This is a genomic window from Bartonella sp. MM73XJBT, assembly GCF_028618465.1.
Classification (GTDB): domain Bacteria; phylum Pseudomonadota; class Alphaproteobacteria; order Rhizobiales; family Rhizobiaceae; genus Bartonella.
On sequence record NZ_JAQISY010000001.1, the window covers coordinates 57,672 to 164,425 of the forward strand.

The following is a 106,754-nucleotide window of genomic DNA, read 5'->3' on the forward strand; positions in this document are numbered from 1 at the left end:
TAAAGCAAAAGCAACAAGAGTTTGGGGGGAATTAAACTCAAAATCACCTGTCAATTGATTTACAATTTTTACCGTCATTGTAGTCATTGCTTGGAATGGATTCAGTGTTAAATTCGCTGCAACACCTGCCGCCAAAACCACAATCATCGTTTCTCCAATGGCACGGGATGCTGTCAATAAAATTGCTCCCATTATTCCTGGAAGCGCTGCTGGTATCACGACTTTTTTAATCGTTTCCGATTGCGTTGCTCCTAAACCATAAGAGCCTTCCCGCAAAATACGTGGAACAGCTGTAATAACATCATCTGATAAGGAAGAAACAAAAGGTATCAACATTATTCCCATCACAACTCCAGCGGTCAAAACACTTTGAGCCATAATAAAACCAGAACCATCAGAGAGAGAAATAGAAAGATCACGTAAAAATGGACCAACAACCTTCAAAGCAAAAAAACCATAAACAATGGTGGGAATACCAGCAAGAACTTCTAGCAATGGTTTCACTATTGAACGTAAGCGAGACGAAGCATATTCGGCCATATAGAGGGCTGAAAATAATCCTATTGGCACAGCAAAAAGCATTGCTACAAATGCTATATAAAGCGTGCCAGCAAGCAATGGTATTAAACCAAATTGCCCCACACCATCCCCTGAACCACTCGCTGAAAAACGCGGATCCCAAACGGTTCCAAAAAAGAAATTTGAAAAGGATACAGACTGAAAAAAGCTTATCGTTTGAAAGAACATAGAAAGTGCAATGGCTACTGTCGTCAAAACCGCAACAATAGATGCACAAACCAATCCCACAACAATCAAACATTCAACCTTATTGCGCGCACGCCGATGGGGAGCAACTTGCATAAGTCCGCAAATAAAACCAAAGAATGCAACGACAAAAAGAAAAATATGACCAATAAACTGGAGCTTTCTAGAAGAAGATATCCATGACTGTGCTATCCTTAACACATCATCTGATGCTTCATAAGGTAAAATCAATCCTTTCACTAATAATTGTGCACGCACTTCTTCATATGAAGTATTAGCAAGATCTCCCTCAAAGTGGTGAAGCATTTTGACCAAATTTCGAAGCGTTCCCCAAAGTAGGTCGTGATTTATAAGCCCTGTTATATGCGCACTATATGTCCCAATCTCTCGAGAGGCACTATACTCTAAATAAATTGCACTCCCACTCTCCCAAAAAAGTAAAAAAACAAGCGGTGGAATAACCGTCATTAAAAACGTCCACCAACCGTAATAATACACACGAGAATGCATCTTGCATTGCGTATATTCCAAAGTGCGTGCCCGCATATAAGAAATACAAAATCCAAAAAAACCAAGAAGCAATAACAGAAAAATAATAACGGAAATGTGCATATTGTCTTTCAATTTTTGTAAAAAAGCAGCACAGAAAATGCCTACACCAGCAAATCCAAAAAATTATTCCAATGTCATCACACTACCAGCAGAAAAAGCAGAACGCTGCGCTTGACGCTCTTTTTCAGAAGCCACAATCAAACCATATTCAGCCAAAGGACTATCTGGACCAATCATTTGATCAGAAAGAAAAAAATCAACATATTCCTGTAATCCTGGAATAATACCTAAATGCGCTTTCTTAACATAGAAAAAAAGGGGACGAGAAACGGGATATTGACCACTAGAAATTGTTTCAACGGTTGGCGCAACACCATTAATATCTGCGACCTTTAGCTTATCAGCATTATTTTGATAAAAAGATAAACCAAAAACGCCAACTCCTGATTTATTAGAAGTGAGACGCGCGAATGTTTCAGAATAATCGCCATCAATATCAATAGCTTTACCATCTTTACGCACAGCAACACACGCAGCATGTATTGCCTTCTCATCCATCCCCAAAGACTTCATCGCATCCACTGCTCCACTCTCTTTACAACCCGCTTTTAATAGTTTTTCTTCAAAAACTTCACGCGTTCCATGCTTCTCTCCAGGGATATAAGCTGCTATTGCCCAATCAGGAAGAGCACCATTGATTTCGCTCCATTTTAAAACGTTATTGGGTTGCAATTTTCCGTCTTTCATAATTCGAGCAGCAAGTGCCCTATAAACATCTACTGGTTGTAATTTCCAATCAGGACCATTGATATCTGTTGCAAAAACAATGCCATCATATCCAATGCGTATCTCTTCAACATCTTTTACACCAGCATCAAAACAAGACTTTAATTCACTAGACTTCATTGCTCGAGAAGCATTCACAATATCAATAGCATTCTCCCCAATGCCACGACAAAATTCCTTAATACCAGCTCCTGTTCCACCCGATTCGATAACAGGAACCTTAAAATGAGGATACATTTCTCCAAATGCCTCAGCAACGATCTTTTGATAAGGTAAAACTGTCGATGAACCTGTCATCTGAATTTGATCACGTGCGTTGCTAACATTCACTGATAACAATATCGCGAAAATCAGTCCCACCCCAACTGATAATAATTTGCTCATCTATAAACTCCTTAATGTGAATCAAATTCTTTTTTTTGCAGTACATGACAATTTTAATTCTAGTTCATATTTGTAGCAGAACAAATATAAAAAGTAACATTAATGATTTTTTCTGAAAAAATCATGTTTGGACTCTGTGTTCAAATCAATTTAACTTGAACGTTTCTCCTCAACAACATCCCAAAAAAGATGAGCAATATCTGTCCCACCGAAGCGTTTTATTTCACGAATTCCAGTAGGAGATGTTACATTGATTTCTGTTATATAATCTCCAATCACATCAATTCCCACAAAAAAAAGACCACGTTCCTTTAAAGCTGGACCAATACGTTGGCAAATCTCATAATCACGTTTTGTTAAATCAATATTTTCTGCGCACCCCCCAACATGCAAGTTCGAGCGAACATCCGTTTCTGCAGCTATCCGATTGATCGCTCCAACAGGGGTACCCTCAAGCAAAATAATTCGTTTATCGCCTTTGCGCACTGCATTTAAATAACGCTGAACAATAAAAGGTTCGCGATAAATTTGTGCAAACATTTCCAAAAGCGATGCTAAATTGCAATCATCCCGTTTTAAATGAAAAACACCAGCCCCCCCATTACCATAAAGTGGTTTTACAATAATATCACCAAATGTGGCTCTAAAAGTCATTATTTCTTCAATATCTTTTGTAATTAAAGTTTCTGGCATCAAATCAGGAAATTCCGTGACAAAAATCTTTTCTGGACTATTGCGCACCCATGCTGGATCATTCACAACAAGAGTCTGAGGATGAATGCGTTCTAACAAATGCGTTGTCGTAATATAATCAAGATCAAAGGGAGGATCCTGCCGTAAAAGAATCACATCCATATCGCTCAATTGCGTACGACATGACTTGCCTAATTGATAATGATTCCCTTCTTCATCACGTACTATTAATGATTCCAGCCATGCAATCACACAACCATCGCGCATAGATAAACGATCTGGTGTATAATGAAAGAGAGAATGTCCGCGTTCTTGCGCTGCTAAAGCAAGTGCGAATGTTGTGTCCCCTTGAATCTGAATGGTTGAAATATGATCCATCTGAATGGCGATTTTCATAAATAAAAGCTCCTTATACTAAAAACAGACTGGTCTATGCGCTATAAATTCCGTACATAAAAAGAACTATGACGAGGGAAAGCCTATGATACAAGACACTGACACAAAATTAAGCAGTGAAGAAATTGAACGCTATGCACGTCACATCATTCTGCCTGAAATTGGTGGAGCGGGACAACAAAAGCTTAAAGCTGCACGTGTTCTTGTTGTTGGTGCTGGCGGTCTTGGCTCCCCTATCTTAACCTATTTAGCTGCCGCAGGCGTTGGTACTCTTGGAATTGTTGATGATGATATCGTTTCGCTTTCCAATTTACAACGCCAAGTGATTCATAAAACCAACACAATTCATCAATGTAAAACGGAGAGCGCCACTGCTTTTATCAAAGACATAAACCCCCATGTTAGCGTTGAAAAACATAATATCCACTTGGATAAAAGTAATGTGGATAAACTGATCAACGCCTACCACATTATTATTGATGGATGTGATAATTTTACCACACGTTATTTGCTTGCTGATCACGCTGCTCACTGTAAAAAACCCTTAATAAGTGGTGCTGTAGAACGTTTTAGCGGCTCACTGACAGTCCTTATGCCTTATAAAGACTATAATCCTCACTATCGCGACTTATTCCCCAGTCCGCCCGCCCCTGGTGTTGTCCCAACATGTGCTGAAATTGGAATCATCGGCATTTTACCTGGAGTGATCGGAACACTACAAGCCATGGAAGCCATTAAACTAATCACAAATATTGGCGAACCATTAGTAGGTAAAATTCTCTTCTATAATGGATTATCAACGCAATTTAATGTCATTACCTATAAACGGTCAGATTTCAGTGTAAATAATCAAGCTCCTTGAAAATTTTGGGGATGAGAAAAAATACGATCAGCAGAACCATATTCAACCATTTCTCTATTACGCTTCACAATCACCTCATGTGAAAGCCGTTTTAATAACTTTCAAATCACGACTCATGAACAGATCCCCAAAATGATATTTTGGTTGTAGATGACGTAAAAGGTCAATAATCTGTGCTGCACACTTACATCAAGAGAAGCCGTAGGTTCATCAAGCATGATAAAACGTAGTTTAAGGATAACTGCATATGTAAAAGCGATGCGCTTTCTCTGTCTACGAGAAAACTCATGGGAATAATATAGCAGAGAAAAAGAACGAGGCAAATCTCATGCAAAGCGTAAATATATCAATAATCTCTTCTTTTTTCATATCCTCACAACTTCTGTTAAAGTTCTTTTTTCTATACTCTAGAATGAAAGTAAAGTTGCCGTTTTTAGAGAAATCTTAGAAACCGTGTTTGATGAAATAAAGCAAATTCAGCCATACAGAATTCTGTATGATTTCAGTGCACTGCATTCAGTAATTTACATCATAGAAAAACTTCTGGCGACAAATTTTCCTGTTTCATTCGTAAAATAAATCCTGATTATTTTCCTGATCTCTAAAAATTCAGAAGCAAATATTTTTCAACTGTATTTGTCATATTGTTTTTTTCAAAATAGACTTACCAGAGAGCGGCATCCACTTGATAGTAACCAAACCACATAGGAAAAAAGTTAAAGTCGGTAGTATAAGATAACAAGACGGTGAAATTTTTGCAGGAAGAAATGAAATAGCGCTTAACACCGTTATTGAAAATATTCTTCCACTGAAAGATACAGCACCAATAATACCAGAAATATGCCCAGTTTGTTTTTGGGTAAGCTCTGAGAAAAACAGACTCTTTGCTCCTATCGGTACAGTGCAAATAAATCCATGAATTAAAGAAAAGGCGATAATTGCTAGAGCAGTTTGATTGCTATGGACAAAAAATAAAGAGCAATACACATAAGGGCAGAGAAAAATGAAAAATATTTCATATAATCCTTATATTTTTTATCAAGTACGTGATACTTAGACATCAGTAAATTAGAAAAATATTGCGCTGAGAAAGCTCCAATATGGCAGAACATAAGTGTCAACATTTGCGAAGTGTTGAGGTGGCTAATCTTTCCACCAGAGAGTATTATTGGCTGCCAGAAGTGATAAATAACTTGAATACCAGCACTGAAAAGGCACATCAGCAAAATAAACCATACTCCACCCACGGTGTTTTTAAATACCCAGAGCGTTTCCTTAGCATTTTGCAAGATCGTCTTTGTTTTTGTCCCTTCATTCACAGATGTTTTTTCTTCAGGAACAATAAGAAATATAAAGAAAATTACTCCCATCATGATGCCTGAGATAATATACCCCATAAAATATTGCCTAGAATAATAGATCGTTGCAATTCCTATGATACCACTGATAATGCTACCGAAAGAGTTTATCTGGTGAGAGAGATGTGCATAATACGAAAAGCGATCTTGTTGATGCCCTAGAGAATGATAAATCCATCCATCAATGGCGCTAGCAATGAAGCAAATTCCTGCTGCATAGAGGATTTGTGCAATGGTAAGCGCTATCATATTAGGGGCTTGAAGACAGAGAAGATAAAACAATCCCGTCATAAAAATCCCAACTGTTACTGAATATTTACGCCGATATCTGTCAGCGAAAACAGCACAAGGAAAATCAAGAAGTAAAACGGTTACCGAAAAGGCGACTTGAAGTAAAGCCAATTGGGATAGAGTAACCCCCATAGACATGAGAAAAATAGCATGATAAACACCGATTAACATCCGTACCGCGTGATAAGATCCGTAGGTTACTGCAAGCGTTCGAGATCTGTTCATTGTTTTGTTCCACAAACTTTGCAGTGGGGAATCTCTTTAAAAGAACGCTCTTCTGTGAAAAGCTTGCTACTCCATATTCCTATACGACAATCCGTGGAAAGGAGATCACCATAATTACCTAAAAATTTAAGAGCATCGTTAGCACACATAGCAGCTGAAAGAGCATTCACGGGAGGAAACGTTGCAACTTTAAAATTATTATTAATAGCAGCGCAAGCCTCATAGAGTAAATCGTCACTTTTTGGGGGAAGATTTCCTATGGATGAACCACATGCATAGCAACCAGTTTTTCCTGGTATGTAAAAAGGTCCAAATGCAGCTATATCATTGACATACCCAGAATTTATATAAGCTTGTTGATTCTTTACACACCACTCATTTACCCATGGCATCAACTGATCAGGTGTGTCAGCAGAAATAATCCATAAATCAGCTTTGGGTAATTTGTTGATATCCGTTTTGTCCATGATTGACATTTGTAGCTCAGTAACTTCACTTTCACTGTTTCTCTGCAATAATTCACGCCGAAGAACAGTGGTCTTAGGCAGTCCAACATCTTGTTCAGTAAAAAGAATTTGTCTGGTAAGGTTACTTATTTCGATCACATCATTGTCGACAAGAATTAATTTTCCCACGCCAGAGGATGCAAGTATCGCTGATACATGACTACCAATCCCACCACACCCTAAAATGACCACCATTTTTTGTGAAAGGATATATTGAACGGTTTCTGGATCCATATCATAACTTTGATAATGGAGATGATTTCTTGAATATCGATTCTTGAAGATGTTGTCCGATGTCTCAGCCAAAACAAGAAAGTGGTTAGAAAAAAGAAAGTCAAATGCGTGATTAAAATCCTCTTTTAACATGCTTGACGATAGCGACTCGTAAACTTCTTCTAGTGTCTTTTTCTCAATCCACTGCGCTGCGATAAGTACTCAATTTTCCCAGTATTTTCTCTCCTTGATAACAAATTGTTTTGAGCCCGCACCAAAAATGGCATCCTCTTCACGAATAACAACACGGGTATATTTTCCCAAAACATATTGCTGTTCCATACATTCTCCCCCCACATTTACTCATCAAAACAAACTCTTCCCTGAGAAATTATCACAGGGAAAAGAATTCTTTAAAATTATTCATTAGTTACAAAATATATGATCCATAACACCCTCCCCTTAATCTCTTTTTTTTTATTTTCCAATTGTCTATAAAAAAATATTAATTGTCAGTACACTTTTATGACAGAGAGTGAATAATTTTATATAATATTCATGAAACTCCTTCAAAAATAGAAAAAAAACAATACATAATTAGAACTCTCTTTTATATTCGAAAGATAAGCAAAACGTGTTCTTATCACGCTTTATTTCTAGAAAATTTATTGCTAACTTTAACAAAATTCAAATGATTTACCCTTTAAAATATTTATTTACTCCCTTTGATAGGGGCTAATATAGAGATGATATCAATTTTGTTTTCAAAAAAAACTCTCAAGGGAGTTTTTTTAGTGTTTGTGTTTTCTAATTTGCTAATTATTTTTATCCAACAAACTTATGGGCATATTTTGTTTTATTACTAACAAGAGAGGAAGAAGAAATGGAAATGGAAATGGAAAAATATTTGTCACTCATGCACAATTTCCAAGTGCTATTAAATTCAATGCACCCCCACTTCTTTAATGGATAAAATTTAAGTAACATGTTTTTACTCTTAAGAATAAAAACATGTTAACGAGACGATGTAATCTGAAAAATTAAATTGCTTTTTTCAGCATCATTAACCGCATAAATCTTATGTAGCGGATTCCACTATGCAATAAAGGCAGATGAATTGAGTGGATTAAAAGCACATCGGAATACTCAAAAAAAATAAAAATCTAAAAATCAATCACGTCTCTTTCTAAAATGATTTACTTCTGAAATAGCTTAATCTTTGGTCTGATCTTGTTTGTCTTCTTTATTATCCATTGGTAAAGGAATGGGGTCATCAGATAAACTGCGTAAATAAAGCAAAAGATCTGCACGATCTTGATCATTTTTTATCCCACGAAAAGACATCGTTGTTCCTGGAAATGCTCTACGTGGTGATTGTAGATAACGATCTAAATTTGTAAAATCCCACCTTTGATGAGAATTTGCACGCAATGCCCGTGAATAAGCAAAGCTTGGTGACGCGGCTAAAGAACGATTCACTATGTCCCAAAGAACTGGACCAACACGACCAGCTTCATTGCGTCCCGAGGTATGGCATATAGCACATTGGCGAAAAATTTTACGCCCATTTTCAAGATTACCCTGTTGAAGACGCTCATTTAATGATAAAGAAGGACTCGATGCCTGTTGTTTTCCCTTGGACGTATTACTTTTTGGCACCGTATAAGAATATTGAACCGATGGAGAGTTATCATAGACTATATCGCTAAGTGTGGAAATTCCCAGCAAAACAATCAAGACAAAGAGGCAAGAAACAACAAAATAAACAACTGTTGAGCGATTCATAAAAACTTAAACGTTCATCTTTTCATTACCATTCCTAGTTTAAGCTCTTTCCTTATAACATACAACATTATAAATACGTCACAATGGCATTTGGAACTTTGTAATGACGCTTGAACCAATTATTCTTATTCCCGCCCGTATGGGCTCAACCCGTCTACCCCAAAAAGCTCTCGCTGAAATTTCTGGAAAGCCTATGATTGTTCATGTTGCTGAACAAGCGAAAAAAGCTGCAATTGGACGGACTCTCGTAGCAACAGATCATAATGATATCGCCAAAGCCGTTACAGCTTATGGACATGAATGTATCATAACATGTGGCGATCATAAATCTGGTTCTGATCGCATTTATGAAGCTTTAATGCATATTGATCCTGAACAACGCTACAATACCATTTTGAATGTACAAGGTGATCTGCCAACAATAACGCCCCATGAAATTATCAGTGCTTTACGCCCTTTGGAAAATAGCTTCACTGATATTGCAACCTTGGCTGCTAAAATCAGTGACGAAAATGAAAAGAGCGATCCGAATGTGGTCAAAATTATTGGTTCACCACTTTCTCAAAATCGCCTTCGTGCTCTTTACTTTACCCGCGCAACAGCGCCTTATGGAGATGGTCCCCTTTACCATCATATTGGGATATATGCTTATCGGCGTGGAGCATTGGAGAAATTTGTGGCGCTAAAACCTTCTCCACTTGAACAACGTGAAAAACTTGAACAATTACGCGCATTAGAGCATAATATGCGTATCGATGTAGAAATCATCGACACTATTCCCTTAAGCGTTGATACACAAAGTGACCTTGAAAGAGTACGTAAGATTTTAGCATGAAAGCACTTAAGAAAACCAATAAAATCTCTTTCCAAGGGGAATATGGTGCCAATTCTCATATCGCTTGCTCCAATATGTTCCCTGATATGGATGCTGTACCCTCAGCAACATTTGAAGAGGCCCTTAACTTAGTGGAAAGTGAGCAAGCTGATCTTGCTATGATCCCTATTGAAAATACTCTTGCTGGCCGTGTTGCGGATATTCATCATCTTTTACCACAATCATCCCTCTATATTATTGATGAATATTTTTTGCCTATTCATTTTCAACTCATGGTTTTACCTGGCGTTACGCATGATGAAATTAAAACCGTTCATAGCCATACGCATGCCCTTGCACAATGCCGGAAAATCATACGAAAAAATGGCTGGCTCCCTGTTGTTTCACCTGATACTGCTGGAGCTGCAAAATTTATTAAACAAAATGCAAAGCGTTCACAAGCAGCTTTGGCTCCTCTCATCGCAGCAGAACTCTATGGGCTTGATATTCTTGAAAGAAATGTAGAAGATAATCCTCGTAATATTACTCGTTTTGTCATCCTTTCGCGTTCTCAACGCTCCGTGCCTAAACCACAAAATGGTGAAAAAATTATCACTAGCCTTCTTTTTCGCGTGCGCAATGTGCCCGCTGCTCTTTATAAAGCTATGGGAGGATTTGCCACAAACGGCATCAATATGACAAAATTAGAAAGCTATCAAATTGGTGGAAATTTCAATGCAACACAATTTTTTGTTGACATCGAAGGGCATCCTGAAGATCCCATGATGCAACTTGCTTTAGAAGAGCTATCTTTCTTCTCTGCTGAACTTCGCATTATCGGCATTTATCCGGCTCAAAACGATCGCACACCTCTATGAAAACAATTCAATTGTATCACTTTTCATAGACATCGAAGAATATTCTAAAAATTTCATGGTGTAATACGCCTTAGGAAGGCAGGCTCTTTTCTTGCTAACATAACTTTATCATAAACACTGAAAAAATGAGCTATCCCACCACTTCATGGACATTTTCAATTTTCCGGATAATATTTTCCATGAATAACATATAAAAGAACATAAATTCGGCAGAAGAAAAAATACAAGCACAAAGACAAAATCTTCCTCAGCTATCCTATTTCTCCCATACAAAAAGCTCTTTGGCTAGATATGCTATTATCTATGGCAATTTATTTTAAAGGGATGCGCGCCAATCTCGTAAAAAAGGTAACACAACAATTGAAATTTCTTTTAGAAGACATCAAACAGGAATAATTTAAATTGTCTTGAATTCAAGCAATATCAAAACGATTTTTATGAAACTAAAATTGCAATTTTGCCCTGTTTTTCATAATAAAATTTGATCTTTTATATTAATGAAAACTCCTTTATGATTAACCTTATTTTAGAACAAAAGGGAAAAATAATGAAAAAAATTATCACTCAAGGATTATTAGCCGCTAATATTCTCGCGTGCTCCAATGTTGCATTTGCTGGATTTGGTGAGAGAGCGTGGAATTTTGCGCCAAGTGAAAGTGTTACTATTGGTACGCCCGATAATACAATGCATCAAGGTGTTGAATATGCTTGCAAAGCATTTAAACCTAAAAAAGCATCCTTTTCTTTATCGTACTCTTCCCCTTCTGACTTGGACAAACTTAAAATTGTTGCGGATGATGAAAAGAAAATAAAACATGATAAAGAACATAAGCTCTTTACATTCAAAGGTATAAAATCTCTCCATATAAGCTTTCCATCATCAGGACATTATATTTTTAAAAATATTACTAAGAAAAAAATTATTGGAATAGACTGTGATACAGGGGATTACAATTAATAATATTCTAACAATACCTAGGCTTGCATGATTTTATAACAATGCTGGAGTAAGCTTTTTTGAAATCAAGCGTTGTACATTATCAACGCTTGATTTTTAGGGGGATTGAACTTTGTGCTTGGTTCGTAAAATCACGCTGTTCAGAAAAATAAAATAAAAAAACTGAATAGTGAACGCCTTTTGCTGCCAATGAATTATTTTGTATTTTGATTATCAGAGTATTTTAAAATGAGAATATCGCATTCATCCTTGCCATGAAAATCATCTTAAAATGCTATAAACTCTCTTTATAATTTAACTTATTAAATCACCTGTCTGCTTCTTTTTGCTCCTGCATTTTTTTATCATGCCTTGAGAGAATATGACAACAAGTTTCATAAGGTATAACTTACTATTTCTATTAAACTTTTTAAGGTACGCAATGTAAAATTGATTACCTACTCGCACTTCAAAAGACGAAGATTTCTAATCATATCCGTCTATAAAAAATCAAGCTTCTTATCTCACGGTTGCCACCTACTAACCACTCAATGTATTTCATTTCTACAAGAATCTACGTGCAAGCTCTGCCCTAAATATTCACACCATTGCTTTAAAATACTTAATGTGTAAAGTTTTACATACCTTATATCACCTCACCTTAAATGATAGTGTTTTACAGTATAACTAGATAAAGCTTCGAAATAAGATTTTCAAACATGTGTCTATTCGCATAGAGATTCTTGATACATTGATTCTAATATTTTTTTGAATGCTGCTTAAATCTTCTTAGAACAAACCATTTAAAAATTTCATAGACGTGCCAACAGTTCATGTTGCAATGGATGAGAAGATTTAATTGTGAAGCTCTTGCGACAAGCACAGGCTTCTTTGCTTAAAGAAATTCAAAAAAATAAATTCCTTCTCCTTTAACGAAACTTTAGTCAATAAACATCTCCTTAATGTCGAACAACATAATCATCTTGTTCATAGCAAATCAAATAGAATGCGCTCTTCCCATAAAAATTGATGAATCTCCATCACCCTTGTCGCCCATAATACCAGAATGAAGCACAAAGGAAAAATTCTTCATTGTTCGCAGCATATTTCTTGTTTCTTAGCTTGATTTTTCATTTTAAATCGACAATATGAGCATGGGAGGTTGGTGATGGACGAACTGCTCGCCAACTGGGTCAGGTCTGGAAAGAAGCAGCCCCAACGGGTTTTTGTACGGGTCATTGTACCAGCCTCCTACTTCTTTCTGTAAATTACGTTTTTTTTGTTTCTTAGTGAAGTGTTTTCAATTTTCAAAGCAGCGTTGTGCAAGAAGCAAATAAAAGGTTTGGGGCTGTCTTTAAGAAAATTGTCCTATTCCTTCAAAAAATAAATTGATTGAGAAAAAATCCTTTTATATTAGACTATGATATTAATCTGTGCCTTTGTATTATCGAACTATACGCATAAAGAGCTTCAAAGTTGGAATCGTTGATGGAAAATATGCCGGTAGAAACAACCTATCGTGTTCTTGCTCGCAAATATCGGCCTCAAAATTTCTCTGACCTTATTGGTCAAGAAGCTATGGTGCGTACCCTTACAAATGCCTTTGAAACAGGTCGCATTGCACAAGCGTGGATGCTAACAGGAATTCGTGGAGTTGGCAAAACAACCACAGCGCGTATTTTGGCACGTGCACTCAATTACAAAACAAAAGATATTGACCAACCAACAACCGTATTAAATACACTTGGTGAACATTGCACACAAATCATTGAAGGACGCCATATCGATGTTATAGAAATGGATGCGGCTTCGCATACGGGTATTGATGATATTCGTGAAATCATTGAACAAATACGTTATCGTCCTGTTTCTGCTCGCTATAAAGTTTATATTATTGATGAAGTGCATATGCTCTCAACGCAGGCATTTAATGGTCTCTTAAAAACACTTGAAGAACCACCAGCGCATGTAAAATTTATTTTTGCAACGACAGAAATTCGCAAAGTTCCTATTACCATTCTTTCACGTTGTCAGCGTTTTGACTTACGACGTGTTGAAGCAAAAGTTTTGAGTACACATTTGTACCAAATTGCAAAATATGAAAAGGTAGAAGTGGAAGAGCAAGCGCTCTCCATGATTGCTCGTGCTGCAGAAGGCTCTGTACGTGATGCATTGTCCATTTTTGATCAAGCAATTGCTCATAGCAATGGGAATGTTAGTGCTGTTGCAGTGCGTGCAATGCTAGGGCTAGCTGATCAAGCACGTATTATTGATCTCTTTGAATTCATCATGAAGGGCAACGTCGTAAATGCCTTGCATGAATTACGTAGCCAATATGATGCAGGGGCTGATCCTCTCACGATATTGACAGAATTAGCCGATTTCAATCATCTGGTCACACGTCTCCGTTTTACTCCAGAGATAGCCGAAGATCTCTCGCTGACCGAAGAGGAGCGCTTAAGAAGCTTAAGCTTTTCACAAAAACTTTCCGTCCCTGTGTTATCTCGAAATTGGCAAATGTTACTCAAAGGCTTACAAGAGGTGAGTCAGACAGCACACCCACTTCAAGCTACTGAAATGTTGCTTATTCGCCTTGCTCACACTGCTGATTTGCCTACTCTTGATGAAGCCTTAAAAAAACTTAGCCAAGAAAAAACATCTCTCACAATCGTCACAAACTCATCTCATCAAGAGTCCACAAATGCAAATAATACGACAAAAGTAACAACTCTATATGCTGATTCTTCCCAAAACGTTTCAAACGTGCCAGCTAATCAATCTGATTTCAAACCATCCGTAGGCAAACAACTTAGCCACTCCTTACAAGAAAAAGAGACAGCTAAAACTCAAGTTTTTAAAAGTACCAACACTCCTGAAATAACAGACACTCTTGAAACTTCAAAGTCTGTTAAACTTTCTGAAGATATTACGCATTTATCACATTCCTCTAGGAGGAACGCAGAAGAAATTACTGTATCGCAAACCACTGTTATCAATTCCTTGCACGATATTGTTAAATTAGCTGAACAGTATAATGAGACGCCTTTCAAACTCCTTATTAAAGAATTTGTGCATCCTGTTTCCTTTAAACCAGGGCATATTACCTTAAGGCTTTCTGAAGATGCTCCACATTCACTTGCTTGTGATATAGAAAAAATGCTTTTTCAATGGACAAAAAAACGCTGGACTGTAACCTTTGTCAGTGAAGGGGGAGGACCAACCTTACAGGAAGAAAGTATGGCTGTCCAAAAGACTCTTTTTTCCAATGCAGAAACAGATCCTGATATCGCAAAAATACTTAACCATTTCCCAGAAGCGAAAATTGTCGATATTCGCCTGAATAAACAAGAAAATGACCTTGATTTACCATCTAATAGCTTTAAAAATATTGATACTTTTGAAAATGAAAGTGAAACTAATGATGAATAAGGATACCCATTTCTATGCGTGACATGATGAGCATGATGAAAAAAGCCAAAGAAATGCAAGAAAAAATGCAAACAATTCAGGAGGAACTGAAAAAAATTGAAGTCATGGGTTCTGCTGGAGGGGGACTTGTCAGCATCACTTTAAACGGCCAAAATGTTATAACGGCGGTTCACATTGATCCTTCACTACTTACACCTGAGGAAGTTGAAGTCCTTGAAGATCTCATTATGGCAGCCTATAATGAAGCCAAAGCAAAGATGGAAGCCATTGTAGCAGAAAAAACCAAAAGTATAACAGCAGGATTACCGCTTCCATCAGGTTTCAAACTACCATTTTAATGAAGCATATTTTATTTAATCCCATGGGACAACAATATGTCTAAACACATTGCAGGACCTGAAATCGAGCGTCTTATTCAACTTTTAGCACGGTTACCAGGTCTTGGTCCACGCTCTGCCCGACGTGCAGCACTTTACCTTATCAAAAAAAAGGAAACACTGCTGGAACCTTTGGGAGCAGCAATACAGGAAACTGTAAATAAAGTTTGCATTTGTTCTGTTTGTGGAAACGTAGATACAATTGATCCTTGTTCGATTTGTACAGATCCACGCCGTGATGATACAACAATTATTGTTGTTGAGGATATCGCTGATCTGTGGGCTTTAGAGCGTGCAAAAACTCTCGCCGCACGTTATCATGTACTGGGTGGACGTCTTTCTCCCTTAGATGGAATAGGCCCTGATGAACTTAATATCACTTCTTTAATACAACGCGTTGTACAAAATTCAATTATAGAGATTATTCTGGCTGTCAATGCTACTGTTGAGGGACAAACGACAGCGCACTATATCACGGATCAGCTTTCCAACTTTTCAGTTAAAGTGACCCGACTTGCCCATGGAGTGCCTGTAGGAGGTGAGCTTGATTATCTTGATGATGGAACTTTAGCAGCAGCCTTACAAGCAAGAACAAATCTTTAAAAACTTTTTGCTCTTAGCTGTTGTCTCTTCTATTTGCTATCATTGCTCATTGTTCTTTTTTGGGGGAAATATTAAATTGGTAAAGAAAAATCTCTCACTTTTAAATGACTTTTTTCCTGGTATCTTGATATGTTTACTCATATCAGCCTTAGCATATGGTCTAGAAGTTGTAGAAAAACAGCTTTTTGGGCAAGCATGGCTCGAAAGTCTGGTTTTAGCAATTATTTTAGGATCGATTATCCGTAGTTGTTTTACTTTGCCAACATATTTTCAAAAAGGTATAACCTTTTGTGCAAAAACACTTCTTGAATTTGCTATTGTTCTTCTAGGAGCAAGCATTAGCATACACGCCGTTTTTTCAGCCGGTTGGAGTTTGCTTGCTAGCATCATATTCGTTATATTTGTAACTATTCTTATAAGTTTTTTTATTGGCCGAATTTTCGGGCTTTCTTCACATTTAGCAATGCTGGTTGCTTGTGGTAACGCTATTTGTGGTAATTCCGCTATTGTTGCCGTTGCACCTGTCATTAAAGCAAAACATGAAGAAGTCGCTGCATCAATTGCTTTTACCGCCCTTTTAGGAATCCTTATTATTTTACTTCTTCCTGTTTTACATCCTCTCCTCAATTTGTCATTGAGTCAATATGGTGTACTTGCAGGCATGGTGGTATATGCCGTACCACAAGTTTTGGCAGCAACAGCATCTGTTTCTTTTATAAGTGTTCAAATTGCAACAGTTGTTAAATTAGTGCGTGTTCTCATGCTGGGTCCTGTTATTTTTGCCTTGTCAATTATTTATCACCGATCAGCCCAAACCCGCTTGCGCCTACACACTCTTGTTCCATGGTTTATCATTGGCTTTATTATTATGATGTTGATCCGCTCCAGCGATCTTATTCCTGAAAGCGCTCTTATACCCATACGATTTATCGCTCAGTTGTTCACTGTCATTTCAATGGCAGCTTTGGGACTAGGCGTTGATATCCGATCCTTAAAAAAAGCAGGATGGCGTGTCATCTTGGCTTCAACCTGCTCCATACTTATCCTTGGAATTTGTAGTCTTATCATGATACAATTGAATGATTTAAGTCATATTACATTTTGAAATATGTGTTCTCAAATATTTTTACTTTTTTCAGCCTACTATACAATCATCCCGTAGATTTACCAATATTGGAAAGCTCTTCTATTAAACCAAGTGAAAAATTATAAAAATTTTCTTATCATTTGATGATAAAAATGAAATGCACTTTTGATATACGTAGCAAACTGTTAAACTGCTTTACAGCACATAATTATTTGCCATAAACAGTGTATAGAAATATACAATGTATAAAAATTACTTTTTTATTTTATCACTCTCATCTCAATACAGACTATGTTCTTATCGGAGAAAAACAAATGTGACTTCAAAATTTCTCCTTTCAAATTTCTTTTACGCACTATAATTTACAAAAGGATGTGAATGACAATCAAATCCGTATCCAAGAAAAAAGATATTGCTGCTTATTTGCACTAGCAATCTTCTTCAATTATTACAAAATGAAAAAACTAAAAAGCACGGTAGACCTTTTGTTTATCATCTTATTCAACTAAAGTATATTTATGCTTATTCTTGCTATAGACACTGCTTCAATTTATTGCGCCGTTGCACTCGTTCGTCATAAATCTATCATCGCGCGTATCAATGAACGCATGCAAAAGGGGCATGCAGAAAAGCTTATGGGACATATTATACAAGTCATGATACAAGCCAACATGACCCTTAATCAAGTTGATCGTATTGCTGTCAATATTGGACCTGGATCTTTCACTGGTGTGCGTGTGGGGGTTTCCACAGCACGCGCTTTAGCGTTAGCGCTTGAGATACCAGCTGTCGGAATAAGTGCACTGGAAGCATTAGCAGCACAAACAAAAACCAGTACAAATACTGCATCAACAATCACTGTCGTCATTGACGCAGGAAGAGATATGTTCTACCATCAAAACTTCAATGAAGATTTGACACCTTTAGGAGAACCAGGATTAAAAACAATTGAGGATATCATCGAAGGTTTACCACAACAAACGAGATTAACCGGTCCAGCAACTGATATTATTGTACAGCATATTATAGACAATAAGATAAATAAAAAAATCATACGAGACCAAAGCTTTTGTGAGGCAGCAGACATTGTAAGTTATGCCCATCTTGCTGCAAACAAACAACCAAAAGATCCACCCCGCCCGCTCTATTTACGTAATGCCGATGCAAAACAACAAACTGGTTTTGCATTACCACGAAAAAATAATGTCTAAATTTTTATTGCCAAAAAAGCTTTTTGAGGTTGCTCCACTCCAAATTAATGATAGTGCTTCTCTTCATCAAATCCATCACTCTTGTTTTGTTCCTGCTTGGGAAAAGCAAGCTTTTGATGATTTCTTAACAGATTGTTCTATCTTTGGATACAAAGCCTCTCTCATTGAAAAACCTGAACAAATTGTAGGCTTTTGCCTTTGCCGTCTTATTCTTGATGAAGCAGAAATTATCACAATTGCTGTTCACCCTGATTTTCATCGACACGGTATTGGTTCCTTGCTTATTGATCGCACACTTCACCATCTGCATAATGCGCGTGCTCTTAAACTCTTCTTAGAAGTAGAAGAAACAAATCTTTCTGCTTTGAACCTTTACCAACGTTTTAAATTTCAAAAAATTTCTAAACGCCCTGCTTACTATCAAACAAAAAATAGCCGAGTAGACGCAATCGTTATGGAAAAAACTTTTCAGCAAACAGATTGAGATTTATATCAAAAACATTTAGACACATGCTATGAATAAAGCAGATCCTAAAAATGTACCTCCTGTTCCTCTTAAAAAGGTTTTTATCAAAACCTATGGATGCCAAATGAATGTTTATGATAGCCAGCGAATGACTGATAGTCTCTGTGCGCAAGGTTATGTTACGACACAAACGCCAAATGACGCTGATCTTATTCTTGTTAATACTTGTCATATTCGCGAAAAAGCAGCAGAAAAACTTTATTCGGATCTTGGTCGTTTGCGGGTGATACGTCAAGAACGGAGCCCCGATAAACCCTTGATGATTGGTGTAACTGGTTGTGTTGCTCAAGCTGAGGGGAGTGAAATTTTACGCCGTGCTCCAACCGTGGATCTCGTTATTGGTCCACAAATGTATCACCGCTTACCAGATTTGTTAGAAAAAGCAAAACAGGGGAAAAAAATTATCGAAACAGACTATGCTGTTGAAGATAAATTTGCTCACTTACCGCCGCATAATAAACGTGCTGTCAGAAAACGGGGCGTTAGTGCATTTTTAACAGTACAAGAAGGATGCGATAAATTTTGCACTTTTTGTGTTGTTCCTTACACACGCGGTGCCGAAATATCACGACCTGTAGAACAAATTACCGAAGAAGCACGCCAACTTATTGAAGCAGGTGTCAAAGAAATTACGCTGCTTGGACAAAATGTAAATGGTTGGCATGGACAAAGTGCAAATGGTAAAACTTGGCGTCTTGGTGATCTTCTCTATCATCTTGCCAAACTAGATGGTTTAAAACGTCTGCGTTACACCACCAGCCACCCACGAGATATGGATGATAGCCTTATTGCCGCGCATCGAGATCTTGACATATTGATGCCTTATCTCCATTTGCCTGTTCAATCAGGTTCAGATCGCATCTTAAAAGCAATGAATCGCCAACATAAAAGCATTGATTATCTTCAACTTATCGAAAAAATTCGCACCGCACGACCCGATATTGCTTTTTCAGGCGATTTTATTGTAGGATTTCCAGGAGAAACAGACGAAGATTTTGAAGAAACCATTAAACTTGTTAAACAGGTTCAATATAGTTCAGCTTATTCTTTTAAATATTCACCCCGCCCTGGAACAGTTGGTGCAACAATGAAGAATCATGTTGATGAGACTGTAAAAGATGCGAGACTCCAGCATTTACAAGTTCTGCTCCTTGAGCAACAAGATGCATTTTTGCGTTCTAAAATTGGTCAAACAACCGATGTTCTCATCGAAAAAGCTGGGCGTCACGAAGGACAAATGGTAGGACGTTCACCTTGGCTTTTGCCCGTTGTCGTGGATACAGACGCTATGACAGGAGATGTAGTGGCAATTCATATTAAAAATACAAGTTCAAACAGCTTTGTTGGTGAAATGGCAAATGTGTAAATATGCCTTTCATGCCTCGTTCACAACAGAGATTTTAAAAAGCTCTTTTATTTTTGAAGAAAATGATTACATTTAAACTATGCATTCTATAAAAAATATATTGTTTTCTATAAAGTTTATTGCAGGAAGTATGCAGAATTTATATAAATATGGGAGAATAGGTTGAAAACTTCAACCGAAAAAATAAAGCGCGTTAAAGAAAAAATAAATGCTTACCCTGAAAACACGCATATCTTAGGAAAAGCAAACCTATCAGATGTTAATCATGTTGTTCTCATTTTTGAAAACAATAAATATGCGAAAACGGTTTTTGGTAAACTCGACGAAAATCTTGCTTATATTGAAAAAAAACTCGGACTTAGCATTCATCCGCGCGGTAATGAAGTTTTCATCCGTGGAAATATTATTGCTATAAAACAGGCACAATACGTATTACAGCAGCTTTATGAACGCGCAAAAACACATCAAGAGCTCACTTTATCAGATACAGAAGGAGCGATTGCTATGGCAAATTTGCTACAAGAACAGCAAGAAGCCCCAATAACAATCCAACATGGGAAAAAATATAGCCCAGCACGACTTAGTACCCATAAAAAAATAATCCATGCTAGGACCCCTACACAAAATGCTTATATACGTGCAATGGACCGTAATGAACTTGTTTTTGGTGTAGGCCCTGCTGGAACAGGCAAAACATATCTTGCTGTTGCACATGCTGCAATGCTTCTAGAGCGTGGTATCATTGAACGTATTATCCTCTCACGTCCTGCCGTTGAAGCTGGAGAGCATCTTGGCTTTCTGCCTGGTGATCTGAAAGAAAAAGTTGATCCTTATTTACGTCCCCTTTATGACGCACTTTATGATATGATTCCTGCTGAAAAAGTAGAGCGCATTTTAGCCTCCGGTGTCATAGAAATTGCGCCTCTTGCTTTCATGCGTGGGCGAACACTTGCTCATGCCGCTGTTATTCTTGATGAAGCACAAAATACTACACCTATGCAAATGAAAATGTTTCTCACCCGTCTTGGCGAGGGAACACGTATGATTATCACTGGTGATGTAAGCCAAATTGATTTACCTCGCGGACAAAAATCAGGTTTAAGCGAAGCGATACGTATTCTCTCACAGGTAGAAAATATTGCCATCATTCGATTTGATGAAAAAGATGTTGTACGCCATCCCCTTGTTGCCGCTATCGTCCGTGCTTATGATCAAGATTCTGCTGTACAAATTGAAAAAATGCCATCTTCAAGCTCTTCCTTAAAAAAGTGAGTTTCATTTGTTATGATTACTATCGATATAATTGTTGAAAGCTCTGGATGGGATGATGAGAAAATACTTTATAATATCACTGAAAAAGCATTAACAACGACAATGCATCATCTTTCGTTAGAAGATGTTGTAAGCGAAGTCAGCCTGCTTTTTACGAATGACCAACATATGGCACAGATCAATGCACAATGGCGTGGTAGAAACAAACCCACCAATGTCTTGTCCTTTCCTGCTTTTCCAATTAAAATTGGACAGATTCCAGGACTTATGCTCGGTGATATTATTATTGCACAAGAAACTGTTCTACTAGAAGCACAAAGAGAGGGGAAATTGTTTCAAGACCATTTGACACATATGATTGTTCATGGTGTTCTTCACCTCCTTGGCTATGATCATGAAACAGATGATGAAGCTCACCGCATGGAAAAACTTGAAAAAGAAATTCTTCAAAAGCTTTCCATACAAGATCCCTATATTGAATTGTTTTAGAAATGATAAAATTTAACTTTTTAAATTCATATCATCATCATACAATTTAAAGTTTCTTATGCCTCTATTATAAAAAAGAAAGTTTGAAGATTTCAAAATCATGGCAAACAAAATAAATGCACCCAATAATCATCACACACCTTCTGTTATTAAAGAACATTCCTCTCAACAGGCGAATCATACGGAAAAACATTCTCTGTTAAATCATTTATTTTCGTTTTTTCGTGGTCGCAATGCTACATCACTGCGCGATGACCTTACCGTTGCACTCACAACCGATAATGAAAAAGACACAGCCCTCTTCTCTCCTGAAGAGCGTACTATGCTGCATAATATCTTACATTTGCGTGAAGCACGTGTTGATGATGTGATGATTCCACGTTCCGAAATCAAAGCATTGGAAATAAACACTCCGCTTGAGGAAGCTCTCAAATGTTTTGCAAAAATTGGTCATTCTCGCATACCTGTTTATGCTGAAACCTTAGATGATCCACGAGGAATGATCCATATCCGCGATATCCTTAATTATATGACTCGTTTTATTATCAACTCGACCCAAACTGAACAAAAATCCGATTTTCTTCAGTTAAATCATACGCATTTACACACCCCCATCGGTGAATTGGATTTGATTCGAACCGTGCTCTTTGTTCCTAGTTCCATGCTAGCAAGCAAATTATTAACACGTATGCAAACCACACGAACACAAATGGCTTTGGTTATTGATGAACATGGAGGTACAGATGGTCTCGTTTCAATGGAAGATATTGTCGAATTAGTTGTTGGTGATATCGAAGATGAACATGATAATGTCAACAATGCTATCGTGCGTGAACATAATAATAAATGGCTTGTTGACGCAAGAACCGAATTAGAGGAAGTAGAAAAAGCTCTTGGTCCGGATTTTATTGTGGGAGAATATGGTGATGAAGTTGATACCATTGGTGGTTTGATTGTTTCTATTCTTGATCGCATTCCTGCAAAAGGTGAAGTTATTGAAGCCGTGCCTGGTTATCGATTTCGTATTTTAGAGGCTGATAAACGCAGGATTAAGCGATTGCGCATTTGTCGTACTCCAGAAAATGAGAATTTTAAAAACAATGTCATCCCTAAAGAATAGCCAAATTTTTTTAAACAATTTTACACTCTTCTTGTTTTCTGTTACCAGCTGGAAGCGACAAATGTGGGTGTTCCTCTGTGGTGCTTTTACTTCTTTTGCACTTCCACCCTTTTATTTGACACCCCTTTGCTTTTTAACTTTCCCCATCTTTATTATTTTACTTGATTCAATACGCGCTATCCAAAATAATAAAAAACGTTTTCTTACCTACGCTCTCAGCTGTGGAGTCTTTGGCTTTAGTTATTTTATTTGCAGCCTTTGGTGGTTGTGCAATGCTTTATTCACAGATCCCGTTTCTTTTGGTTGGGCAGTGCCCTTTGCTATTTTAGGTCCTCCTCTCTACCTTTCTCTTTATTGGTTTTTTGCAGGCTTCATTGTCGGTTTATTATGGACAAAAGGCATAGCACGCTTCTTTGTTCTGGCCTTCGCGCTAGGATTAGCAGAATGGTTGCGTGCATTTTTATTCACAGGATTCCCTTGGAATGCTCTTGGCTATACAGCTATGCCAACCCCGATGTTCATGCAATCCGATGCAATTGTTGGACTTTACAGCATGAATATTCTTGCCGTCTTAGTTTATAGTTTACCGGCTGTTTTATTAACAGATGAAAAAAAGAAAGCCGCACTTTCTCTCTGCTTATCACTTATATTGGTCCACAGTGGTTTTGGATTTTACCGCCTCAATACTATACCAAATACAGCAGATAATCAAAAAAGTGGTTATTGGGTGCGTATTGTTCAACCTTCTATTCAGCAAGATATAAAATTGAGTAATATAACACGAGAAGCTATATTTGCAGCCCATATGCGCTTGAGTGCAACACCAATATCAGGACATAATAGAGAACCTGACTTTATCGTATGGCCTGAAGCTTCTATTCCTTATCTTCTCTATGATAACTCTACAACTACAATGCGCATCGCTTCTCTGCTAAAACCTAAACAATGGGCGATTATTGGTGCCATACGTGCTAGTAATGATTCTTTTAATACACAAATGCAATATTTTAATACAATTGCCGTTATTAATCATAAAGGGAATGTTTTAAAGACTTCTGATAAACTGCATCTCGTTCCTTTTGGTGAATATCTCCCTTATCAAAATTTATTGGAAAAAATTGGATTGCATACCCTTGCTGATAATATTGGTGGATATAGCGCTGCAAGTGCGCGTGAAATTGTCACGTTGCCAAACGGTTTTTCTTATCTTCCACTGATTTGTTATGAAGTCATATTCCCCCATGAAATGACTTTTAAAGGCTCCTCTCCTCAAGCAATCATTAATGTCACAAATGATGCATGGTTTGGTGTAACACCTGGACCTTATCAACATCTTCAACAAGCACAGCTTCGTGCTATTGAACTGGGAATACCTCTCATACGCGCAGCCAATAATGGAATATCAGCTGTTATTGATTCTTATGGACGAATCATTGTAGCTCTCCAACAGAATGCTATTGGCATTATTGATTCACCAATTCCATCACCCATTACGCCCATAGGAAGCAATGAATATAGAATATTCTCTACTTTCATCTTATTTATTCTTATGCTATTGTGTCGTATCGGTTTTGGTTCTACAAAATACCTTAAATGATTCAAATGCCCATATCCGGTGTTACATTAGGTGTACCGGTAATGTTGGGAAAAAGTGTTACATATTATCTTAATTATATGATAAATCAGCTTCATAGCAAGATGGTGTTGATTTAGAAGAAAAGTGCTGGAAATTAAAGAGTTGCATTATGACCGAGACTAGAAAAAAACCCGATCCTATAGACATCTATGTTGGAACCCGCATTCGTTTACGTCGTAATATTTTAGGACTTACGCAAGAAAAACTAGGTGAGAAATTAGGCGTTACTTTCCAGCAAATCCAAAAATATGAAAAAGGTACGAACCGTATTGGTGCAAGTCGCCTCCAAGCAATTGCAGAAATTATGGATGTTCCTGTTTCCTACTTTTTTGATAAAGGCATGAATACGCAACATGTAGAAGGCTTTGCTGAAAGCGATAACGATTTTATGGATTTTTGCTCTAGCAATGAAGGAATCCAGCTAATGCGTGCTTTTACGAATATATCTGATGCTAAGGTGCGCCGAAAAATTATTGATTTGGCAAAAGCATTGTCTGAAGAAGATATGGCAAACAAATCATAAAGTAAAGATTCCGTCTTTTTTCTCCAGCTTATAAATTGGGCATTGACCATTTGTCTTGGGATTGGCAAATAGGGGCAGTTTTAATAGACAATTTCATAAACTGTTGGTTTTCTTTTTTGAAGGAGTTCCTATGCCGCATCAAGATTATCTTTTTACGAGTGAGTCGGTATCGGAAGGACATCCTGATAAGATTTGCGACCGTATTTCCGATGAAATCGTTGATATGGTCTATAGAGAAGCGCAAAGAACTGGTACAGATCCATGGTTGGTACGAGTTGCTTGTGAAACTTTGGTTAGTGTGAACCGCGTTGTTATCGCGGGCGAGGTACGTGTTCCTGATACACTGTTAAAAAGAGATAAAAATAGAGAATTTATCTACGATGAGAATGGCTGTCCGTTCATTGATCCCACACGTTTTCGTACAGCGGCACGTCGTGCTATCCGTGCAATTGGTTATGAACAAGTAGGTTTTCATTGGAAGACTGTTAAAATTGATGTTCTTTTACGTCCCCAATCAATGGATATTGCACGTGGTGTTGATAATGCTACGGATCGGCATGGTGAAGAAGGAGCAGGTGATCAGGGCATCATGTTCGGATATGCTTGCCGTGAAACACCAGATCTCATGCCAGCTCCCATTTATTATGCACATAAAATTCTTAAACTTCTTGCTGCGGCTCGCCATAAAGGGGAAGGAGAAACTGGAAAATTAGGACCAGATGCTAAAAGTCAAATAACAATACGGTATAAAAATGGAAAACCAATAGAGGTAACGTCCATTGTTCTTTCAACACAACATTTAGATGAGAGTTGGGATTCGGATAAAGTTCGTACAGTGGTTGAGCCTTATATTCGTCAGGCTTTACATGATATTCCCATTTCGACTCAATGTCATTGGTATATCAATCCAACAGGGAAATTTGTTATTGGTGGTCCTCAAAGTGATGCTGGACTGACGGGGCGCAAAATTATTGTTGATACTTATGGAGGGGCAGCACCCCATGGTGGAGGTGCTTTTTCAGGAAAGGATACGACAAAAGTTGATCGTTCTGCTGCTTATGCCGCACGTTATCTTGCTAAGAATATTGTTGCAGCTGATTTAGCAGAACGATGCACTATCCAACTCTCCTATGCGATTGGCATTGCGCAGCCCCTATCCATTTATCTTAATCTCCATGGAACAGGAAAAGTCGATGAAAAAATTCTTGAAGCAACCATTCGCAAAATAATGGATCTTTCACCAACGGGCATTCGAAAACATCTTGATCTCAATAAACCTATTTATACAAAAACAGCTGCCTATGGTCATTTTGGACGTACACCAAAAAATGATGGTTCGTTTTCATGGGAAAAAACTGATTTGATTAAACCACTTCAAACGATGATTAAAATACCATGATTGACCATAATACACGTGCACGTGAAGCCTTTTTTGGTCGCCGACAAGGGAAACGGCTGCGAAACAGTCAACTTGCGCGTATAAAAATGCTTCTCCCAACTCTTCATATTGATTTAAATACCCTTTCCCCCTTAGACTTAACAACTTTGTTTCCCAATAAAGTAAAAGAAGTTCGGCTTGAAATTGGTTTTGGTGGAGGTGAACATTTGCTTCATGAAATGGAACATTGTCCGCAAACTGGTTTTATTGGTATCGAACCCTTTGTCAATGGTATAGCAAAAATATTGCTATCTCTTGAACAGCATAAACAGCATCAAAATCAACTTCGCCTCTACGATGATGATGCCACACATCTCCTTGATTGGCTCCCCAATGCATCACTTGATGGAATAGATCTCCTCTATCCTGATCCATGGCCTAAAAAGAAACATTGGAAACGACGTTTCATCAACATAAAAAATCTTAATCGTTTTGCTCGCGTTCTTAAAACAGGGAAAAAGTTCCGCTTTGCTAGCGATATAGACAGTTATGTAAATTGGACCCTTTACCATTTTACACAACATAATCACTTTGAGTGGGAAGCAGAAAAACCTAAAGATTGGAAAACCCCTTATCCGCTCTGGATAAGTACTCGCTATGAAGCAAAAGCTTTACGCGAAGGACGGATACCTACTTATCTTACCTTTATCAAAAAATAAATGCTCAAATGCTTTTCTTATAAACAACTTGAAAAATTTTGAATTTAAGAGTATCAATAAGTAAATTCTTGGTCTTATGATGAGGAGTGGGCCGTTGGACCCGCTCTTTTTTAATGTCGTAAAACTTAAGAAAAATGACTTGGATGAAATGTATGAACGAAACTGAAAAAATAAGCAGTCTTGATGAACCACGTCTGTTTGAAGAAGATGGCGTTGAAGCGCGTGTTGGGGCTCTTATCATACCATTGCTTAAACCTTTAGGTTTTCGTTTGGTTCGTGTGAAGCTTCTTGGTTTAAATGGTTTAACACTTCAGATTATGGTAGAACGCGCTGATGGCTCTATGACCGTGGAAGATTGTGAAACTGTTAGCCGAACTGTTTCACCCCTTCTTGATGTGCAAAATATTATTGAGCGCAAATATCATTTAGAAATTTCATCTCCAGGAATTGACCGTCCACTGGTAAGAAAATCTGACTTTCTGCATTGGCAGGGACATATTGCAAAAATTGAAACTAACAGAACAATTGATGGGCGCCGGAAATTTCGTGGAACACTGACTAACATCACGCAAGATGGATTTACTTTAAACACCGATAAAGTCGCTTATGGAGAAGCACTATATATCTCTATTGCCTTTTGTGATATTACAAATGCACATCTGGTATTAACAGATGAACTTATTCGCGACGCCTTGAAAAAAAATAAAGATTTAAATCAACAAGTTATTCCCGAAGATAATTCTAACATCTCAAAACAGACATCAAATTATAAAAGTTAATATCACTGGGAAATGCCTATCGTGTGGCACAAAGAAGGAGAAAATTGATGGCTACAAGCGCTAACAGGCTTGAAATTCTGCAAATTGCAGATGCTGTTGCACGTGAAAAGTCAATTGACCGTGAAATTGTTATTTCTGCGATGGCTGATGCTATTCAGAAAGCGGCACGTTCTCGTTATGGTCAAGAAACCAATATCCGTGCTGAAATCAATTCCAAAACAGGTGAAATTAAATTACAACGCCTGCTAAAAATTGTTGATGTCGTTGAAGATTATACAAATGAAATCACCTTGTCCGATGCACTTAAACGCCAAACGGATGCAAAGGTTGGTGATTTTTTTGCTGATCTTTTGCCTCCTATGGATTTTGGTCGTATCGCTGCGCAATCTGCTAAACAGGTTATTGTACAAAAGGTCCGTGATGCAGAGCGTGACCAACAATATGAAGAATTTAAAAATAAAATTGGTGAAATTATTTCTGGTACAGTAAAGCGTGTAGAATATGGCAATGTTATCGTTGATCTCGGGCGTGGTGAAGCTATTGTGCGCCGTGATGAATTAATTCCACGTGAATCCTTTCGCTATGGGGATCGTATTCGTGCCTTTGTTAATGATGTGCACCGTGAATCACGTGGTCCGCAAATTTTTCTTTCACGCACACACCCGCAGTTTATGGTGAAGTTGTTTACCATGGAGGTACCAGAAATCTACGATGGTATTATAGAAATTAAATCGGTTGCTCGTGATCCTGGTTCACGTGCTAAAATTGCTGTTGTCTCACGGGATGGCTCCATTGATCCTGTTGGAGCGTGTGTGGGAATGCGAGGAAGTCGAGTACAGGCTGTGGTTGCAGAACTACAAGGTGAAAAGATTGATATTATTCCTTGGTCCCCTGATGCCGCGACATTTATCGTTAATGCACTACAACCTGCTGAAGTTTCCAAAGTTGTGCTTGATGAAGATGCCGAACGCATTGAAGTCATTGTGCCAGATGACCAACTGAGCCTTGCAATTGGACGACGTGGACAAAATGTTCGTTTGGCTTCGCAATTAACGGGATGGAATATTGATATTTTAACCGAAAAAGAAGAGTCTGAAAATCGTCAAAAAGAATTTACTGAACGCAGTAAACTGTTTATGGAATCCTTAGATGTTGATGAAATGATCGGACAGGTTATGGCATCAGAAGGCTTTTCTTCTATTGAGGAAATCGCCTATATCGATCTCGAAGAAATTGCTTCCATTGATGGTTTTGATCATGAGACTGCTGCTGAAATTCAAAGCCGTGCGCGCGAATATCTTGAACACAAAGAAAAAGAGCTTGATGAAAAGCGTAAAGAACTTGGTGTTTCTGATGAATTGCGAACACTGCCCGGAATGACGAGTGCTATGTTGGTTGCTGTTGGCGAAGACGGTGTGAAAACAATAGAAGATTTTGCTGGATATGCAGTCGATGATTTGGCTGGTTGGAGAGAACGTAAAGAGGGACAAACACAAAGTTTTTCTGGTATCCTGACACCATTTGATATTACACGTGCTGATGCAGAAACTATGGTTTTAGCAGCACGTGTGCAAGCAGGCTGGATAAATGAAGCTGATCTTGTTAAAGAAATTCCTGCAGAAAGTGAAAATTCTGCAAAAGATGAAAAAAGAGACAATTAGAGCGTGGATGAATTTTAAATGAATGAACGGACCTGCATTGTAACCAGAAGAAGCGCTTCAGCAAAGACGCTGATCCGTTTTGTTATTGGTCCCAATAATCAAATCGTCCCTGATCTTAAAGCCAATTTGCCAGGGCGGGGTGTTTGGGTTTGTGCTCGTCATTCTACCATTGAAGCAGCAATTAAACAGAAAGCTTTTCATAGAAGTTTTAAAACAGATGTTGAGGTTGCGCCAAATCTTGCGCATATTGTTGATAGACTTTTGCTAAAAGCCGCTCTTGCAAGTCTTTCTTTAGCGCGTAAAGCAGGTGCCATTGTCATGGGAGCAACAAAAGTTGATGCTGCTATCCGCTCTGGTCAAGTTATTCTCGTACTTCATGCCAAAGAAACAACAGAAGATGGAAAACGAAAAATTGCACAAGCCGTCCATACAATACAGCAAAAAATAAATCGCAATATAAAAACTATATCTTTATTTACAAGTGATGAAATGCGAGTAGCGTTCGGTACTAATCCTGTTATGCATGCAGCCTTATTAGACACTAAAGCTGCTGAAGGATTTCTCACAACAATACATAAACTGCTCGCCTATCGTGATGAAAAGCACAGCAAGCCTGGTGAAATAACGGCACAAGCCGTGAAGGAAGTACAATGAGTGAAAATAATAACGACAAAATAACAGGCAAAAGGACATTAACCTTAAAGCGGTCCGTCCTAGAAACAAGTACGGTCAAACAAAATTTTAGCCATGGTCGTACCAAGGCTGTGGTTGTTGAAACTAAACGGCGCAAAATTACGCGACCTGATGAAAAAGCTGAAATACAACAGCCTATTACAAAACCACATGTGGCTCCTCAACGCTCTAAGCCACGATTTGAAGAAGCAAAGCCGAGTAAACCTGTTGCTAAAAATAATCTCTCATCCGCTGAAATGGAAGCAAGGCTTCGTGCGTTAGAAGAAGCACATATTCAAGAAAAAATAACGCGTGAACGGGCTGAAGAAGAAGCAAGACGTGCAAAAGAGCATGAAGAAAGTTTGCAGCAATCAATTCAAAAAGAAATAGAAATCCATCAAGAAAACAAAAGTCCAACGGTACAAACACCTGATCTTAGTCCTGCTCATGTCCCTATAGAACCTATAGATATCCCTATCACGCCTAAAAATACAACTGTCATTGAAAAACGCAAAACGGATGAAAATAAAGAGGACGATCGACATAGCCGGCGTGCTAACCTTGCGAAATCAGAAGTACGTGCGCCAAAAGTTGTAAAAGGCGCTGATGAGCGACGCCGTGGAAAACTCACCCTCAATAGTGCTTTGGACGAAGAAGGTAACGCACGTGGGCGCTCAATGGCTGCAATGCGCCGCAGGCAGGAGAAATTTAAACGTGCACAAAACCAAGAACCAAGAGAAAAAATCTCTCGTGAAGTTGTTCTTCCTGAAACTATTACAATTCAAGAACTCGCACAGCGTATGACTGAACGTTCCGTTGATGTGATTAAATTTCTGATGAAACAGGGACAAATGATGAAACCTGGCGATATTATTGATGCTGATATTGCTGAACTTATCGCTGTTGAATTCGGTCACACTGTTAAACGTGTTTTAGAATCTGATGTAGAAGAAGGTATCTTTAATATCGCTGATAACCCTCAAAAAATGCAAACTCGTCCTCCCGTTGTAACAATTATGGGCCATGTCGACCATGGAAAAACTTCTCTGCTTGATGCTATTCGAAAAGCGAATGTTGTTTCTGGTGAAGCCGGTGGTATTACGCAGCATATTGGTGCTTATCAAGTGGAGCAAAACGGTCAAAAAATTACCTTTATTGATACACCTGGACATGCTGCTTTCACAGCTATGCGTGCGCGTGGTGCTCGTGTTACCGATATTGCCGTTCTGGTTGTTGCTGCTGATGACAGTGTCATGCCGCAAACGATTGAATCAATTAATCATGCCAAAGCAGCTGGTGTACCAATCATTGTTGCTATCAATAAAATTGATAAACCCGCTGCTAATGCACAAAAAGTGCGTACAGAACTTCTACAACATGAAGTATTTGTTGAAACTATGGGCGGAGAGACTTTGGAAGTGGAAGTTTCTGCTAAAACTGGACAGAATCTTGATAAACTTCTCGAAGCTATTCTTCTTCAAGCTGAGATTCTTGATCTGAAAGCAGATCCCCAACGAACAGCGGAAGGCGTTGTCATTGAAGCAAAACTGGATCGAGGACGTGGATCTGTTGCTACAGTTCTTGTTCAGAAAGGTACATTACATCCTTCTGATATTATTGTTGCCGGCAATGAGTGGGGACGCGTACGCGCTTTGATTGATGATCATGGTCGTCATGTCAAAGAAGCTGTTCCTTCTACACCCATTGAAATTTTAGGTATGCAAGGAACGCCACAAGCTGGTGATCGTTTTGCAGTTGTCAGTCATGAAGCAAAAGCACGTGAAATTGCTGAATACCGTCAGCGATTAGCGCGTGATAAAGCTGTCGCCAGACAAACGGGTTCTCGTGGTTCCCTTGAACAAATGATGACAAAATTACAAACCGCCGGTATTAAAGAGTTCCCTCTGATTATTAAAGGAGACGTGCAAGGATCAATTGAAGCAATTGCTTCAGCATTAGAAAAGTTAGGGAACGAAGAAGTGCGCGCGCGCATTGTACATTCTGGTGCTGGAGGTATCACTGAAAGTGATATTTCTCTTGCTGAAGCTTCTAACTCCGCTGTAATTGGCTTTAATGTTCGCGCCAATAAACAAGCGCGTGACTGTGCAAAAACACAAGGAATTGAAATTCGCTATTATAATATCATCTATGATCTTGTTGATGATATAAAAGCTGCCATGTCAGGGTTGCTTTCACCAGAACAGCGTGAAACTTTCCTTGGTAACGCCGAAATTTTAGAAGTCTTTAACATTACAAAAATCGGAAAAGTTGCAGGTTGTCGTGTCACAGAAGGCAAAATAGAACGAGGCGCTGGTGTTCGCCTTATCCGCGATAATATTGTCATTCATGAAGGAAAACTTAAAACACTCAAACGTTTCAAAGATGAAGTCAATGAAGTACAAAGTGGACAAGAATGTGGAATAGCATTCGAAAATTATGAAGATATACGTGCAGGAGACATCATTGAAACCTTCCGTATTGAACATATTAATCGCACATTATAGAATAATCCAGTAACTTTGCTTTATCGTGAAATGGAAAAAATTGTTATGTTTGTGTATAGCACCTCGGTCCTTTCTTAATTTTTTAAAGATGGTCAAAAGAAGAGATGTTGTAATAAGGGTAAAACTTTAATGAAAAATGCAGGGCCATCACAACGGCAACTTAGAGTAGGTGAACAAGTGCGCCACGCAGTAGCACATATACTACAGCGCGGAATTTTACTTGAGGACCTCCTAAAAAATATGGTTATTTCTGTCTCTGAAGTACGCATGTCAGCAGATTTAAAAATTGCTACCTGCTTTATTTCTCCTCTTAGTACTCTTAAAAATGCATCTCATGTTGATGTTGTCGATATTCTCAATACACATAGCCGTTTTATCCGTAGAGAAATCAGTCATGCATTACGACAGATGAAATATATGCCTGAACTGCGTTTTCGACTTGATAGTAGTTTTGATAATTTTTCAAAAATTGATGCTCTTCTTCGCTCACCTGAGGTGGCACGTGATCTCCACCATAATGATGAAGTTGAGGATTAAAATATGGCGCCGCAACGCAAAAAAAGAGGCCGTTCTGTTTCTGGTTGGGTCATATTTGATAAACCAAAAGGAATGAGATCAACAGAAGCTGTCTCACAAATAAAATCGCTCTTTCATGCGCAAAAAGCGGGACATGCGGGTACACTTGATCCTCTTGCTTCTGGGCTCTTGCCAATTGCATTGGGCGAAGCAACCAAAACTGTTCCCTACGTGATGCAAGGTACAAAAACCTACCGTTTTCAAATTGCTTGGGGTGAAGAGAGGTCAACAGACGATCTAGAAGGTGAAATCACAAAAACATCTCTCAAACGTCCAACACAAGAAGAAATACGTGCTCTTCTCCCTCAATATACAGGTGTTATTTTGCAAACACCTCCGCAATTTTCGGCAATTAAAATTTCTGGTAATCGTGCCTATGATTTGGCCCGTGAAGGTGAGATTGTTGAAATTCCACCCCGCCAAGTGGAAATAGAAACTTTTAAATTAATAGAAACTCCTACCAGTGAGCGTGCTATCTTTGAAATAACCTGCGGAAAAGGAACCTATGTGCGTTCCTTAGCACGTGATATGGGGCGTGATCTTGGTTGTTATGGGCATATTGCTGATTTAAGACGTATCGCAGTGGCACCGTTTTGTGAAAACGATCTCATCACATGGAGCACGCTAAAAGCAGTAGGGCTAGATAAAAGTGTGCCAAATGAAAATGATACTCCTCTCAAAAGAGATTTTTCAACACTTGATGCACTTTTAATTGAAACAGGTGCTGCAGTGGATTGTCTCTCTCATTACATTCTTAATGAAACCCAAGCACAGCGAGTCATGAAGGGTGCTCCAGTGCCTCTCTATAATCACAATGTATCTCTTGATGAAGATGAACTCTGTGTGTTTTACAAAGGACAACTTCTTGCTATAGGCACTCTTGAAAAAATTCTGTTCAAACCAAAACGAATTTTTACAATCTAATTCATTCTTTTTCACAACAAACTCTTGGAAAAAGATATTTTTTATATCTATCAATAAAGAGAAGAGAGCTCTTTTCATTGTCTTATACTTAGCCTTTTACAATAATTTGTATTGGATGCCTAAAATCTGCGACGCGTTCAAAATTCCAATCCTTTCTTGCACAATAAAGGACAAAAAATATCTTTGTTTTTTTCAATTTTCTCTTTAATCATTACTAGATATACGGGTTTACTATACTGTGTTAAAAGATTTTTGTGAAATAGAAAAACAGGTTTGAGCTTAAAATAAATTACAATACCCACGAATTCTAACTGTTTTTTTAATTAACTCTGTCCTTAACTTACCAACAGCATAAACTGTTTATTTAACCTTTCAAATTGCTACTGATTTTTTCATAATAATAACTTCTCTATAGAATGGTATTGCACATATTGAATATTTTATAAGAAAATTCTTTTTGCCTTTTTACTATCAAGGTAATTGATCAGCAGAAGACTTTAAAATCATCTCATTGGCTTGTGGTATGGTTTGGCGTTCAATCATGCGGTGGACTCTTATACCGTTAGGCGCACGATTTAAATGACGCAGGAGTTTATTCACCTCTGCGTCCGCTTTTATACGACGGTGATTATGGCGTAAATAATCTACCCATGTTGGCATATGATAGGCTTCTGTCCAATATTCAGGTCTTTCAAGATCACGTAAGAGAACCCATTGGCGAGCGCCATCACGTAAACGAATATGGCGACGACGTGTCATGACTTTGAGAAACTCTTCGAGATCATTTTCATGAATTTGATAATCGATCATTATCATGATCGGACCACTCCTTGCTTTTAGGTCAAGTAAAAGCTCCGGTTCCCTGAAATGATCAAGTGGATCCAAATCTATCTGAGGAATTTCCTGAATTCTAAACTTTACTCCCGCAAGGGCACCAAAAACCAAGAAGAAAGAACAAATACTCAAAGCAATTGTTGGAGAATAACCATCAGCCAAAGCTCCCCAAATTGCACTTCCAACAGCCATCCCTCCATAAGATGCCGTTTGATAAAGTGCTAAAGCACGTGCGACAACCCAGCGTGGTGTAGAAAGCTGTACAGATGTATTAAATAATGATAACGCCAAAACCCAAGATAAGCCTGCAGGAAATAAGGCAATATGGCTTATAATCAATGAACGACTTATCGCTAAAACAAAGCAAGAAAAGGCAAAACCAATAAATGCGCTGGCAATAATTGTCTCTAAACGAAAATAATTTCGTACAAATGAATTAATAATACCTGCTGTCATAGCCCCTAAGCCAAAACAACCAAGCAATGTACCATAAAGAAGTGCACTCCCTCCAAGAATTTTATGCACAACAATTGGCAAGAGTGCCAAAATCGAGATCGCTCCAAGACCAAAAAGAAATGCCCTGACCATAATACTGAGAAGATTAGGTGACATAGCAACATAACGTAAACCATCTGAGACAGCACCTAAAAATCTTTCCCGTGGCAAGATGTTGTTTTCGTAATTTGGTTTCCAGAAAAACAAAGCACCAATTAAAGGAATGTAACTTATCGCGTTGAATAAAAAAGCAGCGGCGCCCCCTAACATTGCAATGATAGCACCACCAATAGCAGGACCTACACTACGCATCAAATTAAAGCCAACACTGTTCAAACTCACAGCAGCAGGAATATCTGCCCTACTCACAATATCTCCTATTGTCGCTTGCCAAGAAGGATTATAAAAGGCTGTTCCACAGCCAATCAAAAACGTGGAGCATAATAAAAGTGAAGGTGTTAGAAAGCCCATATAGGATAAAATAGCCAAACTCATTGATACAACCATCATCATAATTTGCGCACACAACATAATTTGACGACGATTAAAATTGTCAGCTAATGCCCCTGCCATCAGAGAAAACATCACAAGTGGTAATGTTGTAGCACTTTGAACAAGCCCGACCATGGAATGCGAAGAACTAATCAATGCCATTAACCACCCTGCTCCTACAGCCTGTATAAGCCCTCCTAAATTAGAAATGAGAGTGGACGACCACAAATTTCGAAATACCGAATTACGAAAAAGTTCGAATGTTGAAATGCTCTGCATCTTTTGCCTCCAAATCGGTATTTATCGCTTTTGTTATCATACATATACTCTGCAAAGCAGTTATCTTTATATCAAAAGGATGCATAATTCTTTTAAAACTTCTCATACAACCCTGTTAAAATTACTATTTTAAAACAAAACCCTTGATTTAAGGGAGCGTTTCAATGCTTTTAAGGGCTAGCATTTTAACCTCTTTTCCTATATAAGTGTCAAGATAAGTAGGAGTCTTGAACTCTTCTTATTTCTTCATAGACCCTTGCTGAACGACATCTCGGCTGTGGGCGGCTTTTGTTTCTTTGTTTTTTGAAAGGATAATACGATGTCGATTACAACTGAACGTAAACAAGCTCTTATCGCAGAATATGCAAATAAGGTTGGTGATACAGGATCTCCAGAAGTGCAAGTTGCTGTACTTTCTGAGCGTATCTCCAATTTAACGAACCATTTTAAATCACACAAAAAGGATAACCATTCTCGCCGTGGTCTTTTAAAGATGGTATCTCAACGCCGTCGCCTTCTTGATTACCTTAAAGGAGTTGACCAAAATCGTTATCAGACACTTATCAAGAAATTAGGTTTGCGTCGCTAGAAGAAAAATGGGTGGATAGTATCTCGATAAAATTCACCCATTTTTTTAGCTTGCTGCTTTTAGTTTAAACTGATGAGTAACCATCATGGGGCAGGATTGCTAGTTGCTTCGCGTTTAAATTGCGATTTATTTCTCTCTTCTCGCGAAAAAACAGAAGTGTCTTGTTGTCCTGCCCATAGCTTTAAATATGCTACGCAAAACCAGAATATAAACACTCAAAGATGTGAATACTGGTTATTAAGGATAAAAAATGTTCAAAACGCACAAGATAGAAATTGAATGGGCCGGTCGGCCACTCACCATTGAAACGGGAAAAATAGCGCGTCAAGCTGATGGTGCAGTAATTGCGACCTATGGAGAAACCATTGTCTTAGCAACCGTTGTATCGGCAACAAGTCCAAAACCAGACCAGGATTTTTTTCCACTCACAGTTAATTATCAAGAAAAATCCTATGCTGTTGGTAGAATACCTGGTGGTTATTTAAAACGTGAAAGTAGGCCAACAGAAAATGAAACTTTAATTTCACGTTTAATTGATCGTCCCATCCGTCCCCTCTTCGCTGACGGTTATAAAAATGACACACAAGTTATTGTTTCCGTTATACAGCATGATCTTGAAAATAATCCCGATATCCTTGCGATGATTGCATCTTCTGCTGCTTTAACTCTATCAGGTGTTCCTTTTATGGGGCCCATTGCTGGTGCCCGTGTTGGCTACTGTAATGGACAATATGTTCTCAATCCTCATATCGATGAAATGCCTGAATCAAAACTTGATCTTGTTGTTGCAGGAACAGAAAGTGCTGTGTTGATGGTTGAATCAGAAGCACAAGAATTGCCAGAAGATATCATGTTGGGTGCCGTTATGTTTGGGCACAAAGGTTTGCAACCTGTGATTGATGCCATCATAAAGCTTGCCGAAGTTGCCGCAAAAGATCCACGTGATTTCGTTCCTGAAGATCTCTCTGATCTTGAAAAAGCCATGCTGGAAATGGCTGAACAGGATATACGAAAGGCTTATACAATTACTGATAAACAAGAGCGCTATGCTGCCATTGATACACTGAAAACAGAAGTCATCAATAAATTTATGCCCGAAACAGAAGAGGACTGTAAATTTAATGCAGATCAAATTGCAACCGTTTTCAAACAGTTGCAAGCAAAAATTGTGCGTTGGAATATTCTTGATACGGGAAGACGTATTGATGGACGTGATCTTTCAACAGTACGTCCCATTCAGTCAGAAGTTAGTCTTTTACCACGGACACATGGATCCGCACTCTTTACCCGTGGCGAAACACAGGCAATGGTTGTTGCAACACTGGGAACTGGCGAAGATGAACAATATGTTGACTCTTTAACAGGTATGTATAAGGAAACATTTCTTCTTCATTACAATTTCCCACCATTTTCAGTAGGAGAAACAGGGCGTCTTGGCTCTCCTGGTCGCCGTGAAATTGGACATGGCAAATTGGCGTGGCGTGCACTTCATCCTATGTTGCCAACGAAGGAATCTTTCCCTTATACTATTCGTGCTGTCTCTGAAATTACTGAATCCAATGGATCATCTTCCATGGCAACGGTTTGTGGAACTTCGCTTGCCCTCATGGATGCCGGTGTTCCTCTAGCACGCCCCGTTGCCGGTATTGCCATGGGCTTGATTAAAGAAGGTGAACGCTTTGCTGTGCTCTCTGATATTTTAGGAGATGAAGATCATCTTGGAGATATGGATTTTAAAGTAGCGGGAACAGAAAATGGTATTACTGCTTTGCAAATGGACATCAAAATTGATGGTATTACCGAAGAAATTATGAAAATTGCACTTGAACAAGCTAAAGGTGGACGAATCCATATCCTTCATGAAATGGGTAAAGCTTTAACCAGTGCACGTGCTGAACTTAGCGAATTCTCTCCGCGTATTGAAGTGATGAACATTGCCGTTGATAAAATTCGTGAGGTGATTGGCTCTGGCGGTAAGGTTATTCGAGAAATCGTTGAACAAACTGGAGCAAAAATCAATATTGAAGATGATGGAACAATCAAAATTGCTTCTGCCGATGCTAAAACTATTGAAGCAGCAAAGCGCTGGATCCATTCTATTGTTGATGAACCTGAAATTGGTGCTATCTACCAAGGAACAGTTGTAAAGACTGCCGATTTTGGTGCATTTGTAAATTTCTTTGGCTCTCGTGATGGACTCGTTCATATTTCTCAGCTCGCATCAGAACGCGTCACAAAAACAACAGATATTGTTAAAGAAGGTGATAAAGTTTGGGTGAAACTCATGGGCTTTGATGAGCGTGGTAAAGTTCGCTTATCAATGAAAATTGTTGATCAACAAACCGGTGAAGAAATTACAGCAGATCGTCCGGTAAAAGAAGAACAAGAAAAGTGCGTGGAAGAAAGAAATAAATCCGAGAACAAGCGTCGTCGTAAGAAAAAAGAAGAGTAATCTTTCCTCTTGTTATGAAATGCCATTTTCATATGAAAATGGCATTTTTGCTTTGAAAGACTGACATGTGTCACTGTTTTTTGCCTTTTGAGAACCATAATCTTCCTCTTCCCAGTCCAAACCAATCGTGGTTGGGTTTTGGTTTAACTGAAATTCCCACTTCAGAATGGGTAAAAAACTTAAAAGTTATTACGCCTTGGCGACCAGATTTTTTAAAATTTGTCAATGCTCAGTTTGATTGTGCTCCTCAAATAGATAAGACTTTCACCTATGATGGTGCACTTTTACATTTGAGCAAATATCGTGGTTTTAACCAAAATTGTTTTCTTGATTTATTAGAATGTGTGAAACCTGGTGGATGGGTTATTATTGGTGGAAATAAAACTGCCGGTGCTCCTTCAATGATGAAGTGGGTCAAAACATTTATTCCCATCACCGATAAATTATCCAAAAACCATGGACTAGTCTTCTGGCTTCAAGTTCCACAGCAAATAGATAGACAGAAGATTACACAATTGCGTTCACCACCGCTCACTTTTGAAAATAAATTTCAGACCACTTCTGGCATGTTCTCACATGGTCGCATTGATCCTGGGTCTGCCGTGCTTGCTTCACATATGCATAAAGTGACTGGAAAAACTGCAGATTTTGGTGCTGGCTGGGGTTTTCTTTCTCATGCTGCACTTGAAAAAAGCAAAAAACTAACAACCCTTGATCTCTATGAAGCCGATTACAATGCTTTGAGAGCTGCAAAGCAGCATCTTAAACATATAACAACTTCTTGTCCGATTCATTTTTATTGGCATGATCTTATCCATGAGCCTATCACTGATCTCTATGATACCATCATTTCAAATCCACCTTTTCATACGCAACAAACGACAGATGTCTCATTAGGGCAGCATTTTATTATAAATGCTGCAAAACATCTAAAGCCAGGTGGTAAGCTGCTTCTTGTTGCTAACCTCCACCTGCCTTATGAAATATTGCTAAAAGACATTTTTCACACAGTGCTCATAGATGAAAAAGCCCATGGTTTCAAAGTTATCGAAGCGCACCGATAGATGCAAATAAATGATAACTCTAAAGAATGAAACGCGAAAGATCGATATCAGCAGCAAGCTCACCTATCGATTTTCTGACATAAGCTGCATCAACTTTAAATGATGTTCCAGCTTTATCAGGTGCTGTAAAAGAAATCTCATCTAAAACACGTTCCATTACTGTTTGCAAACGACGTGCCCCTATATTTTCAATTCTTGCGTTTAAATCTACAGCAATATCTGCTAAAGCATCAATGGCATCATCGGTAATTTCTAAATGAACTTCTTCCGTTGCCATTAAAGCAATATATTGCTTAATGAGACTAGCCTCAGGTTCGGTGAGAATACGTCGCAAATCTTCTCTTGTGAGAGCATTCAATTCCACGCGAATGGGTAAACGCCCTTGAAGTTCTGGCAACAAATCAGATGGCTTGGAAACATGAAACGCACCTGAAGCAATAAATAAAATATGATCTGTTTTAATTTGACCATATTTTGTAGAAATTGTTGTTCCTTCAACCAAAGGCAAAAGATCCCGTTGAACGCCCTCACGGGAAACAGTGGCACTTGCTCCACCATCCCTCGTGGCAATTTTATCAATCTCATCAATAAAAACAATTCCATCATTTTCAGTAACACGAAGTGCTTCTTGAATGATTTGATCTTGATCAAGGAGCTTTTCAGATTCATCATCCATGAGGGGCTTAAAAGCATCCTTTACTGTTGTTTTGCGGACCTTCGTACGACTCCCCATTTTACCAAAAATATCTGACAAATTCATAATTCCCATTTGTGCACCAGGTATACCGGGAATTTCAAAGGTCGAAGCACTATTACTATTATTATCAGCTACTTCAATTTCAATCTCTTTCTCATCCAATTCACCTTCGCGCAATTTTTTGCGAAAACTATCACGTGTAGCGGGGCTTGCTGTCTTGCCAACGAGAGCATCTAAGACGCGCTCTTCAGCATTCATGTGAGCCTTTACTTTCACTTCCTCTCGTTTTTTTTCACGCACAAGAGAAATGGCAATCTCAACAAGGTCACGAATGATCTGCTCAACATCACGTCCCACATAACCAACTTCAGTAAATTTAGTCGCTTCTACTTTAACAAAAGGGGCTCCAGCAAGCTTTGCTAATCGACGCGCAATACCTGTTTTACCAACACCTGTTGGTCCGATCATCAAAATATTTTTGGGCATAACCTCTTCACGCATTGGGCCATCAAGCTGTTGTCTACGCCAACGATTACGCAATGCAATAGCAACAGAACGTTTGGCATCATTTTGGCCAATAATAAAACGATCAAGTTCAGAAACAGTCTCACGAGGGGAAAATACAACACACATTCAAATAGCTTTCTCTAAAGAAGATAATTCTGCATCCAATGTTTCAATTGTAAAATGATCATTGGTGTAAACACAAATTTTAGCGGCAATATCCATAGCTTTACGCGCAATAGTTTCGGCATCCAAATCCATATCCATGAGTGCCCGAGCAGCTGAAAGCGCAAAATTGCCTCCAGACCCAATTGCCATAACTCCGTCTTCTGGTTCTAAGACATCACCAAGCCCTGTTAAAGCTAAAGTTATTTTCTTATCAGCTACAAGCATCATTGCTTCAAGACGACGTAAATAACGATCTGTCCGCCAGTCTTTTGCAAGTTCTACACAGGCACGCATGAGCTGATCAGGATATTGTTCCAGCTTCGTTTCCAATCTTTCCAACAAAGTAAAAGCATCCGCTGTAGCCCCTGCAAAACCAGCTATAACCATTCCGCCTTTCCCAAGACGACGAACTTTGCGTGCATTGCCTTTCATAATCGTCTGCCCCAATGAAACCTGACCATCTCCGGCCATCACGACTTTGTCACCTTTTCGTATCGTAACAATAGTTGTACCATACATGATGTCTGGCTTATGTTCTGCCATAAGGAAACTCCTTAATATTGATTTCTTTCCATCAAATGTAAAATCTAATCATTATTGTCTCTATTTAAGAACATATATTGCAAAACACAATGATTTAGCACAATTCAATTTGTTAAAATAAAAAAATGAATGCATTGTTATCAATGTAAATTGTTGTTAAATAGTTCTCTTCAACAATCTACATCTTCTAAGGGAAAGATTATGAAGAAAATAGCCATAGGAACATTAGGGGGAACAATTGCAATGGCTGCTGACGATTCCGGCCAAATGCAACCAACTTTAACCTCAGATATCCTCATCAAAAGTGTTCCTGATTTAAATAAAGTTGCTCATGTTCATGCACAAACACTCACACAATTACCCAGTGGATCTTTATCTTTTAAAATTCTTTTTGAAATCATAGAGTGGGCAAAACAACAGATAAAGGCTGGCGCCGAAGGTATTATTTTAACCCAAGGTACCGACACACTAGAAGAAACAGCGTTTTTTCTTTCTCTTTATTGGGATAGAGCAGAACCGCTTGTCATTACTGGCGCTATGCGTCTACCTCATGAAGCAGGTGCTGATGGACCCGCTAATGTTTTAGCAGCAACGCGTGTCGCTACTCATCCACAAAGTCGCAATAGGGGTGTTCTCGTTGTCATCAATGATACCATTCATTCACCTTATTGGGTACAGAAAAGCCATACCGTAAAAATTGAAACATTTCAATCAAGTATGATAGGTATTTTAGGGACTATTTTGGAAGGAAAATTGATTTATTTTAATGATCGACAGTTTTTCCCCACAACATTTGATCTTCCTCAAAATTACGATCACAAAGTTGCACTCCTTCACGCTTCTTTATCCTCTGATACACAGTTAATGAAATTCTGTCTTGAAAGTGGATATTATGCTGGACTTGTCATTGTTGGTTTTGGCTCTGGTCACTGTAGTTTTGAAGAAGCAGACATCGTGCGACAATATACACAAAAAATGCCCATCATTATTGCTAGCCGTACCTATACTGGCTCAACAACCCGAACAACTTATGGCTATAAAGGTTCAGAGGTCGATTTACTTGCTTCTGGCGCTCTTATGTCTGGGTATTTATCAGCAGTAAAAGCGCGTTTACTTTTATGGGCTTTTTTAGCACAAGGAAACTCCTTGGCACAAATTAAAGAACACTGGAATGACTGGACTATAAGCTAACGAAAGATTATTGATTTAAAAGAAAAAACATGCAGAAAAAAATTCATGTGAATACAAAACAGCTTGTTTCTTTATTTTTAAGCAGTTACTGCAGCAAAAAAGATCTCGACTTTATAAAATGATTGATACGATTCTCTCAAAAACTGATCAGGAAGATAACTTGGTCACATCAATCTCTGATCGATATTCGCCTTATCGTGTTTTTACTGCACAAGAATGGTCAGAATTTCGTGCGAATACACCACTTACCTTAACCTTTGATGAAATTAAACGGTTACGTTCCATTGATGATCCTATTGATCTTGAAGAAGTACAACGTATTTACCTTTCTTTATCGCGTCTGTTGTCATGCCATGTTGAAGCAGTACAGGAACTTTTTTATAAGCGTCAAAAATTTTTACACCAAGAAGGAACGAAGAAAACTCCTTTTATCATTGGGATTGCTGGCTCTGTTGCGGTAGGAAAATCAACCACCGCTCGTATTCTTCAGGAACTTTTGAAACGTTGGACATCCAGTCTTAAAGTGGATTTGATTACAACTGATGGTTTTCTCTATTCTAACGCTGTTTTACAGCAAAAAAACCGTATTCATCGTAAAGGATTTCCTGATTCCTATGATATTAAAAAATTGCTGAACTTCCTTTCTGCCATAAAGGCTGGTGTTGGTAATGTTAGCGCCCCACTTTATTCGCATATGATCTATGATGTTCTGGAAAATCAAACTATTACCATTGACCGTCCTGATATTTTAATTATTGAAGGTATTAATGTCCTGCAAGTCAGTGATCTTCCTAAAGATGGTAAAGTCATTCCTTTTGTTTCAGACTTTTTTGATTTTTCAATCTATGTAGATGCTGAAACAGAAGTCATTCGGCACTGGTACTTGGAACGTTTTAAACGTTTGCGTAAAACAGCTTTTCAAAATCCTGAATCCTATTTTCATCGTTATGCACTCCTGCATGAAAAAGAAGCTCTAAAAATTGCTGAAAATATTTGGCAAACGATTAATTTGAAAAATTTACAAGAAAATATACTGCCAACACGACCACGGTCTAACCTCATTCTACGCAAAGGAAAAAACCATTTGGTCGAATATGTCGCACTGCGACGACTATGAGGATTTTATAAATATGCCTTCACATCACATTCATTTTAGCCAAAAACGTTTGGATAAGAGTTGCCCCATATTCTTGGTAAGTCCTGAAAGTCTTACTGATTTATCGCTTGATGCATCAACAACAGCATGGATGAAAGTTAACAATTTTACTGGGAAAGCAGGACAAATACTCTTCGTTCCTCATGAAACAGGACATTTAAAAAAAGTTTTCTTTGGACTTGGCAATGGTGATGAACCTTTTATCACAGGGCTTCTCGCTAAAAATCTTCCTGCTGGACATTGGCATTTAGAAGGCATAGCCTCCCACGAAATAAAGAGCTATCTTGGATTGGCATTTGGAAGTTATCAATTCAACCGCTATCGTCAACATTCTTCTTCTAAATCGTTGTCGATCTATGTCAATGATAGAGTTGATTTTGATGAGCTTCAACGAATTTATGAAACGATCTTTTTTGTTCGTGATCTCATTAATATTCCAGCCAATGATATGAGTCCTGATGGACTCGAGCAAGAAGTACACCAATTAGGAAAAACTTATGGTGCTGATGTCCAAAGTATCTGTGGAGATGAACTCTTAACACATAATTTTCCTATGATTCACGCTGTAGGACGCGCCAGTAGTACTGCACCACGACTGATTGAGCTACGCTGGGGTCAAGAAAACCATCCTAAAATAACATTGGTTGGTAAAGGCGTAAGCTTCGATACTGGAGGACTCGATATTAAATCAGCCAATAACATGTTACTCATGAAAAAAGACATGGGGGGTGGAGCACATGTTTTGGGACTGGCTAAGCTTATCATGGATGCCAAATTACCCTTTCGTTTGCGTGTTTTGATTCCAGCTGTTGAAAATGCAATTTCTGCTCATGCTTACAGGCCAGGTGATATCCTTCAAAGCCGTAAAGGCTTAACTGTTGAAATTGGCAATACAGATGCTGAGGGACGACTTATTCTTGCCGATGCACTTGCCTATGGTGATGAAGAAAGTCCACAATTCATGCTTTGTATGGCAACTTTAACAGGAGCAGCACGGATAGCATTAGGACCAGATCTTCCTGCATTTTATTGTAATGATGCAATATGGGCACAACAGATTTCTCAGTCTTCTCACTCTGTTTGTGATCCTCTTTGGCAAATGCCCCTTTGGAAACCTTACTTGGAAATGTTATCTTCACCAAATGCTGATCTGAATAACATAACTGGAAATAACTATGCCGGCTCTATAGTGGCTGCTTTATTTCTTAACTCTTTCGTTGAAAGAGCCGAACATTTTGCGCATTTTGATCTTTATGGGTGGGTTCCTAAAGAAAAACCAGGCTATCCTGTTGGTGGATCTGCACAAGTTATTCGTGCTCTTTATAATCTCTTTAAAAACTAAAAATTGACACAAAATATCCACAAAGATGGACAATTGTAAGGCTTTAGGAGTGGTTGCTTATCGTCTCTAATGATGCTCTGTGCTTTATTTAAAGATGAAAAGCTCTGCGCTTTTGCAGTTGTCATAAACTTATTTAAAGACAAAAATGAAAGAGAAGCGAATGGTCTCTAAAGATCCAAGGTTACATGCATTCAGAGAAGATCTCGCTGACAAACGTCTTGAAACAGAGGTCACAGCGCAGCGCTTTGTGCAAGGTGAAAAAAAACGCGTTCATGTACCTGTTGCTGGACTGTTTAAAGAAAACAGTAAAAAAAGCGAAATGCAAACAGAATGCTTACTTGGAGAAGAGCTTCTTATCTTTGAACAAGGGGAAGCTATGTCGTGGGGACAATCCCTCAAAGATGGTTATGTTGGCTATATCGATACAACAGCACTTTGCACATCAACTGTAAAACAAACACACATTGTTTCAGTACCACGTACTTTTCAATATTTCCAAGCTGATTTGCGTGGACCAATGGAATATCCTTTATCCATGGGAAGTAAGGTAAGTGTTGTTAATGAAGTTGAAGTCCGTGATACTATGTATTCTATACTTGAAAACGGAAAAGCAATTATTAGCAATCATCTCAGTCCCATTGGCCGTATATATAAAGATTATGTTGCCGTTGCTGAAATGTTCATCCGCACACCTTACCTTTGGGGTGGTGTCAGTGGTTTCGGACTTGATTGCTCAGGACTCATCCAGCTTTCTATGATTATGACCGGTCAAATGGTTTTACGCGATACTGATATGCAGCAAAAAACTATAGGTCATCAACTTTCAGACAGTGATAAACTTCAACGAGGTGATTTGATCTTTTGGAAAGGTCATGCTGCCATTATGGTTGATCATGAGAATGTCATTCATGCAAATGGGTTTTCTATGGACGTGACTATTGAGCCACTAGAGGAAACAATTATGCGTATCGCTCAAACATATCAGAAATATCCCGTAGAAAAACGCCGTCCACAATACTAGGAAAGTAAGTGGTATTTTTATAGATGAGCACAATTAACAAATATTTCTATTGCTGCATTTTTTCGTAGGTCGATTTAAATGCCTTAAAAATAACAAGGTGGATAGAAGAAAATTATTGATTCTATGGGCTACAAACATTTTTTAAAACTTATTGATATCAAAGAGAATTCATAACTCGATTTTTCTTAAAACTCACATTTAGTAGGAAGCTTTTATCAACACTCATAAATTTTTCGCGGATTGTGTAACTCACCAACCAATTTAGTAAATAGCTTGCATTAAAGTCTGTATATTACAGGTGATCTATGCATAAAGTGGAAATTATTATTAGGAACAGGTACTCTTGTGAAAGAGGTTTTGGAGGCGTTAAGCTTTTTTTACAAGAATGTGAATGTGTAACACGATAGCCCTCTGTATTACATGAGGGACATACCTCTATTAAAAGACCGTGAGAAACAAAAGCGTGAGGCATTGCGCACTCTCCATTGTTTTTAAATGTTGCTGTGGATATTTTTGAATGTCCCAACGTCGAATGTAAAAGACAGGGTAAAGCTACGACATATTGGCAATGAAGAAATTGGTTGCGCCAAAAGAACAATTTCTCATAAAACTTACAAAGTTTCCTCTTTAAAAGAGGCTTTTCTAACATTAAGGACTTATGGAAAGAAGTATTTTTTACTTGTAAAGGGCATTGTCTTTTCAAAAGCTTATTAAAGAAGAAATTTTTTCAACCGTTGAACCAATGGTTTATCAGCATCAGGCATAGGATATTCATCAAGATCGCCAATAAAAACCCATTTTAAATCTTGCCCTTCTCGTCCCCTAGCAACACCTTCATAATGGTAACAAAGATACAATGGCATTAGGAGATGAAATGTCTCATAGCTATGGCTTGCAAATGTTAAGGGTCGTAAATTGCCTGCTTGAACATGAATACCAAGCTCTTCTTCTAACTCGCGAATCAATGATGCCTCTGGAGTTTCGCCTTTCTCAACCTTTCCTCCAGGAAATTCCCATAAACCAGCTAGTGATTTTCCTTGAGGACGTTCTGTAAGCAAAACACGATTATCTTGGTCTAATAATGCACATGCAACAACAAGAAGAAGTGAACTTTTTATATGCATACCACTCTCCAAAAGGGATAAAGATAACCATTTCTTTCGTATTATCCCCTGCTCTAAAATGAAAAGTTAAAATACTCATATTCTTCAAAAATATACAGATATCCGCTGTCAAATTTATGATGTATCTGTTAGCTTCTGTAATCACCATTGATCATAACGTATTCCTTCGTTAAATCGCAAGACCAAACTGTCGCTTTGCCAACGCCCAAACCAATATCAACACGAATTGTGATGTGTTTTCCTTGCATATAAGCAGCTATTTTTTCTTCACAATATTCAGGATCTCGTTCACCATTGATCGCCAAACGATGTTCACCAAACCAAATTGTCAATAGATCACGGTCTACTTCAACACCTGCTTTGCCAACTGCCATAACCACGCGCCCCCAGTTCGCATCTTCACCAGCAATAGCCGTTTTTACAAGGGGTGAATTTGCAATTGATAGGGCAATAGTCTTCGCAGCATTGTCTGTTGTAGCACCAATCACATTCACTTCAATTAAATGACGCGCCCCTTCTCCATCACAAACAACTTGTAAGGCAAGCTCATGTAAAAGCGCATTCAAGTACTTTGAGAATACCCCATAACGCGGATCAGATCTCTGTGTAAGGGGAGGAAAGTTTTCTTTTCCTATCGCAAACATCATGAGTGTATCTGATGTTGAAGTATCGCTATCGACAGTAATCGAATTGAAAGACCCCTGAACCGCTTCTGATAACAAGGCTTGAAGTATATCCGAAGAAATTCCCGCATCAATTATGACAAAAGAGAGCATCGTTGCCATATCTGGTGCAATCATACCAGCACCTTTTGCTATTCCATTAATGGTAACAGTCTCTCCCCCACAATCAAATCTGCGCGTAGCAAGTTTTGGAAATGTATCCGTCGTCATAATAGCTTTTGCAGCCTCTAACCAATTCCCTTCTTTTGCCGTCTCCAGCATATTTGGTAAAAGACTCACAACAGCCGATGCATCCATTGGCTCACCAATAACACCTGTAGAAGCTATAAAAATTTCATTTTCTCTCACCTTCAAAGTATTTGCTGCAGCACACATAATTTCATTGGTTGTGTGTCTTCCTTTGCGTCCTGTAAAAGCATTCGCATTCCCAGAATTAACAACAACACCCCTCGCAACCCCGTGAGGAAGCGATGCGCGGCAGTGCTCCACAGGAGCAGAAGGGCATTTTGAGCGTGTAAAAACACCAGCTACACTTGCCGGTTTATCGAATATGATGAAAAGAAGATCTGTACGACCTTTATATTTAATCCCAGCTTCAGCTGTTGCTATCCGCACACCAGATAATGGCGGAAGTTCCAGTATGTTTTGCGGAGACAAAGGAGATATTTTCAAAGCCACTCTATGCTTTCCATAAAAATAGACAAAATGATTGTAGATAAGTCGTCTCTACATAAATCACTGCTTAGCTTTTTGAACAAAACTAATCACTCAAATTACCAGCAAAAATACTCTCTACCTCTTCTTCATTATTATTCCGTATCTTCTTCATCGGCTGTTTCATCCGGAAGTACTGTTCCATTCTGATTAATCGATTGCATAAGCTTTGTCACATTGGGATCAGGATATTTCACATCTATTTTGCTGCGCAAATCAACAATCAGCTTTTGGTAGCGGTCTCTTATCAGCTGTGTACGCAACATCTCTTTAACATCATCAAATGCAGGAGATTGTTTCAAACGACGATCTTCTACCTTAATAACATGCCAACCAAAAGGACTTTCAACAGGATTTTTGGTGTATTCACCAACTTTTAAGCCAAACGCAGCGTCTTCGAAAGGTTTGACCATTTGACCATGGCTAAAATAACCAAGATCACCCCCTACAGCCGCAGAACCATCTGTTGAAGTCTTTTTTGCAATCTCTTCAAAATTTTCCCCTTTATTTAAATGCTTAACGATAGCTTCTGCTTCTTTTTTCGTTTTGACCAAAATATGACGCGCCTTTACTTCATCCTCTTTAGGCAAAGCAGCAATTTCCTTTTTGTACAGAGTTTCTAAATCGGTATCAGAAATCTGATCAACAATTGTCTGTTTAAAATAAAGCTGCTGAAGAACATTATCACGCATAACCGCCATACGTTTATCATAAGCTTCACTCTTATCGATGCCCTTGTCCCTTGCTGCTTTCGCAAGTGCCTGCATATCCAAATAAGCTTTTAAAACCATTATACGGCGTTGTTCATCAGGAAAACGTACTAAACTAGGATTTATTTCAAGCGCTAAATCATCTAATTGTCCTGCAGTAATATCCTTCCCATCAATAACCGCCATCACATGAGAAGAAGGAACTGCCTTTTCTGAAGCTTTCTCCAAAGTCTTTAAATCATCTGATGGTGAATTCAAACTTTCTTGGGCTATCACCCCTACACTCGTACTTGTCAATACAGCTGATGCCAAAAATAGCGTGATAAAGTTGAATTTCATAAATATACTCCTTAAAAATGAAGGCAGATTCAAAATTCTCATTTTATTTGAATGTAGCATTTTAATCTCTAAACAAAGATAAATAAATCAGTAATTTTATTTAAAAAAGCATAAACTTGTCCTTTTATATTAGTTTATACCACCCTATCTCATGCTCATAGAAAACATAATAATATAGAAAATGACATATTATATCGTAAATTACTTGGTATTGTCTCAACTAAAAAGCACTCCTAAAGTTGACACGATGCACTTCGCCTCTTATCTCTATTTTACAATCAAATGAAAAATTGCACACCCACAAGTATAATGGTACCACTTGCATCCAGTTATGAAACACTTTTGGGATTGTAGAATATGGGGATAACATATGCATTACCCAATCATAATGGTAACAATTAAAAGAAAGGGCCAGAGATGGTCGGTTTAGGTGTTTTTGCACGCAAATTTTTTGGTTCAGCTCAGGAGCGACGTCTCAAAGCTCTTCGCCAAAAAGTTATAAAAATTAATGAGTTAGAAGAACAATTCGTGAAATTAAGCGATGCGCAACTCTGTCAAAAAACTGACGAGTTTCGTAAACGTCTCGCTACAGGTGAAACAGTTGACTTGCTCCTACCAGAAGCTTTTGCAACTGTCCGTGAAGCAGCAAAGCGTGTTTATGATATGCGTCCTTTTGATGTACAGCTTATTGGTGGAATGGTCCTTCATGACTGTGGTATTGCTGAAATGCGCACTGGTGAAGGTAAAACATTAATGGCAACTTTGCCAATTTACCTCAATGCATTGGAAGGGAAAGGCGTTCATGTCGTAACAGTCAACGATTATCTTGCTAACCGTGATGCTGAAACAATGGGAAAAATCTTCGGTTTTCTAGGGCTAACAACAGGCGTGATTCTCCATGACCTTGATAGTGATGCCCGTAGAGCAGCCTATGCATGCGATATCACCTATGCAACAAATAATGAATTGGGCTTTGATTACTTGCGCGATAATATGGCTTTTGATTGTAGTCAAATGGTCCAACGTGGACATCATTATGCCATTGTTGATGAAGTTGATTCGATTCTCATTGACGAAGCACGTACTCCTCTTATCATTTCTGGTCCTCTAGAAGATCGTACTGATTTCTATAACCTTATTGATACATTTATTCCCGCTTTAACTCCAGAAGACTATGAAATAGACGAAAAACAAAAAACAACAACCTTTACTGAAGTTGGTACTGAAAAAATTGAAAAAATGCTCGAACAAGCTGGATATCTTAAAGGTGAAAGCCTTTATGATATAGAAAATGTTGCTATCGTCCATCATGTCAATAACGCCCTTAAAGCCCATAAACTGTTTGTCCGTGATAAGGATTACATTGTACGCAATGATGAAATTGTTATCATTGATGAATTTACAGGTCGTATGATGCCAGGACGGCGTTATTCTGAAGGCCTCCATCAAGCCTTAGAAGCTAAAGAGCATGTTGCTATTCAACCAGAAAATCAAACACTTGCTTCCATTACTTTCCAAAATTATTTCCGTATGTATAGAAAACTTTCTGGAATGACTGGAACAGCCAAAACAGAGGCTGAAGAATTCAGTAATATTTATGGCCTTGAGGTTGTAGAAGTCCCTACAAACTTGCCCATACAGCGTCTTGATGAGGATGATGAGATCTACCGAACAGCAGAAGAGAAATATCGTGCTATTGTCCGTGATATCCGTCAAGCGCATGAAAAAGGACAACCTATTCTTGTTGGAACAACGTCTATTGAAAAGTCAGAACAATTAGCAGAACGTTTACGAAAAGAAGGCATTACCGATTTTAGAGTCTTAAATGCCCGCTATCATGAGCAAGAAGCGTATATTATTGCACAAGCAGGTGTTCCTGGAGCTCTCACCATCGCAACAAACATGGCGGGTCGTGGTACTGATATACAGCTTGGGGGGAATGTTGAGATGCGTATCCGACAAGAATTACAGGATATGCCAGATGGAACAGAACGGACTGCTAAAATTGAAGAAATAAAAAAAGATGTCAAACAGCTTAAAGAACAAGCGTTAGCCGCTGGTGGTCTTTACGTTATCGCTACTGAACGCCATGAGAGTCGTCGTATTGATAACCAGCTGCGTGGACGTTCTGGTCGCCAAGGTGATCCTGGGCGCTCAAAATTCTTTCTTTCTCTCCAAGATGATCTCATGCGTATCTTCGGTTCCAACCGTATGGATAGTATGCTGCAAAAGCTTGGATTAAAAGAAAATGAAGCGATTACCCATCCGTGGATTAATAAAGCCCTCGAAAAGGCGCAAAAAAAAGTCGAAGCACGAAACTTTGAAATTCGTAAAAACTTGTTAAAATATGACGATGTCATGAATGATCAACGCAAGGTTATTTTTGAACAGCGTATGGAAGTCATGAATGCAGATGATTTGACAGACATGATCCTTGAAATGCGTAATGAAGTGGTTGAAGATCTCGTAGAAGCTTATATCCCATCTGGAACATATTCTGAAAAGTGGAATGTGAAAGCTCTACAAGAGGAAATTCACCAACTCTTCAATCTTGAGCTTCCAATCGAGATATGGGCAAAAGAAGATGGAATTGCCGAAGAACAAATTTTAGAACGCGTATCAAATGCTGTTACAAAACTTGAAAATGAACGTACTGAGCGCTATACTCCAGAGGTCATGGCTTATTTTCATAAAGCAATATTACTTGAAACTATTGACACGTTATGGCGTGAGCATTTGGTAAGTTTAGATCATCTGCGTTCTGTTGTTGGCTTTCGTGGTTATGCCCAACGGGATCCACTCAATGAATATAAGACTGAGTCCTTTGAACTTTTTCAGAGCATGCTAAAAAGTTTACGCAGAATCGTGATTTCTAAACTCATGCGTTTTGAAATTATTCAGCAACCAACAGAACCACTCATGCCTGTGCAAACGGATGTAGATCACTTTGTTCCAAATGATCAAGAGGAAGGAAAAACTTCCACTCTGTGGGCACGAACACAAGAAAATAAAATTGTTAACCCGAAAGACCGTGATCCCAACGACGTTACCACATGGGGCAAGGTGGGACGTAATGAACGTTGTCCTTGTGGTTCAGAAAAAAAATACAAACATTGTCATGGTGCCTTCGTTTAAAAAACAATGAAGAAGATGAAGAAAAAGCGAAATTATGAGAAGGAGTTACGTGCTGCTGGTCTAAGAGTAACACGTCAAAGGCGCATTATTCTTGATATTTTGGCTGAAACAAACGACCATCCAAATGCGTTTGAAATTTTTCAGCGTGCTCACAAAATAGATTCGAGTATTTCGCTTTCAACCGTTTATAGAACAATGAAAACATTAGAAGGGAATGGAACAATTCATCGTCATAGCTTTAGTGGTGGCCCTTCTCGTTTTGAGCAAGCAGATGGCCAACATCATGATCATCTCATTGATGTGGAAACAGGGCAAGTTATCGAATTTCATTCTGATATCATTGAAAAGTTGCAAGAAGAAATTGCTAAATCCCTTGGCTATAATATTATTCATCATCGCCTTGAACTTTATGGGAAAAAAACAACTCTTGAGTAGCTCATCTCGCATGTATCATCAAAAACACGCTTTATGAAAAGCAGATTTTCTACAAGTTTACTCGAAAAATCTATAGTTTTCATTGGCAAGAGAGTTTTTCTGCTTTATTAGCCTCTTTATCTGATTGCTATAAGGCAACCAATTGCTCGTATTACAACAAAATAGGCTAATATTGTCATGGTTTCTTTGCCAAAAGATCGTATGAGACAGCTTGAAAAGCGCTTCGAAATAATTGAAAGCCAAATGGCAAAAAACCCAGATGCTGAAACTTATGTGAAATTAGCTTCTGAGTATGCAGAACTACAGCCAATTGTTTCTTCTATACGAACACTCAGTGCTCTTTATAGAGAAATTACGGATCTCGAGACACTTATCAGTGATAAACTCACAGATACAGAGATGCGTCATCTTGCCCAAGAAGAATTACCATTGTTATGTCAGAAAATAGAACAACTTGAGCAAGAACTCCAGATTCTTCTTTTACCTAAAGACGTTGCTGATGAAAAAAGTGCCATTGTTGAAATTCGCGCAGGAACAGGCGGTTTAGAAGCAGCACTTTTTGCAGGAGATCTTTTCCGTATGTATGAGCGTTATGCCGCTTCCCATAACTGGAAAGTTGAAGTTGTTTCACTTAATGAGGGAGAAGTTGGTGGATATAAAGAAATTATTGCCAGTATTTCAGGGAAAGGCGTTTTTTCTAAACTGAAATTTGAATCAGGCGTTCATCGTGTACAACGCATCCCTGAAACAGAAACCGGTGGACGTATCCATACATCTGCTGCTACCGTTGCTGTCCTTCCAGAGGCTGAAGAAATTGATATTGAAATTCGTCCTGAAGATATCCGCATTGACACCATGCGTGCCTCTGGAGCAGGAGGACAGCATGTCAATACAACGGACTCAGCTGTTCGTATCACGCATATTCCAACAGGGATTATGGTTGTGCAAGCAGAAAAATCACAACACCAAAACCGTGCACGGGCGCTGCAAATTTTACGTGCACGCCTATTTGATATCAAACGACAAAAAGCGGAAAATGAACGTTCCGCTTCCCGTAAAAATCAGGTTGGCTCTGGTGATCGCTCAGAACGTATTCGTACCTATAATTTTCCACAAGGACGTGTCACTGATCACCGTATTAATCTCACTCTCTATAAACTTGACCGCATTCTAGAAGGAGAGCTTGATGAGATTATTCACGCACTCATATCCGATCATCAGACAGCCCTCCTTATGGAAATGGATGATCATGGATGAACGCGTATACTCTCAACAATGTTATCCGACAAACTCAAGAAAAATTGCGCACTCAGGGAGTTTCTGAAGCCAATCTTGAGGCAAAAATACTTGTTGAATGGATCACAAATACAAATGCAGCAGATAGAATTCTTCAACCAAATTTCTGCCTATCTTTTGAACAAATTGCACAATTAGAAAGCGCCATTCAACGACGTATTGCTGGCGAACCTGTCTACCGTATTATAGGCGTGAGAGAATTTTATGGTATATCTTTCGCACTCTCTCAAGAAACATTAGAACCTCGTCCTGATACAGAGACATTGGTAGATCTTGTTTTACCATTCCTCAAAAAACAGAGTGAAAAATCAGAAAAAATAACGCTACTGGATATGGGAACAGGAAGCGGTGCTATTGCTATTGCAATTCTTAAACAAGTTCCTCAATCTTATGCAGTGGCTGTTGATATTTCTGAAAATGCCCTCAAAACAGCGACAAAAAATGCAAAGAATGCAGATGTTATCAATCGTTTTACACCCCTTCTTAGTGATTGGTTTGATTCTGTTACAGGTCAATTTGATCTTATTATTTCCAATCCACCCTATATTCCAGAAAAAGATATCCAAAATCTTGCAAAAGAAGTGCGGCTCTATGATCCATTGCGTGCACTGATCGGTGGAAAAGATGGTCTTACTTTTTATCGAAAGCTTTCTGACAAAGCCGCAAACTACTTAAAAGCAGAAGGTTATGTTGCTGTCGAAATCGGCTGCTTTCAAGAAAAAGACGTTTGCGACTTATTTGAAAAAAATGGCTTTAAGTGCTTAGAAATACGCAAAGACTTAAGTGGTATCCCCCGCGCCCTTCTCTTTGTATACAACTCTTAAAATTCCCAATCATCATCTGTCGTTGCAACTGCCTTGCCAATGACATACGAGGAACCTGCTCCTGAAAAAAAGTCATGATTTTCATCAGAGTTTGGTGATAAAGCAGCCAAAATAGCTGGATTAACACGACAAACTTCAGGTGGAAAAAGAGCTTCAAAACCCAGATTCATTAAGGCTTTGTTAGCATTATAATGAAGAAAAATTTTCACATCTTCTGTCAATCCAAGTGCGTCATAAAGATCTTCAGTATATTTGCATTCAATATTATAAAGATCAAAGAGTAAGTTAAAAGCAAAGTCTTTAATTTCTTGCTTTTTGTCCTCATCAAGTTTTGCAAACCCTAATTGAAATTTATAGCCTATATAGTAACCATGGACAGCTTCATCACGAATGATAAGCCGAATAAGATCAGCTGTATTTGTTAATTTAGCACGGCTGGCCCAATACATAGGCAAATAAAAACCAGAATAGAACAAAAAGCTTTCTAGCAGAGTCGAAGCAATTTTCTTCTTTAGCGGATCATTGCCTTCATAACGTTCAAGCACTAATCTGGCTTTTTTTTGTAAATGAATATTTTCCTCTGACCATCTAAACGCATCATCAACTTCTACCGTCGAACAAAGGGTTGAAAAAATAGAAGAATAAGAACGCGCATGAACCGCTTCCATGAAGGCAATATTTGTCAATACTGCCTCCTCATGCTCTGTTATTGCATCAGCGAGCAGTGCAATGGCTCCTACGGTATTTTGAATCGTATCTAGAAGAGTTAATCCGGTAAAAACACGAATTGTGAGCTTGCGTTCTTCCTCCGTCAAACTTGACCATGAAGGAATATCATTAGAAAGCGGAACCTTTTCAGGCAACCAAAAATTTCCAGTTAAGCGGTTCCATACTTCAAGATCTTTCTCATCATGCAATCTATTCCAATTGACAGCGCAAACAACAGGATTTTGGGTTGTAATCTTTGTCATATGATTATCTCCTATAGACTGCATGAAACACAGCCATCCACTTCTGTTCCACTCAACGCTACTTGCCGCAACCGTATATAATAAATACTCTTTATACCCTTTTTCCAAGCATAAATTTGTGCACGGTTAATATCACGCGTGGTAGCAGTATCCGGAAAAAAGAGCGTTAATGAAAGACCTTGATCAACATGCTGCGTAGCAGCAGCATAGGTATCAATAATCTTTTCAGGACCAATCTCATAAGCATCTTGGTAAAAATCCAAATTTGTATTATCCATGTAAGGAGCAGGATAATAAACGCGCCCAATTTTTCCCTCTTTGCGAATTTCAATCTTCGAAGCAATTGGGTGAATAGAAGAGGTCGCATGATTAATATAAGAAATAGACCCAGTGGGGGGAACAGCTTGCAGGTTGCGATTATAAAGCCCATACTCAACAACTAAATCCTTGAGTTCCTGCCAATCCTTTTGATCTGGTATAGCAATATTATTCCGTGCAAAAAGCTCTTGTACAAGTGCAAATTGCGGCTTCCATTCTTTCTCAATATATTTGTCAAAAAAACGACCGTCTGCATAAGCGGACTTTTCAAATCCTGCAAAAATTTTCTTACGCTCGCGTGCAATTAAATTGGAAGCACGTATTGCATGATAGGTTACCGTATAAAAATAGATATTGGTAAAATCAATCGCTTCTGGAGACCCATAATAGATCTTCTCACGCGCTAAAAAACCATGTAAATTCATTTGTCCCAAACCAATCGCATGGCTTTCAGCATTGCCTTTGGCAATGGAGGGTACACAGGCAATATCGCTCATATCGGAAACAGCAGTAAGAGCACGAACAGCAGCTTCCACTGTTCGCCCAAAATCAGGACTTTTCATTGCTTTGGCAATATTCATGGAACCAAGATTACAAGATATATCACTTCCAATAGTGCGATATGTTAAATCCGTCTCTAGTTCACTTGCTTCACTCACCTGTAAAATTTCTGAACATAAATTACTCATACTTATACGTCCAGCTATCGGATTGGCTCGATTAGCAGTATCCTCAAACAAAATATAGGGATAACCTGATTCAAATTGAATCTCCGCTAAGGTTTGGAAAAAAACACGTGCACTTATTTTCTTTTTACGAATCCTTGCATCATCAACAAAAGACCTATAATGCTCAGTCAAAGAAATATCGCTAAAGGGTTTGCCGGTAACGCGCTCAATATCATACGACGAGAATAGGTACATATCCTCATTATTACGTGCAAGCTCAAAAGTAATATCGGGAATAACAACACCAAGCGAAAGCGTTTTAATTCTGACTTTTTCATCAGCATTCTCACGCTTTGTATCCAAAAACTTCATAATATCTAAATGATGTGCATGTAAATAAACAGCACCAGCCCCCTGCCGTGCACCAAGCTGATTGGCATAAGAGAAAGAATCTTCCAACAGTTTCATCACAGGTAAAACACCTGAAGATTGATTTTCTATCTGCTTGATCGGAGCTCCCGCTTCTCGCAAATTTGTCAAACAAAGCGCTACTCCACCACCGCGCTTTGAAAGCTGTAAAGCTGAATTAACCGAACGCCCTATGGACTCCATGTTATCTTCAACACGCAACAAAAAACACGACACCAACTCACCACGCTGTTTTTTCCCTGCATTTAGAAATGTCGGTGTAGCAGGTTGAAACCGTCCTGTAATAATTTCATCTACAAAAATCTCAGCAAGAGTCTTATTGCCCTGTGCTAAATATAAAGAAACAAGGCACACACGATCTTCATAACGCTCAAGATAGCGCTTTCCATCAAAAGTCTTCAGTGTATAGCTGGTATAATACTTAAATGCACCTAAAAACGTGGGAAAGCGAAACTTAAACGCGTAAGCACGCTTAAAAAGCTTCTTAATAAAAGAAAAATCATAAAGCTTAAACAAATCTTCTTCATAGTAACCTTCCTCTATCAAGTAGTCTATTTTTTCCTTCAAATTATGAAAAAAAACCGTATTTTGGTTAACATGCTGAAGAAAATATTGCCGCGCTGCAAGTCTATCCATATCAAATTGGATATGACCATTTTCATCATAAAGATTAAGCATCGCATTCAGTGCATGATAATCTGTGATCTGACTTGTTTTTTGCGACTGTTCTATACCAATTGTTTCCAAAATCTTTCCAATCCCTTTTTTACACAAATAACATCTTCATCAGTTCCACGCAGCTCAAAACGATAAAGGCAAGGTACAAAACATTTTTCAGAAATGATCTTGCTTGCTAAACTATAATAGCGACCAAAATTACGATTCCCACCACCAATGACACCACGAATGAATTTGCGGTTCTCACTTTCATTGAGGAAATGAATAACTGCTTTCGGCACAGCTCCTCTTCCTTCACCATCTGCATAAGTCGGAACAATCAATACATAAGGTTCATCAACCAACACAGACGGTTTTTTCTTATCAATTTTGAAGAGTCGTTGACCAAGCTGCGAAACAAAATGTTCAGTATTACCCGTAGCACTCGAATAATAAACAATAAGTCCCATTAAACACAAAGACCACTAATCATATCTGGTCTAAAACCAGACCAATGATTTTCACCACAAACGACGACAGGAACCTGACGATAACCCAAAGATTGAACAAAATGATAGGCTTGTTCATCACGGGAAATATCTACAACACGATAATTAATACCTTTAGCATCAAAGGCACGACGTGTAGCATCACATTGGACGCAAGATGGTTTGCTATAAATAGTGACCGGCATTTTCTTCAACTTTCACAATCTTAACAAATCAACCCTCAAAGGGTTCATTCTGATAACTTTATAAATACTCAAGGATAACAAAAAAACAGAAATCGTACGCAAACACATATAGCTATACTCTTTATTCAAATAACACATAGCTTCCTGAATAGAATAGAAGTCCCCATCAAATAATTTTAAAATTATGATGAGAATAAATGATCATTCTACAACTTAAATGGCAAAGCCTTTCAGTTATAAAATAATCTTTTGTCTGCATTACAATTCCCTCCTGCTGTCTAAAAAACTAACGCCCCCAGCCACTGTTTTCCAATAGCTTAGTTTTACTCTTACGACAAAAATCAACTTACAAAAACGAAAGGAAATTCTTCCAAAAGAGCTTCCCGCCAGAATACTGTTCTACTCTTGGCTAATAAACTCTTCTACAATCACATTATGGAAATAACTTAGACACCAAACGAAACACACTACACCCTCACTTGTGCTTATTTAGAATCACCAATCATTTTGATACTATATATAGTATACACACTCTCTCTTTCGTCAAGGCAAATTCAATCATTATTTTTAATTTTCCACGATCTTCCCACTAAAAATCTCACTACCCAAAACATATGTAATAATATAACGTTTTATTGACAAACGTTATATTATTACATATGTCTATGAGATAATAATCAAAGATGGTAACAAGTATGGATCTGCATTTTGAACGTGCAACTTTAGGCTATGGAAAAAGAATAGCAATAAGAGGCTTTTCAGCAAAGTTAAAAGCTGGCTCGTTGGTAGCAATAACGGGTGATAATGGCTCTGGAAAATCTACGCTCTTGAAAACTATCGCTGGCTTGATTAAGCCTCTCAAAGGTAAAGTTATAAAGCCAAAGAAAAGCCGGATTGCTTATCTTGCTCAGCAATGTGACATAGACAAGACATTTCCCATTGATGTGAGGACGTTGATCCAAACAGGATTGTGGTCTTTTTGTGGATTGTGGAAAGACCAGCGTCCTTATTACTCTAAAATCCAGAATGCTCTTGAAATGGTTGGACTTACAGCACTCGCTACCCGTCCCCTTGAGACACTGTCAGGTGGACAGTTACAGCGTGCTCTTTTTGCACGTGTTATTGTACAAGATGCCGATATTATCTTGCTTGATGAACCTTTCAATGGTGTAGATTATAGTACCCAAAAAGATCTTCTTTCCCTAATCTCACACTGGCAACAACAAGGACGAACAGTTCTTACAGCACTCCATGATCCCCTCATTGTGCAAAAATGTTTTCCCCAAATGCTTCACATTCATCAACAACATGCTTTTTATGGAGAAACACCCCAATTCTTCTGTGATAACATGCATCACATTATGTCTCCTCTTACACCCAGCTCTTTGCCTATCAACACGCTAAAACAACATTTTTCTCTCAATGATTCGCAATCTATGGGGTTATAGAGACGTGTACGCATTTTTTTTTGCCCCCTTCGTTGATTTCCATTTCATGCAAAATGCTCTTATCGGTTCAATCCTCCTCTCCATCAGTGCTTGTCCGGTTGGTGTATTTCTGATGCTACGTGGAATGAGCTTAACAGGAGATGCTATATCCCACGCCATTCTACCTGGTGTTGCTGCTGCTTTTCTGCTAAGTGGATTTTCACTACTATCTATGACTCTTGGTGGTATTTTCGCTGGCATCATTGTTGCTTTGGCCACAGCCCTTATTTCACGAAATAGTATTCAGAAAGAAGACGCATCAATGACAGTCTTTTATCTTATTGCACTTGCAACAGGTGTCATTATTATTTCCCTGAAAAACTCAACAATTGAACTGCTTCATCTCTTATTTGGCTCGGTGCTTGCACTGGATACACAAACCCTTTTACTCATCACCACGATCATGTTGATCACAATATGCAGTCTTTGTATTTTCTGGCGCGCGCTCGTATTAGAAAGCTTTGATCCCCTCTTTTTTAAATCGCTCTCTCCATTGAGTAAATATGTCCATATATCATTGCTTGGACTCGTCGTATTAAATCTGGTTGGTGGTTTCCAATCACTTGGCACATTACTTTCTGTCGGCATTATGATGATTCCAGCTATTACAGCCCGTTTTTGGCTTTCGCGTTTGGGACCTATCTGCATACTTTCTACCCTTTTAGGAATCATTGCTAGTATATGTGGTCTACTGCTTTCTTTTCATCTGTCACTTCCCTCCGGCCCTGCTATTATCATTGTCGCAGGATCTATTTATCTTTTTTCCTGCTTTATCAGTCCACGTGGTTTTATTGTGACATGGTTTCCTCACCTGTTTTATACATCCCTCCCTCGTTTAAGGAAATAATGTGTCTAAATTTATTCAAAAATTGATTCTACGTGGAACCCTCTTATCGCTTGTCCTTTTTCCATTTTCTGCTGTTGCACAACATACAATTAAAGTTGTCGTGAGTTTTTCTATTCTTGCAGATTTAGTCAAAAATGTAGGAGGCAATCATATCTCTATGACTACTTTTGTCGGACCTAATGCAAATACCCATACTTATGAACCAGTCCCCCGAGATGCCCAAGCTCTTAGAAATGCTGATATTATTTTCATCAACGGACTCCATTTAGAGGGATTTATTGACCGTCTTATCACAGCAAGCGGGACAAAGGCGCTTCTTGTTGAAGTGGCTGCCAATATTTCTCCCCTTAAAATGAAAAATCAAGAGCAGAGTGCCCAACCACATCATCACCACAGTAACATTGATCCCCATGCTTGGCAAACTATCCCTAATGTTGAAATCTATATCAAAAATATTGCTGCTGCTTTTTGTAAAATCGATCAACAATCCTGTCTAAGCTACAACAAAAATGCTAAGATCTACCTCCAAAAGCTTAAAGAAACACAAGAAAAACTTAAAACAAAGATTGCCATAATCCCAAAAGATCAGCGCATTATCATCACATCTCACGATGCTTTTGGTTATTTTGCCCAAGAATATGGTTTTACTATCCTTGCGCCGCAAAATACTTCAAAAGAAGCTGAAGCAACAGCAGGTGATGTGGCCAAACTTATCAAACAAATTAAAACCAATAAAGCAACAGCACTGTTTGTTGAAAATATCTCTAATCCGCGTCTTATAAAACAGATTGCAAAAGAAACAGGGTTAAAAATTGGTGGAACATTATATTCCGATGCATTATCGGACGAAAATGGTCCTGCTGCAACTTATCTCGATATGATGGAACATAATGTGAATACCATTATTGACGCTATTACAAAACATTAAGAAGCATTTTATAAAAGAATGAACAAACCTTGATTCTTAAGAGAACAGCAAACTCTTCTGAATACCTGCTTCTATTCCATGAAAATGGTTTGTTCTATCATTTTTACGCACCCCTAAAATCACGTTCATGGGAAAAATTCTTCTTTTGGCACCCCAATATGTCCTATGATGTGTTAAACAGAATAATACTACAAAAAAGCTTAAAATCTCTTCCGAATTAAAGTTTTTATAGAAATTATCCAAAACCCATCACCAAAATGCCTCTTTATCGTTTTTAAAATCTGATCCTCATACTGATCAATCAATTTGTCACAAGTGAAAACACCATTTATACTTGAATTCACTTTCTTGTTTTTTAATTTGTTTCCCTATGCATTGATAACAGGAGCTCATTATGTGAATAAGTGTAATTATATTTTGTTTTAAAATTGTTTTTTTCCTAAAATCAATATTTGGGGGGTAATAATTTTTCTGTTTTTATACTCATAAAATACCTTATAAATCATGGTTTGAAGTTGTATAAAAATGATAAATAAGTCCTTTTATAAACAAAAGGTACTCTTAGACGCTCTAAAGATGTTTCCTAAACCTTAAAATGAGATACGTTAATTCCTAAAAGCGTGATTTTCATATGATTTTGCAATGCATCAGAAAAGTTTTGGAGGACTATAATCTCTTAAATAAGTTTAAAAATCTGCTTTAGTAGAATTTCTTAATTTAAATGGAATACAAATAATTTACCTCAAGCTTATTTTTCCACAGTTACAAAACAACTCGCACAGAAAATAAACAATTCTTTCTTGAAAAAGTAAATCTGGATACTCTAATAGCCATAACTGAGTAACATTTACTGTTTATATCCTTGATCTTGTCTACTGCTTTATTCAACACCATTTTATTTTTTATCAGATGTTTACAGGGCAATATCTCATTAACATATGATAGCTTTCATAAAGGAAAACAAGTAAATCTAAACAAATTCGTTTGACCTTTTGCTGGTTCCTGTTTAAATGAACCAATTTATTTCTGAAACAAAACTGTCATGGCATGTTCATGTTTAATACCATAAATCTAGGGAAAGTCTGTCTTCTATCGCTTCAAAAAGGGGGAACCATGAGTCGTTTTTATTTTTCTATAGCAGCGTTTGCAATTACTATCAGTATGACAACAGCGGGGCTTGCGCAAACAAAAATTAGCTTTTGGCATTCTATGAGCGGTGAGCTAGGAAAACAAACTGAGCGTTTCATTAACGATTTTAATGCCAGTCAATCTGAGTATAAAGTTGTACCTTCATTTCGTGGTGAATATGAAGAAGGTATGGTTTCACTCATTGCAGCATTCCGTGGAAAACAACAACCTGTTCTTGCCCAAATCTATGAAATTGGTACTGGGACTATGATGGCTGCAAAAGGGGCCGTTTATCCTCTTTATCAACTTATGAAGGATACAAAACAAGAATTTGACCCTACAGATTATTTACCTGCTATCAGTGGCTATTACTCAGATGTCCAAGGGCGAATGCTTTCTATGCCATTCAATGCTTCAACACCAATTCTTTATTATAATAAAGATATCTTTAAAAAAGCAGGGCTTGATCCAGAGCAACCACCTAAAACATGGCAAGATATAGAAAATTTTTCTAAAAAAATTCTTGAGACTAAAGCTGCAAGCTGTGGTTTTACAATGTCTTATGCAGCCCAATGGATTGGCATAGAAAATTTTTCAGCATTGCACAATGTGCCCTTTGGAACCAAAGAAAATGGTTTTGGCGGACTTGATGCAAAACTTACCTTGAATGGACCTTTGCAAGTGCGTATGTGGAGCGACCTTAAAAGATGGTCTGACAAAGGTATTTTTCGCTATGGTGGTCCTGCTGGAGCATTAGATGCAACACCAATGTTTATGACGCAAAATTGCGCGATCTTTATGCAATCTTCAGGCTCTCGAGATGGAATCCTGTCTGAAGCACAGTTTAAGGTGGGATTTGGTATGCTGCCCTATTATGATGATGTAAAAGGTACACCACAAAATTCAATTATTGGTGGCGCCTCTATTTGGGCTTTGAAAGGTCATACACCTGAGGAATATGCTGGTGCGGCTGCTTTTCTTAAATATCTCTCCAGAGCAGATAATCAGGCTAAATGGCACCAGATAACAGGTTACCTGCCAACAACGAAAGCTGCTTACGAATTGAGCAAACAACAACATTACTACGATAAAAATGTCGGTGCAGATATTGCTATTAAACAAATTAATCTTAACCCACCAACTGTGAACTCAAAAGGTATAAGATTTGGTAATTTACCACAGATTCGTTCTATTCTTGATCAAGAATTAGAAGCTGTCCTTAGTGGTTCAAAAACACCAAAAGATGGATTAGATGAAACCGTTAAACGTGGCGATAAGCTCTTACGTGAATTTGAAAAAGCCAATCATTAGGGTTTTATTCTTCATCATTAAAGATCAAAGGTTAATTAAGCAGTTGAGTCTTTTTATTTGTTTACCTTTATAAAGTTTCTGTGTGTAAAGAACCCTACGGATGCAAGAAAAGCACGCATATTTCAAAAATAGTTTACTCCCTTATTGGCTGCTGTTTCCTCAGCTCATTGTGACTTTTTTGTTTTTCTTTTGGCCTGCTGCCCAAGCAATAAAATCATCTTTCGAGCGTGAGGATCCTTTTGGTTTTTCGACAACTTTTATTGGTTTTGAAAATTATATAAATGTTCTCTCTGATCTTGCTTATCTGAAATCACTGCTTACAACCGCAATATTTTCTATTTCGGTTACTGTTGTTTCAATGACGATCGCACTTCTTTTAGCTGTCTGTGTTGATCGTGTCATCCGCGCAAAAAAAGCTTACACAACGCTTTTGCTCTGGCCTTATGCTGTGGCTCCAGTCTTGGCAGGTATATTATGGTTGTTTATCTTCCATCCAACCATCGGAATTATCCCTGTTCTGTTGGAGAAAATCGGTATTATATGGAATTATCGTATTAATGGTACACAAGCAATGATCCTTATTGTGATTGCAGCCAGTTGGCAACAAATCTCCTATAACTTTCTCTTTTTTCTTGCCGGTCTCCAATCTGTTCCACGTTCCCAAATAGAAGCAGCAGCAATTGATGGTGCTGGTCCCTTTAAACGATTTTGGACCGTAGTGTTTCCACAAATTTCACCGACAACCTTTTTTCTTTTTGTTATCAATATTCAGTATGTCATGTTTGATACATTTGGTATTATTGATAACATAACCTCTGGAGGGCCTGCACGTGCAACAAGCACTCTCGTCTACAAAGTGTATGACGATGGTTTTAAAAACCAAATAATCGGTGCATCAGCAGCACAATCAACAATATTAATGTTGATGGTTATTGTTTTAACGTTTATCCAGTTTCGCTGGATTGAACGCCGCGTGCAATATTAGGAAACAAATTATGGTTGAAAATCGCCCTATTTTGAAATTTCTAACCCATCTCACTCTTATTATTGGTATTATAGTTATTTGTTTTCCAGTTTATGTTGCCATTATTGCGTCAACCCATAGTTCAGCGGCATTTAATTCAGGAACACTTCCTCTATTACCAGGAAAGCATGCTCTGGAAAACTATCAAATAATCTTTGGTGATGGTCTTGAAAAACTCGGACTACCTAATCTTTGTCCACTTTTAATGAATTCGCTTATTATGGCCCTTGGTATTAGCATTGGAAAAATTATTATTTCGCTCTTTTCTGCTTATGCAATTGTTTACATGCGTTTTCCTTTCCGAAAAACTGCTTTTGCTCTCATCTTTATTACCTTGATGCTCCCTGTCGAAGTTCGCATTATTCCAACATATGCAATCGTCGCACAATTAGGTATGATAAATACCTATAGCGGAATGATTATTCCACTCATAGCATCTGCAACGGCGACATTTTTATTTCGCCAGTTTTTTTTAACTGTTCCAGACGAACTCTTAGAAGCTGCTCGTGTTGATGGTGCAGGGCCATTTAAATTTTTTAAAGATATTCTTCTTCCTCTCAGCAAAAGCAATATCGCTGCTTTATTTATTATTATGTTTGTTTATGGATGGATACAATATCTCTGGCCTCTTATTGTTACAACTGATCAAAATCATCAAACTATTCTTATTATTTTAAAACAGCTTATCGTAGAATCACTTCAACATGATCCTCAATGGAATATACTCATGGCAGTATCGGTCGTTGCTATGGTGCCGCCTGTTCTTGTCGTCATCTGCATGCAGCGACTTTTTATCAAAGGTCTTATTGAAACGGAGAAGTAACTGTGGCCATAATCCAGTTATCAAACATAAAAAAACAGTATGACAATGGCATTCTGGTCATCAATGATTTAAATTTAACAGTTGCCGATAGGGAACTTCTTGTCCTTGTGGGGCCTTCAGGGTGTGGAAAATCAACGTTATTGCGTATCATTGCAGGGCTTGAACAAGTTACCTCAGGTGAACTCACTATTGATAATGAGCGTATCAATGAGCGTGAACCAGCTGATCGTGACATTGCTATGGTTTTTCAAAATTACGCACTTTATCCCCATATGACAGTTCGTGGAAATTTAGAATATGGTCTTAAAAATCGTAAAACACCTAAAGATGAAATAAATCGACGTATCACACATGCTGCAAAACTTTTGCAAATAGAGCCATTTCTAGATCGTAAACCGCGACAATTATCTGGAGGACAGCGCCAACGTGTGGCAATGGGACGTGTGATTGTACGTCAACCACGTGTTTTTCTCTTCGATGAACCTCTCTCAAATCTTGATGCAAAATTGCGGGCGCAAATGTGTATTGAGATTAAAACACTTCAGCGTTCACTGGGAACAACTAGCCTCTATGTTACCCATGATCAACTAGAAGCGATGACATTAGCGGATAGAATCGTTGTCATGAATAACGGAGCTATTGAGCAAATTGGAACGCCAATGGAAATTTACGATTATCCAGCAACAACGTTTGTTGCTGATTTTATTGGTTCGCCTCCTATGAATTTTCTTGATTGCCAAATCTTAGAACAACATTTAGGTCATCCATTATCTTATAATACAGAAACTGATCTTTTAGCTTTTAGACCAGAAATCATTTTGTTTGGAGAATATCCAGATCAAGGGCCTATCTTTCACACACAAATTGAACTTATTAAGCCTGTCGGAACAGGGAGCCATATTTTAACACGTTGGAAAGACAATATTTTTACCATTGAAATAAAAGAGCGCTTGGCACACGACTATGGTCAAAAACTAAGCTTTACTGTTCCTTATCAGAATTTTCATACTTTTAATAAAACCACTGGAAAACGTACAGATAATAAGTAAATAAAGTAGAAACTTTAATCTTATAAACATCATCAGAGAATGTTTCTTACTTACTTACCTCCCTCCTATTAATTCCATTTCTGCTAGGAGGGTAAAATTTTATAGATATATACTTATCTTTGTGCACGTAATTGTAAAGCTAGGTCAGGTTGATCTGTGGTGATATAATGAACCGGCATATCCAGCCAATGCGATAGTCGAGCTTTCCCATTAATTGTCCATACCCCTACAGTAAAGCCAGCTTCAAGGGCAGATTCAATAAAGTTCTGTGGAACAGTGGACCCATCTACACTCAAATCAGTATATCCCAATTGTTTCCACTCAGAAAAATGATGGTCCATGTTATCGGAAAAGCTATCAAGACATGGTCCAGATGTTATTCCTGCTTCAATAAAGGGACAAAGGCTTGCAGGATCAAAGCTGATTGCAGAAACGCGTTCTTCTAAATTTCGACTTTTTATCAATGCGAGTGCTTTTTGGGATAAAATTTTCTCACGCTCAACCTCACCACAAGTTTTAATTTCAAGATGTAAAGCAACGTTGGTGGGCGCTAAAAGATCAAGCACTTCTTCTAGTAAAGGAGGTTCTTCCATACTTCCTCTTACGCAGAGTTGTTTGCGTGTTTCATTATCAATATCATAAATATATCCTGTTTTCCCAACAAGTTGTTCTAGACGAAAATCATGAAATACAACCACTTCACCGCTTTTCAGTAAATGAACATCGCATTCAATCTCATCAACACCTAACGCTATAGCGTTACGAAATGCAGAAAGGGTATTTTCAGGATAAAGATGAGCTCCACCACGGTGTGCAACAATTTTTTTCTCAGGCATGCAAAACTTCACACTTCTCAATTTTAAATGATATTGTTTCATACTGATTAGACAGTGATTTTAAAAAATGGCTTTTTGTTTACTCCTCTGAAGATCAAATTTTCAACAACACTCTCATTTCTGAAATGACTTTGGAGTTATATCATAAACAACACCATTAATGCTTTCTCCTTCACTCATCATACATGGTGCAATAAGGTTTATATTTCATTTTAATCATTCCCACTCAATAGTACCGGGAGGTTTTGAAGTTATATCATAAACAACACGATTAATACCCCTTACTTCATTAATAATGCGCGCTGCTGTTTTGCTTAAAAACGCCATATCATAGGGATAAAAATCAGCCGTCATTCCATCTACAGATGTCACTGCGCGAAGAGCACAAACAAATTCATAAGTGCGTCCATCACCCATCACACCAACAGTCTGAACAGGAAGAAGCACAGCAAAAGCCTGCCAAATTTCATCATAAAGTCCCGCTTTACGAATTTCATCAAGATAAATGGCGTCTGCTTCACGTAAGATTTCTAATTTTTCACGTGTCACAGCTCCTGGACAGCGAATTGCAAGACCAGGACCTGGAAAAGGGTGACGCCCAATAAACTGTTCAGGTAACCCTAATTCTCGCCCTAGCGTGCGAACCTCATCCTTAAATAGTTCACGCAACGGTTCTACAAGTTTCATGTTCATTTGTTCCGGTAAGCCGCCCACATTATGATGGCTTTTAATTGTTACCGATTTACCAATAGCTGAAACACTCTCAATGACATCTGGATAGAGCGTACCCTGTGCTAAAAATTCCGCGCCGCCAATCTTTTTGGTTTCTTCTTCAAAAACTTCAATAAAAAGGCGACCAATTATTTTGCGCTTTTTTTCTGGATCTGTCTCTCCTTCTAGAGCGCTGAGAAACATATTAGCGGCATTAACATGAAGAAGCTCTATATTATAATGATCACGAAAGAGTGTGAGAACTTCTTCAGCTTCATTCTTGCGCATCAATCCATGGTCTACCAAAATACATGTGAGTTGATCTCCTATTGCTTCATGGAGGAGCACAGCGACAACTGACGAATCAACACCACCTGAAAGACCGCAAATGACACGACTTTTTCCAACTTTCTGTCGTATCATAGCAATTGCCTGCTCACGATAAGAAGCCATGGACCAATCGCCCTTAAGGCCAGAAACTTTATGAACAAAGTTTTGCAAAAGTCTTGTACCATCTGGTGTATGAACAACTTCAGGATGAAACTGCACTGCGTAAAGGCGTCTTTTTTCATCCGCAATAGCAGCATAGGGCGCGCCTTTTGATGTTGCTATGACACGAAAACCTTCTGGTAAAGTCGTCACACGGTCACCGTGGCTCATCCATACTTGATAACAAGAACCCTTTTCCCACACACCATCAAAAAGTAAACTCTCTTCTTGTATCTCCAACAAAGCACGCCCAAATTCACGCTCATGTCCAGATTCAACTTTTCCCCCCAGCTGAACACACATCACTTGTTCGCCATAACAAATACCAAGAACTGGGATACCCCTTGCAAAAATTTCCATCGGAACACGCGGCGAACCATCATCAATAACTGAATAGGGACTACCCGATAAAATAACAGCTTTAGGGCTTATCCTTTGCATGCCTTCTAACGCAGATTGAAAAGGGACAATTTCACAATAGACACCCATTGCTCGCACCCTCCGTGCAATAAGTTGTGTCACTTGTGAACCAAAATCAATAATAAGAACAGTGTCTGAATGTGCTACGCTCATAGAAAACCAATCAATCATTATAAGATGAGAACAAATAAGATTTATTATTCAATCTTTTCCTTTTCACAAGCCTTTTCACTTAAAAAAGGTTTTTCTCGTAAAATTTAAAGATAAGAAATGCGAAAAGAGATCTCAATGTCTTTTTTGCAACACAGATAAAAAGAAACCATCTGTTTTTGTTGTTGCTGGAGATAAGGTGAGTCCATAATTTGAAAAAATCGGTTGCACCGGTGAAGAACTGAAATATTGCCGCCAAAGTGCCCGCATATTTATTGGATAAAAACGACAATGCTGTTGTAGAAAACGGGAAATTTGTTTCTCATTTTCATCCACAAAAAGAGAGCATGTAATATAGACTAAACGCCCGTTTGGTTTAAGATATTTTATAGCCTCATGCAAAATAGTCTTCTGTTCTATTTGGCGTTGTTTGAGCTGTTCTAATGTCAAATGCCATTTCGTATCTGGCCGCCGCCGCCATGTTCCTGTACCGCTACATGGCGCATCTAGTAAAACGATATCCATTTGACCTACTAACGGCTTTAATGCTTCTGTATGTCCACATGGCTGTACATTGTGAACACCAGCACGGTAAAGACGCTCAAAAATAGGAGCCAAACGGATTTCACTTGAATCATAGGCATAAATTTGCCCTTGATTTTTCATACGAGCAGCTAAAGCTAACGTTTTGCCACCAGCTCCAGCACAATAATCCAATACCTGCATATTGGCTTTTGCTTCGACAAGATAAGCAACAATCTGAGATCCCAAATCTTGTATTTCAAAATACCCCTTCTGAAAAGCCGATTCAACTTGAAGATTGGGATGACGTGCAAATTTTTCAAGCGGGGCAATTCTTAAAGCTTGCGGAAACCATGAAAATGGTTGAACTTTGGTTTTTACTAATTCTTGTAAAACCTTTTCTGGCGTTGCCTTTAAACTATTCACCCGTAAATCTAAAGGAGGGCGTGTTGCTAATGCAGCTGCCTCTACGATCCAATTTTCGAAAAATACAGGATACAGATGTGTTTTACACCATTGGGGAATATCACCACGAATATAGTCTGGCGCATCACCTAATTGCCGTTTTTGCCATGATTGACGCTGCTTAATTCCTAAGAGCTGTGGAGCAAATCGATCTCCTGCTAATTCACCATCAATTTGTTCAATGGTCATTGTTCCAGTGTCTAACAAAGTACCAAAAACGCTATCCCGAATATCATCACTCTCCATACGCCATTGTAAAGAATAACGCCTTCTTAAAACATCATAAACAATTGTACCAATTGCTGCACGATCACTTGCACCAGCAAAACGATGAGAAAGCCCCCAAGATTTTAAAGCTTCACTTGCTGAGCAGTGCCGCGTTTCTATCTCTTGTAGGATATCCATTGCTGCATGCAAACGCCCACCTAAGCGCATTCATTTCTCCCATTGAATTTTTATAAATTTCTCAATAAGTTAAGCCAAAATAAATTATCTTTCTTAACGCCAATGGAATTTCTCGAAACTCTACAAAATTTACATTGGAAACTAAATGATTCTGATTGCGCTTTATTTAGCATTTCAAAATCTTCATTTCACCTGCTATCCGTTTACATTCCCCTCATTCTAAAATACACATATTCTATCTTGATCCTGCAAGGTAAGATATCTTCTTAAAAACCTTTCCAAATATGTATTAATATTTTAATTTATAATGATAATTATTTATTTGTATGTGAGATAGAAGTCCTGAATATCGTAAAATTCTCTTATTTCAAATATTCTCTATGTTGAATCAAACAAATTACTTGCTTGCATATTACTAGCAAAGTTAGCGCTGGATAAAAAAACTTAAAGAAAAGAGTAAAAATACCTCTCATAAACGCTCTCAAATGCCGAAAACCTCGCAACATTGAGAGAAATAGTATGATGGTGCCGGTTTTACTCCCTTATAAGCGATAAGATGGTGGTATGGCTTTATCCTTATAATATTCACGAACCTCCGTAGTGAAATGAGCTTGAGAGCATTGAGAAACGAGAAAAACAAAAGCATGAGACAATGCGTAATCTCCATTATTTAAAAGATACTGCTATAAATGCTTATGAAAGTGGTAAAGGTGAATTAAAGAATTATGGTAAAGATGGGAATCGGTTTTTATCTTTACAGCTTTACACTCCCCCCAAATCAGACTGTCTCACCTTTCCAGAGATTAGTCAAACAGAGATATACAATATACTCGCCCCTACTATACAAAAGCTGGAACTTCTTGCAAAATTTTCAATCGTCTTAATTTTTATCTCAAACATACGGCTGCGGTAGATTTTGATGTTAATTTACAGATAACAGAATAAGCACACACTTTATAAGATAGGTAAAAATCATCCCCTCCTTATTTCCTTGTAAATTAAATTCTTAGAGCTTTCTATAAACAGTACTTGACACCCAATATCTCCCTATCTTGAAAATGCTACCTTTCTGAAAAGATGCAAAAACATCCCGGTTAAGGCCAGCACATCCATATTATTCTTCAAGAAATATTAACTTTTTAGGAAAAGCTTGGAACCACTATTTGGCATGACCGTTTTTACTATACTGGTCTTAAGCCAGATAATTTAAAAGGAGAAAATAATGAACACTTATAATAATGGAAAAACAACTTCATCTAAAAGCCGTCACAATACAATGCCCTCAAACAATGGAAAGAAATCCATCCAAAGTGATCAGACTAACACTCGCCAACGTGCATCAAAGTCGGCGCGGAAGACAACAAAAAGTTAATTCCCTTAATTTCGTATAACACACAGAAAGAATTGGAATATCAACCTCCAATTCTTTCTCTTTTAGAGTTATTAAACGAAATCATAAAAAGAAAAATGATAGCCTCGCTCCATTTTCTCAAAAGATTTTATACCATGTCACATAGCTCTATGCGCTTATACATCAGACAGGTCCGCGGTAATTAGGACTCTCTCGTGTGATAGCAACATCATGTGTATGGCTTTCATGGAGTCCGGCATTGCTGATACGAACAAATGTCGCTTTTTCACGAAACTCTGCCAAATCCTTCGCTCCAACATAGCCCATTGAGGCACGCAATCCACCAGCAAGTTGATGTAAGACCGATGCTATAGGGCCTTTATAAGCTACTTGCCCCTCTACACCTTCAGGAACCAATTTAAGTTCATCACGCACTTCATCCTGGAAATAGCGATCTGCCGACCCCCTTGCCATAGCACCAACGGATCCCATACCGCGATAAGCCTTAAAAGATCGCCCTTGATAAAGATAAACTTCGCCAGGACTTTCATCTGTACCTGCTAAAAGAGAACCAATCATAGCAGCACAAGCCCCACCTGCTAAAGCTTTAGCAAAATCTCCAGAAGCTTTAATCCCGCCATCTGCAATCACAGGAATACCCGCTTTTTCAGCAACTTCAGCAGCACTCATAATCGCTGCAAGTTGTGGTACACCAACCCCTGCAACAATTCGTGTCGTGCAAATAGAACCAGGACCAATACCAACTTTTACCGCATCTGCACCACTATCAATTAACGCCTGTGTTGCTTGAGAAGTCGCTACATTACCAGCAATAACTGCTGGAGAACACGCCATTTTTTTAATTCGCTCAACGGTCTCTAACACACGTTGAGAATGCCCATGGGCTGTATCAATCACCAGTACATCAACACCTGCATCAATAAGTCGTTCAGCCCGTTCAATCCCATCATTCCCCACACTACTGGCAGCGCCAACACGCAAGCGCCCCTGAGAATCTTTGGCTGCATTTGGATTTAATTGTGCTTTTTCAATATCCTTAACTGTTATCAAACCAACACAGCGATTTTGGCCATCCACAACCAATAACTTTTCAATCCGGTGATGATGTAAAAGATATTTTGCCTCACTAAGTTGGACATTTTCATGCACAGTTATCAAATTTTCATGGGTCATTAATTCATAAATTTTTTGTTTTGGATCTGATGCAAAACGCACATCCCTATTCGTTAAAATGCCGACAAGCCGTCCCGCAGTCTCACCTTTAGCTCCATTTTCAACAACCGGAATACCCGAAATACTATGAGAACGCATCAAAGCTTTTGCTTCTTCAAGTGTTGCATCTGGCCCAATTGTCACTGGATTAACAACCATACCAGATTCAAACTTTTTTACCTGACGAACTTCTTCAGCTTGCTCTGTAGGAGACATATTACGATGAATAACACCAAGACCACCAGCTTGAGCCATAGCGATAGCCAAACGCGATTCTGTTACAGTATCCATCGCAGCAGAAAGCAACGGCAAATTTAGCGTGATATCAGCTGCAATACGCGTTCTCAAATCTACTTGACTAGGCATAACAAGAGAATGACCAGGCTGTAAAAGCACATCATCAAAAGTCAATGCCAATACACCTGTCGCCGTTTCAACAATCTTTGCCATAGCCAAATTCCTTTTATAATAAAACACCGCAAGTAGTTTGATACAACTGCGGTTCTCAGACGTTGTGGATTGGCAAGAAATTATGCCATGCCACAAAAAAAATGAAAAGAAAAATAATTTTTTAATATAGTTTATAAAATCTACAATTGTGATTCAATGGGTAACCAACTTATTATTTTCGCAAACACACGACGCCAAAAACTGCTTTCCGGCTCATAATCAAGGCTATGCTGTTTTTCATTTTCAATAAAATCCCAATAAATACGGTTATTATCAGCAAGACGGAGGTGATAACTCATTTCACCAGTTGTTTCTTCAGAAAAAAGCAAATCTAATCTTGCTGTAATTGGTGCACATTCAAAAAGGATACCCATTTCCGTATTCAGTGCAGCTGACCTGGGATCAAAGTTTAGAGAACCAATAAAAGCAGTTTTACGATCAACTAAAAAAGCTTTAGTATGTAAACTTGCCTTACTTGAACGAAAGAGTCGTAATCCGTGCATATTACCACCGGGTTTTAACTCATAAAGCTTAACACCACTTTTCAATAACGCTTTACGATACGGTACATAACCACCATGTGCCAGTGCCACATCAGTGGCCGCTAAGGAATTTGTAAGAATTTTGACATCAACACCCTTTGAAACCAAATTGCTCAAATTCTGCGTACCTACTCTACCTGGAACAAAATAAGGCGATGTAATTTGGACGGTTTTTTTCGCATCACCAATAACCTGTGAAAGTGCCTTCATAAGCCAATTTCCTGCTTTTTTGCGCAATGCTTTTTCCGGAGGGTCGGAGAGTACAACAACTTTATCTGCTAAAAATAACCGCTTTCCTACTTGGATAAAACAATCAAAATGAATATGTTCTTTGACATAGTCGAGATAAACTTTCGCAACCTTGGAATCACGAAATTTACGTAATTTATCCTTCCAATAGCCAAGATCGCTTGCACTTTTAGGGACAACCAAAGTATGAATTGGTAAAACGACAGCGCTATTCCAAAAGTCATCAAAAATGGTTTCCACCTTTTTAACCGAAGGACCAATTAACATCAAATCTAAATCTCGAAAATGGGATTCTTTACCAGCGTCAAAATAAGAATCGGCAAGATTACGCCCTCCTACAAAAGCTACTCGACCATCTACAATGAAAGCTTTATTATGCATCCTGCGCGTTACAGTAATTGCCCGCAATATAATCTCTAAACCACGGCGTAATCCCCCTTTTCGTGATCGGCCTGGATTAAACATTCTCACTTCAATATGTGGATGTTTGTCCAAGGCAATATAAGCTGGATCACGGGCTTGGGCATTAATATCGTCTAAAAGAAGGCGCACTCGAACACCACGATCAGCGGCCTCTACTATTTCACTTAATAATAAGCGCCCTGTTAAATCATCATCCCAAATATAATACATGAGATCGAGACTACGCCCAGCCTGTGCTGCTCCTATCGCACGAACACAAAACGCATCCAAATTACTAATGATGAGTGAAAGAGCATCTTTATCAATTCCTAGCCCATCTGTCTCCTCTGCCAATCGGCTTATGATACGGTCAAGCTTGGTTTCATCTTTCTTAATAGCCAATGCATAAGAACACACTCCCCTAGCGTTTTTCATAAAACGCCCATATGTGTAAATAGCCAACGTAGACGCAATAAAAAAAGATATGGTAAAACTGATAACAATCTCTAAAAAAGTCAAAGAAGACAAACTTTCTATTTTAAAGCTATCGCACCACTAGCGATACAAACCATAATATTTAAATAATGATCAAATCTTAATCATTACAATAGATAAAATGCCATCCCTTGCTTAAGAGAAAATAAACTTAGCTCAAATTATGAAAAATAAAAAAGAAGCATTAAAACTAAGTTTATTTTAATAAAATTAATACTTATTAAAATTTCAAATTATCCTCAATGCCTCATCTGCAGTATACAATACTTCTTTTAAAATCTCCCCTTCTACTGCTGATCTTAAAAGATCTTATAATTTTTCGAAGATTATACTTCTTAATAAATGGAGATTTATCACGGATTTTATTTTCGTTCTTGGTTTCTTATTGCTCTTAATGCTTCTATTTTTCGATAAAGCGTAGAGCGACCAATACGAAGACGGCGAGCAACCTCACTCATATGTCCCTTATAATGTTTTACTGCTTTCTCAATAATATCATATTCCATCTCTGCAAAAGTGCGCACATGCTCATCAGCGTTTAAAAATTGTATCGATTCTTGTTCATGATCTTCTTGAACATCGCTCTCAACAATATTTGGAACACCTATTAATGAATTTCCCATTAATTGAGGAAAATCCCGAACCGTTAACAAAGGCCCCTCACTGAGTAAAACCGCACGAAATAAAAAATTTTCAAGTTCGTTACGATTACCAGGCCAATCATACTGCATAAGCAATGAAAGAGCTGATCCTGCTAAACCATGTACATGCGATCGCCCTGTTTCAATGATAATGTGGTCAATCAAACGTTGTGTAAGCTCTGGAAAATCGTCTCTCAATTCCCGCAAAGCAGGAACACTGATTGATAATTGGGAAAGTTGTTCAAACAAACTGTGCGAAAAACAATCTTCTTTAACCAGATCTGAAAGCCGTGACGTTGAAATAGCCATGACACGAACAGAGAGGGGATTGTTCTTTGTAGCCTCATCCCTCTCTTGAAGATAGCGTGCAAAACGTTTTTGCTGTATAGGCTCAAGTCGATCAACATCATAAAGACACAGTGTTCCTCTTTCAAGAGAAGAAACCAGTGGCAAAAACTCTTGAAACCACTGGCGACTTTCTTCTTCTGGATCTATGAGAGCTGAACATTGAAAGCGAACAAAAGCCCCATTCGATAACAAACCCTCATGATGAATAATGCGAGCTAATGTTTCGCGACCAGTACCATTTTCACCTTCTATCAAAAGATTCTGTAATGAAGAGGCCGCACTCCTTGATTGTTCCAGAACTATCTGCATTGCCCTGCTTTTTATACAGAGATCCGAAAAACGCAAATGATTCTCATTTTTTCGCCGAGTATAATGAACCTCACGCTCCAATGCTGATAAAAGAGAAAGAGTATCCAAAGTAACCCTTAAGCGCAGTGGTGTAACTGGATAAATCCAATAATCAATAGCCCCTGCTGTTAAAGCCTTTTGGAGTAAATCTTGATTCTCTTTTTGTGCTATCACGACAATAGGAACAGAAACACCAGCAACCCTAATCATTTTAATCAAATCACCCACCCCCAAATCACTCATAGCAACATCAATGAGTGCAAGAATAATATTTTTACGTCTGTGTAAAAGATCAATCGTACGCAGGCCATTTTCTGCTTCAATGACACGGTGACCAAAACTTCGAAGCATAGCAGAAAGCTCTATACGTCTTCCATAATCTTCACTCGCAACAAGAATGGGACCAACCATAATTTTAATAATCTCCTTTGAGACTACTAAACGACTTAATGTAACAATTGTTGTAAACCATAAGAAATATTTCGCCTCTTGTGTTTATCTACAAATTTCATCAAGCTGCTAATTAAATACAACATTAAGGCATTTTTTTCCATTTTTTTACTTTTTCATTGATTTTTATCAAATTTTTTATCTTGACTCATAGAATAATTTAACAATGTTATAGATCTTAGAGAGCAGAGTAACATAAATAGAGTGAAACAAATGAAACACACCTACCGTACTTTATGTCTTATAATCATCGCTTTGATGTTAGGTGCCTGTAGCTTTTCACAACATTATGAGCAAAATATACAGGCTGGAATTGATGGTAAATGGGTTGATGAAAATGGTATTATTTCTTCTTTCCGTAGAGGTGTTTTTGAAACGCGTGCAGCAGATACAGAAGAAAAATTGTCAGAAGGTACCTATAATTATGTCAGTGCTCAACATATAGAAATTGAAATACGCTCCATTCTTCGTGGCACAATCTCTAAAGTTAGTTGTATAATGTCACAAGATGCAATGCAACTGTTCTGCTCATCATATACAGGATCACAGTTTTCTCTTAAGAGAAAATTTTAACATAATAAAAACTATGGGTTCTACAAGAAATGTGATAAATTTGCATATCAGGAGGTATCACCTCTCTTCCTGATCAAATTTCTTTTAAAATAGCAAAGATAATACAGTTCCTTATAGGTAACGTATTGATTATAATGATCGTTCATTATTTGCATATAAAATGAGAAAGCTGAATATCGTAGGATTTTTTTCATTCCAATCCTCTCCTATAGTGAATCAATCACAGCCATTCGCTTAGACCTTACAAGCGGGATTAGCGTGTGGATAAAAAATTCTTTAAAAAAGTAAGCATGCCTCTCATGAATGCTCTCCAGTACCAAAGGCTGCCGCAACCGAGCACTGATAAATAGTATGATGGTGCCAACTTGTTCCTTTACAAGCGTAATGAATTTACAACACAATGGCGTTCTGTTTTATGTAAGGAACGTACCCCCGTGAAGTAGAATTTGCAAACACCATAAAAAATGCAACCAGTTATCTTTTCCAAGAAATACTTATAAAGCTACTGCCTCATAAAATTTTATTTTTATTATTGTTGCAGCTGTTTTACTCTAAAATAAAACGCTCTCTGGTATGAGCGCTCCCACTTATGCAGCCCCAACGCGCAAAAGATCATGAAAATGAACAATACCTACCGGTTTCTTATTTTCAACTACGAAAAACGCACCAATATGATGATCATTAATAAATGCTGTTGCAGCACCAACCAGTGTATCTGGCTCCAGAATTTTAGGTTTTTTTGTCATCACTTCATCAACATTAAATTTTGATAAATCAAAATGCATGTTGCGTGCAAGATCACCATCAGTCACAATTCCGATTAATTCACCTTTTTGATTCACAACGCCAACACAACCAAAATGTTTTTCAACCAAAACATTCATTGCTTCAGTCATAGTTGTTCCCTGCGCAACTAAAGGAATACGATCTCCTTCATGCATGATGTTACGCACATATTTCAGACTTGCACCAAGAGAACCACCAGGATGATAAATTTTAAAATCCGTTGCAGTGAAACCACGCATTTCTAAAAGAGCAACAGCCAATGCATCTCCCATTGCTAATTGCATAATAGTTGAAGTTGTTGGAGCAAGCCCGTGAGGACAAGCTTCTTCTATCTTTGGCAACAAAAGGACAACATCAGCTTGTCGTCCTAATACAGAGTTTTCACCCGATGTCATGGCAATAAGTGGTATGCGAAAACGCGCAGCATGATTGATAATACCACTTAATTCTAAGGTTTCACCTGACCATGACAAAGCAAGAATAACATCATCAGAGCCAATCATACCAAGATCACCGTGATTAGCTTCTGCAGCGTGAACAAAAAAAGCAGGTGTTCCAGTGGAAGCTAAAGTTGCCGCAATTTTTGTACCTATATGCCCACTCTTGCCAAGACCTGTAATTACCACATGACCACTCGCATTTCTAATGGTTTGAACAGCCGTTTCAAAAGAGGAAGAAAGATTTCCGATAAGAGCTTCTTCAAGGACTTTAATTCCTTGTTTTTCACTCGCAAGCGTTTTAAGCGCTGAGGCAATGGCACCTTGCAAAGGCATATGAGAAGACTGTATTATCATGATCAAACTTGATAAATGAAATTAAACGAGAGATCTATATCATTTCTCAACTTTAATGATTTCTAGTAAATTTTTCAATGAAGCAGAAACTTCGCTATGCATATCAGCACGTGCTAAAGAAAATGCAACGTTGGCTTCAATAAAACCAGCTCTAGAACCACAATCAAATGTGCGCCCCTCTAACTGGAAACCAAAAAAATCCTGCTCCTTTGAAAGCCATACCATCGCGTCCGTTAATTGAATTTCGTTTCCTGCTCCTCGTTCTTGATTGGCAAGAATATTAAAAATTTCTGGTTGCAAAATATAACGCCCATTGATGTACAGATTTGAAGGTGCTGTTCCTTTTGTTGGTTTTTCTACCATTTTTGTGATTTTAAAACCGTTTGCAATCTGCTCGCCTTGTCCAACAATACCATATTTATGCGTCTCTTTCGGATCGCATTTTTGGACTGCTATAATATTTCCTCCACCAGTTTTCTCATAAAGATTAATCATTTCACAAAGACAGCTCTTTTTAGCTTGTATAAGCATATCTGGTAATAATAAAGCAAAAGGCTCACTCCCAACTAATTCGCGCGCGCACCAAAGAGCATGTCCTAATCCTAAAGGTTGCTGTTGCCGCGTGAAAGAAGTTGACCCTGGTGGAGGCTGTAAGGCGTGTAAATGTTCAAGTTCTTCCCTCTTGCCACGTTCGGCAAGCGTTGTATATAACTCAACTTGCGCATCAAAATAATCCTCAATGACTGCTTTGTTGCGTCCAGTAACAAAAATAAAATGTTCAATACCAGCTTCACGTGCTTCGTCTACAACATATTGAATGACAGGCTTATCAACAACCGTCAGCATCTCTTTAGGAACTGTTTTTGTTGCAGGAAGAAAACGTGTACCAAGACCAGCCACAGGAAATACTGCTTTCCGGATTTTACGCACTCTCACTCTCTTGCTCCTCATTCACCGTATCACTTTCTGATTTGCTTTAACATATGTTTTTACTAAATAGTAAAAAAGACATCTTATTGTTTTTATCGCCATTATAATGGACAAGAAAGAGATACAAGAGTATGCTAATTTATCACCAATCCTCCTAAATAAATAATCCGTTTTAGCCTTTCTTACTTGCTTGATAACATTTTTCAATAAGATCAAATACAAAATAAAGTTCTTGCACAACAAAATACTTGAATATTGAGGGGAATTTTAAAATGCACAACACGAAATCTAAAATTTTCTCTTCTGCAAAAAAATCAACAAATCAGAAGGCTTTTATTATAGGTTTAGTTACTCTCTTTTTTGCTTTTTTCACGTTTTCTACATCATTTTTACATGCTGATGGTGGTTTTAAACTTTGGATTAAAGAATTTAAAAAAACAGCTCTTGCTAATAATATTTCACCCTCTACGTTTGATCTGGCTTTTAAAGGTGTCAATGCAATTGATCCAGAGGTTTTAGAAAGAGCTGCATACCAACCAGAATTTGTTGATCCCTCATGGAATTATTTCGATAATCGTGTTCATGATATTGCAATTGTAGAAGGACAACGCCAAGCAAAAAAATGGCAAAAATGGCTTCCTCAAATTGAAAAACGTTTTGGTGTTGACCGCAATATCCTCCTTGCTATTTGGTCAATGGAAAGTAATTATGGAAAGATTTTAACAAATAAAGGTGTAATGCGTGATACTATTCGCTCCCTTGCAACCCTCGCCTATGCTGATAAAAAACGTGCCAAATACGCCCACGCGCAACTCATTGCTGCCATGAAAATTCTCCAACGTGGTGAAATTACACGTGTAAAACTTACTGGATCTTGGGCTGGTGCTATGGGGCATACGCAATTTATTCCAAGCAGTTATCTCGCTTATGCTATTGACATGGATGGAGATGGACGGCGCGATATTTGGACCTCTATTCCAGATGCTTTGGCTAGTGCTGCTAATCTTCTCCATATGAACGGTTGGCAGTCTAACCTTCCTTGGGGAGTAGAAGTTAAAGTGCCAAAAGGTAAAAACCTTCCAGCAAGTTGGCATTCCTTTGAGCAATGGGCGAAGTTAGGTGTAAAAAAGGCAAATGGGCAAGCTCTTTCTGCACTCTCTGAACAAGCAATATTAAAATATCCAGATGGACCAGAAGGCCCCATATTTTTAGTAACAAAAAACTTTTTTGTTCTCAAACGTTATAATAATGCAGATCGTTATGCTTTCGCTGTTGCTCTTCTTGCTCACCGTATTGCTGGACATCCTACATTAGTTCAAGATTGGCAACGACCATTTCCCTCTCTTACATTCCGTGAGCGTAAAGAATTGCAATCTCGCTTAACCAAACTTGGCTATTATAAAGGAGAAGTTGATGGAAAAATCGGTACTGCCTCTCGAAAAGCTATCAAAGCTTTTCAGCAGCGCCATAGCTTAACAGCAAATGGCTATCCAACCCATGATGTTCTCTCTTTGCTGAGAAAACAATAATCTGGAGCAAAATATTTGTCCTGTTTCCGCTCATTATACTTGATTTTCCTGTGTTTTTCTCTCTTTGCCGTGAGTGTCATACAACCATCTCCAAGTAAAGCTACGAATTTCTTTAAATGGTTGTACCAACATAACACACCCGAACAACAACCACCGCAAGTTATAGAACAAAAGATATATAAACCACAAAAAAAAAGTGTCGTAAGAAAACCCCAGCAACAGTTAAAAGGCGAAAATGCAAAACGTATTCTTGTCATAGGAGATTTTGTAGCTTCTGCTGTTGCTGATGCACTCAAAAAGCTTTTTACCGAGAATAGTGATGTTATCATCATAAATGATACAGTACCAGCTTCTGGTTTGGTTAGAACTGATCATATTTCTTGGAAAAATAATATTTCTGAACGCATTGATAAAAATAAACCTGATGCTATTGTCATGGTGATCGGCGCGAATGATAATCAACCAATCACAACATCTTATGGCATATTTAATACGGTTCAGACAGAATGGCTCAACATCTATAAACAGAAAATTAGCGAAATTGTTGAAAGTCTTCATAGTTCGGGAAAACCATGGATATGGATGGGGCAACCTGCTTTTGGCAATGATACCTTGACACAAAAAATGAAAATTTTTAATGCGCTCTATAAACAAAAAACAGAAGAAGCAGGAGGATATTTCATTGATATTTGGAGCGGCTTTACTGATGAACAGGGGCAATTTTCTTTTTCAAGCTATGATACAGATGGAAAAGTCGTTAGATTGCGCACACCTAATGGTATCAATTTTACCACTGCAGGAAAAAGAAAACTTGCTTCTTATTTAGAAAAACAATTAGAAAATATCTTAAGTTTTCATACATCTTCCCACGAAAGTCTAATTTTAAATAATACCAATGTTCCAAAGCTTATACAACAGCTGGACAATATTGTCCGCCAACCGCCAATGAGCCTCGATAACATCGCGCAACAAAATACCCACCTCGTGGGCAAAATAGAGCCAAGTTTCATACAAAAATCGTGGTCACCTCCCAATGGTCATCAGAGAGACCGCGCTGATAATTTTTCTTTCCCCTAATGTTTTTTAAAATAGAGAATCTTCGCTTTTTTCAAAGACTAAAATCTTTTTTTCATATGTCTTTGATGGAATAACAATTTGCATAAATTTCATTGGCTAGAAAAAATAACGGCATGGCTCCCACCATACCGTTCTCTTCTCTATAGTCCACGTTTTTTAATCATCGCTTCTGGTGAAGGCAGCCGTCCGCGAAAAGCTTTATAGAGTTCTTCTGGATCGCGGCTTCCCCCAGCAGAATAGATAAAACGCTTTAAGCGATCAGCAAGTTCTGAATTAAAAACATCATGCACTTCTTCAAAAGCCTGAAAAGCATCAGCATCAAGCACTTCTGACCACAGATAAGAATAGTAACCAGCAGCATAACCATCTCCTGAAAATATATGCATAAAATGAGGTGGACGATGACGCATGATAATTGCACTAGGCATTTGTAATTTTTCTAACTCCTGATGCTCAAATATAGTTGGATCCGGTATGGTTTTTCCTTGGTGAAAAGCCATGTCCATGAGAGCAGATGAGGTAAATTCAACCGCAGAAAAACCAGCATTAAATGTCTGTGCCAATAAAACTTTATCCATCAGTGTTTGTGGCATGGGAAGCCCTGTTTTTGTATGTGTAGCATAAGACTTTAAGACCTCCGGTACAGTTAACCAATGTTCGTAAAGTTGAGAAGGAAGTTCAACAAAATCACGTGCAACCGATGTTCCCGCAACAGACGGCCATGTTATATCAGACAGCAAACCATGTAATGCATGACCAAATTCGTGGAAAAGTGTGTGCGCATCATCAAGGGATAAAAGAGCAATCCCTCCTTTGAGGGGCTTCGCAAAATTACAAATATTGTAGATAATAGGCTTTTGTCCACCATCCAATTTATGCTGTGATTGCAAACTGCTCATCCATGCCCCAGACCGTTTTGATGAACGCGCAAAATAATCACCAATGAAATGTCCAAGCACATTTCCATCAGATTTTTTTACTTCCCACAAACGTGCATCAGGATGCCAAAGTGTAACAGCGCTTTTTTCTTCAAAGGTAATACCAAACAGCTTTTCTGCCACACCAAAAGCTGCTTCAATCATGCGATCAAGCTGAAAGTAATATTTAATTTCAGAGCCATCGAAAGAAAATTTTTCAGAGCGAAGTTTTTCAGCGTAATAACGCCAATCCCAAGCCTCTAAAGTGTCATTGCTGCCCTGATTATTTGCAAAATTTTGCAATTCAATCTGCTCGACCGCAGCCTTAGCTCTCGCCCGTTCCCATATAGGTGTAAGCAAATCCATAACCGCATCAACATTTTTGGCCATGGTATTATCGAGTTTCAAATCTGCAAAAGAATTATATCCTAGTAATTTAGCCTTTTCATCTCGAAGTGAAACGATCTCTACAATAATCGCTCGATTATTGTTTTCATTCTCATTTTCACCACGTTTGGCCCAAGCTTGAAATGCAATCTCACGCAAATCACGACGATGAGAGAATTTCAAAAATGGCTCAACAATTGAACGTGCCAATGTTAATGCATATGCATCTTCATTGCCTCTTTCACGCGCAATTTCATTCATTGAAGCAATGAGATCATCAGGTAAACCAGATAAATCCGTTTGTTTTAAAAATAAAATCCATTCAGCTTCATCTTTTAAGACATTCTGACCAAAAGTAGCATTTAGAAAAGCAAGTCTTTCATTAATTTCAGTAAGCCGTTTCTGACCTTTTTCATCCAGTTTTGCACCATTACAAACAAACTTTTTCCACCATAATTCAAGCACACGTGTTGTTTCACTATCATACATGCCTTGCTGCGATTGTTGATAAAGTATGTCTATTTTTGCAAATATCCGCGCATCCAGCATTATTTTTGAAGAATAACGAGAAAGCTTTACAACAAACTCTTGTTCTAACTGTTGAATGAAAGCGTTACTATGGGCTCCCGTGCGCAAGAAAAATATTGAACATACACAACTGAGCGCTTTACCAGCAAGCTCAAAAGGCTGCAAAAAATTCTCAAGCGTTGGTGTTTCTTGCACCGTTGCAATCGTCTCCAACTCTGCTTCTGCTTCTTGAAGTGCCTGTTCAAAAGCAGGTTTAAAATCTTCATCACTTATTAAAGAAAAATCAGGAAGCCCTGCAAATCCCTTCCAATCCAATACTGCCGCTTTTGTCATAATATGACCTATCTCCAATTATAAATTTAACGTATAATTATCGCCTTTACGATACAAATTGATCATACACTAAAAATGATGACTATGCTTTAAAATGCCTTTTAGACCACTATTGTAGGAGTAAAAATAAAGGATATCTTCAACACTGGGAAATAAACAAAAATAAGAATCCCTCCCTATTTGATTCATGAAATTGTTTATAACATGCGATCTATCCTTGACTTTATTTTAAATATTAACAATTGGGAGAATATAATTAGGAGGGGCTTTTCTTCAATCTTCCACAACTTTTGTTTTATCTTGAACCATGATTTAAAATTATAATTCTTTAACCTTTCAGAAGGTACTTTATTATGACTGAAATTAAAACGACCTTCGACTTTAAAAACTCTTCTCCTGAAGCTCTTGCCGAAGAATTACAAAATCATCATTTTGCTGACTCTATTGATATCATTAATGATCTCGATATCATGGAACGCGTAGCTATCTTAAGCCTTTTACCTCTTGATTATGCAATTGAACTCTTTGACAAACCAGAACTTGAACAACCAGCTGCTATTCTTGAACTTCTTCCTGTTAATCGTTCTGTTGAAATTCTTGATGGCATGTCTGCTGACGCTGCCGCCGATGTCTTTCAAGAAATGGACAAAGAAACCCGCACGCGGCTTTATGCCTTGCTCAAACCTTTAACGCGTTCTGAAATCAAAAAACTGACCAGTTACCCTGATCATACAGCAGGCGCATTGATGACCACAGAGTTTATAGCTATCCCCGCAAACTGGACCGTAAAAAAAACTCTGAATCATATTCGTGATGTCGAACGAACACGTGAAACAGTTTATACAAGCTATGTCATTGATCCCAAAACAGGCACTCTTCTCAAAGCTGTTTCCCTACGTAATCTTATCCTTGCTTCTCCTGATGAGCAAATTCTCAACGTTTACACACATGACACCCCCATTACAATATCTCCCTTTACACATCATGAAGATATTGCACGTCTTTTTCAGCGCCATGATCTTCTCTCTGTACCGGTGATTGATGATGATAATCATGTCATCGGGATTGTCACGGTCGATGACGTCCTTGATACAATGGTTGATGAAATGAGTGAAGATGCTTATAAATTTGCAGGGATGGAAGCTCTTGATAAGCCCTATATGCAGATCAATTTTTTAGGAATGATGAAAAAACGGGGCGGCTGGCTCGCATTACTTTTTCTTGGTGAAATGCTAACAGCAAGCGCTATGCAATATTTCGAAACAGAACTTGAAAAAGCCATTACTCTCACACTCTTTATTCCCCTCATTATGAGTTCGGGAGGAAACTCTGGATCGCAAGCAACATCCCTTATTATTCGCGCATTAGCTCTACGTGAACTCACACTCAAAGACTGGTGGAAAATTATCATTCGTGAAATTCCAGCAGGGATATCTCTTGGCCTTTTACTGGGAATTATTGGAATGATGCGTATTGCTCTTTGGCAACAACTTGGTATCTACAACTACGGTGAACATTGGATTTTTATTGCCATAACAGTAGGCGCAGCTTTAGTTGGAATTGTCACCTTCGGTTCTTTATCCGGCTCCATGCTTCCCTTTATCCTGAAAGGCTTTGGATTTGATCCAGCAAGTGCTTCTGCACCTCTTGTAGCAACTTTAGTGGATGTGATGGGAATCGTAATCTATTTTTCTGTTGCCTCCCTTATCTTGTCTGGAACTCTGCTCTAACATGAAAAGTAAAAGTCTTATAAAATCTAAGATCTCTTCATTAGATAATAGATTGATTGATAATTTATCGTTTTACAACTTGAATGAGAAACTTCAATAAAACAAGTTTCTGTTATTTTAAACCTGTCTTATTACAAAACATAAAAAGCCTATTCGCTTGCACATCATAAGAAGAGGTAACATGTAAAATAAAAACTGTTTGAGAAAAAAGTAAATGCCTCTCATCTACCATATCACTACAATAGCAGTTGGCAATATTAAGAGCCAAAACTAACATATGAATGCTAGCTTATGCCTTGAATAAATTAAAGCTGCTAGTAGCAATGATCTTGCGTCATATCTTTCATAAGTAGTGTTATAAATAGCTTTAGATTGATATATCAATAAGCTGTAGAGTGATATATTGCTCTTTATAAAGGGCATGATACATGAAGCAATATCTTAACTTGTAAGCCATAAACAACGCATATTCACCCAAGCTCTTTGATCTTATTGTATTGTTTCAAACATTCCATCGTTCAGAGACTAAAAAATTATTCAATGATAACTCAAAATAAGCATGACTTGTTTAAATACAAGAGTAGCTGTGTCATAGGAAATAGATAAATATAAGGCTAGCTTATAGTTTCAAACAGACTAGAAATATGCTTAATAGACTTTACTTTGATGATATTCACGGATAACATGAGAAAATGAAAATGAATCTAAGTAAAGAATTTTCTGGAAGTATGGTTGTATATTAATAATATAATACACTGCGTAAGCTTCACTATTTAAAAGATATTATGATAAATAACTTTGAAAAATGCGACGCTGAATTAAGGAAAAATGATAAAAAAAGACAAATAAATATCCTCATTCTCATTTAGCAGAGAAAAATGGAACTATGCCCAAAACACTGAGCTCTTTCAATCGTTATCCAAAGCATACCACTATATTGTGTCTCAATGTTTATTTATAAGCAAAAGTGCAATGACACATTTTGCTTATAGAAAGAGCAAATGACATTATTTATTTTCTGAGTGCATCCTTCATACAAAATGTTCATATATTAAAAAATTTTTGATAACACTCTTCTAGGCTAACAGAACATGAGAAACTTTTGCAAACACTTTGCTATAAAAATATTTCCTCTCTTCCAAAATTATAAAAAAACATGTAAAAGGTTCTGTAATAGTAAGGTAAAGGACGCAAAGGCGTTGCCTCAAGTGAAATTTCATTAAACGAAAAGAAGAAAATTTATGCAATTGCGCAATATCGCCATCATTGCCCATGTTGACCATGGCAAAACAACGCTCGTAGACGAGCTTCTCAAGCAATCAGGAAACTTTCGTGATAATCAGCGTACCAGTGAACGTATGATGGATTCAAACGATATTGAAAAAGAACGCGGAATTACAATTTTAGCAAAAGTAACATCCGTTGTTTGGAAAGATACTCGGATTAACATTGTTGATACACCAGGACACGCTGATTTTGGTGGAGAAGTTGAACGTATTTTGAATATGGTAGATGGGGCAATTGTCCTTGTTGATGCCGCTGAAGGTCCAATGCCGCAAACAAAATTTGTCGTTGGCAAAGCATTGAAAGTCGGTTTACGCCCCATTGTTGCTATCAATAAAATTGACCGAGCTGATGCCCGTGCTGATGAAGTTATCAATGAAGTTTTTGACCTTTTCGCTGCTCTTGATGCAAGTGATGAACAGCTTGATTTTCCTATCCTTTATGGATCGGGTCGCGATGGTTGGATGGCTGAAACTCCCGAAGGGCCAAAAGATCAAGGACTTGGTCCTTTGTTTGATCTTGTAACCCGCCATGTTCCTGCGCCTCATGTAGCAGAAGGACCATTCCGTATGATTGGAACTATTCTTGAAGCGGATCCATTTTTGGGGCGGATTATTACAGGCCGTATTCATTCAGGCACTATAAAATCCAATCAAAGTGTGAAAGTTCTTGGGCAAGATGGAAAGCTTTTAGAAACGGGGCGTATTTCAAAAATTTTGGCATTTCGTGGGTTGGAACGGCAACCTATTGAAGAAAGTAGTGCTGGTGACATTGTAGCAATTGCAGGCTTACAAAAAGGTACCGTTGCTGATACCTTCTGTGATCTCGCGGTCAATGAACCTCTTACTGCTCAACCAATTGATCCTCCCACTGTTACGATGAGCTTTCTTGTCAATGATAGCCCTCTTGCTGGAACTGAAGGCGATAAAGTAACAAGCCGTGTTATCCGTGATCGTTTGTTTAAAGAAGCAGAAGGGAATGTAGCCCTTAAAATTGAAGAATCAGCCGATAAAGATTCCTTCTACGTTTCAGGACGGGGAGAATTGCAACTTGCCGTTCTCATTGAAAATATGCGCCGTGAAGGGTTTGAACTGAGTGTTTCTCGTCCACGGGTTGTTATGCAAAAAGATGAAAACGGAACAACTCTTGAACCAATCGAGGAAGTTGTCATTGATGTTGACGAAGAATATTCTGGAACTGTCGTTCAAAAAATGTCTGAACGTAAGGCTGAAATGGTTGAATTACGCCCCTCTGGAGGAAATCGTGTCCGTCTTGTCTTTTATGCACCAACGCGAGGGCTTATTGGCTACCAATCGGAACTTTTAACGGATACACGCGGTACAGCTATTATGAATCGTCTTTTCCATGCCTATGAGCCTTACAAAGGAGACATTAGTGGTCGTGTCAATGGTGTGATGATTTCAAATGATAATGGTGAATCCGTCGCTTATGCTCTTTTTAATCTTGAAGATCGTGGGCCTATGATCATTGATGCCGGTGTTAAAGTCTATCAAGGCATGATTATTGGTATCCACTCACGGGATAATGACTTAGAAGTGAATGTGTTAAAAGGAAAAAAGCTCACCAACATGCGTGCTTCTGGAAAAGATGAAGCCGTAAAATTAACGCCTCCTCTTAAAATGACATTAGAACGTGCTCTATCGTGGATACAAGATGATGAACTTGTGGAGGTAACTCCTAAAAGTATTCGTCTTCGTAAACTTTATCTAGATCCTAATGAACGCAAACGTTTTGAAAAAACACGTGCATCAATTTCAAACTAATTTCATAACTTCTTCGGTCAAATATTTTATGAGACCTCACTTCCTCACACTCTGGAAAGGATATTTACATGAATATTAAAGAAATCCCCGTTGGTAAAAATCCACCACAAGACATCAATGTTATTGTAGAAGTTTCTCTTGGTGGACAACCAATAAAGTATGAGATGGACAAAAAATCGGGAGCATTATTTGTTGACCGTTTTCTTCATACATCAATGGTTTATCCTGGAAATTATGGTTTTGTCCCCCATACCCTTTCAGATGATGGTGATCCCATTGACGTTCTTATTTGTAATACGCGTCCACTCCTTCCTGGTTGTGTTATTAATGTTTGCCCCATCGGAGCCCTGATTATGGAAGATGATGGGGGTAAAGATGAAAAAATTATTGCTGTCCCTACCCCAAAATTAACAAAACGTTATCTTAATATCCATGACTATACAGATCTTCCCGAAATTACACTCAAACAAATTGAACATTTCTTTGCCCATTACAAAGATCTTGAACCTGGAAAATGGGCTAAAATTGAAGGTTGGCGGGATAAAAATTTTGCGTGTGAACTGATTAAGCAAGCCATTGAGCGTCATGAAAATTTATGATTTCTTCAAAAATAAAAGCCTGTTTTTTCAATGGGCTGTTATTTTGAGGTGTAATCACCTAAAGATTGCCATATTTGTTTTAGCTCTTCTAAGTGTCTTGAAAAATAGAGTTGTTTGTAACGGGATGTTGCGCCATTTTTAAGCGAAATACAAGCAGATGGAATTTTCCATTGCTTCGTTAAAAATTTGATGAGTGCTTTATTTGCTTTTCCATCTTCAGGAACAGCACGCAAGCGTATAACCAAATACTGCTTTCCATTATCTCTACATTCAACACCCATTATGCGATCTACAGACGATTTTGGAATGAGATATACAAATAAAATTAAACCATTCGTGTCAAATCGATAAAACATTTTTATTCATCTCATGCAATATCTTTACAGATACATATCTGTGTAAACCCGCCACATAAACATACGAATAAAATAAATAATGATAAACACTACAACAGGTGAAATATCAATTGTTCCAAGATTTGGCAAAAACTGCCGAATACGGCTTAAAACTGGTTCTGTCAAGCGATGCAAAAAGCTTCCTATTAAAACAACAAAGCGATTTCGTGCATTTACGATGTTAAATGCATAAAGCCAAGAAAAAATGACATTTGCGATTAAAATATCAATATAAATATCTAAAATAAGATCAATCACTTGAAGCAATGCATAAACCATGCCTTATCCTTTTTTCTACTCAAGAAAGAGAAGATCTTATAGAGAACTTTCATTAAAATGAGCTTATTTATTAAACAATGTTTTTATACTCCAACATTTTTTCTACAAATTAAAGTATCTAAACATCTCAATTCTTCACTTCTATAATAATAATGAAACTCATAATCGGAATAAAAAATAACTTACCAAAATAAAAGCAACGGAAAACATTCTGAGAATCTCCAAAAGACTTTGAAAATCTCTTCTATAACAACACTGTTATTTTAAGCGTAAGCTTATTACAAAAAACGCTCAGGCTAAAAACGGCCTTAAAAGGCCGCCTTTTTTATATTCCATAGAATTATTTCTGCAAAGCAGACAAACGATTAAGAGCATTACTAAAACCATTCAGTTGAACGAACAAATCATTCAAAGGTGGTTCGCCTGGAGCAGCAATCGTCATAGCTAGCTTCAAATGCTTTCCAGAGCGTAAAGCTGCTACATGATTTTTGTCAAAAACTATTGGAACAATACAACCTGCTGGTACACAAGTGCGAATACCGGTCTCGATAACAGCTTTCCCTTCATCGACTTGTAAACGAACAGGCTTAGAGACTAAAATACCAAAAGGAACCGTTAAATTACCAGATACCACACCATCAGCATTAAGCATAACGTTCATAGCCACAACCACGCGACCTTGATCATTCACTTCCTGACGGCCCATAAAACAAATCTTCTTACCTTCCTGTATACCGCAGCTAATGCTCCACAAGCCATAGGTCTCAGTCAAAGAAGAAGCACCATTTGGTAAAGTCGCTGCTGCTGGTTTAGTCGCAGCTGGCTTTGAATCTGATGCAAATGCAACAGAAGAAATACTCAAGAGAGTAAAAACTATAAGTAAATTAAATAACTTTTTCATCTTATATTCCAGTTCTTTACATAAAAGAGAAACATTTTTGTTATTATGTTAATGACTATACATAATATCAAGCATCCTCATAAAAAAAGAGCTTGCTATCATTATATAGCTTTTATATTCCTCTAAGGCTACTGCGAAATTCGTTGACAACTTGCATATAAACACGCTTTTTAAAAGAAACCACAATCGAGGGAAGGTTTTCCAAATCAGCCCATTTCCACTGGTCGAATTCTGCTTTATGACCATTTGGTGGAGGGTTTATAGCGATTTCATGTTGATCTCCTGTAAACTGAAAAGCAAACCATTTTTGTATTTGTCCACGATATTTATTGTTTAATGTACAGCCAACAAGTTCTTGTGGAAAATCATAATGGAACCAATCCTGTGCTTCCTTAATCAACTTTATAGATCGGATTCCCGTTTCTTCGTAAAGTTCACGACATGCTGCATCAAATGGTTCTTCATTCTCATCTATCCCCCCTTGAGGAAGCTGCCACCGATGAGACATATCAGTATCGGTATGAGCGCATGTCATTAAACGGCGCCCAACCCAAACTTCACCCACATGATTAAAGACAACAATCCCCACAGATTTTCTATAAGGAAGAGCCTTTACATTAACCACCGCATTCATTCAATTACCTCCCAAATGCATAAACTGTACACACCTTTTCTACTTTAAAACATCCTTATTGGAATCTGGTGGAAATGCTGCATTTGCCATTTCACCTCGTAACAGCTTATAAGCCTCATGTAATTGAACATCATCTTTGGGATCTTGTGGAACAAACGCAGCTGAGCCAGAACCTTTATTATTTTCTCGTTTTCCTTTGATATGCCCTTGTAATGCAGATTCACCAACCTTTACGTCATAACCTTTATATTTTTCAGGAAGTGGTTGCTCTACAATAATATCAGGTGTAATCCCTGTGCCTTGAATTGAGGTGCCGGACGGAGTGTAATAAAGTGCTGTTGTTAAGCGTAAAGCACCATTTTCACCCAAGGGGATAATTGTTTGGACAGATCCCTTACCAAAAGATTGTGTTCCTAAAATTGTTGCACGACGATGATCTTGCAATGCACCTGCAACAATTTCAGAAGCACTTGCCGAACCACCATTAATAAGTACAATGAGAGGCTTTCCATTGATGATATCTCCTGGTTTAGCATCAAATCTTGTCACATCACTCTTTTTACGCCCACGGGTCGATACAATCTCACCTTTATTGAGAAAAGCACTCGAAACATTTACTGCTTGGTCTAAAAGACCACCGGGATTAAGCCGTAAATCAAGAACATACCCCTTTAATTTATCTTGAGGAATTTTAGATTGGATATCTTTAATTGCAGCCTGAAGATTACCAAAAGTTTGCTCAGAAAACTGAATAATCCTTACATAACCAATATCGTTCTCAACACGATATTTTACCGCTTTCACTTTGATGATATCACGAACAACTTTAATTTCGAGTGGCTTATCAACACCAGAACGAATAATTGTCAACATAATTGGTGTGCCAGGCGCACCCCGCATCTTATTAACAGCTTCATTCAATGTATAACCATTAGTTTGTACACCATCAATTTTTGAAATGAGATCTCCTGCTAAAATCCCTGCTTTTGAAGCAGGTGTATCATCCATTGGAGAAACAACTTTAATTAAATTTTTCTCCATGGTAACTTCAATACCAAGACCTCCAAATTCTCCTTTCGTAGAATCCCGCATTTCTTTGGCTTCTTGCGCATTCATATAAGATGAATGGGGGTCAAGTGATGTGAGCATCCCATTGACAGCATTTTCAATAAGTTTTTTATCATTTGGAACCGTAACGTACTGCATACGTACTCGTTCGAAAATATCGCCAAATAGAGCCAGCTCTTTATATACATCATTATATACATCATTTTCATTATTCGCAGCAACAGACTGCACCATAATCATTGAACTGGCGCCGAGCAATACCCCAGCGACCAAAAGAATAACTTTACGAATCATTTTGGTTCCTTCTCGTTTTTTTCAGTCCGCCACCAAGGAGTTGGATTTACAGGCTTCCCCTGCTTTCTAAACTCAATGTAAAGCATTGGAACAGTTTTGCCTATATCCAATGCAACACTGTTCGCAATAAATTGCATTCCCATTGTGCCAAGAGGTTCACCTGCAAGAACAAACTGCCCCTGAGTGACATTAATTCTCGACATTCCAGTCAGAACAATATGATAACCATTCCCAACATTGAGAATAATTAACTGTCCGTAAGAACGAAATGGTCCAGCAAAAGCAACAAGAGCATCAGCAGGAGATATAACAACTGCAGCTTCTTCTGTTTCAACCATTTCACCAAAGCGTGTAATCTGCGAACTTTTGTGTACATGCCGAACTTTTGTTCCTACAACAGGAAAAAGCAAAGAGCCTTTTCGGCTTTCAAAATTGTTTTGCTCTAACAATTGTAAATTTTTCCGTACCTGTATGGATGTATCAAAACTCAGTTTTGATTGACGGTCAAGTTCTACAATCAATTCTTCCAAAGACTGCGCTTTTTTAGCTAGAACAATACTGTTTTGTTGCTGTTGTGTAAGTTCCTCTTCTGACTTTTTTTGTAATTTGGCTTTTTCTTCTAACAAAAGCTTTAAACGTTTTCTCTGCTCTGCTTGATTTTGCATTTTGGTTTTTAAGGCTGCATATTCCGCAGCAATTGAATTACTCAAAGTGGTCAATTCCTTGAGACTCTCTGTCAAGTCCCTTGTTTTCTCTTGCATCTGAGGTACGACAGCCCCTAATAAAATAGAACTCCGTACAGAAGCTAACGCATCCTCAGGTTGCACCATAAGAGCAGGAGGAGGCTTTAACCCCATACGTTCTAAGATAGCGAGAACTTCTGCAAATTCAGCACGACGATTTTTTAAACTTTGATGAATTTGTGCCCGCTTTTCTATCATCTTTTTTAACTTTTTTTCCCTTTCAGCAATATCATTTGCTATCGCACGTTCTAATTTAGCAGTTTTTATGAGTGCATCCCTTAAAGCATGTTGATCTTTCTTTAAATGCTCAACTTGACGTGTAAGAAAAGTAACACGTTCACGCGAGATGGAAATATTTTGGCGAATTTCTACCAACTCTTTATGTGCTGTCTCTACACTTCTTATGCTATCCTCAGCATGTAAGATAGAACAGCAAAAAAACATACTCAAGAACAGTACGACAAATATCACACATTCCTCATATAAACATCGCATTTTTCTATGAAGAAGCTTCTTCATTTGCCCAACCATTAAGCATCATCGCATAAACTAGCGATGCTTTAAATGATGTCCGCTAAAACAATATTAATAAATACATAAATAAGTGCTAAAAATCGCATAAAAATTTTAAGCCCTATGATAAGGATGATTAGTTGCAATCGTTACAGCACGATAAAGCTGTTCTGTAAGGAGTATACGGGCAATTTGATGTGGCCATGTCATAAAACCAAAAGACAACAGAAAATCAGCACGACTTCTTATCTGTTCATTATGTCCATCAGGACCTCCTAAAGCAATTACGAGATCACGGATGCCTTCATCACGATAAAATCCCAGTTTTTCAGCAAAAGCAGATGATGAAATTGACTTTCCACGCTCATCCAATACAATTAACCGACACTTTTCAGGGAGGAACTCGATAAGCTTTCTTCCTTCTTCTTCCATACGCTGGTATGCTGTTTGAGCACGACTTTCTGATATTTCTTGTAGTTTTTTTAAATGAAATCCTACTGCTCCACAACTTTTAGAAAAACGATCCAAATAATGATCAACTAATTTATGTTCTGCTCCCTTTTTCATACGCCCAACAGCAAAAATAGAAATTTGCATGTTAATGATCTCCAACGAGAACCGATTTTGTATTGTTGAAATCTGGAGTAAGCCACATTTTTTCTAGATTGTAAAAGAGACGAATTTCCGGACGAAAAAGATGAACAATAATATCACCTGTATCAATCAATACCCAATCACCTCCGGCCAGCCCTTCTACATTTGCAAAGCCGCATTTTTTGTCTTTCCAAGTACGTAACAAATGATCAGCAACAGCAGAGACATGACGCTTTGAATTTGCTGAAGCTATAACTATGTAATCAGCTAAAGACGACTTCCCCTGAATATCAATGGAGACAATATCTTCTGCTTTTGTATCCTCTAAACTCTTGAGAATAATTTTGAGACCATCTCTCACAGAAAAGACTTTTTTTTCTGCGCGTGATGCAATACCGTGAAAGTGTTTTTCTATTAGGTTTTCCAGACCAATATCCTTTCTTATCATTTAAAGTATAAAAGGAACTTCTTCTTAAAAAAAGAAGTGAGAATCCCCCATACTCCTCCTTGTCCTTTAGAACAAAGATCTTCACTCCTCCACCAATCTATCATAAGATTGGTTCAGATTTGCTCTCCCTCTTAAGCTCCTTGATGGCTTCACTTTATAAGCTTATTATAAGCTTAACTAAACAAGCCCTACCTTGAATGTCCCATTTAATTTCACTCTTTTACACTTAATTGATGCAAAATAAAATTGAAATTATACATAGGCATCACTGTATTTTTACATGCATCAATAGAATTTATATCACTATCCTGAAGAGCAGTATTTTATGACATTTAAAATAAAATGTTCAAGAAAAATTGTTCTTCTTTAAACGAAGATTCGTTGAAGACTCAAAAGACAAAGGCCCATGCAAATAACTCCAAACTGGTGGTTTCATAAAAGGTAATCGTCTACTTTCTCTCTCATCTAAACGAAAAGAACGATAAATATGTGCCACAGGAGAAGAGAGTGCTGACATATGCACAAAAGGACGATCAATAACCGCAAGAGGAAGCATAGAGATGATATCATGCCATCGATACCAATGATGAATCGTGGCAAAACTATCTGCACCTATAATCCATACAAAACGGACACCTCGATAATGCGTCAGAATATGAGAAATCGTATCCACGGATACTTTACTGCCTATCGTCTGCTCAAAACCGGTTACACGAATCTTTGGATGATCAACCAATTGAACGCAGAGCTGCATTCTCTCTTCTAAAGAGAGTAAGTGTGTACGATCTTTTAAGGGATTTTGTGGTGTTACCATCCACCATAATTGATCAAGATGCAACCGCCGAATTGCAATTTTTGCAACAAGAAGATGTCCCTCATGGGGTGGATTAAAAGACCCCCCAAAAAGCCCCACAACATTGGACCTTTCAACATGGGGCATACGATCTTTCCACGGGAAAAAAAGCTGTTTCAAGATCTAACCTGTCCATTTCCCCTAATATGGTACTGAAATGATGTGAGTTGTTCAACACCTATAGGACCACGCGCATGCATTTTTCCCGTGGCAATACCAATTTCCGCCCCAAAACCAAACTCACCTCCATCAGCAAATTGGGTAGATGCGTTATGAAGCAAAATAGCTGAATCTAAATGATTAAAAAATTTTTCCACCATTTCTTTATCCTCAGCAATAATCGATTCCGTATGTCCTGATGAATAACGCTTGATATGAGCAATGGCTCCCTCAATACCTTCAACTGTTTTGACAGAAAGAATGGCATCAAGATATTCGTATGACCAATCTTCTTCACAGGCTAATTTGAAACTTGGCATAAGAGAAAGAATATCTTCTGTTGCGCGAATTTCACACCCTTTCTCCTGCAAATCTGTGAGAACAGGAAGAAACTTTTTTAATGCTTTACGGTCAATAAGAACTGTTTCAACAGCGCCACATATACCTGTTCGCCGCAACTTTGCATTTAAAACAATCTTGCGCGCCATCTCTAAATCTGCTGATTGATCAATATAAATATGACAAAGCCCCTCTAAATGTGCAAAAGTTGGAACACGTGCATCAGACTGAACGCGTGCAACGAGGTTTTTTCCACCACGAGGCACAATTACATCAATCATACCATCAAGCCCTTTGAGCATTTCTCCAACGGCATCACGATCTCTCGTTCCAACCATTTGAATGGCATCTTTAGGAAAACCAGCTTCCTCTAATCCTCTCACCAACGCACAATGAAGTGCATGGGCAGAATAAAAACTATCCGAACCACCACGTAAAATTGCAGCATTTCCTGCCTTTAAACACAAAGCGCTTGCATCAATTGTAACATTTGGTCGACTTTCGTAAATAATGCCAATCACACCAAGAGGTGTCCGGACACGGCTAATATGAAGCCCATTGGGACGTATCCATTCACTCATCACTTGTCCAATAGGATCAGGCAAATGAACAATTTGGTGGACACTTTCTATAATTGCACGCAAACGCGACTCATCTAATTTAAGTCTATCAACCATTGCTGCCTTCAAATTATTTTGAGCAGCATTTTCTAAATCCTGACAATTTGCCTGTAAAATTTCAGCGGATTGAGCTTCTAAACTTAAAGCTATCATTTCTAACGCTTTGTTTTTTTGTTCAGAAGACATAACAGCCAATGCCGCAGCAGCATGGCGCGCTTTTCGCCCCATGTCCTTCATTTGTTCTTTTAAAGCCATCGTATTATCCACTTTGTTAAAACATAAAGAAGATAAAAGATAACTTTTTTAAGCAGAATCGGTCAAGCAGCGTAAAACCATATCATTGCGATGTACCATAGCAGAGCGTGCCTCATAACCTAAGATAAATTCAATTTCTTCACTTTTACGCCCCATAATGCGGACAACTTCATCTTTGCCATAATTCACAAGTCCACGAGCAATCTCAACTCTGTTTGCATCAATAATCGCAACCGTATCCCCACGATTAAATTCTCCCTCAACCCCAACAATTCCTGCAGCTAATAATGATTTGCCAGATTCAAGAGCCTTAACTGCTCCCTGATCAATCATTAAAATACCAGATGGATCTAAATGACCAGAAATCCATGTTTTCCAAGCATTGACCGGTTTTTCACTGGCAGCAAAAAAACTGCTACGTTCTCCCCTATCAAGAGCCGCAAGAGGATTCATACGCTTGCCTGAAGCAATTACCATTGCCGTTCCAGCAGAATTGGCTATTTTCCCGGCATCAAGTTTAGTCTTCATTCCTCCACGAGAAAACTCTGACGCAGCAACATCCGCCATTTTTTCGATATCACTGGTAATTGAAGCAATAAAAGGAATAAATTCAGCTGTTGGATCACGATGGGGGGACTTGGTATAAAGTCCATCAATATCTGATAAAAGTATCAAAAGATCCGAGCCCATCATTGTTGCCACACGTGCTGCTAAACGATCATTATCACCATAGCGAATTTCACTTGTTGCTACAGTATCATTTTCATTAATAACAGGCACCGCTCCAAAACGCAAAAGCACATTAATCGTAGCACGAGCATTGAGATAACGTCGCCGTTCTTCTGTATCAAATAGAGTGAGTAAAATTTGTCCCGTTTTTAATCCATACCGCGCAAGCGCATCACCATAGGTTTTTGCTAATTCAATTTGCCCTAAAGCAGCACATGCCTGACTCTCTTCTAATTTTAAAGTTCCGTTGGGAAGCTGTAGTAATGTCCTTCCTAAAGCAATGGCTCCTGAAGAAACCAGTAAAATCTCCACGCCTTTTTTACGCAATTTGGCAACATCACTTATCAAACTGTTGAGCCATTCAGCCCGCAAACCTGTCTGAGGATCAACCAAAAGCGCAGAACCAACTTTGATCACAATGCGTTTATAATGCACAAGCTTTTGCAAACCAACTGCCATCCTCATCAATCCTGCTTTTCTCCACCATCATCCTCTTCACGTGCCATTTCAATAACACGTGCAACAGCACGGAGTACATTTTCTAAACCTTCATGACTAACCGAAGAAAACATCAAAACAGATTTACCCGTTACGCTCTGCAAAACCTCTTGTTTGGCTTTACTCTCTTCAACAGTAAGGGTATCTATCTGACTTAAAGCTATAATTTCAGTCTTATCACTCAAATTATTTCCATAAGCCTCTAACTCATTACGTACAATCTGATAGGCTTTCGCCACATCTTCCTCTTGAGCAGAAATCAAATGAAGTAAAACACGACAACGTTCTACATGCCCTAAAAAACGGTCCCCAATCCCTACACCCTCATGAGCTCCTTCGATAAGGCCAGGAATATCAGCCAAAACAAATTCACGGGCATCAATACGTGCCACACCAAGATGTGGATGCAGAGTTGTAAAAGGATAATCTGCAATTTTTGGCTTTGCTGCCGTCACAGAAGCTAAAAAAGTTGATTTGCCAGCATTAGGCAAACCAATAAGCCCCCCATCAGCAATTAACTTCAAACGAAGCCACAATGTGCGCTCTTCTCCAGCCAATCCAGGATTTGCACGGCGTGGTGCTCGATTCGTAGATGTCGTAAAATGCAGATTTCCAAAACCACCATTCCCGCCTTTTGCAAGACGATAACGTTGTCCTACTTGTGTTAAATCACAGATTAAAGTTTTATTATCCTCTTCAAAAATTTGTGTCCCGACTGGTACTTTAAGAATGATATCATCACCCTTTTCACCCGTCATATTACGCCCCTTACCATGCCCCCCTGTTTTTGCTCTAAAATGCTGTTGGTAGCGATAATCAATCAGTGTGTTAAGCCCATCAACAACCAGTGCCCACACATCACCACCACGCCCCCCATTGCCTCCATCAGGACCACCAAATTCAATAAATTTTTCACGACGAAATGATACTGCCCCTGCCCCTCCATTGCCAGAACGAATATAGACTTTAGCTTGGTCAAGAAATTTCATTAGAAACGCTCACTGAGAAATCAATCCCTTTACCTTTATAAGCAATGCATCGATTTTACCAGTCTTCATTATTGACTAAAAAACATTTTATAACATCACCAACACTACCGAAAACCGTTTAACAACATCCTTATGTTATAAATATGTAAGTAAACTTAAATATTCTGAAAAAAAGAAACTAATCTTCTTCTCTTCCTTTAAATCCAAGTGCTAAAAGGTAGAGTTCCACGGATTCTGATCGGCTTGCAGGTGGTTTAACATGATGAACTGTTTTAAAATTCTGTTTCAATGTTGTGAGAAGGGTGTTTTCGGCTCCCCCTTGAAAAGCCTTTGCTAAAAAATGCCCTCCAGGCTTAAGAACTGAAAGGGCAAAATCAGCAGCAACCTCACATAAATAAATTGTTCTTAAATGGTCCGTCTGACGATGACCTGTTGTTGGTGCAGCCATATCAGAAAGCACTACATCCGGCTTTGTTCCTAAAGCACTTATTAATTTCTGTGGTGTATCTGCGTGCAAAAAATCCATTTCCAACATCACAACCCCAGGTAATGGCTCAACAGGCAAATAATCAATGCCAACTACACTAGGTTTTTGATCACTTGACCCTACGATACCCTTTGCCACCTGACACCATCCGCCTGGTGCCGCTCCTAAATCAATAATCTTTTGACCTTTTTTGAGAAACTTATAGCGTTCATTTATTTCAATTAACTTATAAGCTGCACGCGAACGATAACCATCCACTTTCGACTGATGAACATAAGGATCATTCAGATGTCTCTCTAACCATCTTCTTGATGATGCTTTAATGGTCCCTGCTTTCTTCTTTACACGCTGATATAGTTCATGTGATCCTGAACCACCATATCCACCAGTCGGTGTCTTTATCGTTTTTTTCATTGTTATTTATTATCTCCATGACTCTAATAACTGCCTTAGCGTTTGAACCTTTTTCCCTTCCTATGACGACGCCATACACCGTCGCGTAACATTAACTCTATCAAAATTCCTTCTCTCAATCCACGATCAGCAACTCTTAATCGTTGACTTGGCCAAACTTCTCTAATAACGTCTAGAATTGCACAACCAGCTAAAATTAAATCTGCTCTACCTCGTCCAATACAAGGATTAGTCATGCGTTTTTTCATATCCCATGATAATAAACGTTGTATCATAAGAGTAATGTCTGCATCGCTCATCCAAATGCCATCAATTTGCTTCCGGTCATAACGCTCTAAATTAAGATGCATCCCTGCTAAAGTCGTAATCGTTCCAGAAGTTCCCAAAAGATGAAACTTTGAACCTTTAGCTAAAGCACCTAATTTATGACGTTCTGAAAAATTATTTAAAAAACTCCGTACATAACTTTTCATCTTTTCAAAATTATCTAAACTAACATTATTTCCTCCAAAGCGCTCAGCAAGCGTAACAACACCAACAGGAAGTGAAGTCCACGCAATAATCTGTTCCGTTAAACGTAAAGAATGCTTTTTGGAAATATTAAGGAGCACGATTTCTGATGACCCTCCTCCAATATCAAAAAGCACAATCGCATCAGTATTTGGCTCAACAAGCGTACCACATCCCGAAACAGCAAAACGTGCTTCTGTTTCTCTATCAACAATTTCCAATTCAAGACCAGTTTCATCCAAAACACGTTGAATAAAATATTTACCATTTTTCGCCGAACGACATGCTTCCGTTGCAACCAAGCGATAACGCTTAATACGTTTTTGTTTTAACTTAAAATGACAAATCTTTAATGCTTCAATTGTGCGATCCATCGCTTGTGTATTCAGAAAACCATTATTCACTAATCCTTCTCCCAATCGTACAATACGTGAAAAAGCATCAACAACGCGGAAATACCCGGGCTTGCTAGGAGAGGCAATAAGAAGTCGGCAATTATTCGTTCCTAAATCAAGTGCCGCATAAAGAGGTGGAGATTGTAATTGAGAAAACCGAGAAAGAAATGGAGATTTGATGCATTTTGTTTTTTTAACACCTACAATTTCTTGACCATGCAATTCAAAAACTTTATTTGATTGAATAAATACCCGTTTCTGTTTATTGTGTTTTTTTCGCTGTTGTTTCTCTATATCAACGGAAATAGAATCCCTCTCTCTCTGTAATAATGTAGAACAGTTATTTTTATTACACCCACGCTTATCAGATAATTGATTTGCTTTCGTATCATACACTCTTGCTCGCTTTGACACTTTTGAACTATAATTTAATGGAGGCATTTTTCCTATCCTTTAAGCGTTTTCCCCCAATAAATAAACGCGAGCACTCTGCTGATCATTCATAAAGCTAAAGTAACAATGTGGTATTAAATGACAAATATCAAGAAAACATTACCTATTTTTTTATCATTAAGATTTCTACGCTAGCACCATTTAGATTTTGAAATATTTTTTTGCTATTTACACAAATGCGTATTTATTTTTATGAATCTGAAACTATAAATGAAGTATTTATATTCGCTTTTACAACCTTTTAATATTTCTTTGCCTCATTCACATGAAATGCATATTTATTTTAGAGAGATAAATTTATAATTTTTCTTTGTACTCATGAGATCACAATATTAGCGTTGTAATTACATTTTGTAAAATGACTCATCTCTTATACCATCACACAAAATGACTATATCATTTCAATTAGAAATTATTGATGTCAAATAATGTCATTATAAAATTCATAAAGAACTTTTGCAGAAATAAAATAAACTATTTCTTTCGTATTCGAGGTAATCGTACTCTGTTTATTTACAACTGGCTATCTTAATGATTTTTTTAATTTTCATGACTAACGCCACTAACTTTATCAACCTTAGTAGAAAAACTTTAACTTAATTTTTCTATTACATATACTATCTGATTGTAACTATACATTTTTAAAATGCATTTCTTTGAATTCACTTCAATATCATATCGTGTAGAACTTTTTACTCATTACTCTTCATTTAGATCTGAATTTGCAGCTACATCTGAAATACAATGCAATAATTTATGAAAAATCTTTGTTAAAATACTTGATATAAGCTATCGTTGTAGAGAATTAAGTGCCGCACTTAATCCTTGAAATGGTACAATAAAAGAAAATACCTTTCCTTCTTTAACTTTATAGGAAATACGCACTTTTTTGTTTTGCTCTATTTGTTTACTAAGAACTGGTCCTACAGACGATTGTGCTAAACAGACTGTTTCATTACATTGCGTATACTGAATAAGGATAGGCTTTTTAACTCCCTCAATAAACATTCGGATAGGAACATTTGTATCAGCATTTGGCAATGTTCGCAAAAGCATTACTGCTTGCCCATTTTTTGTAGAAACAAGAGACCAACTGAAAATAGTATTATCCTCTTGATCATGAACCGTCTGTGTCACATTACATATGCCTCGCTTGAGTTTCTGTTTTTCATCTTGTTTTTCATCGCAAATCAACGTCCAATGAAAAAACTGCATAATGATACGGCGTGTTTCACCAGGTTCTCCCTTAGGAATAGATAAATGTGGTGGTTGCACTGTATAAATATTATTATTCTCGTTGGCAAAACTTTCGTTCTTGCCTAATAAGGCAAGAACGAACAAAACCTTCACAAAAATATTTTGTTTTTTTATCATAATATTCGTTTTTTTCATTATCATCTCAGCCTCAGAGTAATTCCTGCGCCTACACCCCAGTGACCTCCAGCACTCGTGACAGATACATTAGAACGAATATTTCCATCTTCAGATGTATAACCAGCACCGATAGCGAATGCCGATTGACTGCGCCATACACCCGTACCAAATGAAACACTTAAAGATCCTGGTATGTCATAATAACGCAAATTCGATACAGCTAAACCAATAGCCGCCGCTTGTCTGGCTTCTTTGCGAACATCCTCAACTGCATAATTTAATGTTTCAAACTTCATATCTGTATAGGCTTTGGACTCATTAACACCATTGCTTA

88 protein-coding genes, 1 other RNA gene and 2 pseudogenes (1 of these 91 only partly in view) are annotated in these 106,754 nt (G+C 38.1%); 50 read left to right on the forward strand and 41 right to left on the reverse strand.

Going from position 1 to position 106,754, the window contains the following annotated elements:
- The 3 genes from pstC to gshB form a co-directional block, all read right to left on the reverse strand.
- A protein-coding gene (gene pstC, locus PVV69_RS00285) for a phosphate ABC transporter permease subunit PstC (RefSeq protein ID WP_273756009.1) crosses the window boundary here: on the reverse strand, nucleotides 1–1,377 show its 5' portion. Its footprint begins 84 nt before the window's first position; only the first 1,377 of its 1,461 coding nucleotides appear in the window; its start codon is at nucleotides 1,375–1,377; the stop codon falls past the left edge of the window.
- Nucleotides 1,378–1,440: 63 nt separating this feature from the next.
- Nucleotides 1,441–2,487, reverse strand: a complete 1,047-nt coding sequence (locus tag PVV69_RS00290; protein WP_273756010.1) for a PstS family phosphate ABC transporter substrate-binding protein — start codon at nucleotides 2,485–2,487, stop codon at nucleotides 1,441–1,443.
- Nucleotides 2,488–2,637: 150 nt separating this feature from the next.
- Nucleotides 2,638–3,576 carry a glutathione synthase gene (gshB, locus tag PVV69_RS00295; RefSeq protein WP_273756011.1) on the reverse strand — a complete coding sequence of 313 codons (939 nt, stop codon included), beginning with the start codon at nucleotides 3,574–3,576 and terminating at the stop codon, nucleotides 2,638–2,640.
- An 85-nt stretch (nucleotides 3,577–3,661) separates the two neighbouring features.
- Here gshB and PVV69_RS00300 point away from each other — a divergent pair, with 85 nt between their 5' ends.
- Complete coding sequence (locus PVV69_RS00300) at nucleotides 3,662–4,438, forward strand: molybdopterin-synthase adenylyltransferase MoeB (RefSeq protein WP_273756012.1); 777 nt, start codon at nucleotides 3,662–3,664, stop codon at nucleotides 4,436–4,438.
- Between the two features lie 639 nt (nucleotides 4,439–5,077).
- On the opposite strand, the pseudogene PVV69_RS00305 reads toward PVV69_RS00300, so the two are convergent.
- From PVV69_RS00305 to PVV69_RS00315, 3 genes and pseudogenes are all read right to left on the reverse strand, one after another.
- Nucleotides 5,078–6,312, reverse strand: a pseudogene (locus tag PVV69_RS00305) (MFS transporter).
- On the reverse strand, nucleotides 6,309–7,052 hold the full coding sequence (locus tag PVV69_RS00310; RefSeq protein WP_273756013.1) for a ThiF family adenylyltransferase: 744 nt from the start codon (nucleotides 7,050–7,052) through the stop codon (nucleotides 6,309–6,311). The pseudogene PVV69_RS00305 and the gene PVV69_RS00310 overlap by 4 nt, the downstream one beginning before the upstream one ends.
- 1,191 nt (nucleotides 7,053–8,243) lie before the next feature.
- Entirely contained in the window at nucleotides 8,244–8,816 is a 573-nt protein-coding gene (locus tag PVV69_RS00315; RefSeq protein ID WP_273756014.1) for a cytochrome c family protein, read from the reverse strand.
- Between the two features lie 103 nt (nucleotides 8,817–8,919).
- Here PVV69_RS00315 and PVV69_RS00320 point away from each other — a divergent pair, with 103 nt between their 5' ends.
- The 24 genes from PVV69_RS00320 to truB all read left to right on the forward strand — a co-directional run bounded on the left by PVV69_RS00320 (nucleotide 8,920) and on the right by truB (nucleotide 34,297).
- Nucleotides 8,920–9,651 (forward strand): 3-deoxy-manno-octulosonate cytidylyltransferase, encoded by a 732-nt coding sequence (locus PVV69_RS00320; RefSeq protein WP_273756015.1) that lies wholly within the window; start codon nucleotides 8,920–8,922, stop codon nucleotides 9,649–9,651.
- Nucleotides 9,648–10,508, forward strand: coding sequence for a prephenate dehydratase (locus PVV69_RS00325; RefSeq protein ID WP_273756016.1), 861 nt, complete (start codon nucleotides 9,648–9,650; stop codon nucleotides 10,506–10,508). Before PVV69_RS00320 ends, PVV69_RS00325 begins: the two co-directional genes overlap by 4 nt.
- Nucleotides 10,509–11,055: 547 nt before the next feature.
- Nucleotides 11,056–11,466, forward strand: a complete 411-nt coding sequence (locus PVV69_RS00330) for a hypothetical protein (RefSeq protein ID WP_273756017.1) — start codon at nucleotides 11,056–11,058, stop codon at nucleotides 11,464–11,466.
- Nucleotides 11,467–12,602: 1,136 nt separating this feature from the next.
- Nucleotides 12,603–12,700, forward strand: an RNA gene (gene ffs / locus PVV69_RS00335) — signal recognition particle sRNA small type.
- 233 nt (nucleotides 12,701–12,933) lie between these two features.
- The gene (locus tag PVV69_RS00340) at nucleotides 12,934–14,874 is read left to right on the forward strand and encodes a DNA polymerase III subunit gamma/tau (protein ID WP_273756018.1); all 1,941 of its coding nucleotides are present in this window, start codon (nucleotides 12,934–12,936) and stop codon (nucleotides 14,872–14,874) included.
- 14 nt (nucleotides 14,875–14,888) lie between these two features.
- A complete protein-coding gene (locus PVV69_RS00345) occupies nucleotides 14,889–15,212 on the forward strand; it encodes a YbaB/EbfC family nucleoid-associated protein (RefSeq protein WP_273756019.1) in 324 nt (107 codons plus the stop codon).
- A gap of 36 nt (nucleotides 15,213–15,248) precedes the next feature.
- On the forward strand, nucleotides 15,249–15,854 hold the full coding sequence (recR, locus tag PVV69_RS00350) for a recombination mediator RecR (protein ID WP_273756020.1): 606 nt from the start codon (nucleotides 15,249–15,251) through the stop codon (nucleotides 15,852–15,854).
- A 76-nt stretch (nucleotides 15,855–15,930) separates the two neighbouring features.
- On the forward strand, nucleotides 15,931–16,959 hold the full coding sequence (locus PVV69_RS00355) for a YeiH family protein (RefSeq protein ID WP_273720066.1): 1,029 nt from the start codon (nucleotides 15,931–15,933) through the stop codon (nucleotides 16,957–16,959).
- A gap of 500 nt (nucleotides 16,960–17,459) precedes the next feature.
- Nucleotides 17,460–18,152: a tRNA (adenosine(37)-N6)-threonylcarbamoyltransferase complex dimerization subunit type 1 TsaB gene (tsaB, locus tag PVV69_RS00360; protein WP_273756021.1), complete on the forward strand. Its 693-nt coding sequence runs from the start codon at nucleotides 17,460–17,462 to the stop codon at nucleotides 18,150–18,152.
- A complete protein-coding gene (rimI, locus tag PVV69_RS00365) occupies nucleotides 18,145–18,636 on the forward strand; it encodes a ribosomal protein S18-alanine N-acetyltransferase (protein ID WP_273756022.1) in 492 nt (163 codons plus the stop codon). Before tsaB ends, rimI begins: the two co-directional genes overlap by 8 nt.
- A 31-nt stretch (nucleotides 18,637–18,667) precedes the next feature.
- Nucleotides 18,668–20,044, forward strand: coding sequence for a tRNA (N6-isopentenyl adenosine(37)-C2)-methylthiotransferase MiaB (gene miaB, locus PVV69_RS00370; RefSeq protein ID WP_273756023.1), 1,377 nt, complete (start codon nucleotides 18,668–18,670; stop codon nucleotides 20,042–20,044).
- Between the two features lie 162 nt (nucleotides 20,045–20,206).
- Nucleotides 20,207–21,316 carry a PhoH family protein gene (locus PVV69_RS00375; protein WP_273756024.1) on the forward strand — a complete coding sequence of 370 codons (1,110 nt, stop codon included), beginning with the start codon at nucleotides 20,207–20,209 and terminating at the stop codon, nucleotides 21,314–21,316.
- 12 nt (nucleotides 21,317–21,328) lie between these two features.
- Nucleotides 21,329–21,805 (forward strand): rRNA maturation RNase YbeY, encoded by a 477-nt coding sequence (gene ybeY / locus PVV69_RS00380; RefSeq protein WP_273756025.1) that lies wholly within the window; start codon nucleotides 21,329–21,331, stop codon nucleotides 21,803–21,805.
- Between the two features lie 100 nt (nucleotides 21,806–21,905).
- A complete protein-coding gene (locus tag PVV69_RS00385) occupies nucleotides 21,906–22,925 on the forward strand; it encodes a hemolysin family protein (protein WP_273756026.1) in 1,020 nt (339 codons plus the stop codon).
- Complete coding sequence (gene lnt, locus PVV69_RS00390; protein ID WP_273756027.1) at nucleotides 22,888–24,522, forward strand: apolipoprotein N-acyltransferase; 1,635 nt, start codon at nucleotides 22,888–22,890, stop codon at nucleotides 24,520–24,522. The genes PVV69_RS00385 and lnt overlap by 38 nt, the downstream gene beginning before the upstream one ends.
- A gap of 148 nt (nucleotides 24,523–24,670) precedes the next feature.
- Nucleotides 24,671–25,084: a helix-turn-helix domain-containing protein gene (locus PVV69_RS00395; RefSeq protein ID WP_273720056.1), complete on the forward strand. Its 414-nt coding sequence runs from the start codon at nucleotides 24,671–24,673 to the stop codon at nucleotides 25,082–25,084.
- 130 nt (nucleotides 25,085–25,214) lie between these two features.
- A complete protein-coding gene (gene metK, locus PVV69_RS00400) occupies nucleotides 25,215–26,483 on the forward strand; it encodes a methionine adenosyltransferase (protein WP_273756028.1) in 1,269 nt (422 codons plus the stop codon).
- Nucleotides 26,480–27,181, forward strand: coding sequence for a tRNA (guanine(46)-N(7))-methyltransferase TrmB (locus PVV69_RS00405; RefSeq protein WP_273756029.1), 702 nt, complete (start codon nucleotides 26,480–26,482; stop codon nucleotides 27,179–27,181). The genes metK and PVV69_RS00405 overlap by 4 nt, the downstream gene beginning before the upstream one ends.
- Nucleotides 27,182–27,333: 152 nt before the next feature.
- Complete coding sequence (gene rimP / locus PVV69_RS00410; RefSeq protein WP_273756030.1) at nucleotides 27,334–27,960, forward strand: ribosome maturation factor RimP; 627 nt, start codon at nucleotides 27,334–27,336, stop codon at nucleotides 27,958–27,960.
- A 47-nt stretch (nucleotides 27,961–28,007) separates the two neighbouring features.
- Nucleotides 28,008–29,621, forward strand: a complete 1,614-nt coding sequence (gene nusA, locus PVV69_RS00415) for a transcription termination factor NusA (protein ID WP_273720052.1) — start codon at nucleotides 28,008–28,010, stop codon at nucleotides 29,619–29,621.
- A gap of 18 nt (nucleotides 29,622–29,639) precedes the next feature.
- Complete coding sequence (locus PVV69_RS00420) at nucleotides 29,640–30,275, forward strand: RNA-binding protein (protein WP_273756031.1); 636 nt, start codon at nucleotides 29,640–29,642, stop codon at nucleotides 30,273–30,275.
- The gene (infB, locus tag PVV69_RS00425) at nucleotides 30,272–32,797 is read left to right on the forward strand and encodes a translation initiation factor IF-2 (protein ID WP_273756032.1); all 2,526 of its coding nucleotides are present in this window, start codon (nucleotides 30,272–30,274) and stop codon (nucleotides 32,795–32,797) included. Before PVV69_RS00420 ends, infB begins: the two co-directional genes overlap by 4 nt.
- Nucleotides 32,798–32,926: 129 nt before the next feature.
- Nucleotides 32,927–33,334: a 30S ribosome-binding factor RbfA gene (gene rbfA, locus PVV69_RS00430; RefSeq protein ID WP_273720046.1), complete on the forward strand. Its 408-nt coding sequence runs from the start codon at nucleotides 32,927–32,929 to the stop codon at nucleotides 33,332–33,334.
- A gap of 3 nt (nucleotides 33,335–33,337) precedes the next feature.
- Nucleotides 33,338–34,297, forward strand: coding sequence for a tRNA pseudouridine(55) synthase TruB (gene truB, locus PVV69_RS00435; RefSeq protein WP_273756033.1), 960 nt, complete (start codon nucleotides 33,338–33,340; stop codon nucleotides 34,295–34,297).
- Nucleotides 34,298–34,768: 471 nt separating this feature from the next.
- Here the strand turns inward: truB and PVV69_RS00440 are convergent, their stop codons facing one another.
- The gene (locus PVV69_RS00440) at nucleotides 34,769–36,397 is read right to left on the reverse strand and encodes an MFS transporter (protein ID WP_273756034.1); all 1,629 of its coding nucleotides are present in this window, start codon (nucleotides 36,395–36,397) and stop codon (nucleotides 34,769–34,771) included.
- A 319-nt stretch (nucleotides 36,398–36,716) separates the two neighbouring features.
- Between PVV69_RS00440 and rpsO the strand changes: the two genes are divergently transcribed.
- From rpsO to PVV69_RS00455, 3 genes are all read left to right on the forward strand, one after another.
- On the forward strand, nucleotides 36,717–36,986 hold the full coding sequence (gene rpsO / locus PVV69_RS00445; RefSeq protein ID WP_208440251.1) for a 30S ribosomal protein S15: 270 nt from the start codon (nucleotides 36,717–36,719) through the stop codon (nucleotides 36,984–36,986).
- 250 nt (nucleotides 36,987–37,236) lie between these two features.
- A complete protein-coding gene (pnp, locus tag PVV69_RS00450) occupies nucleotides 37,237–39,438 on the forward strand; it encodes a polyribonucleotide nucleotidyltransferase (RefSeq protein WP_273720036.1) in 2,202 nt (733 codons plus the stop codon).
- 65 nt (nucleotides 39,439–39,503) lie between these two features.
- A complete protein-coding gene (locus PVV69_RS00455; RefSeq protein WP_273756035.1) occupies nucleotides 39,504–40,502 on the forward strand; it encodes a class I SAM-dependent methyltransferase in 999 nt (332 codons plus the stop codon).
- Between the two features lie 19 nt (nucleotides 40,503–40,521).
- Here the strand turns inward: PVV69_RS00455 and hslU are convergent, their stop codons facing one another.
- Together hslU and hslV are read right to left on the reverse strand one after the other, a co-directional pair.
- Nucleotides 40,522–41,832: an ATP-dependent protease ATPase subunit HslU gene (hslU, locus tag PVV69_RS00460; protein ID WP_273756036.1), complete on the reverse strand. Its 1,311-nt coding sequence runs from the start codon at nucleotides 41,830–41,832 to the stop codon at nucleotides 40,522–40,524.
- Nucleotides 41,833–42,414: an ATP-dependent protease subunit HslV gene (gene hslV / locus PVV69_RS00465; RefSeq protein WP_273756037.1), complete on the reverse strand. Its 582-nt coding sequence runs from the start codon at nucleotides 42,412–42,414 to the stop codon at nucleotides 41,833–41,835.
- A 201-nt stretch (nucleotides 42,415–42,615) separates the two neighbouring features.
- Here hslV and PVV69_RS00470 point away from each other — a divergent pair, with 201 nt between their 5' ends.
- The 4 genes from PVV69_RS00470 (at nucleotide 42,616) to PVV69_RS00485 (ending at nucleotide 47,124) form a co-directional block, all read left to right on the forward strand.
- Nucleotides 42,616–43,605, forward strand: coding sequence for an asparaginase (locus PVV69_RS00470; protein WP_273756038.1), 990 nt, complete (start codon nucleotides 42,616–42,618; stop codon nucleotides 43,603–43,605).
- A gap of 172 nt (nucleotides 43,606–43,777) precedes the next feature.
- Complete coding sequence (gene coaA / locus PVV69_RS00475; protein ID WP_273720142.1) at nucleotides 43,778–44,722, forward strand: type I pantothenate kinase; 945 nt, start codon at nucleotides 43,778–43,780, stop codon at nucleotides 44,720–44,722.
- 13 nt (nucleotides 44,723–44,735) lie between these two features.
- A complete protein-coding gene (locus PVV69_RS00480; RefSeq protein WP_273756039.1) occupies nucleotides 44,736–46,103 on the forward strand; it encodes a M17 family metallopeptidase in 1,368 nt (455 codons plus the stop codon).
- A gap of 160 nt (nucleotides 46,104–46,263) precedes the next feature.
- Nucleotides 46,264–47,124: an NlpC/P60 family protein gene (locus PVV69_RS00485; RefSeq protein ID WP_273756040.1), complete on the forward strand. Its 861-nt coding sequence runs from the start codon at nucleotides 46,264–46,266 to the stop codon at nucleotides 47,122–47,124.
- A 710-nt stretch (nucleotides 47,125–47,834) separates the two neighbouring features.
- Here PVV69_RS00485 and mutT read toward each other — a convergent pair.
- The 3 genes from mutT to PVV69_RS00500 all read right to left on the reverse strand — a co-directional run bounded on the left by mutT (nucleotide 47,835) and on the right by PVV69_RS00500 (nucleotide 50,694).
- Entirely contained in the window at nucleotides 47,835–48,248 is a 414-nt protein-coding gene (mutT, locus tag PVV69_RS00490; protein ID WP_273720023.1) for an 8-oxo-dGTP diphosphatase MutT, read from the reverse strand.
- A 128-nt stretch (nucleotides 48,249–48,376) separates the two neighbouring features.
- Nucleotides 48,377–49,609 (reverse strand): bifunctional glutamate N-acetyltransferase/amino-acid acetyltransferase ArgJ, encoded by a 1,233-nt coding sequence (gene argJ, locus PVV69_RS00495; RefSeq protein ID WP_273756041.1) that lies wholly within the window; start codon nucleotides 49,607–49,609, stop codon nucleotides 48,377–48,379.
- Nucleotides 49,610–49,740: 131 nt separating this feature from the next.
- Nucleotides 49,741–50,694, reverse strand: coding sequence for a peptidylprolyl isomerase (locus tag PVV69_RS00500; RefSeq protein WP_273756042.1), 954 nt, complete (start codon nucleotides 50,692–50,694; stop codon nucleotides 49,741–49,743).
- A 417-nt stretch (nucleotides 50,695–51,111) separates the two neighbouring features.
- Here PVV69_RS00500 and secA point away from each other — a divergent pair, with 417 nt between their 5' ends.
- The 4 genes from secA (at nucleotide 51,112) to prmC (ending at nucleotide 56,384) form a co-directional block, all read left to right on the forward strand.
- Nucleotides 51,112–53,829, forward strand: a complete 2,718-nt coding sequence (gene secA / locus PVV69_RS00505; protein ID WP_273756043.1) for a preprotein translocase subunit SecA — start codon at nucleotides 51,112–51,114, stop codon at nucleotides 53,827–53,829.
- 15 nt (nucleotides 53,830–53,844) lie between these two features.
- Entirely contained in the window at nucleotides 53,845–54,264 is a 420-nt protein-coding gene (locus tag PVV69_RS00510; RefSeq protein ID WP_273756044.1) for a Fur family transcriptional regulator, read from the forward strand.
- 177 nt (nucleotides 54,265–54,441) lie between these two features.
- Nucleotides 54,442–55,521: a peptide chain release factor 1 gene (prfA, locus tag PVV69_RS00515; protein ID WP_273754588.1), complete on the forward strand. Its 1,080-nt coding sequence runs from the start codon at nucleotides 54,442–54,444 to the stop codon at nucleotides 55,519–55,521.
- Complete coding sequence (gene prmC, locus PVV69_RS00520; RefSeq protein ID WP_273756045.1) at nucleotides 55,518–56,384, forward strand: peptide chain release factor N(5)-glutamine methyltransferase; 867 nt, start codon at nucleotides 55,518–55,520, stop codon at nucleotides 56,382–56,384. Before prfA ends, prmC begins: the two co-directional genes overlap by 4 nt.
- Here the strand turns inward: prmC and nrdF are convergent.
- Genes nrdF through nrdH form a run of 4 tightly spaced genes read right to left on the reverse strand, consistent with a single transcriptional unit; the run spans nucleotide 56,381 to nucleotide 60,121 of the window.
- Nucleotides 56,381–57,355 carry a class 1b ribonucleoside-diphosphate reductase subunit beta gene (gene nrdF / locus PVV69_RS00525; protein WP_273720013.1) on the reverse strand — a complete coding sequence of 325 codons (975 nt, stop codon included), beginning with the start codon at nucleotides 57,353–57,355 and terminating at the stop codon, nucleotides 56,381–56,383. The two genes, prmC and nrdF, sit on opposite strands and share 4 nt — an antisense overlap.
- A gap of 11 nt (nucleotides 57,356–57,366) precedes the next feature.
- Nucleotides 57,367–59,517 (reverse strand): class 1b ribonucleoside-diphosphate reductase subunit alpha, encoded by a 2,151-nt coding sequence (gene nrdE, locus PVV69_RS00530; RefSeq protein WP_273756046.1) that lies wholly within the window; start codon nucleotides 59,515–59,517, stop codon nucleotides 57,367–57,369.
- Nucleotides 59,499–59,897: a class Ib ribonucleoside-diphosphate reductase assembly flavoprotein NrdI gene (gene nrdI, locus PVV69_RS00535; RefSeq protein WP_273756047.1), complete on the reverse strand. Its 399-nt coding sequence runs from the start codon at nucleotides 59,895–59,897 to the stop codon at nucleotides 59,499–59,501. Before nrdI ends, nrdE begins: the two co-directional genes overlap by 19 nt.
- Entirely contained in the window at nucleotides 59,897–60,121 is a 225-nt protein-coding gene (gene nrdH / locus PVV69_RS00540; RefSeq protein WP_273720009.1) for a glutaredoxin-like protein NrdH, read from the reverse strand. The genes nrdI and nrdH overlap by 1 nt, the downstream gene beginning before the upstream one ends.
- A 695-nt stretch (nucleotides 60,122–60,816) precedes the next feature.
- On the opposite strand from nrdH, the gene PVV69_RS00545 reads away from it, so the two are divergent.
- From PVV69_RS00545 to PVV69_RS00575, 7 genes are all read left to right on the forward strand, one after another.
- Nucleotides 60,817–61,569 carry a metal ABC transporter ATP-binding protein gene (locus tag PVV69_RS00545; RefSeq protein ID WP_273756048.1) on the forward strand — a complete coding sequence of 251 codons (753 nt, stop codon included), beginning with the start codon at nucleotides 60,817–60,819 and terminating at the stop codon, nucleotides 61,567–61,569.
- Between the two features lie 4 nt (nucleotides 61,570–61,573).
- Nucleotides 61,574–62,455: a metal ABC transporter permease gene (locus PVV69_RS00550; RefSeq protein WP_273756049.1), complete on the forward strand. Its 882-nt coding sequence runs from the start codon at nucleotides 61,574–61,576 to the stop codon at nucleotides 62,453–62,455.
- A 1-nt stretch (nucleotide 62,456) separates the two neighbouring features.
- A complete protein-coding gene (locus tag PVV69_RS00555; RefSeq protein ID WP_273756050.1) occupies nucleotides 62,457–63,383 on the forward strand; it encodes a metal ABC transporter solute-binding protein, Zn/Mn family in 927 nt (308 codons plus the stop codon).
- Between the two features lie 1,113 nt (nucleotides 63,384–64,496).
- Entirely contained in the window at nucleotides 64,497–65,822 is a 1,326-nt protein-coding gene (gene ugpB, locus PVV69_RS00560) for a sn-glycerol-3-phosphate ABC transporter substrate-binding protein UgpB (RefSeq protein WP_273756051.1), read from the forward strand.
- Nucleotides 65,823–65,922: 100 nt separating this feature from the next.
- A complete protein-coding gene (gene ugpA, locus PVV69_RS00565) occupies nucleotides 65,923–66,807 on the forward strand; it encodes a sn-glycerol-3-phosphate ABC transporter permease UgpA (RefSeq protein WP_273720000.1) in 885 nt (294 codons plus the stop codon).
- 10 nt (nucleotides 66,808–66,817) lie between these two features.
- The gene (gene ugpE, locus PVV69_RS00570) at nucleotides 66,818–67,669 is read left to right on the forward strand and encodes a sn-glycerol-3-phosphate ABC transporter permease UgpE (protein ID WP_273756052.1); all 852 of its coding nucleotides are present in this window, start codon (nucleotides 66,818–66,820) and stop codon (nucleotides 67,667–67,669) included.
- Between the two features lie 2 nt (nucleotides 67,670–67,671).
- Nucleotides 67,672–68,718, forward strand: a complete 1,047-nt coding sequence (locus PVV69_RS00575; RefSeq protein ID WP_273756053.1) for a sn-glycerol-3-phosphate import ATP-binding protein UgpC — start codon at nucleotides 67,672–67,674, stop codon at nucleotides 68,716–68,718.
- A gap of 113 nt (nucleotides 68,719–68,831) precedes the next feature.
- On the opposite strand, the gene PVV69_RS00580 is transcribed toward PVV69_RS00575, so the two are convergent.
- From PVV69_RS00580 to PVV69_RS00590, 3 genes are all read right to left on the reverse strand, one after another.
- Nucleotides 68,832–69,554 (reverse strand): glycerophosphodiester phosphodiesterase family protein, encoded by a 723-nt coding sequence (locus tag PVV69_RS00580; protein WP_273756054.1) that lies wholly within the window; start codon nucleotides 69,552–69,554, stop codon nucleotides 68,832–68,834.
- Nucleotides 69,555–69,770: 216 nt separating this feature from the next.
- Entirely contained in the window at nucleotides 69,771–71,327 is a 1,557-nt protein-coding gene (guaA, locus tag PVV69_RS00585) for a glutamine-hydrolyzing GMP synthase (protein ID WP_273756055.1), read from the reverse strand.
- 132 nt (nucleotides 71,328–71,459) lie between these two features.
- On the reverse strand, nucleotides 71,460–72,746 hold the full coding sequence (locus PVV69_RS00590; protein ID WP_273756056.1) for an RsmB/NOP family class I SAM-dependent RNA methyltransferase: 1,287 nt from the start codon (nucleotides 72,744–72,746) through the stop codon (nucleotides 71,460–71,462).
- A 1,192-nt stretch (nucleotides 72,747–73,938) separates the two neighbouring features.
- On the opposite strand from PVV69_RS00590, the gene PVV69_RS00595 reads away from it, so the two are divergent.
- Nucleotides 73,939–74,088 carry a hypothetical protein gene (locus PVV69_RS00595; RefSeq protein WP_273756057.1) on the forward strand — a complete coding sequence of 50 codons (150 nt, stop codon included), beginning with the start codon at nucleotides 73,939–73,941 and terminating at the stop codon, nucleotides 74,086–74,088.
- Between the two features lie 162 nt (nucleotides 74,089–74,250).
- Here PVV69_RS00595 and guaB read toward each other — a convergent pair whose 3' ends face one another.
- The 3 genes from guaB to PVV69_RS00610 form a co-directional block, all read right to left on the reverse strand.
- Nucleotides 74,251–75,750 carry an IMP dehydrogenase gene (gene guaB, locus PVV69_RS00600; protein WP_273719990.1) on the reverse strand — a complete coding sequence of 500 codons (1,500 nt, stop codon included), beginning with the start codon at nucleotides 75,748–75,750 and terminating at the stop codon, nucleotides 74,251–74,253.
- Nucleotides 75,751–75,890: 140 nt separating this feature from the next.
- The gene (locus PVV69_RS00605) at nucleotides 75,891–77,462 is read right to left on the reverse strand and encodes a phospholipase D family protein (RefSeq protein WP_273756058.1); all 1,572 of its coding nucleotides are present in this window, start codon (nucleotides 77,460–77,462) and stop codon (nucleotides 75,891–75,893) included.
- A gap of 338 nt (nucleotides 77,463–77,800) precedes the next feature.
- Nucleotides 77,801–79,186 carry a sigma-54 dependent transcriptional regulator gene (locus PVV69_RS00610; RefSeq protein ID WP_273756059.1) on the reverse strand — a complete coding sequence of 462 codons (1,386 nt, stop codon included), beginning with the start codon at nucleotides 79,184–79,186 and terminating at the stop codon, nucleotides 77,801–77,803.
- A 252-nt stretch (nucleotides 79,187–79,438) separates the two neighbouring features.
- On the opposite strand from PVV69_RS00610, the gene PVV69_RS00615 reads away from it, so the two are divergent.
- Complete coding sequence (locus PVV69_RS00615; protein ID WP_273756060.1) at nucleotides 79,439–79,798, forward strand: hypothetical protein; 360 nt, start codon at nucleotides 79,439–79,441, stop codon at nucleotides 79,796–79,798.
- A 587-nt stretch (nucleotides 79,799–80,385) separates the two neighbouring features.
- Here the strand turns inward: PVV69_RS00615 and PVV69_RS00620 are convergent.
- Together PVV69_RS00620 and galU are read right to left on the reverse strand one after the other, a co-directional pair.
- Nucleotides 80,386–81,378: an SIS domain-containing protein gene (locus PVV69_RS00620; protein WP_273756061.1), complete on the reverse strand. Its 993-nt coding sequence runs from the start codon at nucleotides 81,376–81,378 to the stop codon at nucleotides 80,386–80,388.
- Between the two features lie 39 nt (nucleotides 81,379–81,417).
- Nucleotides 81,418–82,308 carry a UTP--glucose-1-phosphate uridylyltransferase GalU gene (galU, locus tag PVV69_RS00625; protein WP_273756062.1) on the reverse strand — a complete coding sequence of 297 codons (891 nt, stop codon included), beginning with the start codon at nucleotides 82,306–82,308 and terminating at the stop codon, nucleotides 81,418–81,420.
- 272 nt (nucleotides 82,309–82,580) lie between these two features.
- Between galU and PVV69_RS00630 the strand changes: the two genes are divergently transcribed.
- Together PVV69_RS00630 and PVV69_RS00635 are read left to right on the forward strand one after the other, a co-directional pair.
- Nucleotides 82,581–83,837, forward strand: a complete 1,257-nt coding sequence (locus PVV69_RS00630) for a lytic murein transglycosylase (protein ID WP_273756063.1) — start codon at nucleotides 82,581–82,583, stop codon at nucleotides 83,835–83,837.
- A 15-nt stretch (nucleotides 83,838–83,852) separates the two neighbouring features.
- The gene (locus tag PVV69_RS00635; RefSeq protein WP_273756064.1) at nucleotides 83,853–84,914 is read left to right on the forward strand and encodes an SGNH family hydrolase; all 1,062 of its coding nucleotides are present in this window, start codon (nucleotides 83,853–83,855) and stop codon (nucleotides 84,912–84,914) included.
- Between the two features lie 140 nt (nucleotides 84,915–85,054).
- Here PVV69_RS00635 and PVV69_RS00640 read toward each other — a convergent pair whose 3' ends face one another.
- On the reverse strand, nucleotides 85,055–87,079 hold the full coding sequence (locus PVV69_RS00640) for a M3 family metallopeptidase (protein ID WP_273756065.1): 2,025 nt from the start codon (nucleotides 87,077–87,079) through the stop codon (nucleotides 85,055–85,057).
- Between the two features lie 353 nt (nucleotides 87,080–87,432).
- Between PVV69_RS00640 and mgtE the strand changes: the two genes are divergently transcribed.
- From mgtE to ppa, 3 genes are all read left to right on the forward strand, one after another.
- Complete coding sequence (mgtE, locus tag PVV69_RS00645; RefSeq protein WP_273756066.1) at nucleotides 87,433–88,809, forward strand: magnesium transporter; 1,377 nt, start codon at nucleotides 87,433–87,435, stop codon at nucleotides 88,807–88,809.
- A 1,241-nt stretch (nucleotides 88,810–90,050) separates the two neighbouring features.
- Nucleotides 90,051–91,877 carry a translational GTPase TypA gene (typA, locus tag PVV69_RS00650; protein WP_273719978.1) on the forward strand — a complete coding sequence of 609 codons (1,827 nt, stop codon included), beginning with the start codon at nucleotides 90,051–90,053 and terminating at the stop codon, nucleotides 91,875–91,877.
- A 68-nt stretch (nucleotides 91,878–91,945) separates the two neighbouring features.
- Entirely contained in the window at nucleotides 91,946–92,476 is a 531-nt protein-coding gene (gene ppa / locus PVV69_RS00655) for an inorganic diphosphatase (RefSeq protein WP_273719977.1), read from the forward strand.
- A gap of 38 nt (nucleotides 92,477–92,514) precedes the next feature.
- On the opposite strand, the gene PVV69_RS00660 is transcribed toward ppa, so the two are convergent.
- The 16 genes and pseudogenes from PVV69_RS00660 to PVV69_RS00735 form a co-directional block, all read right to left on the reverse strand.
- Nucleotides 92,515–92,832, reverse strand: a complete 318-nt coding sequence (locus PVV69_RS00660; RefSeq protein ID WP_273719976.1) for a DUF167 domain-containing protein — start codon at nucleotides 92,830–92,832, stop codon at nucleotides 92,515–92,517.
- Nucleotides 92,833–92,856: 24 nt separating this feature from the next.
- Nucleotides 92,857–93,150 (reverse strand): YggT family protein, encoded by a 294-nt coding sequence (locus PVV69_RS00665; protein WP_273756067.1) that lies wholly within the window; start codon nucleotides 93,148–93,150, stop codon nucleotides 92,857–92,859.
- Between the two features lie 340 nt (nucleotides 93,151–93,490).
- Nucleotides 93,491–94,051, reverse strand: coding sequence for an invasion associated locus B family protein (locus tag PVV69_RS00670; RefSeq protein WP_273719974.1), 561 nt, complete (start codon nucleotides 94,049–94,051; stop codon nucleotides 93,491–93,493).
- Between the two features lie 112 nt (nucleotides 94,052–94,163).
- Nucleotides 94,164–94,685 carry an RNA pyrophosphohydrolase gene (locus tag PVV69_RS00675; protein WP_273719973.1) on the reverse strand — a complete coding sequence of 174 codons (522 nt, stop codon included), beginning with the start codon at nucleotides 94,683–94,685 and terminating at the stop codon, nucleotides 94,164–94,166.
- A 39-nt stretch (nucleotides 94,686–94,724) separates the two neighbouring features.
- The gene (locus PVV69_RS00680; RefSeq protein WP_273756068.1) at nucleotides 94,725–96,047 is read right to left on the reverse strand and encodes a S41 family peptidase; all 1,323 of its coding nucleotides are present in this window, start codon (nucleotides 96,045–96,047) and stop codon (nucleotides 94,725–94,727) included.
- Nucleotides 96,037–97,321, reverse strand: a pseudogene (locus PVV69_RS00685) (murein hydrolase activator EnvC family protein). The gene PVV69_RS00680 and the pseudogene PVV69_RS00685 overlap by 11 nt, the downstream one beginning before the upstream one ends.
- Nucleotides 97,322–97,417: 96 nt before the next feature.
- Nucleotides 97,418–97,900: a 23S rRNA (pseudouridine(1915)-N(3))-methyltransferase RlmH gene (gene rlmH / locus PVV69_RS00690; RefSeq protein WP_273719967.1), complete on the reverse strand. Its 483-nt coding sequence runs from the start codon at nucleotides 97,898–97,900 to the stop codon at nucleotides 97,418–97,420.
- Nucleotide 97,901: 1 nt separating this feature from the next.
- On the reverse strand, nucleotides 97,902–98,345 hold the full coding sequence (gene rsfS, locus PVV69_RS00695) for a ribosome silencing factor (protein ID WP_273756070.1): 444 nt from the start codon (nucleotides 98,343–98,345) through the stop codon (nucleotides 97,902–97,904).
- Nucleotides 98,346–98,691: 346 nt separating this feature from the next.
- Nucleotides 98,692–99,285 (reverse strand): nicotinate-nucleotide adenylyltransferase, encoded by a 594-nt coding sequence (locus PVV69_RS00700; RefSeq protein WP_273756077.1) that lies wholly within the window; start codon nucleotides 99,283–99,285, stop codon nucleotides 98,692–98,694.
- A gap of 29 nt (nucleotides 99,286–99,314) precedes the next feature.
- On the reverse strand, nucleotides 99,315–100,571 hold the full coding sequence (locus PVV69_RS00705) for a glutamate-5-semialdehyde dehydrogenase (protein ID WP_273756071.1): 1,257 nt from the start codon (nucleotides 100,569–100,571) through the stop codon (nucleotides 99,315–99,317).
- A gap of 48 nt (nucleotides 100,572–100,619) precedes the next feature.
- Nucleotides 100,620–101,759 carry a glutamate 5-kinase gene (gene proB / locus PVV69_RS00710; RefSeq protein ID WP_273756078.1) on the reverse strand — a complete coding sequence of 380 codons (1,140 nt, stop codon included), beginning with the start codon at nucleotides 101,757–101,759 and terminating at the stop codon, nucleotides 100,620–100,622.
- 5 nt (nucleotides 101,760–101,764) lie between these two features.
- Entirely contained in the window at nucleotides 101,765–102,787 is a 1,023-nt protein-coding gene (obgE, locus tag PVV69_RS00715) for a GTPase ObgE (protein WP_273756072.1), read from the reverse strand.
- Nucleotides 102,788–102,965: 178 nt separating this feature from the next.
- Entirely contained in the window at nucleotides 102,966–103,688 is a 723-nt protein-coding gene (locus tag PVV69_RS00720; RefSeq protein ID WP_273719955.1) for an RlmE family RNA methyltransferase, read from the reverse strand.
- A 35-nt stretch (nucleotides 103,689–103,723) separates the two neighbouring features.
- On the reverse strand, nucleotides 103,724–105,034 hold the full coding sequence (locus tag PVV69_RS00725; protein ID WP_273756073.1) for a Ppx/GppA phosphatase family protein: 1,311 nt from the start codon (nucleotides 105,032–105,034) through the stop codon (nucleotides 103,724–103,726).
- 801 nt (nucleotides 105,035–105,835) lie between these two features.
- The gene (locus tag PVV69_RS00730) at nucleotides 105,836–106,444 is read right to left on the reverse strand and encodes an invasion associated locus B family protein (RefSeq protein WP_273719951.1); all 609 of its coding nucleotides are present in this window, start codon (nucleotides 106,442–106,444) and stop codon (nucleotides 105,836–105,838) included.
- On the reverse strand, nucleotides 106,441–106,754 hold a 314-nt coding region (locus PVV69_RS00735), incomplete at its 5' end, for a YadA-like family protein (protein WP_273719949.1). The genes PVV69_RS00730 and PVV69_RS00735, both read right to left, overlap by 4 nt.

What these genes read in the sequence shown, in the direction of transcription:
- PVV69_RS00290 (WP_273756010.1), bottom strand. Translation starts at nt 2,487, where the DNA reads ATGAGCAAATTATTATCAGTTGGGGTGGGACTGATTTTCGCGATATTG.
- gshB (WP_273756011.1), bottom strand. Translation starts at nt 3,576, where the DNA reads ATGAAAATCGCCATTCAGATGGATCATATTTCAACCATTCAGATTCAA.
- PVV69_RS00300 (WP_273756012.1), top strand. Translation starts at nt 3,662, where the DNA reads ATGATACAAGACACTGACACAAAATTAAGCAGTGAAGAAATTGAACGC.
- PVV69_RS00310 (WP_273756013.1), bottom strand. Translation starts at nt 7,052, where the DNA reads ATGGATCCAGAAACCGTTCAATATATCCTTTCACAAAAAATGGTGGTC.
- PVV69_RS00315 (WP_273756014.1), bottom strand. Translation starts at nt 8,816, where the DNA reads ATGAATCGCTCAACAGTTGTTTATTTTGTTGTTTCTTGCCTCTTTGTC.
- PVV69_RS00320 (WP_273756015.1), top strand. Translation starts at nt 8,920, where the DNA reads ATGACGCTTGAACCAATTATTCTTATTCCCGCCCGTATGGGCTCAACC.
- PVV69_RS00325 (WP_273756016.1), top strand. Translation starts at nt 9,648, where the DNA reads ATGAAAGCACTTAAGAAAACCAATAAAATCTCTTTCCAAGGGGAATAT.
- PVV69_RS00330 (WP_273756017.1), top strand. Translation starts at nt 11,056, where the DNA reads ATGAAAAAAATTATCACTCAAGGATTATTAGCCGCTAATATTCTCGCG.
- PVV69_RS00340 (WP_273756018.1), top strand. Translation starts at nt 12,934, where the DNA reads ATGGAAAATATGCCGGTAGAAACAACCTATCGTGTTCTTGCTCGCAAA.
- PVV69_RS00345 (WP_273756019.1), top strand. Translation starts at nt 14,889, where the DNA reads ATGCGTGACATGATGAGCATGATGAAAAAAGCCAAAGAAATGCAAGAA.
- recR (WP_273756020.1), top strand. Translation starts at nt 15,249, where the DNA reads ATGTCTAAACACATTGCAGGACCTGAAATCGAGCGTCTTATTCAACTT.
- tsaB (WP_273756021.1), top strand. Translation starts at nt 17,460, where the DNA reads ATGCTTATTCTTGCTATAGACACTGCTTCAATTTATTGCGCCGTTGCA.
- rimI (WP_273756022.1), top strand. Translation starts at nt 18,145, where the DNA reads ATGTCTAAATTTTTATTGCCAAAAAAGCTTTTTGAGGTTGCTCCACTC.
- miaB (WP_273756023.1), top strand. Translation starts at nt 18,668, where the DNA reads ATGAATAAAGCAGATCCTAAAAATGTACCTCCTGTTCCTCTTAAAAAG.
- ybeY (WP_273756025.1), top strand. Translation starts at nt 21,329, where the DNA reads ATGATTACTATCGATATAATTGTTGAAAGCTCTGGATGGGATGATGAG.
- PVV69_RS00385 (WP_273756026.1), top strand. Translation starts at nt 21,906, where the DNA reads ATGGCAAACAAAATAAATGCACCCAATAATCATCACACACCTTCTGTT.
- lnt (WP_273756027.1), top strand. Translation starts at nt 22,888, where the DNA reads ATGAGAATTTTAAAAACAATGTCATCCCTAAAGAATAGCCAAATTTTT.
- PVV69_RS00395 (WP_273720056.1), top strand. Translation starts at nt 24,671, where the DNA reads ATGACCGAGACTAGAAAAAAACCCGATCCTATAGACATCTATGTTGGA.
- metK (WP_273756028.1), top strand. Translation starts at nt 25,215, where the DNA reads ATGCCGCATCAAGATTATCTTTTTACGAGTGAGTCGGTATCGGAAGGA.
- PVV69_RS00405 (WP_273756029.1), top strand. Translation starts at nt 26,480, where the DNA reads ATGATTGACCATAATACACGTGCACGTGAAGCCTTTTTTGGTCGCCGA.
- rimP (WP_273756030.1), top strand. Translation starts at nt 27,334, where the DNA reads ATGAACGAAACTGAAAAAATAAGCAGTCTTGATGAACCACGTCTGTTT.
- nusA (WP_273720052.1), top strand. Translation starts at nt 28,008, where the DNA reads ATGGCTACAAGCGCTAACAGGCTTGAAATTCTGCAAATTGCAGATGCT.
- PVV69_RS00420 (WP_273756031.1), top strand. Translation starts at nt 29,640, where the DNA reads ATGAATGAACGGACCTGCATTGTAACCAGAAGAAGCGCTTCAGCAAAG.
- infB (WP_273756032.1), top strand. Translation starts at nt 30,272, where the DNA reads ATGAGTGAAAATAATAACGACAAAATAACAGGCAAAAGGACATTAACC.
- rbfA (WP_273720046.1), top strand. Translation starts at nt 32,927, where the DNA reads ATGAAAAATGCAGGGCCATCACAACGGCAACTTAGAGTAGGTGAACAA.
- truB (WP_273756033.1), top strand. Translation starts at nt 33,338, where the DNA reads ATGGCGCCGCAACGCAAAAAAAGAGGCCGTTCTGTTTCTGGTTGGGTC.
- PVV69_RS00440 (WP_273756034.1), bottom strand. Translation starts at nt 36,397, where the DNA reads ATGCAGAGCATTTCAACATTCGAACTTTTTCGTAATTCGGTATTTCGA.
- rpsO (WP_208440251.1), top strand. Translation starts at nt 36,717, where the DNA reads ATGTCGATTACAACTGAACGTAAACAAGCTCTTATCGCAGAATATGCA.
- pnp (WP_273720036.1), top strand. Translation starts at nt 37,237, where the DNA reads ATGTTCAAAACGCACAAGATAGAAATTGAATGGGCCGGTCGGCCACTC.
- PVV69_RS00455 (WP_273756035.1), top strand. Translation starts at nt 39,504, where the DNA reads ATGTGTCACTGTTTTTTGCCTTTTGAGAACCATAATCTTCCTCTTCCC.
- hslU (WP_273756036.1), bottom strand. Translation starts at nt 41,832, where the DNA reads ATGTGTGTTGTATTTTCCCCTCGTGAGACTGTTTCTGAACTTGATCGT.
- hslV (WP_273756037.1), bottom strand. Translation starts at nt 42,414, where the DNA reads ATGGCAGAACATAAGCCAGACATCATGTATGGTACAACTATTGTTACG.
- PVV69_RS00470 (WP_273756038.1), top strand. Translation starts at nt 42,616, where the DNA reads ATGAAGAAAATAGCCATAGGAACATTAGGGGGAACAATTGCAATGGCT.
- PVV69_RS00480 (WP_273756039.1), top strand. Translation starts at nt 44,736, where the DNA reads ATGCCTTCACATCACATTCATTTTAGCCAAAAACGTTTGGATAAGAGT.
- PVV69_RS00485 (WP_273756040.1), top strand. Translation starts at nt 46,264, where the DNA reads ATGGTCTCTAAAGATCCAAGGTTACATGCATTCAGAGAAGATCTCGCT.
- mutT (WP_273720023.1), bottom strand. Translation starts at nt 48,248, where the DNA reads ATGCATATAAAAAGTTCACTTCTTCTTGTTGTTGCATGTGCATTATTA.
- PVV69_RS00500 (WP_273756042.1), bottom strand. Translation starts at nt 50,694, where the DNA reads ATGAAATTCAACTTTATCACGCTATTTTTGGCATCAGCTGTATTGACA.
- secA (WP_273756043.1), top strand. Translation starts at nt 51,112, where the DNA reads ATGGTCGGTTTAGGTGTTTTTGCACGCAAATTTTTTGGTTCAGCTCAG.
- PVV69_RS00510 (WP_273756044.1), top strand. Translation starts at nt 53,845, where the DNA reads ATGAAGAAAAAGCGAAATTATGAGAAGGAGTTACGTGCTGCTGGTCTA.
- prfA (WP_273754588.1), top strand. Translation starts at nt 54,442, where the DNA reads ATGGTTTCTTTGCCAAAAGATCGTATGAGACAGCTTGAAAAGCGCTTC.
- prmC (WP_273756045.1), top strand. Translation starts at nt 55,518, where the DNA reads ATGAACGCGTATACTCTCAACAATGTTATCCGACAAACTCAAGAAAAA.
- nrdF (WP_273720013.1), bottom strand. Translation starts at nt 57,355, where the DNA reads ATGACAAAGATTACAACCCAAAATCCTGTTGTTTGCGCTGTCAATTGG.
- nrdI (WP_273756047.1), bottom strand. Translation starts at nt 59,897, where the DNA reads ATGGGACTTATTGTTTATTATTCGAGTGCTACGGGTAATACTGAACAT.
- nrdH (WP_273720009.1), bottom strand. Translation starts at nt 60,121, where the DNA reads ATGCCGGTCACTATTTATAGCAAACCATCTTGCGTCCAATGTGATGCT.
- PVV69_RS00545 (WP_273756048.1), top strand. Translation starts at nt 60,817, where the DNA reads ATGGATCTGCATTTTGAACGTGCAACTTTAGGCTATGGAAAAAGAATA.
- ugpB (WP_273756051.1), top strand. Translation starts at nt 64,497, where the DNA reads ATGAGTCGTTTTTATTTTTCTATAGCAGCGTTTGCAATTACTATCAGT.
- ugpA (WP_273720000.1), top strand. Translation starts at nt 65,923, where the DNA reads ATGCAAGAAAAGCACGCATATTTCAAAAATAGTTTACTCCCTTATTGG.
- ugpE (WP_273756052.1), top strand. Translation starts at nt 66,818, where the DNA reads ATGGTTGAAAATCGCCCTATTTTGAAATTTCTAACCCATCTCACTCTT.
- PVV69_RS00580 (WP_273756054.1), bottom strand. Translation starts at nt 69,554, where the DNA reads ATGCCTGAGAAAAAAATTGTTGCACACCGTGGTGGAGCTCATCTTTAT.
- guaA (WP_273756055.1), bottom strand. Translation starts at nt 71,327, where the DNA reads ATGAGCGTAGCACATTCAGACACTGTTCTTATTATTGATTTTGGTTCA.
- PVV69_RS00590 (WP_273756056.1), bottom strand. Translation starts at nt 72,746, where the DNA reads ATGCGCTTAGGTGGGCGTTTGCATGCAGCAATGGATATCCTACAAGAG.
- PVV69_RS00595 (WP_273756057.1), top strand. Translation starts at nt 73,939, where the DNA reads ATGAACACTTATAATAATGGAAAAACAACTTCATCTAAAAGCCGTCAC.
- guaB (WP_273719990.1), bottom strand. Translation starts at nt 75,750, where the DNA reads ATGGCAAAGATTGTTGAAACGGCGACAGGTGTATTGGCATTGACTTTT.
- PVV69_RS00610 (WP_273756059.1), bottom strand. Translation starts at nt 79,186, where the DNA reads ATGGTTGGTCCCATTCTTGTTGCGAGTGAAGATTATGGAAGACGTATA.
- PVV69_RS00615 (WP_273756060.1), top strand. Translation starts at nt 79,439, where the DNA reads ATGAAACACACCTACCGTACTTTATGTCTTATAATCATCGCTTTGATG.
- PVV69_RS00620 (WP_273756061.1), bottom strand. Translation starts at nt 81,378, where the DNA reads ATGATAATACAGTCTTCTCATATGCCTTTGCAAGGTGCCATTGCCTCA.
- PVV69_RS00630 (WP_273756063.1), top strand. Translation starts at nt 82,581, where the DNA reads ATGCACAACACGAAATCTAAAATTTTCTCTTCTGCAAAAAAATCAACA.
- PVV69_RS00640 (WP_273756065.1), bottom strand. Translation starts at nt 87,079, where the DNA reads ATGACAAAAGCGGCAGTATTGGATTGGAAGGGATTTGCAGGGCTTCCT.
- mgtE (WP_273756066.1), top strand. Translation starts at nt 87,433, where the DNA reads ATGACTGAAATTAAAACGACCTTCGACTTTAAAAACTCTTCTCCTGAA.
- typA (WP_273719978.1), top strand. Translation starts at nt 90,051, where the DNA reads ATGCAATTGCGCAATATCGCCATCATTGCCCATGTTGACCATGGCAAA.
- ppa (WP_273719977.1), top strand. Translation starts at nt 91,946, where the DNA reads ATGAATATTAAAGAAATCCCCGTTGGTAAAAATCCACCACAAGACATC.
- PVV69_RS00660 (WP_273719976.1), bottom strand. Translation starts at nt 92,832, where the DNA reads ATGTTTTATCGATTTGACACGAATGGTTTAATTTTATTTGTATATCTC.
- PVV69_RS00665 (WP_273756067.1), bottom strand. Translation starts at nt 93,150, where the DNA reads ATGGTTTATGCATTGCTTCAAGTGATTGATCTTATTTTAGATATTTAT.
- PVV69_RS00670 (WP_273719974.1), bottom strand. Translation starts at nt 94,051, where the DNA reads ATGAAAAAGTTATTTAATTTACTTATAGTTTTTACTCTCTTGAGTATT.
- PVV69_RS00675 (WP_273719973.1), bottom strand. Translation starts at nt 94,685, where the DNA reads ATGAATGCGGTGGTTAATGTAAAGGCTCTTCCTTATAGAAAATCTGTG.
- PVV69_RS00680 (WP_273756068.1), bottom strand. Translation starts at nt 96,047, where the DNA reads ATGATTCGTAAAGTTATTCTTTTGGTCGCTGGGGTATTGCTCGGCGCC.
- rlmH (WP_273719967.1), bottom strand. Translation starts at nt 97,900, where the DNA reads ATGCAAATTTCTATTTTTGCTGTTGGGCGTATGAAAAAGGGAGCAGAA.
- rsfS (WP_273756070.1), bottom strand. Translation starts at nt 98,345, where the DNA reads ATGATAAGAAAGGATATTGGTCTGGAAAACCTAATAGAAAAACACTTT.
- PVV69_RS00700 (WP_273756077.1), bottom strand. Translation starts at nt 99,285, where the DNA reads ATGCCCCATGTTGAAAGGTCCAATGTTGTGGGGCTTTTTGGGGGGTCT.
- PVV69_RS00705 (WP_273756071.1), bottom strand. Translation starts at nt 100,571, where the DNA reads ATGGCTTTAAAAGAACAAATGAAGGACATGGGGCGAAAAGCGCGCCAT.
- proB (WP_273756078.1), bottom strand. Translation starts at nt 101,759, where the DNA reads ATGGCAGTTGGTTTGCAAAAGCTTGTGCATTATAAACGCATTGTGATC.
- obgE (WP_273756072.1), bottom strand. Translation starts at nt 102,787, where the DNA reads ATGAAATTTCTTGACCAAGCTAAAGTCTATATTCGTTCTGGCAATGGA.
- PVV69_RS00720 (WP_273719955.1), bottom strand. Translation starts at nt 103,688, where the DNA reads ATGAAAAAAACGATAAAGACACCGACTGGTGGATATGGTGGTTCAGGA.
- PVV69_RS00725 (WP_273756073.1), bottom strand. Translation starts at nt 105,034, where the DNA reads ATGCCTCCATTAAATTATAGTTCAAAAGTGTCAAAGCGAGCAAGAGTG.
- PVV69_RS00730 (WP_273719951.1), bottom strand. Translation starts at nt 106,444, where the DNA reads ATGATAATGAAAAAAACGAATATTATGATAAAAAAACAAAATATTTTT.